This is a genomic window from Marivirga lumbricoides, assembly GCF_014636295.1.
GTDB lineage: Bacteria > Bacteroidota > Bacteroidia > Cytophagales > Cyclobacteriaceae > Marivirga > Marivirga lumbricoides.
This window is the reverse complement of the sequence record NZ_BMEC01000003.1, coordinates 173,015-288,357: the sequence shown is the minus strand read 5'-3', so window position 1 is coordinate 288,357 and position 115,343 is coordinate 173,015. Positions and strand designations below refer to the sequence as shown.

Annotated in this window: 119 protein-coding genes and 4 tRNA genes (2 of these 123 running past the window's edge); 32 read left to right on the top strand and 91 right to left on the bottom strand. The window is 36.4% G+C overall.

Annotation, left to right across the window (positions count from 1 at the left end):
• From IEV85_RS06115 to IEV85_RS06105, 3 genes are all read right to left on the bottom strand, one after another.
• Positions 1-2,231, bottom strand: the 5' portion of a protein-coding gene (locus IEV85_RS06115; RefSeq protein WP_188461268.1) for an exopolysaccharide transport family protein. Its footprint begins 172 nt before the window's first position; 2,231 of the gene's 2,403 nt are visible here — the first part of the coding sequence; it begins with the start codon at positions 2,229-2,231; its stop codon lies beyond the left edge, outside the window.
• A gap of 12 nt (positions 2,232-2,243) precedes the next feature.
• Positions 2,244-3,164 (bottom strand): polysaccharide biosynthesis/export family protein, encoded by a 921-nt coding sequence (locus tag IEV85_RS06110; protein WP_188461265.1) that lies wholly within the window; start codon positions 3,162-3,164, stop codon positions 2,244-2,246.
• A gap of 274 nt (positions 3,165-3,438) precedes the next feature.
• Entirely contained in the window at positions 3,439-4,338 is a 900-nt protein-coding gene (locus tag IEV85_RS06105) for a Ppx/GppA phosphatase family protein (RefSeq protein ID WP_188461263.1), read from the bottom strand.
• 258 nt (positions 4,339-4,596) lie between these two features.
• On the opposite strand from IEV85_RS06105, the gene IEV85_RS06100 reads away from it, so the two are divergent.
• Positions 4,597-5,544 carry an outer membrane beta-barrel protein gene (locus IEV85_RS06100; protein ID WP_188461261.1) on the top strand — a complete coding sequence of 316 codons (948 nt, stop codon included), beginning with the start codon at positions 4,597-4,599 and terminating at the stop codon, positions 5,542-5,544.
• Positions 5,545-5,654: 110 nt separating this feature from the next.
• Here IEV85_RS06100 and IEV85_RS06095 read toward each other — a convergent pair whose 3' ends face one another.
• The gene (locus tag IEV85_RS06095; protein WP_188461259.1) at positions 5,655-6,131 is read right to left on the bottom strand and encodes a DUF4494 domain-containing protein; all 477 of its coding nucleotides are present in this window, start codon (positions 6,129-6,131) and stop codon (positions 5,655-5,657) included.
• Between the two features lie 86 nt (positions 6,132-6,217).
• Here IEV85_RS06095 and IEV85_RS06090 point away from each other — a divergent pair, with 86 nt between their 5' ends.
• Positions 6,218-7,381, top strand: a complete 1,164-nt coding sequence (locus IEV85_RS06090; RefSeq protein WP_188461257.1) for a THUMP domain-containing class I SAM-dependent RNA methyltransferase — start codon at positions 6,218-6,220, stop codon at positions 7,379-7,381.
• Positions 7,365-8,390 (top strand): hypothetical protein, encoded by a 1,026-nt coding sequence (locus IEV85_RS06085; RefSeq protein ID WP_188461255.1) that lies wholly within the window; start codon positions 7,365-7,367, stop codon positions 8,388-8,390. The genes IEV85_RS06090 and IEV85_RS06085 overlap by 17 nt, the downstream gene beginning before the upstream one ends.
• Before the next feature lie 277 nt (positions 8,391-8,667).
• Here the strand turns inward: IEV85_RS06085 and IEV85_RS06080 are convergent, their stop codons facing one another.
• The 20 genes from IEV85_RS06080 to IEV85_RS05985 all read right to left on the bottom strand — a co-directional run bounded on the left by IEV85_RS06080 (position 8,668) and on the right by IEV85_RS05985 (position 23,979).
• Complete coding sequence (locus IEV85_RS06080; RefSeq protein ID WP_188461253.1) at positions 8,668-9,549, bottom strand: nucleoside phosphorylase; 882 nt, start codon at positions 9,547-9,549, stop codon at positions 8,668-8,670.
• Position 9,550: 1 nt separating this feature from the next.
• Positions 9,551-10,522, bottom strand: a complete 972-nt coding sequence (trhO, locus tag IEV85_RS06075; protein ID WP_188461251.1) for an oxygen-dependent tRNA uridine(34) hydroxylase TrhO — start codon at positions 10,520-10,522, stop codon at positions 9,551-9,553.
• A gap of 182 nt (positions 10,523-10,704) precedes the next feature.
• Entirely contained in the window at positions 10,705-11,346 is a 642-nt protein-coding gene (locus IEV85_RS06070; RefSeq protein WP_188461249.1) for a NeuD/PglB/VioB family sugar acetyltransferase, read from the bottom strand.
• Between the two features lie 115 nt (positions 11,347-11,461).
• Positions 11,462-12,757 (bottom strand): hypothetical protein, encoded by a 1,296-nt coding sequence (locus tag IEV85_RS06065; protein ID WP_229712519.1) that lies wholly within the window; start codon positions 12,755-12,757, stop codon positions 11,462-11,464.
• The gene (locus IEV85_RS06060) at positions 12,718-13,995 is read right to left on the bottom strand and encodes a DUF2851 family protein (RefSeq protein ID WP_188461246.1); all 1,278 of its coding nucleotides are present in this window, start codon (positions 13,993-13,995) and stop codon (positions 12,718-12,720) included. The genes IEV85_RS06065 and IEV85_RS06060 overlap by 40 nt, the downstream gene beginning before the upstream one ends.
• A gap of 61 nt (positions 13,996-14,056) precedes the next feature.
• Positions 14,057-15,139, bottom strand: a complete 1,083-nt coding sequence (locus tag IEV85_RS06055; protein ID WP_188461244.1) for an aminotransferase class V-fold PLP-dependent enzyme — start codon at positions 15,137-15,139, stop codon at positions 14,057-14,059.
• Positions 15,132-16,319: an MFS transporter gene (locus tag IEV85_RS06050; protein WP_188461241.1), complete on the bottom strand. Its 1,188-nt coding sequence runs from the start codon at positions 16,317-16,319 to the stop codon at positions 15,132-15,134. Before IEV85_RS06050 ends, IEV85_RS06055 begins: the two co-directional genes overlap by 8 nt.
• Before the next feature lie 97 nt (positions 16,320-16,416).
• A complete protein-coding gene (locus IEV85_RS06045) occupies positions 16,417-16,674 on the bottom strand; it encodes an NAD(P)H-dependent oxidoreductase subunit E (RefSeq protein WP_188461239.1) in 258 nt (85 codons plus the stop codon).
• A 114-nt stretch (positions 16,675-16,788) separates the two neighbouring features.
• Positions 16,789-17,256 (bottom strand): MarR family winged helix-turn-helix transcriptional regulator, encoded by a 468-nt coding sequence (locus IEV85_RS06040; protein WP_188461237.1) that lies wholly within the window; start codon positions 17,254-17,256, stop codon positions 16,789-16,791.
• Positions 17,253-17,735, bottom strand: a complete 483-nt coding sequence (locus IEV85_RS06035) for a glutathione peroxidase (RefSeq protein WP_188461235.1) — start codon at positions 17,733-17,735, stop codon at positions 17,253-17,255. The genes IEV85_RS06040 and IEV85_RS06035 overlap by 4 nt, the downstream gene beginning before the upstream one ends.
• 105 nt (positions 17,736-17,840) lie before the next feature.
• Positions 17,841-18,272 carry a DoxX family protein gene (locus tag IEV85_RS06030; protein WP_188461234.1) on the bottom strand — a complete coding sequence of 144 codons (432 nt, stop codon included), beginning with the start codon at positions 18,270-18,272 and terminating at the stop codon, positions 17,841-17,843.
• A gap of 154 nt (positions 18,273-18,426) precedes the next feature.
• Entirely contained in the window at positions 18,427-18,585 is a 159-nt protein-coding gene (locus tag IEV85_RS06025; RefSeq protein ID WP_188461232.1) for a hypothetical protein, read from the bottom strand.
• Positions 18,566-18,799, bottom strand: a complete 234-nt coding sequence (locus tag IEV85_RS06020) for a hypothetical protein (protein WP_488212629.1) — start codon at positions 18,797-18,799, stop codon at positions 18,566-18,568. Before IEV85_RS06020 ends, IEV85_RS06025 begins: the two co-directional genes overlap by 20 nt.
• 42 nt (positions 18,800-18,841) lie before the next feature.
• Positions 18,842-19,234: a RidA family protein gene (locus IEV85_RS06015; RefSeq protein ID WP_188461228.1), complete on the bottom strand. Its 393-nt coding sequence runs from the start codon at positions 19,232-19,234 to the stop codon at positions 18,842-18,844.
• A 77-nt stretch (positions 19,235-19,311) separates the two neighbouring features.
• Positions 19,312-19,899, bottom strand: a complete 588-nt coding sequence (locus IEV85_RS06010) for a helix-turn-helix transcriptional regulator (RefSeq protein ID WP_345259398.1) — start codon at positions 19,897-19,899, stop codon at positions 19,312-19,314.
• A gap of 250 nt (positions 19,900-20,149) precedes the next feature.
• Positions 20,150-21,061: a helix-turn-helix domain-containing protein gene (locus IEV85_RS06005; protein ID WP_188461226.1), complete on the bottom strand. Its 912-nt coding sequence runs from the start codon at positions 21,059-21,061 to the stop codon at positions 20,150-20,152.
• Positions 21,061-22,038 carry an NmrA family NAD(P)-binding protein gene (locus tag IEV85_RS06000; protein ID WP_188461224.1) on the bottom strand — a complete coding sequence of 326 codons (978 nt, stop codon included), beginning with the start codon at positions 22,036-22,038 and terminating at the stop codon, positions 21,061-21,063. Before IEV85_RS06000 ends, IEV85_RS06005 begins: the two co-directional genes overlap by 1 nt.
• Before the next feature lie 387 nt (positions 22,039-22,425).
• Positions 22,426-22,974 carry an acyl-CoA thioesterase gene (locus tag IEV85_RS05995; RefSeq protein ID WP_188461222.1) on the bottom strand — a complete coding sequence of 183 codons (549 nt, stop codon included), beginning with the start codon at positions 22,972-22,974 and terminating at the stop codon, positions 22,426-22,428.
• Positions 22,975-23,205: 231 nt separating this feature from the next.
• On the bottom strand, positions 23,206-23,355 hold the full coding sequence (locus IEV85_RS05990) for an SsrA-binding protein (RefSeq protein ID WP_188461220.1): 150 nt from the start codon (positions 23,353-23,355) through the stop codon (positions 23,206-23,208).
• Positions 23,356-23,583: 228 nt separating this feature from the next.
• Positions 23,584-23,979 carry a TerB family tellurite resistance protein gene (locus IEV85_RS05985; RefSeq protein WP_188461218.1) on the bottom strand — a complete coding sequence of 132 codons (396 nt, stop codon included), beginning with the start codon at positions 23,977-23,979 and terminating at the stop codon, positions 23,584-23,586.
• Between the two features lie 515 nt (positions 23,980-24,494).
• On the opposite strand from IEV85_RS05985, the gene IEV85_RS05980 reads away from it, so the two are divergent.
• Complete coding sequence (locus tag IEV85_RS05980) at positions 24,495-25,700, top strand: bifunctional alpha/beta hydrolase/OsmC family protein (RefSeq protein ID WP_188461215.1); 1,206 nt, start codon at positions 24,495-24,497, stop codon at positions 25,698-25,700.
• Between the two features lie 493 nt (positions 25,701-26,193).
• On the opposite strand, the gene IEV85_RS05975 is transcribed toward IEV85_RS05980, so the two are convergent.
• Entirely contained in the window at positions 26,194-28,062 is a 1,869-nt protein-coding gene (locus IEV85_RS05975; RefSeq protein WP_188461213.1) for a BamA/TamA family outer membrane protein, read from the bottom strand.
• 285 nt (positions 28,063-28,347) lie between these two features.
• Between IEV85_RS05975 and IEV85_RS05970 the strand changes: the two genes are divergently transcribed.
• The 6 genes from IEV85_RS05970 to IEV85_RS05945 all read left to right on the top strand — a co-directional run bounded on the left by IEV85_RS05970 (position 28,348) and on the right by IEV85_RS05945 (position 39,952).
• Positions 28,348-30,327, top strand: a complete 1,980-nt coding sequence (locus IEV85_RS05970) for an eCIS core domain-containing protein (RefSeq protein ID WP_188461211.1) — start codon at positions 28,348-28,350, stop codon at positions 30,325-30,327.
• Between the two features lie 58 nt (positions 30,328-30,385).
• Positions 30,386-31,120, top strand: coding sequence for a hypothetical protein (locus tag IEV85_RS05965; protein ID WP_188461209.1), 735 nt, complete (start codon positions 30,386-30,388; stop codon positions 31,118-31,120).
• A gap of 205 nt (positions 31,121-31,325) precedes the next feature.
• Entirely contained in the window at positions 31,326-34,586 is a 3,261-nt protein-coding gene (locus tag IEV85_RS05960; RefSeq protein WP_188461207.1) for a hypothetical protein, read from the top strand.
• 21 nt (positions 34,587-34,607) lie between these two features.
• Entirely contained in the window at positions 34,608-37,634 is a 3,027-nt protein-coding gene (locus IEV85_RS05955; RefSeq protein WP_188461205.1) for an nSTAND1 domain-containing NTPase, read from the top strand.
• Between the two features lies 1 nt (position 37,635).
• On the top strand, positions 37,636-38,742 hold the full coding sequence (locus IEV85_RS05950; RefSeq protein ID WP_188461203.1) for a porin family protein: 1,107 nt from the start codon (positions 37,636-37,638) through the stop codon (positions 38,740-38,742).
• Positions 38,743-38,752: 10 nt separating this feature from the next.
• A complete protein-coding gene (locus IEV85_RS05945; protein WP_188461201.1) occupies positions 38,753-39,952 on the top strand; it encodes a hypothetical protein in 1,200 nt (399 codons plus the stop codon).
• 57 nt (positions 39,953-40,009) lie between these two features.
• Here the strand turns inward: IEV85_RS05945 and IEV85_RS05940 are convergent, their stop codons facing one another.
• Together IEV85_RS05940 and IEV85_RS05935 are read right to left on the bottom strand one after the other, a co-directional pair.
• Positions 40,010-40,657, bottom strand: coding sequence for a response regulator transcription factor (locus IEV85_RS05940; protein ID WP_188461199.1), 648 nt, complete (start codon positions 40,655-40,657; stop codon positions 40,010-40,012).
• On the bottom strand, positions 40,650-42,065 hold the full coding sequence (locus IEV85_RS05935) for a response regulator (RefSeq protein WP_188461197.1): 1,416 nt from the start codon (positions 42,063-42,065) through the stop codon (positions 40,650-40,652). The genes IEV85_RS05940 and IEV85_RS05935 overlap by 8 nt, the downstream gene beginning before the upstream one ends.
• Positions 42,066-42,325: 260 nt before the next feature.
• On the opposite strand from IEV85_RS05935, the gene IEV85_RS05930 reads away from it, so the two are divergent.
• The 9 genes from IEV85_RS05930 to IEV85_RS05890 are packed head-to-tail and all read left to right on the top strand — an operon-like array spanning position 42,326 to position 51,699.
• Positions 42,326-43,858, top strand: coding sequence for a methyl-accepting chemotaxis protein (locus IEV85_RS05930; protein ID WP_188461195.1), 1,533 nt, complete (start codon positions 42,326-42,328; stop codon positions 43,856-43,858).
• Between the two features lie 11 nt (positions 43,859-43,869).
• Positions 43,870-44,394 (top strand): chemotaxis protein CheW, encoded by a 525-nt coding sequence (locus IEV85_RS05925; protein ID WP_188461194.1) that lies wholly within the window; start codon positions 43,870-43,872, stop codon positions 44,392-44,394.
• Entirely contained in the window at positions 44,381-44,839 is a 459-nt protein-coding gene (locus IEV85_RS05920) for a chemotaxis protein CheD (protein ID WP_188461193.1), read from the top strand. The genes IEV85_RS05925 and IEV85_RS05920 overlap by 14 nt, the downstream gene beginning before the upstream one ends.
• An 11-nt stretch (positions 44,840-44,850) precedes the next feature.
• Entirely contained in the window at positions 44,851-45,207 is a 357-nt protein-coding gene (locus IEV85_RS05915; protein WP_188461191.1) for a response regulator, read from the top strand.
• 6 nt (positions 45,208-45,213) lie between these two features.
• The gene (gene cheB / locus IEV85_RS05910) at positions 45,214-46,248 is read left to right on the top strand and encodes a chemotaxis-specific protein-glutamate methyltransferase CheB (protein WP_188461188.1); all 1,035 of its coding nucleotides are present in this window, start codon (positions 45,214-45,216) and stop codon (positions 46,246-46,248) included.
• Between the two features lie 12 nt (positions 46,249-46,260).
• A complete protein-coding gene (locus IEV85_RS05905; RefSeq protein WP_188461185.1) occupies positions 46,261-48,072 on the top strand; it encodes a chemotaxis protein CheA in 1,812 nt (603 codons plus the stop codon).
• 13 nt (positions 48,073-48,085) lie between these two features.
• Positions 48,086-48,685 (top strand): hypothetical protein, encoded by a 600-nt coding sequence (locus IEV85_RS05900; protein WP_188461183.1) that lies wholly within the window; start codon positions 48,086-48,088, stop codon positions 48,683-48,685.
• A complete protein-coding gene (locus IEV85_RS05895; RefSeq protein ID WP_188461180.1) occupies positions 48,675-50,852 on the top strand; it encodes a PAS domain-containing protein in 2,178 nt (725 codons plus the stop codon). The genes IEV85_RS05900 and IEV85_RS05895 overlap by 11 nt, the downstream gene beginning before the upstream one ends.
• A complete protein-coding gene (locus tag IEV85_RS05890; protein ID WP_188461177.1) occupies positions 50,842-51,699 on the top strand; it encodes a CheR family methyltransferase in 858 nt (285 codons plus the stop codon). Before IEV85_RS05895 ends, IEV85_RS05890 begins: the two co-directional genes overlap by 11 nt.
• A 48-nt stretch (positions 51,700-51,747) precedes the next feature.
• On the opposite strand, the gene IEV85_RS05885 is transcribed toward IEV85_RS05890, so the two are convergent.
• A complete protein-coding gene (locus IEV85_RS05885; protein ID WP_188461175.1) occupies positions 51,748-53,337 on the bottom strand; it encodes an acyl-CoA carboxylase subunit beta in 1,590 nt (529 codons plus the stop codon).
• Between the two features lie 209 nt (positions 53,338-53,546).
• Between IEV85_RS05885 and IEV85_RS05880 the strand changes: the two genes are divergently transcribed.
• On the top strand, positions 53,547-54,479 hold the full coding sequence (locus IEV85_RS05880) for a Ppx/GppA phosphatase family protein (RefSeq protein ID WP_188461173.1): 933 nt from the start codon (positions 53,547-53,549) through the stop codon (positions 54,477-54,479).
• The gene (locus IEV85_RS05875; protein ID WP_188461171.1) at positions 54,479-55,570 is read left to right on the top strand and encodes an Ldh family oxidoreductase; all 1,092 of its coding nucleotides are present in this window, start codon (positions 54,479-54,481) and stop codon (positions 55,568-55,570) included. Before IEV85_RS05880 ends, IEV85_RS05875 begins: the two co-directional genes overlap by 1 nt.
• Here IEV85_RS05875 and IEV85_RS05870 read toward each other — a convergent pair.
• The 50 genes from IEV85_RS05870 to IEV85_RS05625 form a co-directional block, all read right to left on the bottom strand.
• Positions 55,560-56,108, bottom strand: coding sequence for a hypothetical protein (locus tag IEV85_RS05870; RefSeq protein ID WP_188461170.1), 549 nt, complete (start codon positions 56,106-56,108; stop codon positions 55,560-55,562). The genes IEV85_RS05875 and IEV85_RS05870 overlap by 11 nt on opposite strands.
• 14 nt (positions 56,109-56,122) lie before the next feature.
• Positions 56,123-56,416, bottom strand: coding sequence for an FtsB family cell division protein (locus IEV85_RS05865; protein WP_188461169.1), 294 nt, complete (start codon positions 56,414-56,416; stop codon positions 56,123-56,125).
• A gap of 121 nt (positions 56,417-56,537) precedes the next feature.
• Positions 56,538-57,812 (bottom strand): phosphopyruvate hydratase, encoded by a 1,275-nt coding sequence (gene eno / locus IEV85_RS05860; RefSeq protein ID WP_188461168.1) that lies wholly within the window; start codon positions 57,810-57,812, stop codon positions 56,538-56,540.
• A 7-nt stretch (positions 57,813-57,819) separates the two neighbouring features.
• Positions 57,820-58,914 carry a glutamine-hydrolyzing carbamoyl-phosphate synthase small subunit gene (carA, locus tag IEV85_RS05855; RefSeq protein WP_188461166.1) on the bottom strand — a complete coding sequence of 365 codons (1,095 nt, stop codon included), beginning with the start codon at positions 58,912-58,914 and terminating at the stop codon, positions 57,820-57,822.
• Between the two features lie 145 nt (positions 58,915-59,059).
• A complete protein-coding gene (rplQ, locus tag IEV85_RS05850; protein ID WP_188461163.1) occupies positions 59,060-59,677 on the bottom strand; it encodes a 50S ribosomal protein L17 in 618 nt (205 codons plus the stop codon).
• 5 nt (positions 59,678-59,682) lie between these two features.
• Positions 59,683-60,672, bottom strand: a complete 990-nt coding sequence (locus IEV85_RS05845) for a DNA-directed RNA polymerase subunit alpha (protein ID WP_188461162.1) — start codon at positions 60,670-60,672, stop codon at positions 59,683-59,685.
• A 27-nt stretch (positions 60,673-60,699) separates the two neighbouring features.
• Positions 60,700-61,305, bottom strand: coding sequence for a 30S ribosomal protein S4 (gene rpsD / locus IEV85_RS05840; protein WP_188461161.1), 606 nt, complete (start codon positions 61,303-61,305; stop codon positions 60,700-60,702).
• A 24-nt stretch (positions 61,306-61,329) separates the two neighbouring features.
• The gene (gene rpsK, locus IEV85_RS05835) at positions 61,330-61,722 is read right to left on the bottom strand and encodes a 30S ribosomal protein S11 (RefSeq protein ID WP_188461160.1); all 393 of its coding nucleotides are present in this window, start codon (positions 61,720-61,722) and stop codon (positions 61,330-61,332) included.
• Positions 61,723-61,732: 10 nt separating this feature from the next.
• A complete protein-coding gene (gene rpsM / locus IEV85_RS05830) occupies positions 61,733-62,110 on the bottom strand; it encodes a 30S ribosomal protein S13 (protein ID WP_188461158.1) in 378 nt (125 codons plus the stop codon).
• A gap of 2 nt (positions 62,111-62,112) precedes the next feature.
• Positions 62,113-62,229 carry a 50S ribosomal protein L36 gene (gene rpmJ, locus IEV85_RS05825; protein WP_188461156.1) on the bottom strand — a complete coding sequence of 39 codons (117 nt, stop codon included), beginning with the start codon at positions 62,227-62,229 and terminating at the stop codon, positions 62,113-62,115.
• Between the two features lie 8 nt (positions 62,230-62,237).
• Positions 62,238-62,456: a translation initiation factor IF-1 gene (gene infA / locus IEV85_RS05820; RefSeq protein ID WP_013455172.1), complete on the bottom strand. Its 219-nt coding sequence runs from the start codon at positions 62,454-62,456 to the stop codon at positions 62,238-62,240.
• Between the two features lie 9 nt (positions 62,457-62,465).
• The gene (gene secY / locus IEV85_RS05815) at positions 62,466-63,785 is read right to left on the bottom strand and encodes a preprotein translocase subunit SecY (protein ID WP_188461155.1); all 1,320 of its coding nucleotides are present in this window, start codon (positions 63,783-63,785) and stop codon (positions 62,466-62,468) included.
• Position 63,786: 1 nt separating this feature from the next.
• Complete coding sequence (gene rplO / locus IEV85_RS05810; RefSeq protein ID WP_188461153.1) at positions 63,787-64,233, bottom strand: 50S ribosomal protein L15; 447 nt, start codon at positions 64,231-64,233, stop codon at positions 63,787-63,789.
• Position 64,234: 1 nt separating this feature from the next.
• Positions 64,235-64,417: a 50S ribosomal protein L30 gene (rpmD, locus tag IEV85_RS05805; RefSeq protein WP_188461152.1), complete on the bottom strand. Its 183-nt coding sequence runs from the start codon at positions 64,415-64,417 to the stop codon at positions 64,235-64,237.
• A 5-nt stretch (positions 64,418-64,422) separates the two neighbouring features.
• The gene (rpsE, locus tag IEV85_RS05800; RefSeq protein WP_188461150.1) at positions 64,423-64,941 is read right to left on the bottom strand and encodes a 30S ribosomal protein S5; all 519 of its coding nucleotides are present in this window, start codon (positions 64,939-64,941) and stop codon (positions 64,423-64,425) included.
• Between the two features lie 4 nt (positions 64,942-64,945).
• Positions 64,946-65,296 carry a 50S ribosomal protein L18 gene (gene rplR, locus IEV85_RS05795; protein WP_188461148.1) on the bottom strand — a complete coding sequence of 117 codons (351 nt, stop codon included), beginning with the start codon at positions 65,294-65,296 and terminating at the stop codon, positions 64,946-64,948.
• A gap of 8 nt (positions 65,297-65,304) precedes the next feature.
• Positions 65,305-65,859, bottom strand: coding sequence for a 50S ribosomal protein L6 (gene rplF, locus IEV85_RS05790; protein ID WP_188461136.1), 555 nt, complete (start codon positions 65,857-65,859; stop codon positions 65,305-65,307).
• A 9-nt stretch (positions 65,860-65,868) separates the two neighbouring features.
• Positions 65,869-66,267: a 30S ribosomal protein S8 gene (gene rpsH, locus IEV85_RS05785; protein ID WP_188461134.1), complete on the bottom strand. Its 399-nt coding sequence runs from the start codon at positions 66,265-66,267 to the stop codon at positions 65,869-65,871.
• A gap of 91 nt (positions 66,268-66,358) precedes the next feature.
• A complete protein-coding gene (gene rpsN / locus IEV85_RS05780) occupies positions 66,359-66,628 on the bottom strand; it encodes a 30S ribosomal protein S14 (RefSeq protein ID WP_188461132.1) in 270 nt (89 codons plus the stop codon).
• A 2-nt stretch (positions 66,629-66,630) separates the two neighbouring features.
• The gene (gene rplE / locus IEV85_RS05775; RefSeq protein WP_188461130.1) at positions 66,631-67,188 is read right to left on the bottom strand and encodes a 50S ribosomal protein L5; all 558 of its coding nucleotides are present in this window, start codon (positions 67,186-67,188) and stop codon (positions 66,631-66,633) included.
• A complete protein-coding gene (gene rplX, locus IEV85_RS05770; protein WP_188461127.1) occupies positions 67,181-67,528 on the bottom strand; it encodes a 50S ribosomal protein L24 in 348 nt (115 codons plus the stop codon). Before rplX ends, rplE begins: the two co-directional genes overlap by 8 nt.
• Before the next feature lie 2 nt (positions 67,529-67,530).
• Positions 67,531-67,899, bottom strand: a complete 369-nt coding sequence (rplN, locus tag IEV85_RS05765) for a 50S ribosomal protein L14 (protein ID WP_188461125.1) — start codon at positions 67,897-67,899, stop codon at positions 67,531-67,533.
• A gap of 2 nt (positions 67,900-67,901) precedes the next feature.
• A complete protein-coding gene (gene rpsQ / locus IEV85_RS05760) occupies positions 67,902-68,165 on the bottom strand; it encodes a 30S ribosomal protein S17 (protein ID WP_425562882.1) in 264 nt (87 codons plus the stop codon).
• A complete protein-coding gene (gene rpmC, locus IEV85_RS05755; protein ID WP_188461121.1) occupies positions 68,165-68,359 on the bottom strand; it encodes a 50S ribosomal protein L29 in 195 nt (64 codons plus the stop codon). The genes rpsQ and rpmC overlap by 1 nt, the downstream gene beginning before the upstream one ends.
• 5 nt (positions 68,360-68,364) lie before the next feature.
• Entirely contained in the window at positions 68,365-68,787 is a 423-nt protein-coding gene (gene rplP, locus IEV85_RS05750) for a 50S ribosomal protein L16 (RefSeq protein ID WP_188461119.1), read from the bottom strand.
• Between the two features lie 31 nt (positions 68,788-68,818).
• Entirely contained in the window at positions 68,819-69,556 is a 738-nt protein-coding gene (gene rpsC, locus IEV85_RS05745) for a 30S ribosomal protein S3 (protein ID WP_188461117.1), read from the bottom strand.
• Entirely contained in the window at positions 69,557-69,949 is a 393-nt protein-coding gene (gene rplV / locus IEV85_RS05740) for a 50S ribosomal protein L22 (protein WP_188461115.1), read from the bottom strand.
• Complete coding sequence (gene rpsS, locus IEV85_RS05735) at positions 69,949-70,227, bottom strand: 30S ribosomal protein S19 (RefSeq protein WP_188461108.1); 279 nt, start codon at positions 70,225-70,227, stop codon at positions 69,949-69,951. Before rpsS ends, rplV begins: the two co-directional genes overlap by 1 nt.
• A gap of 3 nt (positions 70,228-70,230) precedes the next feature.
• On the bottom strand, positions 70,231-71,052 hold the full coding sequence (gene rplB / locus IEV85_RS05730; protein ID WP_188461106.1) for a 50S ribosomal protein L2: 822 nt from the start codon (positions 71,050-71,052) through the stop codon (positions 70,231-70,233).
• Positions 71,053-71,063: 11 nt separating this feature from the next.
• Complete coding sequence (gene rplW / locus IEV85_RS05725) at positions 71,064-71,351, bottom strand: 50S ribosomal protein L23 (RefSeq protein ID WP_188461104.1); 288 nt, start codon at positions 71,349-71,351, stop codon at positions 71,064-71,066.
• The gene (rplD, locus tag IEV85_RS05720; protein ID WP_188461102.1) at positions 71,348-71,983 is read right to left on the bottom strand and encodes a 50S ribosomal protein L4; all 636 of its coding nucleotides are present in this window, start codon (positions 71,981-71,983) and stop codon (positions 71,348-71,350) included. The genes rplW and rplD overlap by 4 nt, the downstream gene beginning before the upstream one ends.
• A gap of 2 nt (positions 71,984-71,985) precedes the next feature.
• On the bottom strand, positions 71,986-72,624 hold the full coding sequence (rplC, locus tag IEV85_RS05715) for a 50S ribosomal protein L3 (protein WP_188461100.1): 639 nt from the start codon (positions 72,622-72,624) through the stop codon (positions 71,986-71,988).
• 185 nt (positions 72,625-72,809) lie between these two features.
• Positions 72,810-73,115, bottom strand: coding sequence for a 30S ribosomal protein S10 (gene rpsJ / locus IEV85_RS05710; RefSeq protein ID WP_188461099.1), 306 nt, complete (start codon positions 73,113-73,115; stop codon positions 72,810-72,812).
• 8 nt (positions 73,116-73,123) lie between these two features.
• Positions 73,124-75,244, bottom strand: coding sequence for an elongation factor G (gene fusA / locus IEV85_RS05705; protein WP_188461085.1), 2,121 nt, complete (start codon positions 75,242-75,244; stop codon positions 73,124-73,126).
• Between the two features lie 11 nt (positions 75,245-75,255).
• On the bottom strand, positions 75,256-75,723 hold the full coding sequence (gene rpsG, locus IEV85_RS05700) for a 30S ribosomal protein S7 (protein WP_188461083.1): 468 nt from the start codon (positions 75,721-75,723) through the stop codon (positions 75,256-75,258).
• Positions 75,724-75,729: 6 nt separating this feature from the next.
• Entirely contained in the window at positions 75,730-76,104 is a 375-nt protein-coding gene (gene rpsL, locus IEV85_RS05695) for a 30S ribosomal protein S12 (RefSeq protein WP_188461081.1), read from the bottom strand.
• 126 nt (positions 76,105-76,230) lie between these two features.
• Positions 76,231-76,557 (bottom strand): DUF3467 domain-containing protein, encoded by a 327-nt coding sequence (locus tag IEV85_RS05690; protein WP_188461079.1) that lies wholly within the window; start codon positions 76,555-76,557, stop codon positions 76,231-76,233.
• Positions 76,558-76,601: 44 nt separating this feature from the next.
• Entirely contained in the window at positions 76,602-80,909 is a 4,308-nt protein-coding gene (gene rpoC / locus IEV85_RS05685) for a DNA-directed RNA polymerase subunit beta' (RefSeq protein ID WP_188461077.1), read from the bottom strand.
• 52 nt (positions 80,910-80,961) lie between these two features.
• Positions 80,962-84,834, bottom strand: a complete 3,873-nt coding sequence (gene rpoB / locus IEV85_RS05680; RefSeq protein ID WP_188461075.1) for a DNA-directed RNA polymerase subunit beta — start codon at positions 84,832-84,834, stop codon at positions 80,962-80,964.
• A gap of 183 nt (positions 84,835-85,017) precedes the next feature.
• On the bottom strand, positions 85,018-85,398 hold the full coding sequence (gene rplL, locus IEV85_RS05675) for a 50S ribosomal protein L7/L12 (protein WP_188461073.1): 381 nt from the start codon (positions 85,396-85,398) through the stop codon (positions 85,018-85,020).
• Positions 85,399-85,440: 42 nt separating this feature from the next.
• On the bottom strand, positions 85,441-85,971 hold the full coding sequence (gene rplJ / locus IEV85_RS05670; RefSeq protein WP_188461070.1) for a 50S ribosomal protein L10: 531 nt from the start codon (positions 85,969-85,971) through the stop codon (positions 85,441-85,443).
• 1 nt (position 85,972) lies between these two features.
• Complete coding sequence (gene rplA, locus IEV85_RS05665) at positions 85,973-86,671, bottom strand: 50S ribosomal protein L1 (RefSeq protein WP_188461068.1); 699 nt, start codon at positions 86,669-86,671, stop codon at positions 85,973-85,975.
• A gap of 11 nt (positions 86,672-86,682) precedes the next feature.
• Positions 86,683-87,126, bottom strand: a complete 444-nt coding sequence (gene rplK, locus IEV85_RS05660; RefSeq protein WP_188461066.1) for a 50S ribosomal protein L11 — start codon at positions 87,124-87,126, stop codon at positions 86,683-86,685.
• Positions 87,127-87,130: 4 nt separating this feature from the next.
• Positions 87,131-87,688: a transcription termination/antitermination protein NusG gene (nusG, locus tag IEV85_RS05655; protein WP_188461063.1), complete on the bottom strand. Its 558-nt coding sequence runs from the start codon at positions 87,686-87,688 to the stop codon at positions 87,131-87,133.
• A gap of 24 nt (positions 87,689-87,712) precedes the next feature.
• Positions 87,713-87,904 carry a preprotein translocase subunit SecE gene (gene secE, locus IEV85_RS05650; protein WP_188461061.1) on the bottom strand — a complete coding sequence of 64 codons (192 nt, stop codon included), beginning with the start codon at positions 87,902-87,904 and terminating at the stop codon, positions 87,713-87,715.
• 22 nt (positions 87,905-87,926) lie between these two features.
• Positions 87,927-87,999, bottom strand: a tRNA-Trp gene (locus IEV85_RS05645).
• A gap of 114 nt (positions 88,000-88,113) precedes the next feature.
• Positions 88,114-89,301 (bottom strand): elongation factor Tu, encoded by a 1,188-nt coding sequence (gene tuf / locus IEV85_RS05640; protein ID WP_188461059.1) that lies wholly within the window; start codon positions 89,299-89,301, stop codon positions 88,114-88,116.
• A 60-nt stretch (positions 89,302-89,361) separates the two neighbouring features.
• Positions 89,362-89,433: transfer RNA gene (locus tag IEV85_RS05635), tRNA-Thr, on the bottom strand.
• Between the two features lie 142 nt (positions 89,434-89,575).
• A tRNA-Gly gene (locus tag IEV85_RS05630) sits at positions 89,576-89,648 on the bottom strand.
• Between the two features lie 29 nt (positions 89,649-89,677).
• A tRNA-Tyr gene (locus IEV85_RS05625) sits at positions 89,678-89,759 on the bottom strand.
• Between the two features lie 272 nt (positions 89,760-90,031).
• Here IEV85_RS05625 and IEV85_RS05620 point away from each other — a divergent pair.
• Genes IEV85_RS05620 through frr form a run of 3 tightly spaced genes read left to right on the top strand, consistent with a single transcriptional unit; the run spans position 90,032 to position 91,847 of the window.
• The gene (locus IEV85_RS05620; protein ID WP_188461057.1) at positions 90,032-90,532 is read left to right on the top strand and encodes an acyl-CoA carboxylase biotin carboxyl carrier protein subunit; all 501 of its coding nucleotides are present in this window, start codon (positions 90,032-90,034) and stop codon (positions 90,530-90,532) included.
• Positions 90,533-90,564: 32 nt separating this feature from the next.
• Positions 90,565-91,272: a UMP kinase gene (pyrH, locus tag IEV85_RS05615; protein WP_188461055.1), complete on the top strand. Its 708-nt coding sequence runs from the start codon at positions 90,565-90,567 to the stop codon at positions 91,270-91,272.
• Between the two features lie 14 nt (positions 91,273-91,286).
• A complete protein-coding gene (gene frr / locus IEV85_RS05610; protein ID WP_188461053.1) occupies positions 91,287-91,847 on the top strand; it encodes a ribosome recycling factor in 561 nt (186 codons plus the stop codon).
• A gap of 135 nt (positions 91,848-91,982) precedes the next feature.
• Here frr and IEV85_RS05605 read toward each other — a convergent pair whose 3' ends face one another.
• The 5 genes from IEV85_RS05605 to IEV85_RS05585 form a co-directional block, all read right to left on the bottom strand.
• Positions 91,983-94,649: a DUF5686 and carboxypeptidase regulatory-like domain-containing protein gene (locus tag IEV85_RS05605; RefSeq protein ID WP_188461051.1), complete on the bottom strand. Its 2,667-nt coding sequence runs from the start codon at positions 94,647-94,649 to the stop codon at positions 91,983-91,985.
• Between the two features lie 99 nt (positions 94,650-94,748).
• Positions 94,749-95,330, bottom strand: coding sequence for a nicotinate (nicotinamide) nucleotide adenylyltransferase (gene nadD / locus IEV85_RS05600; protein ID WP_188461049.1), 582 nt, complete (start codon positions 95,328-95,330; stop codon positions 94,749-94,751).
• A gap of 76 nt (positions 95,331-95,406) precedes the next feature.
• Positions 95,407-95,982, bottom strand: coding sequence for a guanylate kinase (gene gmk, locus IEV85_RS05595; protein ID WP_188461047.1), 576 nt, complete (start codon positions 95,980-95,982; stop codon positions 95,407-95,409).
• A gap of 5 nt (positions 95,983-95,987) precedes the next feature.
• A complete protein-coding gene (locus tag IEV85_RS05590; protein WP_188461045.1) occupies positions 95,988-96,224 on the bottom strand; it encodes an anti-sigma factor family protein in 237 nt (78 codons plus the stop codon).
• 114 nt (positions 96,225-96,338) lie between these two features.
• On the bottom strand, positions 96,339-96,911 hold the full coding sequence (locus tag IEV85_RS05585) for a sigma-70 family RNA polymerase sigma factor (RefSeq protein ID WP_188461629.1): 573 nt from the start codon (positions 96,909-96,911) through the stop codon (positions 96,339-96,341).
• Positions 96,912-97,139: 228 nt separating this feature from the next.
• Between IEV85_RS05585 and IEV85_RS05580 the strand changes: the two genes are divergently transcribed.
• The gene (locus IEV85_RS05580) at positions 97,140-98,276 is read left to right on the top strand and encodes a glycosyltransferase family 4 protein (protein WP_188461043.1); all 1,137 of its coding nucleotides are present in this window, start codon (positions 97,140-97,142) and stop codon (positions 98,274-98,276) included.
• A gap of 184 nt (positions 98,277-98,460) precedes the next feature.
• Here IEV85_RS05580 and IEV85_RS05575 read toward each other — a convergent pair whose 3' ends face one another.
• The 3 genes from IEV85_RS05575 to IEV85_RS05565 form a co-directional block, all read right to left on the bottom strand.
• Positions 98,461-98,715, bottom strand: a complete 255-nt coding sequence (locus tag IEV85_RS05575; RefSeq protein WP_188461041.1) for an FkbM family methyltransferase — start codon at positions 98,713-98,715, stop codon at positions 98,461-98,463.
• Positions 98,716-99,202: 487 nt separating this feature from the next.
• The gene (locus IEV85_RS05570) at positions 99,203-100,291 is read right to left on the bottom strand and encodes a glycosyltransferase family 4 protein (protein WP_188461039.1); all 1,089 of its coding nucleotides are present in this window, start codon (positions 100,289-100,291) and stop codon (positions 99,203-99,205) included.
• Positions 100,288-101,082 carry a glycosyltransferase gene (locus IEV85_RS05565; RefSeq protein ID WP_188461037.1) on the bottom strand — a complete coding sequence of 265 codons (795 nt, stop codon included), beginning with the start codon at positions 101,080-101,082 and terminating at the stop codon, positions 100,288-100,290. The genes IEV85_RS05570 and IEV85_RS05565 overlap by 4 nt, the downstream gene beginning before the upstream one ends.
• Before the next feature lie 226 nt (positions 101,083-101,308).
• On the opposite strand from IEV85_RS05565, the gene IEV85_RS05560 reads away from it, so the two are divergent.
• Positions 101,309-102,349: a glycosyltransferase gene (locus IEV85_RS05560; RefSeq protein WP_188461035.1), complete on the top strand. Its 1,041-nt coding sequence runs from the start codon at positions 101,309-101,311 to the stop codon at positions 102,347-102,349.
• Positions 102,350-102,388: 39 nt separating this feature from the next.
• On the opposite strand, the gene ahcY is transcribed toward IEV85_RS05560, so the two are convergent.
• Both ahcY and IEV85_RS05550 read right to left on the bottom strand, forming a co-directional pair.
• On the bottom strand, positions 102,389-103,690 hold the full coding sequence (ahcY, locus tag IEV85_RS05555) for an adenosylhomocysteinase (RefSeq protein WP_188461033.1): 1,302 nt from the start codon (positions 103,688-103,690) through the stop codon (positions 102,389-102,391).
• A gap of 102 nt (positions 103,691-103,792) precedes the next feature.
• Positions 103,793-104,554, bottom strand: coding sequence for a biotin--[acetyl-CoA-carboxylase] ligase (locus tag IEV85_RS05550; protein WP_188461031.1), 762 nt, complete (start codon positions 104,552-104,554; stop codon positions 103,793-103,795).
• A 59-nt stretch (positions 104,555-104,613) separates the two neighbouring features.
• Here IEV85_RS05550 and rsfS point away from each other — a divergent pair, with 59 nt between their 5' ends.
• Both rsfS and ftsH read left to right on the top strand, forming a co-directional pair.
• Complete coding sequence (gene rsfS, locus IEV85_RS05545; protein WP_188461029.1) at positions 104,614-104,967, top strand: ribosome silencing factor; 354 nt, start codon at positions 104,614-104,616, stop codon at positions 104,965-104,967.
• Between the two features lie 65 nt (positions 104,968-105,032).
• The gene (ftsH, locus tag IEV85_RS05540) at positions 105,033-107,135 is read left to right on the top strand and encodes an ATP-dependent zinc metalloprotease FtsH (RefSeq protein ID WP_188461027.1); all 2,103 of its coding nucleotides are present in this window, start codon (positions 105,033-105,035) and stop codon (positions 107,133-107,135) included.
• Between the two features lie 172 nt (positions 107,136-107,307).
• Here the strand turns inward: ftsH and IEV85_RS05535 are convergent, their stop codons facing one another.
• Together IEV85_RS05535 and IEV85_RS05530 are read right to left on the bottom strand one after the other, a co-directional pair.
• On the bottom strand, positions 107,308-107,745 hold the full coding sequence (locus IEV85_RS05535; RefSeq protein WP_188461025.1) for an SRPBCC family protein: 438 nt from the start codon (positions 107,743-107,745) through the stop codon (positions 107,308-107,310).
• Positions 107,746-107,791: 46 nt separating this feature from the next.
• Complete coding sequence (locus IEV85_RS05530) at positions 107,792-108,295, bottom strand: phosphoglycerate mutase family protein (RefSeq protein ID WP_188461023.1); 504 nt, start codon at positions 108,293-108,295, stop codon at positions 107,792-107,794.
• Between the two features lie 278 nt (positions 108,296-108,573).
• Between IEV85_RS05530 and IEV85_RS05525 the strand changes: the two genes are divergently transcribed.
• From IEV85_RS05525 to IEV85_RS05510, 4 genes are read left to right on the top strand one after another with little or no spacing between them, the layout of a single operon-like run.
• Entirely contained in the window at positions 108,574-110,310 is a 1,737-nt protein-coding gene (locus IEV85_RS05525; RefSeq protein ID WP_188461021.1) for a DUF1800 domain-containing protein, read from the top strand.
• Between the two features lie 2 nt (positions 110,311-110,312).
• A complete protein-coding gene (locus tag IEV85_RS05520) occupies positions 110,313-112,013 on the top strand; it encodes a DUF1501 domain-containing protein (protein WP_188461019.1) in 1,701 nt (566 codons plus the stop codon).
• On the top strand, positions 111,985-112,872 hold the full coding sequence (locus IEV85_RS05515) for a porin family protein (protein ID WP_188461018.1): 888 nt from the start codon (positions 111,985-111,987) through the stop codon (positions 112,870-112,872). Before IEV85_RS05520 ends, IEV85_RS05515 begins: the two co-directional genes overlap by 29 nt.
• On the top strand, positions 112,873-114,054 hold the full coding sequence (locus IEV85_RS05510) for a hypothetical protein (protein WP_188461016.1): 1,182 nt from the start codon (positions 112,873-112,875) through the stop codon (positions 114,052-114,054).
• A gap of 64 nt (positions 114,055-114,118) precedes the next feature.
• Here the strand turns inward: IEV85_RS05510 and IEV85_RS05505 are convergent, their stop codons facing one another.
• A protein-coding gene (locus IEV85_RS05505) for an ATP-binding protein (protein ID WP_188461014.1) crosses the window boundary here: on the bottom strand, positions 114,119-115,343 show its 3' portion. It continues 650 nt past the right edge of the window; only the last 1,225 of its 1,875 coding nucleotides appear in the window; its start codon lies beyond the right edge, outside the window; the stop codon is at positions 114,119-114,121.

Sequence of the window (115,343 nt, the reverse complement as noted above, 5' to 3'; positions counted from 1 at the left end):
TCTTTGTAAAGTCCATTCACCATACTTAGTGCTTGCTTCATACTCACTCCCTGCCTCACAATCAAAAGCGTGTGGTCAATAAAGGGAAGTATTTCCATGGCATCTGCAACCAATCCTATTGGAGAAGTATCTATTACAATAGCATCAAATTCATCTCTGAGAGCGGTAAGGAATTCACCCATTTTCCCCCCTGCGAGTAACTCTGAAGGGTTGGGGGGAACAGCTCCGGCACCCACGAAAGAGAGATTTTTTGTTTTTCCACTGGTAATCACCTCTTCTTTACTGGCATACCCCGCTAAATATTCACTTAGTCCTTGATTGGGATAAGTTTCAATAAAATCAGTAAGATTCGGTTTCCGCATATCAGCACCAATTAAAACTGTTTTTCTTCCTGAAGCTGCTAATGTATATGAAAGATTAAGAGAGCAAAAAGTTTTACCCTCTCCACTTACTGATGAAGTTACCATAAAAGATTTTGCCTGCTTTTTATCTTTTCCCTGAAGATACTTTAAGTTAGCCCTTAATGCCCTGAAAGACTCTGCAACCAATGATTTAGGCTGATCTTTCACTATAGTATTAGTATCTACAACTTTATGTGCAATATTCCCCAATAATGGCATATCAGAATTTCTATCCAGATCATCTCTATCCATTATACGTGGGTTGGTAAAGTCTTTTACAAAAAAGAAACCTATAGGTAAAAGTAAACCCACTGCCATAGCAATCAGTAAATTCCTCTCCGCATTAGGTCGTACTGGGTTACTGGAATAGGAAGGTGCTTCAATAAGTTGGTAATCGGACGTAGCAGAAGCCTTGGAAATAGCTGCCTCAGTCTTTCTTCTCAAGAACAAGTCAAATAAACTTTGATTTAACTCCAACAGCCTCTCGAACTGGTTCAGTTCTCGCATTTCTCCTTGCAATTCGTTTATTGAGCCCATGAAAAAATTACTTTTTTGATTGATTTCCTTCAACTGTTGTTGGTTCACTTTTTTATAGCTTCGTAAAGATTCATAAATATTTTTCTCTAATCTTTTACGTAAGCTATCTTCTCTATTCACCAAAGGATTTTTATAATTTTCTGAGTTGCGGTATACTTTATCTTCCTGCCTTTGTTGTACAAATTGATTCACTAATTCATTTAAAAGCGGAGCATCTAATCCTATTAAACTTGGAGCAAACACTTCTGAAGCTTTATTCTGATTAATATAACTTTTCAGGTAATCATAGTAACGCTCTTGCAATAGTATCTCTGCCTTTTGCTGATCCAATTCATTTAGTTTAGTAAATATGGTTTGGCTTCCAAGTGTTAATTCGCGGTTTTCCAGTTGTAATTGATCAATACTTTCCTGAAATCGGATAATGGAATCCGAGATCATGGCCATCTGCTCATCTATAAAATTGATGGTATTTTCCAGGTTCTGATTTTTTTCTTGTAACCCGAGCTCTTCTACTACCTGATAATAGGTGTTCATGAACTGAATATCTTTTTCCGGAATGACCGATTCCATAGACATATTCAGAATGGCTGAACCCTGCTGTGCCCACGAGATATTTAATCGCCTTTTATATTCATTAACAAGACTTTCTTCTTTATTAATGATGAAGAAAAATTTATTTTGCTCCATAGAAGCATTACCATTACCTCCTTTGAGTTGAAATATCCAGTCTTCTATTCGATAAGTTTGGTTGTAGTTATAGTTTTTGTCCTCAAGAAGATTCTCCCATTTCTCAGAATCTTCCACATTGAATTGGAATTGTTGATTTGATTTCTTGTTGACAAATATTTTCAGACCATATGGAACATCTGAGCCTATTAAAGTATCTATTACTACCTGATAGCCATTCCCGCTACTTTGTTCTACAGTTTTCACATAACCTTCTGCAAAGTAACTCACCCTGAAGTTTAACCTGCTTAATGTTTCCTCAATTTTTTGATTGGATTTCAATAAGGGTATTTCCTCGTAAACTTCCTGCGTACCTCCAAGGAAATATCCGGCATCTACTAAACCCGGAATTACAGATTTATTTTCAGTAAATTTCTTGGTAATAAACTGTCCTTTGATGGAATAAACAGGGTTGGCATAACGATTATAGAGAATTCCTAAAGTCGTACAGAAAATAAAAAATAATAGGATCAGAGGCCATCTTCTTAATATTTTAAATACATATTTAAGAATATCAATCGGCTTCTCTTCTTTGACCGCTTCATCCTGAAAATCAAATCCATTCATTTACAAATTATTTTAATTGGTCTGATTTAAAATAATCAGAATAAGTGACAATGTTGAGGCTGCTACTCCTACAATAGTACTAGTTGCCGGAAGTATATAGTTTCTTGTTTGTCTTGCTCGTAAAGGAGGAACAATAATCAGATCATTCGGTTGAAGATAATAACCTTCCTGTGCCAGCACGTCTTCCCTAAGAGTATTTATGTAATACACTTTTGCCTCACTGCCATCAAACCTTACCACTTTCAAACGGCTCCTGTCAGCAAAATCCGTCAAATTTTCCGCTAAACTTATGGCATCTATTACGCTTGTTTCAGAATCAAAAGAAGTATACCTTCCTTCATTATTAACCTCTCCTAAAATAGTAAAATGAAAGCTCAGTAACTGAATACGAATCATGGGGGTTTCGAAATAATCTTTCAATTTCTCTTTTATTAATTCTTCAGCTTCCCTAATACTTAGGCCTTCCAACTTTACCACACCTATTTCAGGGAGTTCCAGATTCCCCTGTCTGTCAATGGTAAACCCGGTTTGTTGCCTATCTAACATAATAGGTGCCAAACCCGAATTCTCTTGTCCGCCATTGCTACCAAGTCCCTGCATCCGCATATTTTGTCCCCCACCATTCTCAATACCTTGATTATACTGATTTAATTTACGGATTTGACCTAATTGCTCTTCATATTTTTTCACGAAGTCAAACTCAGCAGGAGTTAAGCTGGCAATCCTTAAGGAAATTATGTCTTCAGGCTGAAGTTCATAAGGTTTATTATGAAGCTGATAAGATCTGATAAAGCTATCAGACTCCATAACTTCACCTATATCAGGATCCTCGGGATGTTGTAAATAAACAATTTTCCGGTTAGGGACACATGAGAAGAGGACTGTACCTATTACAAATAAGATACAGCTATTAACAATTATATTTTTTAACATTCAACAATTTCCAGTAGTGATAGTTTCTGACTATTAAAAGACAAATTTATGCAAACTTACCTTGTTTACCTAAACTTATCCTATTGTGGAGGTTGATTCAAATATGAAAAATTAAGAAAGCGTGAAGACCTAACGAAGTTGTAGAAAAGAAATTACACGAATTACAAACTAATTATTGTTCCACTATTTGCGCAATTAGGACTAACACATTCTTAATTAGCATGGGAAGTAAAGTAAATGCCAACACACTATACTTCTAACTCCCTTGGGCAATCTAATCGCCAGCAAGCCTATTTACATATTGATTCCTCTCATACAAAATCTGCATAATACCATCCTTTAAACCACTATCCGGCACAATAATACTGGTGGCTTTAGCCCATTTCATTACGGACATATAAATATCTAAAGCAGGTATAATCACATCTGCACGATCAGGATTCAGCTGCAGTTTATTAATTCTGTCATCCATACTTAAATCACTGATATACTTTTGGATTTCTGATATTTTCTGCAATGAAACAGCCTTACCGGGCTTCTTTCCGGACAAATCCAATACCTTATTAATATTACCTCCTGTTCCTATCGCCATTACTTTTCCAAACTCCTTTTTTACTTCAGTTTGAATCCATCCTTTCATTTCATCCCATTTTTCCTGATTACCGGATGCATTTAACCTTCTTACTGACCCCAAAGGAAAGGAGCGCGCCTTAATTTTGGTATTGTTTACATATAGGTTGAGTTCAGTGCTCCCCCCTCCCACATCAATATGTAAGTGAGTCTTATCTGTCATATAAGGAAAGATGGCTCTATTAATAATATCTGCTTCCTTGTCTCCATCAATGATTTCTATAGTTAATCCCAGTTTCTCTTCCACCTCACGTATAATTTCCTCACCATTTTCAGACTCTCTCATGGCAGAGGTGGCACACCCCATATAATCATCCACTTCATATAAATCAATCAATAATTTAAATGCGTGCATGAGTTTCATAAATTTCTCTCTGGAACTCTCACTTATTCTGCCCAGTGTGAACACATCCTGCCCTAATCGCATAGGAAAACGAACATATTCAATTTTCTTGAAAGTGAGTTTCCCTTCATAGGTCGTTACCCGGGTAATCTGTATTCTGATGGCATTGGAACCAATATCTATTGCGGCTAATTTAAGCATGGATTAAAGAAGCAAAATTTTAAGCTAAAAACGATCAGCAAAAAGGAGAATTTATATTTTTTTTATAAAGAAGCCTTCTCCAATTCAATCTTCATCACTTTTTAGTTACGTTCTGAATCAATTAACAGATTTTGAATACCCAAACATATGTTAGCCGTTACAATTAAAATGGGGTCATTGGTAAATAGCGTTTATAAAATAGATTGGAGTGTCCCTTATTTTAATAAAAAATAATTATCTTTGTTTAGAATAATTTGTATGAAAAAGATCATTTTACTTTTATTTCTCTTTATCATCACTCAGGATGTAATCAGTCAAAATTTTTATTCCAGAAGAATAAACAGAAAATGGATAGCTACCGGAGGTATAGGTTATGCCCGTTCTTTAAGTGACTTAACTAATCCCGGAACTTATTTTGATACTAAACTCAATATTGAAGGAGGGATTCAATATAGAGCTACAAGCCATTTAAATATAAGAACCAACCTACTACTGTTTCAACTATCAGGTGATGATGGTGAAATAGACCCTGAATTAAATACCCGCTCCCGTAATCTTTCCTTTGTATCGAATAATGTGGAATTAAGCGCAACTGCAAGCTATAGCTTGTTTGAGCATGTCCCCAGGTTTAGACAGAGAAAAGCAGTGAACCCTTATGTATTTGCAGGTGTGGGGCTATTATATTTTGACCCAAGGGCAGAGATCCCTTCAACTGTTTTTATACCAGGCGAACCTGAACCCGTAATACTAGAAAATGGTGGAAAACAAGTATCGCTAGCTAAATATGATACTGAGCGACCTAATGATTATAGTAGATTCGCGGTGGTCATTCCCGTAGGTGCAGGCATTAAATTTAAAGTTTCAGATTTCTTAGATGTTTCCGCAGAAGTATCCAATAGAATTACTTTCACTGATTACCTGGACGATGTTAGTGGAAAAAGTTACGCAGATCCCTCTTTATTTGATTTTACTCAGCAATTTGATAGAGAAGCTTATGCACTGTCCAACCCCACCGGCACTAATAGTGACACAAGAGGAAATCCTGAAAACAATGATTATTATTTGATAGTTAATATTAAAGCAGAATTTTACTTAAAAGGAGATTTCTTTGATAAGTTGTTCGGTATTGAAGGGAGAAAATTTAATCTTAAATCAGGGAGACGTAGAGGCCTGTTTAATAAAGGCCCTGCTAGAAGAACCCCTTAAGGCATAAGTTTTGCACATTATAAATTATATAATAAAAAAGCCATCCTTACTACTTGAGTAAAGATGGCTTCTTCGCTTTTATTTTTTTTAGTTATTTCTACAATCCGGAATTATTCAGATTCATTTTGCGCCATTTCTTCCTGGCTCTCATTAGCATCTATATCACCACTATAGTTGAATACTTCCACAATACTGCTTTCTATCACTTCCGGCACCTGAAATGTAACTAACATGTTATTCAGGCTTAAATAAATCCTGTCATAAGCATCCTTCACATTATCTGCAGTAACAATCATTTGATTAGTGATTTTCTTTTCCTTACCACTCTCTTCAGCCACATAATAAGTCACCTTACATTTGTGCCAGATGCTGGAATCCTCATAATGAAAAACATCTACAATTTTACTTTTGCTGATTCCTGTGATCATGAACTCGCCACGTACTCGTTCACCCATTTCTTCATACATCCGCGTTTCCGCCTCAGTAAAAGATACAGCATCAACTAAATAAGGCTCAGTAACTGACTTTAAGCGTCCGTTTTCATCCTCTTTCTGGTACTTTACTTTGCACAAAAACCACTGCTTCATTTTCTTCTTAATTAATATGAATTGCAAATATAAGCCAAATCAAAATCGAATCGAAACCACATTAAAATTTGTTTAACTTTGCAGGCATGATTAAAAGTAAAATAGTATTGCCTTGCCCTCCTTTTATTGCTCCAGTATTAAGAAAAGAAGTGGAAGATTTAGGCTATTCCGTTTCACATGAAGGCCCTTTGGAAGTCTCTTTAATGGGAACAATGAGTGATTGCATGAAGCTTAACCTTCATTTAAGAACTGCAAATAAAGTTTTATTCCAATTAAAGGCTTTCCGAGCCACCTCACCCGATCAACTTTATCAACAGCTTTACCAAATCAGATGGGAGAATTACCTTTACGAGAATGGGTACTTGTGTATTACCTCCTATGTGAACAATGAAAAAATTCTTAACACCCAATTTGCCAATGTGCGGGTTAAGGATGCTGTAGTAGACAGGCTAGTGGACAAAACAGGCAGCAGACCTGATTCAGGACCATTGAGAGACCAAATGGTTTTATTTCTTCATTGGCAGGAAGACCAGGCAGCTATTTACCTGGATACCTCGGGAGAAACCATTGCCAAACACGGATACAGAAAAATACCTGGCAAGGCACCTATGATGGAGTCCTTAGCGGCAGCAAGTATTTTGGCCAGCAACTGGCAGGCAACACAAAGCTTTACTAACCCCATGTGTGGTTCAGGAACGCTTGCCATTGAAGCTGCATGTATAGCTACAAAAAAAGCCCCCGGACTAAACAGAGAAAAATTTGGTTTTCACTATTTTAAAGGTTTTGATGAAGCAGCATGGGAAACTTTAAAAGAAGAAGCCATTAAGCAAGAAGTAAAACCTACTGTTGAGATTATTGCGTCAGACCATAGCAGGCTTGCCATTCAGGCAGCCGAACAAAATGCGGAAGTGGCAGGCGTTTCGGATTTTATAACCTTTAAAAAATGTGATTTTAGAGATACACCCATTCCTGAAGATGAAGGCGTGGTTTTCTTAAACCCTGAATATGGGGAAAGATTAGGAGAAGAGGCAGAATTAGCTGTTCTTTATAAGCAGATTGGTGATTTTTTTAAGCAGGATTGCAAAGGTAAAACCGGATACATTTTTACCGGAAATTTGCAGTTAGCGAAACGAATTGGCTTAAGAACTAAAAGAAGAATACCTTTCATGAATGCTAAAATAGAATGCCGGCTGCTGGAGTATGAGCTATACCAGGGAACAAAAAAGGTAAAGGATGAAAGTAAATCGTAAGGAAAAAGAAATTATTGAAAAAGCACTAAATTCTTGGTCAGCCGAGCAATTATTAAGTGAAGAAAAGAGTAGTGAGCTTAAAAATTCTTTAGAGCAAAAACCATTTAATTGGCAGGCAGTAGCGTATTATTCTTTTATATTTGCTGTGGCCAGCTTACTAATTGCTGTAGCAAGTATTTTTGCTGACAAAGCCTTGCTAGCCCTGATCGATTCATTAATTTCTACCTCCTACGTAACCAAATTTATTGTTTTCGCCTTGCTAAGTGGCTTATTCTTTTGGCTGGATTGGAAATATGCGGGCAACACTCTTAAAAAGAAGTATAGCAAAGAAGTTTTCTCCTTCTTAGGCGCTATTTTTCTCGCTATCGCTACCGGATTTCTATGCTTCTTATTGGGTATTGAAGAAAGGCCTGGCATCCTTATTTTCATCCTGTCCATTATTTATTTCAGTATTGCCTTTTATCGCAAAAAAGAACTTTTATGGTTTTTTGGACTCATTGCACTAATGATTGGTTACGGTGCAATCACCTACAACTTAAGCAGAGACAATGAGCTGTTTTTAGGCATGAACTTTCCATTACGGTTCTCCTTTTTGGGCTTATTAATACTTGGTGCTACTTATTTCTTAAAACAGGTTAACTCTCTTCAATCCTTCATCAACCCTACTTATTTTAGTGGTTTGCTGATATTCTTTCTCTCCCTGTGGTTTCTTTCCATCTTTGGAAATTACAGTTCTTATTCCGCCTGGCTGGAAATAAGGCAGTATCAACTATGGTTTTATAGCTTTCTTTTACTGGGAGCTAGCATAGCAGCAATAGTTTTAGGTTTAAAGAAAGAGGATGTTCTGTTAAAAAACACAGGAGTCACTTTTATTTTCCTCAACCTTTACACCCGCTACTTTGAATACTTTTGGGACACGATGCACAAAGCTGTTTTCTTTGGCCTAATTGCTATTTCATTTTGGCTGATAGGTAAAAAAGCTGAGAAAATCTGGGACAGAGGAGATTAAACAGAGCCTATTAGGTAACTACAGGAAGATCAATGATATATGCCTGAAAAGTCAGCAAAAAAAATGATTACCATTGTGCAATCTAATTTTAGATTGTACACACAATTAATATGAGAAAAGAAAAGTCGTCTGCTTAAAATCAAACTATAGTAACTCTGTTTTTTTTTAATAAGTCACAGGTTTCATTAGCTCACGGGTTACAAAGCAAACCATTCTCCCATCAGTTAAGATTACTGCATTCATGACAAGAAAACTCAATTAAAGGATTATGAATTACTTAGGAATTCTCGTCCAGCGTGAGAGTTTTATTCAAAACTGTTTTGATGAGCTTATCGATTACTTTATCTGAATTTTTGGAGAACTCATTAGTAATTCTATTAGCAATAATTGCATTGCAACTTAATACTTCATGCCCCATCATTCGGCCAAGTGCATAATAGCCGGAGGTTTCCATCTCGAAATTTGTCAACCACAAATCTCCATAGTGGAAGGTAGAAAATTTCTCACCAATTAAAGGATATTTTATGGGTGTTCGTAATTGCCTTCCCTGAGGGGCGTAAAAACCAGGGCATGTAATGGTATTACCTACTGCCATGTCTTCGGAGAAATGGTTCAATAATTTAGTAGAGCCTTCCACACAATAAGGACGAAAAGGCAGCTCTGCTTCCAGTTGCAGTGCCGCTTCCACGTTCAATTCTGCTTCAGTTCTTTTTAGTGGATAAAAATACATAAGTGTATCCAAACCAATAGCGAACTGTGACAATATAAGTGAGTCAACCGGAATATCCTGCTGCAATGCTCCGGAAGTTCCAATTCTTATTATCTTCAGAGATTTCCTCCTGCTCTTATTTTCTCTCTTTTTAAGATTAATATTCACCAGAGCATCCAGTTCAGTCATCAGTATCTCCACATTATCCGTACCCATACCCGTAGACATTACTGTGAGCTTTTTGCCTTTGTAGGTACCTGTATGCGTAATGAATTCCCTTTTGTTCATTTCAAAAGTGATCTCATCAAAATATTGACTTACTTTATGTACCCTGGTAGGATCCCCTACTGTTAATATTACATCTGCAATATCCTGAGGCCTCAAACTTAAATGATAAACAGAGCCATCTTTATTTAAAATTAACTCGGACTCAGGATAAAATATCTTCATATTATTTTACTTTATTGAGTTTACCTTGAAACCCTTTTAAAGGGTTATAACCATTTGTTGCCTTTTGATAGTATCCTGTTCCATTATAGGGTCTTTTCTCAGGATGTTCTTTACATTCAACCGAACAGGCACCTTCCATTTCTTCACCGCATTTCTCACATATAGGCACATGCACATTGCAGGTTGGGTTAGCGCAATTCACCATTCTGTCTGAAGGTGTTTTACACACATAGCACTTTGAAAGAATACTAGGATTCACTTTATTAACATCTACCGCCAGCCTGTTGTCAAAAACATAGCACTTCCCTTCAAAGTCCTCTCCTTCAGCTTCCAACCCATATTTAATAATTCCTCCATGCAGCTGATACACATTATCAAAGCCCTGATCCAGTAAGAAAGCACTGGCCTTTTCACACTTAATACCTCCGGTACAGTAAGTTACTATCTTCTTTCCTTTAAACTGCTCTAATTCACTTACTTTTTCAGGAAAGTCACGGAAATTTTCGATATCAAGAGTAACGGCATTTTTAAAACGACCTAATTCATGCTCATAATTAGATCGAACATCAAGGATAACCAGGTCCTCCTCTTCTTTTATCATTTTTCGGAATTCTTCCGGCTCCACATAACCTCCGGTTCTCTTCCGGGGATCAAGTTGAGTCAGGCCCGAATGTACGATTTCAGGTTTAACACGAACGTTTAATTTTTTGAATGTGTGTGCCGGATGTAGTTCCTCTTTAAAATCCACATGGCTAAAACGAGGATCGGCTTTTACTGCTTTCATGTAAGCATCACAAGCCTCAACTGTTCCGGAAACAGTGCCATTAAGCCCTTCCTTAGCAACAATTATTCTTCCTCGTAAATCTAATTGGATGCAAAACAGATGGTGTTCGTCTCTGAACTCATCAGGATTTTCAATTTCCGAATAGCAGTAATAAAGTATTACTTTGTAGTTGTTTTCTGTATTTTCCATAATTTCTGCCTTAGTGTAAATAAGGTGATTTAGTGGTTTATTAATGAACTTTTAATTTTATTCTATTGCTAATCCTTTATAGAGGAACATGCAAAATAGATAGTATTGTTAAGAATTTAGCTGTGAATCTGTTAATAAATTATTATTTATAAAATAGTTAAGACAAGATTTTTAAAAACTCTTTATAACTTAATTGCCTCTGCAGGATTACCAAATACTGTTTCTCCATCTTTCACATCTCTGATTACTACTGAGCCGGCACCTATATTAGCTTTCTTTCCTATTTTGACCCCTGCCACTATAGTAACTCCAGACCCAATGAAGGTTTCTTCCCCTACAACTACTCCGCTGTTAATCTGGCTCCCCGCGCCAACCTGCACAAAATCGCCCAGTTCTACATTATATTCTATGATAGCTCCGGCATGCAAAATGCAATGGTTAGGTACTTTAGCATTAGCTCCCACCACTACCCTCGCATCTACAAAGTTACCATAACCCAAGTGGGCTGAATCAGAAACTATGGAATGGGCATGCAAGGCATTTGCGGGCATCACTTTTCTTCTATCATTCAGCAGGTTCACCATTTTTTTACGGGCTTTCATATTGTCTTCCGCTACAAAAGCATCGCATTTTTTCCCTATGTACTTTAGAAACCCATCATCATCCGTATTTCCCAGTACAGAAATATAGTCAATCTCAGTCCCATGCATGCTCTTGTCATCATCCAGAAAACAAAACACCTCTACCTGATTGCTTTTAAATATTTCCGCAACCGATGGGCCTATTCCTTTCGCTCCTAATATTATTACTGGTTTTTTATCCATCTCTCCATTTTTTAAAGCTGCAAAGTTAAGGCTAAATCCAGCGTTCCACAAACAAGAGATTACATCTTTATTTATGTCAGAAGCAATGAGATAACATGAAATACTGGTGGATTCCCTAGCCTTTGTTTCTTTGATTGAATCTTTTGCTGACAAACCATAGCACCAGAAACCATAAAAAAGGCATATAAGCTACTTTGTAGCGGAGTAATGAACCGAAATTAGGTGTAGAAAGGGCTATTACTGTAGCCAGAACTGTACTGTAGATTATAATGCCCAAAATCCACCAAATCTCTTGATGAGTGATTTTAATAACAAAGAGTAATCTGATAGCAAATAAAAAAAGTAGTACAAAAAGGAATTGTTCTGCGGCAGCAATATGTGAAAACAGGTTAAAAGCTTCCCACGGAAAAGGACGAAACATACCAGTGAACCAGGCCAGCGGAATATTTTTTATAAAAAAGAGAAAAGGGGTTGTTGCATCAATAAAGACTATTTTTGCTTCAGTGGAATGTTGTAAAATAGTGTCATGACTAACTTTTATCAGTTCAAAAAAGCGACCACTGCTGAAGACGGGATGGAGAAAGGACAAAGCCAAACCTCCACTAATTATTAATAAAAAGTAAATAGTTAATTTCCAATGAAAGCGAATATCTTTCAAAAATCCTGGTTGAACAGAAAACAATAAGGTAAGTAAAAGAATAGGCACAAGAACTATCGGGACATAATACTTCAGCAACCATAATGCCCAAAACAGAAGTAGAATCGGGATTATTAGTAGCCATCTTGAATTTTTATGATACCATTTGATAATGAAATAGCCCATAAAATACAGTAGTGTGACCATAAAAGTCTCCTTCAATACGCCCGAAGACCAAAAAGTGACGGAAGGAATAAATAAGAAAGCTACATAAATAGCTGATTTATGATCTGGCAGAATAAGGGTTAATCTTTTTACAAATTTCCAGGCTGCAAAAACAGCAAAAAGGCTCATATAAATTGCCATTGTAAAATATTCACCCTGAGTTAAGGCAAAAAGGTAGCTTAGCCAGCGCACAAAGAAATAGGTACGTGGTTCAGTTTGTGCTGAAAATTCCTCTACTGTTAAATGAATTTCCTGAAAACCGAACCATTCCGCAAAGGAAACCTGCCCAATTTGAAAATAATTATAAAGCTTCCCAGCCTGATCGAAAAAGTAAAGTGTATCTCCCGTACCTCCATAATAGCCCCAGTAAAGCCACCCTAATAAAACTCCGCACACTATTTTAATAAAAATGGCTGTAATGAAAACAGCCTTGTCCTCTACTTTCAGCCTTCTTTGAAAAAGCAGCGCAAGAATAAAAATCAGGGCAATATGAATGGCTATACTTATCATTACTTCATAATAGAAATTCCCACACTGCAGGAAAGACACTTTTTAGGGTTACAGTAAGCATTATGTAATTGAATGTAAGCCTGAGAGTCAAAGGCTGTTTTAACAGAACTACCCAAATCAGCAAATTTCCTGGTAATAAAATTCTCTTCTGCCTTAAGTTTACTCAGAAATTGAATGGCTTGTTCAATATATTTATCTTCACCAATACTTTTTGCATAAAATGAAAGAAGTGGAGGCACTGTATTTAATAGCAATACCTGTACAGAAGAATCACCTATTTTTTTGACCTTAGATTGAGAACGCTTATCAAACTGAAAGTGATTTTCCCAGTAGCTATGAGGTGCTACTTTAAATTCTTTGAGCAATTTTTCAGGCTCCAAATCAAGCACAAAAGCATCAAACAGCGATGGCAGATGATGAAGCAATGAGGCTAACTGAGCAATTCTTATGCTGGGAAAGTTAGCAGGCCTCAACCTTAGAAATCGCCACTCATGAAGTTGCATGGTAGTACCGATTGTTTGGTGATGCTTGTGTTGGAGAAACTGCCAATCTTTCTTCAATTGGTTGGGGTATTCATCTTCATAATCATCAGATAAAAAACCTGCTACGCCAAATAGGGCTGCTTCCAATAACGCAGGATGATGTTTAATTTTTTTGACGAGAGAGTAAGGGAATAGAGTAGCTAACCTCTCAAAAGGGTGCTGGTTCACTTTAAAACCCATTGCTGAAAGCAACATGATATAGCTCACCTCTTCCCAGTTTTGCCCGGAAAGCTCAAAAAAACCGGCCGCTTTGCTTGCTTTGTCATTCAACCTTTCCACCAATACACGCTCCAGCATTTCAGTTTTGTAGAACGAGTCTACCATAGGCCATTGGCCTGAACAGGCTATCTCATCGGAAGACTCCACAAGGTTACTGTATGAACGTAGAAGGTCTAAATTGACACGGCTTTTCAATTCAAGAGTAGGTATTTCAGTACCATCGGGATGTAAAATTACTTCATCCGCCTGCCAAACCACATGCAAAACTACATTCTGGTAAGCGGCATCAACCTGATGTTTGTGTTTGTTCCAGTCAGAAGCTTTAATATGAATTTCCACTGCCCCAGCCCATTCCACCTCACCTATTTTTACTTTGGCCTGTAAAAAATCAGGGCCTGCATTGGTATGCCCGAAACCAGTTTTTATTACCTGAACCGGAAGGCCTGAAACGGTTACTGCATTGTGAGCATTAAATTTCTGATAGCGCCATATGTAGTGTAGAAAGTCCTCTCGCATCAGAAATCATGTTATAAAGTCTTAATTAATTGTGTTATTTTATTATTGAACTAATTGTTTCTTAACCTCTGTAAGCAGTTATTAAATCTACAAGCATTTCCATCTGCTCCTTGGAATGTGTCGGGAAGTTGGCTATACGGATATGCTCGGGCTTATATTTCCCGTACCCTGTACCAATATGAATATGCTTCTCCTTTAAATACTTAATTAATTGAGTATTCTCAAAATCAGTTTTAATAACCGAAACTGTTTTAGAGCGCACATTTGCTTCCTTTACAAAATGTTCCATCTGAGGATGTTCCTCTACAGCAATATTGAGAATAGCTGCTTTATAATCAATCTCCCTTCTGATGGCCAGGATGCCTTTTGTAAGCATATCCTCCGCTACTTTTGCCAGCGTGAAGATTCCCAGAATATTTGGCGTTTCAAGTGTTTGGTATTCAGCAGCTTTTTCTACCATTTCCGGTAATTGATGGTAAGAGCCTATCATTACTCCTTCAGCAGCTAGTTTCTGTGCTTTTTCAACACATCTATCATTCACAATCCAGATGCCTAAACCAGCTGGTAGCCCGAAAGCTTTTTGTACAGAAAAGTAAATTGTATCAATAGAATTGAAATCAACAGGTACCACTGGCAATGCAGAAACACCATCTATAGCCATCAGTTTATCAGGATATTTATTCCTCAATTCTTCAATCAGCTGCAAAGGAAAAGCTGCTCCGGTACCTGACTCATTCAGGCAAATAGTAATTATTTCTGCAGCTTCAGGCACTTTAATCTCTTCAAGAGAAGGCACCTTTCCATCTTGTACCTTCAGGTTATGTGTATTCTTTTGCAACTGTGAAGCTATTTTTTCAATACGTGAAGCAAAAGGACCATTGCTGATATGATAGCTATCGGACCTTACACAATTCTGAATAATTCTTTCCCAGGCTTCATTGGCAGAAGAAGTGATCAGCACATGAAAACTGTCTGGAATTTCCATTAATAGTTTAAGGTTATCAGCACATGCTTTGTAAATATCCTTAAACTGCTGCCCCCGGTGCGAGGTGTTTACCACACCTGTTTTGAGGGCTGTTTTAATGTGCTCTTCAGCGGTAAAATACAATGCTGTGGGGCCGGGGGTAAAATACAAATCAGGCATGGGTTTTGGCGTTTAGTACTTTAATCTTTTTAGTATAATCTTTCAATGTAATGCCATAAAATAATGTCATCGGTACCAGTGTACTTAAAGCACAAAACAGGTACATCTGCGAAAGAGAAAAAATTTCTGCGATATTTCCTAATAAAAAGGCTCCGATTCCTATACCTAAATCAATTGCAGAGAAAAAAGTACTGGTTGCCACGCCTCTTTTTTGTGGTCTCACCATGTTGATAACCATGGTTTGAAGGGTTGGCATTACAATTCCATTTCCAAAGCCTAAAACAAAAGCTGCTATTAAAAAACCTGTAAGGGCCGTACTTTGCGATAAAAGTATTAGTCCGCACACTGTACCCGTAAAGCTTAAACCCATTACAAAACCTGGCCCGCTTTTATCCATCATTTTCCCTGTAAGCGGACGAATAATGCTTACACCCGCTGCATAAATCAAGAAAAACAGTCCTGTGTTTTCTATAGATAATTCCTTAGCATAAAGTGTTATGAATGACATGACTCCGGCAAATGGCAATGCTAGAAATAGCATGATCATGGATACCTTCACCACGTTAGGTTCAAATACATTGGCCCATTCCAGCTTATTTTTCCTGTTGCTAACTTTAGGATGGTTCACAAAAAAGGACATACAAACTGCGATAAAACAAAGAATTCCAGCAGTAATAAAAAGCACTTGATAGCTACCTGTATTCTTTAATATTTGCAAACCAATCAGTGGCCCTACAGCCATGCTTAATGTCATAGATAATCCAAAAATTCCAATCCCCTCTCCTCTTCTGGTTTCAGGCACTATATCAGAAGTAATTGTGCCTCCACCGGTAGTAACCACGCCCCAAATACCACCATTGAGCAATCTTAAGAAAAGCAGGAAACCGAAGGAAGCTGCCAGACCATAAGAAGCCATGATGATCGCATATAAGAACATAGCAAACAGAAAGAGATTTCTTCTTCCATATTTATCAAATAAGTAGCCACTAATTGGCCTGATCAACAAAGCTGAAAGCGCATAAATACCTATTATATAGCCTACTTTATCTGCATCTTCACCCAAAACATCTGTAACAAAAGTAGGTAAAGTGGGTAGTAAAAAGTAAAAAGAAACAGCCATTATGAGATAGCTGAAACAATGGAGAAGGAAATCCCTGGTGTAGAGTGGTGCTTTATTCATTTTCAATTATTCTGAACAAAATTAACAGAAATATGCTACTTAAGTTATTTTGGAAATGTTTTATAGGCGGAAAAGGTCTGTAATGAAGCTATTCAATTTAATCCCGCAGTAATTCACGCAGAATTTCTTTTGCTTCTTTTACACTCACTTTGTGATATAATTGTCCATTGGAGACCACATTAGGTCCGGATTTGCAAAAATCCATACATTTGGTTTTTACAATAAGCGCTTCTTTTTTAAGACCATTTGATTTGATATAAGCCTTAAGAGCAGATTTTACTTCCTCACTGCCATTTTTACTACAACTTTTGGCACTGCAAATAAAAATAAATTTTTGAAGGGTATCGGATTGCATACTATTAACTAATGTTAACCGCTTTAACCCCAATAAGAAAAATTAGTTGAGCTAAATTGGTAATAGCGCCATATTATCAGGAAATTTCATCGCTTACATACAGAATTCCTCTATCTACTCTATTTTGCCTCCGGTTTTCTTGTTAAGGAGATCTACTAATTTGGATAATGTATTTTGAAAAGTCTCTATTTCTTCCTGAGTAACCGTTTCACCCTGAAAAGATTCAATAATTGACTCAGGAATAGATAATGCTTCTTCTTTTAAATTTTTACCCTTTTTTGTCAGAGATATCAAAACCGTGCGCTCGTCCTTCTTAGATCTGTTTCTTTGAATCAGTTCCTTTTGTTCCAGCCGTTTCAATAAAGGTGTTAAGGTGTTGGATTCCAGATATAACCTTTTCCCAATAGTATTCACACTTTGCTCATCATATTGCCAAAGTACCATCAAAACCAGGTACTGGGGGTAGGTGATCCCCATTTTATCAAGATAAGGTGTATAAATTTTAGTTGTGAGGCGCGAAGCCGCATATAGGGGAAAGCATAATTGGTTTTCTAAATAGAGCAGCGCAAATTTGTCTTTCATATGTTGAGGGTTTCTAGAATGGTTTTCTCCATTTTTTCCGGTTTAGTGGTAGGAGAAAATCTTTTTACCGGATTGCCATTTTTATCAATCACAAATTTCGTAAAATTCCATTTTATTCTACTACCAAAAAATCCTCTTGAAAGTTTCGATTTTAAAAATTTAAACAAAGGATGAGCATCTTTTCCATTTACATCTACCTTCTCAAACATAGGGAAGCTCACTCCATAGTTTACCTGACAAAATTCCTGTATTTCATCCGATGTGCCTGCCTCCTGGTTAGCAAATTGATTGCAGGGAAAACCGAGAATTACTAAATCCTTTTCCTTGTATTTTTGGTACAGCTTTTCAAGTCCTTCATATTGAGGAGTAAGACCACATTTGCTGGCAGTATTGACTACTACCACAGTTTTCCCTTTATACTCACTCATATCTACCTTATTGCCATTAAGCTTTTGAGCTTCAAAATCGTAAAAATTCATATCTGTTTTTTATTTTAAAAGCAGAACTTACCTACTATTTATTATGGAAACACTCTGCTATAAATCATTCATTTCAATCATTAACTAAAAGAGCTCTTGCAGAAATCAGGAAGAGCCTTTCTTTCGGTTTAACAAGTATTTTAACGCACCGGTTGACCAAAGCGCCCATAAAATAAGCACTGGTTGAAAAAATAAACGGATTAATCGCTTTCTATCTGTATCCAAACCAAAACCATCTAATTCATTGGTATATTGAGAAATATTGCCGGGAAAAATCAGTATATAAAAAATAGCCAACACTATCCCCACTTTAACCTGATGTTTCCAGAGGAAGATCATGGCCAGACCAAAGCAAATCTCCACAATTCCTGAAGAAATGACTACAAAATCCATAAATCCCGGATCAGAAGGCAACCACCTTGGTACTTGTGCCTGAAACTCTTCCCTTTGAAAAGTAAGGTGACCAATACCTGCCAGAACCATAAAACTGCCCAGCACAACTTTCATTATTTTCTGAAATAGATTAGTCTTTGCCATATCGCTTAAAATTAAGTCGTAAACGATTCAAATTTATTTACTTTTTCATTAAAGACAAAGTTAAGCATGGTATTAATCCCTATTTACAGCTAAAAATACATTAAAGTAGTTATTATGTGGAAAGGAGATCAACAATCCTTCACACATACATTTTTTAATAATCAACAGTAAGCCTAATCACAAAGGTGGTAAGTTCTTCTATTTCCCCTTCTTTAAACCGCCAGATATCGCAATACCCAAAGCGCGTTTCGGTTCCGTCTTGCTCAGTAAATGTAATAAAGCCCGTAGCTGTTTCATAATCCTCTTCCGCCATCAATTGCTTTACACCAAATACATGAGATACTTTGTAGGCTTCTTTTATCCTCTTCTACAATTGCTTTCTTACTTTCAATCCAATCTAAGCAAAGTGCTTCCTCCACAGCCTGCTCCCAGTTGATGGTATATTTTGCTGGTTTCTTCTTATAAAAAACAAGCCATACAGCCTTGTTGGGAATGGTGGTTTTCTCCAACCATTTCCTCCATGCTATACGGCTTGCCGGATAAAATACTTCTATCTCTTGTTACTGCATTTACTTTACCACTGTTGCTTCAAGCTCTACTGTTAAAGTAGCAAAAAGTGCTTTTACTTCAAGCAGAGTAGTAGCTTGCTCTATGTTGTATTTTTTCAGGAAAGGCACATAAACATCCATACAATTGCTGAAAAAATCCTGGGTAGAGGTGGTATAAATATTTAGCCTTACAATATTTTTACATTCATAGCCAGACTCACTGATCAATTGTTCTAAATTAGAGATTGTTTGTATAAGTTGCGTTCTTATATCAGCATTACTAGGTACTCCAGTAGCACCAATAGCAACCTGGCCTGAACAATATAAGGTTCCAGCTACACTTTTAACTTCCACTGCTTGTACTGAATTGGTGTTTTTGCCCCATGCCCATGGGTCGAATGATTTCTTTTCCATCTTTATTACTGATTTAATTATGATACAACAAAGATGAAGTGGGACTGCGACAGCCTTATGTCAGGGGTTGAAAAAGCTTAATAATATTTATCAAAATATTCCTGCAAGGTCATTTTATGTGGTTTAAACTTCTCAGCCATTGTCTCCATTTTGGCTATTCTATCCAGCCGGAAGTACCTAAACTCTTTTCTTACGTGACACCATGCAATTAAAAGCCAGTTTTCTGTGGTGCTGATTAATGAAAATGGCTCTATAATTCTTTGGGAAGTTTTGTTCTGCTCGTTTGTGTAATCAATTCGAACTAAAAGAAAGTTGGTAAGGGCGTATTGTAGCTGTGAAATATTATTGCTATTTCTCTCCCTGTTAATGTTTTGTTCAAATCGGGTGCGGTCGGCCAAAAGGTTGGCTTTGTCTTTCTCCGATTGCCTAAGCACTGCTTTTATTTTTTCTATTGCTTCAGTATAGTCTTTAATAAAAGACGTATCCTTATTTTTCAGTACTAGTTGTTCTGCGAGAATTAAGGCATTTGCCTGACTCTCCGAAAACATAACAGGTGGAACTTTATATCCTTCCATAAGAGAATAGCCTTTACCTTCTTCAGTAACTATTGGCACACCTGCCTGTTCCAGCGCCCTAATGTCGCGGTAAATGGTTCTTATACTCACATTAAATTTATCTGCCAGTCCGCGGTAGCTGTAAGTAGCCGCTTGGTTTGCAGTTGCGTAAGAATAGCAGCTAATCTGGAAAGCCGCGAGGTATCATTGTTATTCATAGCGGGTAGTACTGGTTTGATTTGAGAACATCATAATTTAATTAGTACAATAAGCTGCAAAAGTAGTAAGATGGCAAAAGTAAAATCAAGGTGGAGCTAAGTATAGAATATTTCAATACTAATATTATCCATATATTTGCTTTTCAATTAAAACTACTCCTAAACTCTAAAGGAGAAAGATTTACTTTGTTCTTAAACAGTTTGCTAAACGATTGGGAGTATTCAAAGCCTAATGAATAGGCAATTTCACTTACTGTCAGTTCTGTGGTAGTTAGTTTCTCTTTCGCCTTTTCTATTAATTTATCATGGATATGTTGTTGCGTGCTTTGCCCTGTGAGCGTTTTAAGTACACCCGTGAGGTAATTAGGTGATGTATTTAATTGAGCGGCTAAATTTTGAACTGTAGGAAGTCCGTTGTTGATCAGGTTATCATCATTGAAACATTCATCAAGCAGTTTTTCCAGCTTGTCCAGTATTTGGTGGTTGCTAATTTTCCTTGTAAGAAACTGCCTCTGATAAAATCTATCTGAATAACTCAAAAGTGATTCAATCTGCGATATAATTATCCCTTCGGTGAACTTATCAATATGTGAATGGTACTCTCTTTCAATGTTTCCAATAAATGAAGTCAAAACACTTTCTTCCTCCTCTGAAATAAACAAAGCTTCATTTACAGCATAACTAAAAAACTCATATTTCTTAATATTTTTTGCCAATGCTGCCCCCCAAAGAAAGTCAGGATGAATAAGTAGCATATAACCACTGCTTTCAAACCCTTCCTCGGCCTGAAAACAAAATACCTGCCCTGGTGCTAAATAAAATAAAATACCGTCATCAAAATCATATTGTTGCTGGCCGTAATTATATTTCACGTTTCCTTTCGACACTTTTTTGAGTGAAATCACATAGAAATCGAAAACAACGTTTACCTTTTCTTCACTCACATAAGGCTGTATTTCTTGCAAGGAGACAACACTTATGAGTGGGTGTTTAGGGCTGGCAATACTAAGAATCTGGTAGTATTCTTTTATGGATTTAATTCTATGTGGTTTCATTATTCATTATACTTTAATGCAAATTCTTTTGCAAAATCTTTCATTTTTATTTTACCCAGAACTGCTGGTTTATTTTTATAGTAATCTTCAAACAGGCTTCCATTGTGCATGGTGCTATTCATTTCGGTAAAATCCAAGGCTATCTGCTTTTGTGCACCAAATTGTTCCATCGCACTGGTCATTTGTTTATCGCTTATGAGTGCCCATTTGAGGTAAGGCTTTCCTATAGCATCCCCAAGAATAGAAGCCACTTCCTGGCATGTAAGTTCTTCACTTGCTACATATCTTATTTTTCTGCCATTTTGATCTGATGAAAATTCTTCAGCAATTGCCGAGGCAATATCTATTGGAGAAACCCATGCTACCTTGTCATCTGCACCATAATTGGAAAGTATAATACCGGAATACCCTTTTAATAAGCCACTGATTCCATAATGGCGTAAGTAGAACATTTTTCCGATAAATCCTTTTAAAAAGCCATTGCCTTTTACCATATCCATAAAAGCGTATAAGTTATAATCAAAAGAAACAGGACGAATGTGAGTGATGGCTACATCAGCAGGCAGTTTTTTCAATGTATTTTCCACAATATTGTGAAAAAGCAAAAGTCCCGTTCCACTTTCTTTTTCAGCACCCACACTGCTTAAATGCACTACTTTCTTTATGCCAGCCTCTTGAATGGCTTCAACGTAATTATTGGCAATATTCAGTGCCTCTTTTTTATAGTCGAGGTTTTTATCTTCAAAAAAACTGAAAGGCGGAAGCATGCAGTATGCAGCATCCTGCTCACTAAATGCTTCTTTCAAAAAAATGATATCTTCAATTTTACCAATGGCAGACAGAGCGCCTAAAGCTTCTATTTCTTTTTTTCTTTTCGCACAACTACTGATTACCATTACCTGATGACCTTCTTTTACCAATTGAATAACTAAGGGTTTGCTAATATTTCCTAATGAACCTGTTACAACTATTTTCATCTTTCTTTTCTGTTAAAAATTTATGATACAAAGTTGTGCTCATACAAAAAGAGGAATGTATCCAAACCTACGTTTGTTGTGTTCAAAAAATAATTCTTGATAATTGGCTTAGCAGATATGAATACAATTCATATCACGGTTCTCAAAAAAAAGATACTTTGGTTTTGGAGAAAAGATGCTGTGGTTTTTACCTTTCCCAAACCACATCAGGTTGCCAGGGAAAGGTAATGAGTAACAGGTAAATCAGGCTTTTTATAGGTGAGGGTCTTCAACATTGTTCGTAATTTGCTTCCCGGCCTGAATAGGATCTTTCCGCTTAAATGTTGATGAATACATTCATGAATAATATTAGGTACGGTATCTTAAAATAGCTCCACCCCTGAAAAACTATTTCAATCTCACCTCACAGCTTTTTCCTTCCAATAGCTGTATTTGCTTTTGTAAGGTAAAATCAGTTTTTTCTTTGCTCATCTGCTCCTGGAAAGTTTTCTTCAACTCTCTCCTCTTGATGGCTTCAGCAAATCTTCTGATGTCGGTTTCATTTTCCAATAATAATGGCGGCACTTTTATTAATTCGCCATTGTCGTTTTTTGCCACCATAGTGAGGTAGCTGGTATTCGTGTGCTTTACTATGGAAGTTCGCACATTCTCAGCAATTACCTTAATGCCTATCACCATACTACTGGTGCCTACATAATTTACTGACGCCAGCATAGACACCAGGTCCCCCACTTCAACCGGCTGCAGAAAATCCACGTCATCCACTGAAACGGTAACACAGTAAGCTCCGGAATGCTTGGAGCCACATACATAGGCCACCTTATCCATCAATGAGAGTAAAATGCCTCCATGTATTTTGCCTCCAAAATTGGCATAAGAAGGAATCATTAATTCTGTAATAGTAGTTCTGGAAAATTCGGGTGATTTCGCTTTCATGAGTGTAGTTTTATTTAACTTACTTAAATTGGCTGATCAATCGGGATAATGCTAATTTATGCAAAATATTTATTTCTCAAGATAGATTGTACAAGGGATTCATTCACCATAAATATTAGTAGAGCATAACCTAAACCGTAAGAGCCAGGACACATGAAATGAAACTTCTGAAAAGAAGAAAACATTAGGGGGGGCAAGAAGCTTGGTCTAAGAAAAAAAATGCTTTTCTACTTACCTGTCCAGGGCATTAATGGTAACATAATAACGGTAGGCAATCAAAGCTTTCTGCCATTTACTCAGTTTGGTAAGGTCTTTATTACCAAAACTTGGCAGAACTGCTTTATTAAATTTGGCAAGTGCTTTAAAAATAGCTTTTTTCATATGCTTAATTACCTTTCCTGCTTCAGGCTTAAAAAATCAAACTATTCTTAGCCCTGAGCTCAATGATTCTCAGTTTATACTCTGTTTTCTTAGAAAAGTTTAAGTTTCTGATAAACCATTTTTCAGAAAGCAGCTGAATACTTCATAACCAAAATAAAAGATTGTCAATTAATTTTTGAGCATAAAAAAGCCCCTGCGTATACAGAGGCTATTAATTACGGTGTAAGATTACCTTAAAGAATGTTTCTTAACTCTTCTTTTCAATTCCTCTCTGTCTGAAGTGATGCTCGGATCACTGAAAATACCTTTTGATAACTCGGCTACTGCTTTCTTTTTAAAGCCCAGTCTTTCCGCAATATCCTGACAGAAAACAATTTCACTCTTATATACCTTACCATCAATTTTCATCAACTGGACAATGTTATATAAGTACTCAAAACGCTGGTCTTCTGAAAGAGTATCAAGATTTTTATATGGCTCAGGATTTTTCATCATCCCATATATCTCATCTTCAGTAATGCCATTTGCCTTTCCTATTTTCTCAATAAGGTTTGCTTCTTTTTCAGCTAATTCATTATCGATAGTAGCTAGTTTAATTAAGATTTTAAGCTGTTCTTTAAGCATGGTATGTGTTTTAAACTGTAGTTAATGTTTTTATGGTAACTTAAAATAGATAACTCTATATTTTAAGCAATACCTCTGGTTTGGCAGATATTACTTAAAACGGAATTATTAAAAGCATTTAAATATAGTAATACTTTTTAGAATTCTATTTGATTTTCCACATCAATGTAATGAATTTAATTAAAATTATGGATAATTACAGAGCACATAAGCTGTATCATTAGCATCTATAAATAGGGTGCATGCTGAGACCACATATCCTCCAAAATTTAAAAAAAACAGACTACTGCTAATTTACGTAAGTCCTGAAGTATCTATGCTCCTTATCGGCAAGGTATCATTAGAATAGTTTTAAATCAATTGTTAGCAATTTCCCCATATGAATCCAGGTTTTTATTTTTAATGGATAAAATACCAGATTAATTAAAAGGGTAAGAACTACATTTTTTTTTACAATTTCTGAATTTCTGATTCGAGGTTGAACAGTAATCAGAAATGCAAAAGACTCCATAAAAATGAAGAGAGAAAAAGTAAGTTTCAAAAGTGCTCAGGGAAATGAGCTGGCAGCCTACATCGCCTTCCCGGCTGATCAGAAGCCAAATAATTATGTGATTTTTGCGCATTGTTTTACCTGCACAAAAAACCTGAATGCTGTAAGAAACATCTCTTTTGGGCTTTCAAAGCATGGTTATGCGGTAATGAGCTTTGATTTTACCGGACTCGGGGAAAGTGAAGGTGAATTTGCTGACACCAACTTTACTTCCAATATGGAAGACCTGGTGGCTGCGGCTAACTTTCTAAAAGAAAAATACCAGGCTCCTTCACTTCTTGTAGGGCACTCCTTAGGAGGGGCCGCTGTTTTAATGGCTGCAGCGCAAATAGATTCAGTTAAAGCAATAACTACAATCGGGGCTCCGGCACAACCTGAGCATGTGCTGCATTTGATTAAGGATGGCGTGGATCAAATTAAGAAAAACGGAAAAGCTGAAATTTCTATTGGCGGCAGACCATTCACTATAAAAGAGCAATTTTTAGAAGACCTGAAGCAAAGCAAAGGCCTGAAGCTACTGGAAGATTTAAGAAAAGCAGTGTTAGTGATGCACTCTCCACAGGACAATGTAGTGGGTATAGAAAATGCCAAAGAAATTTATGACAGGGCTTTTCACCCTAAAAGCTTCGTTTCTCTTGATGGAGCTGACCATTTGTTGAGTAAAAAGGAAGATTCTATTTATGCAGGTGAAATGATTGCCATGTGGGCTGGCAGGTATGTAACACAGCCTAAAAAAGCTGAAAAACTTTCTACTGATGCGCAAACTGTGGCACTAATTGGCCCTAAAGAAGATAATTATACAACTCAAATTGTAGCAGAAGGCCATCACCTTTTAGCAGATGAACCAGAGGATGTGGGAGGGGATGACTTTGGCCCTTCTCCTTATGGATTTCTCACATCAGCACTGGCTGCCTGTACTGCCATTACCTTACGAATGTATGCCAATAGAAAAAAGTGGGAGGTAAATGAAATTCAGGTACATGTAAACCAGGATAATTGTCATGAAAAGGATAGTGAACATTGTGAATCTGACGAAAGTAAAATCACCTACTTCAATAGAAAAATAGAAATTAAAGGCAATTTAACCGAGGAACAAAGAGAAAGATTAATTGAAATAGCAAAGAAATGTCCTGTACACAAAACCCTGGAAAGCCAGATTGAAGTAAGGTGATAAAATTTTTCAAATAAATAGGGTACTCTTGATAAATATTCCAATGTTCGAAAATCAACTAAACTTGGCACGATAAAGCGGGCGTAGGGACAAAAAGGCAGGAAACGCGTGGAATTGCAGCTGGGTTCGCCAGTTGGCGAATTGTCTTGATTTTCCCCAAAGGGATGCCTTTGGCATTGCTTTCTTTTGCATCAAGTCATCGCAGTCCTTTGAACTGAACCTCAATTGAGATAACAAAACTTTTCTTACGATAGAAAATAGTGTTGATGCTTTTAGTTTTTTGCCGATCTTAAGCCGTGTGGTTGTCCCCGCCAGCTGGCGGGGACTACAGGGGTGTTTTGGAGCAACAAAGAAATGGCATCAGCTGATAAGATAGAATCTTGTTATATAGTAGCAAAAAGATTACGAAATTTATTTTTCATGAAAATCTTCAAATAATCACTTGATCTGAGGAATAAGAACTCATATTAGCATAAATGCTAAATAAGCCCTATTAGTTGTTAAACGGCAATACCTGCGGCCTGCCAATTTGCATTTCCAGGAAATCACCAGGATAGTTATTGAACAACCTTAAATCCGTAGTATTAGGATAACCACCAGGGCTATTATAATAAGTGAAATTTAATTCTATTGTTGGAAACACGAAACTCTCATTTAGTATTCTGACACCCGCACCAAAAGAGGAGAAAAGTCTGTCCTTATCAAAAAGGTTGTCATTGCTAAGCCAATTGATACTATTCCTGTTGTAAAAACTAAATTTGCATCCGTAAAAGTACCAAGGGGCAAAGTACACAGATTCAAAAGTCATGTTAAAACGTTTTTTTCCTAAAGGCCTTAACTCGTGATCTGTTTCAAAATTTTTATCAACCACCAGTACATCTTCAAATTTTCTATTGATCCCACGAACATAATTCACATTAACGAACTGTCTGAAAGAAGATTTACCTGTTATAATTAAAGGACTAAAATAATTGAAATAAGTGTTTAAGACACCATCCTCCCAATGATTCGAGTACCTATATGCTCCAATACCGACATTGGCACTTGCATACCCCACATTTTTGAAATACTCTGCAAAGCCTGCCTTTACCTGCCAATAGTTCCTGTTATAGAATTCATTGTTATCAAAAGCATAAGTTAAAGAAAGCATCTTTCCTTTGGGCACATCCTCTGTTCGGCCAAAACCACGGATTAACTTACTTTTTGAATAGGTTCGCTTTACCAAAGATAGACTGGCAAAGTACATATTTGTACTTAAGAAATAACGGTTACTATCTTCTGTTACTTTAGGCCTCTCCACATAATCGGTACTGCTAAAGCGCGTTTGAACGATAAAGTTGGTCCTCTTCATAATCTGGTAAGACCTGCCCAACCATAAGGATGCTTCATTTTTAGTATATGGGATTTCAAAAAATACTGTATCCAAAGGCTGATAGTATTCCGATACTCTTCTCAGCGTAGCTCCTCCCCCATATTTTATTTCAGGGGTAAAGAAGTCGCGCATCAAATTGGCACTAATTTGCTTTCGAAAATAAGCATTTTCGTATTGAAATGTTCCCTGAATAAAACTACCCCAAAAGTTAGGCACCCTGTATTGAAGTCCGTAACCGTGCTTGGGGGTTTCATGCTCATCAAAATAATAACTGACCTGAAAATCACGTGCATATCCTAAAATATTACGGTCATAAATGGACATATTAAAATCATTGATAGAAGAGTACTCCAGTGAACCTCCTAAGGAAATCACATCTTGTGTCACTACTTTTACATCCACAATATCAGGATTGTCTACTCTGGGTAGTAGGTAAATTTTAGCATCACGAATGGTTCTGAACTGCCTCAAAATCCTTTCATTATCAGCCATCTGGAAAGGATCTACCTCCTCTCCTGTTTTAAATAATAAATTCTGTTTAATAATGCTATTTCGTGTATTCATATGCACTCTGTTAAGCATTTTACCATACCAGGTTTTGGATACTTTACTGGTATCGCTTACAGACCCTTCAAGCACAGGAACTTTAACAAGTGAAATTGCACCTATTGTTTTACCTTCAAATGGCTCAAAAGCAGCTTCTCCTCTTGTGATCGGTTTTTTATTGGATATATTCTGACTGGAACTTTTAAATAACAAAGAAAAAAGCATCCTTGTTACCTGCGTATTGCCAGCTTTGCTTTTTAAGGAATCATAAAACTTATCAGATTTAAAGTAGGGGCTTGGCTTTATTTTATAAGTTTTACCAGCAGGGAGAAAAATAACAGTATCTGTTTCGGGCAAATAAAAAGTATCCTCTAATATTAAAACATTACCCGATTGAAGGAAAATAGAATCCGCAACTGCTGTCTTTTTTGATTCTTGCGCCACCAACAAACTTTGACAAAAAAAAGTAAATAATACAATAATCAGCAGCCGCAAAGAAAGATATGTATTTAAAGAAATATGCATTTAAAAAGCAAAATTACAAATATATTTAACTGGCCCTTTATAACTTTAAAATTATAAGTTTCAGTATAATCATGTATTTATTAAACTTGAGATAGAAGAGGTGATTCATTCGCCTCACTATAAATGATCATGTTGGAAGTATCGGTTTTCAAATAAGTTTGTATATTGGATCATTCAATTACAAGCAAGTAACAGTAAAAGCTAGTGGCTGATCAACCAAAACATTCTAATGAAAACACTGCTCACCAGCAAAGTGGACAGGAAAACACCCATTGGCAGAAAGGCTTACAACCCCGACAGATGAGCCGCACACTTTCTCGTGACATAACCAGATTTTCATATGTTGAAAATCATACTTCTGAAAAACCAGAGCAGTTTGCTCAACTTAAGCCTGGCATTATGACTTTTGGTGTTAAAGAACCTTCTGGTGTTGCCCGGAAGACACAAAACAAGGAGCAATATCCTCAGCATCAAATCCTTCAGAAGAAAAACCGAAAAGAAAGCGATATCCCCGAAAATAATAACTCTAACTCCACCGGCTTACCCGAAAATTTAAAATCAGGTATAGAACACCTTTCCGGCCATTCTATGGACGATGTGAGAGTGTACAGAAATTCTAACAAACCTTCTGAAATGAATGCTTTGGCTTACGCACAAGGTACCGACATACATTTGGGACCAGGTCAGGAAAAACACTTACCGCATGAAGCCTGGCATGTAATCCAGCAAAAAGAAGGAAGAGTAAAGCCAACTAAGCAATTAAAATCCAATATTTCCATAAATGATGATGCTGCTCTTGAAAAAGAGGCAGATGAAATGGGGAATAAGGCTATGCAGTTTAAAGTTGGTGGGAATATTCATCACAACAGTGATGTAAATTTATATAATAAAAACTCTCCTCATAAAATTTTACAAAAAGTTTCAGGACAAGACGCATTAGACCAAATAGCACCGCAACAGGCTGTATACGAATTTGCTGCGCACCATCTTGTTTACAAACCGGAAAACTCTGGATTAACTGAGCAAGAAAGAAATTTTTTAACTAATAACGGCTATGAGGCTAGCGAGTCAGGGATAAGCTGGATAGGAAGGTCGAGTGGCGCACAATTAGGATTTCAGGCAGTGCTAATTAAATCCAGATCAGAGAAAAATGATATTTTAGCTATTAGAGGAACGATTCCCGGAGGAGGATCAGAAAATTTAATGACAATTTATGTGGATTTAGATCCCCGAGCCGTAGGCTTACAGCAATTTGAAGCAAATAGAAATCTAATAGAAGCAATATTAAGTAGAGCAGATGGCCCTGTTGATGTTACGGGTCATAGTTTGGGTGGTGCAATGGCACAACATACTGCTGTTAATTTCTCTGGACAGGTAGCTAATGTATCCACCTTCCAATCTCCCGGTATTGATCAGGCTTCTGTTGATCGTTTCCAAAAAATACCAGAAAGCGAGCGGCCAAAAGCTATTCATCATATTGTTACGGGAGATATTGTTGATAAAGCAGGTGAAGCTAATTTGCCAGGCACAACCTATGAGCATGATTTTGGCAGACACCTGGATGTAAATATTTTGATAGATAGTCTTAGTGGTCATATTGAGACTATTAAGGAAAGTATATCTAATTTTGATCGCAATATGGCGGAAGTGTTATCGATAATCCGTCCACAATTTAAATGGCCCCGGGAAGCTGCTGAAGACGTCATCCGCCTAAGAGATATTATAAACAAATTGAATGAAAACCAGGCAGCTGTTGGTAGGGAAGTGAATGAAATAAAGTCTCTTTTGGCTGATACAGTTAGTGGTATTGCAGAAGCACATGCAACTCATGTATTTTCATCATCGCATTATAGTAAAATGAGAGAAGCATCAGGTGCAGAACAAATCAACAATATTGAAATGAATAAAAGCCATCATTCAACAGTAAGCTCCTCTAGAGCTTATCCTCATGATCAACAGAGGAAAGTAGCAGAACCGCTCAGGCAAAACCTGGGAGGAAAAGTACAGGGTATTCTACATGCTTATATAACAGTAGTAGAAACTTACGAAGAAACAGTAATTCGGTACAACCGCTTCAAACAAGGTGCAAGTGATGCATGGGAAGGATTTAAAGATGGAGTAACTAACGCTATCGATGATGCCTCCAACCGAATTTATTCAATTTGGAATTGGATAACACAATAACTTTATGTTCAGAATTATAACATTATCAACTTTATTATTCTTAATAACCTCCTGTGAAATGGCAAAAACTTATAGCGACAAAGAACTTGAAAATATTTTAAAAGAAAGATACAACGATAAATTTAATGTTTTAAGCAATGATTTTGTCCTCAACCTTGGCTATCATCAATTTACAGCTGAGTTAGCAAATAATAAAGCGATAGTTATTCATGGAACTTATAAACAAAAAGGGGAGGAAATAAGTGATAATTTTCCTCAAATGCTGCACACCTATCAATGCAGTAATTTAATAAAAGCTAAGCTTAATAATTATTACCCTACTTTTAAATTTAAAAACAGTACCTCCTTCAATTACAAAGAAATTAATCATAATCCCATCCCCCCACTGGAAGAGATAGTAATGAATGAATCTGTATCCGGTTCTGTTGATCTGATTTTATACTTGTTTGAAACAGCAAAAGAAGAAAATAAGAAAGAAGTATTAGAAGGGGTTTCTGCTATCGTGAAAGAATTCACCAGATGGAAAAATAAATCATTTCATATCAGTGTGAAATTTTGGGAAGATGGACATTTCAAAGGCAAGGACTTGGATAATATAAACTTTGGCTTCAATGTATATAAAGAGGAGTATTATGATAGCATTCCTGTAGAAAACGAATACATTCAGCAAGTGCTCTATTTTGAGTTCGACACCAAAGATTCAATTCCTAATATCTCTACTGATGATTTATACGAAAGTATATATCCTTTCGAAAATGGCAAAGGATTTAAGCAGAAACTAGTGAAGTTTTAACAATACTTAGAGTAGATCCTAAAAGAAAAGAATGAGAAAATATTACATATTAATTGCAATATTTTCACATTCACCTATTAACTTTAGTATTCTTTTTGTTAATTTACCGATACTAATAGTAAAGTTGCTATTGGTCTTTTAGAGTACGACAATTAAAAGATTACTCCCACCAGCTATTCATCATTACTGGCAGGACAAAAACACAATGAAAATTGTAAAAAATAACAACCAAAACCTTTCAAGAACCCACTCTGAATTGGTTAGTATTATTCTTTTTGGAATAGGCTTAGGAGTTATGCTGGCATCAAGCTTTCTTGGCAGCATAAACCTATACTTGACTCATCTTTCTTATAAAAGTCTACCTTATATTGTTTTATATTCGGGTATTGTAGGAGTTTTAGTTTCATTTTCCTACAGCTACCTACACAAAAGATTCTCAATCAGCACTTTATCTACTATTTTCCTCGCTCTCTTTGCTATTTTTTATTACTACCTCTTCTATAAGATAACATTTTCCGATAACCCGAAGCTTTATACTACCTATGCTATGATGGGGCTGTTTCCAACTATCTCTATCCTATTTTCACTATATAATGCATTCGGCCACTCACTTTTCAACATCAGAGAAAACAAGAAATTGTCACCTATAGCTATTATAGGTATGCTTTTGGCAATTATAGTTGTTTCAGCAGGATACACTTATTTGCTTGAAAACACATTTCTGGAAGAAAGACATCTTTTCTTTATGGTATCAGCAAGTGCCATTATAACAATTTTTACAGTTTGGATTTCAGCTTTGAAATTCGAAAACATAAGCGAAATTCAACTTAGCGCCCAATACATAAATTACTACAATAAGTTTAGTAAGCTCATTAAAAACAGGTATTTTCTCTACCTGAGTATTTTCACTATTTGCTTCACTATCACGCTGTGGCTAGTAGATATTCTTTTTCTATATGCGGTGGAACAGTCGGCCAAGCAAGGGACGGAACTTCACCAATTCTTTAGCTATACCACACTAGGTTTATGCTTCTTCGCTTATCTCTTCCTCTGGATTTCCCAGAAAAAGCTTGTGAGACAATACGGAATTAAAGTAAGCTTGCTTGTACTTCCAATTTTAACCATTTTACTAACCGCGGCAGCCTTTGCAGTAGGCTATTTTTACGGGTTTGAAAGAGATTCTCTTTCATTTATCAGGTTTTTCATAATTATTATAGCAGGAACGGTACTTATTCATGGGCTGAAATATGGTATTCAGAATACACTTTTCAGACTTTATTTCTCCCCTATCGAAAGCAATCTCAGGTTCGACATACAGACCACCATTGATAATATGTTGAGGCATATAACCACTTTTTTAACAGGCTTATTGCTTATAGGAATTGTACGACTTGGCACCTCAGAGTGGTTCAGTGCCCTGCTTGCAGATATCGATCAACCTTACTTTCCTGTTTTAATTATAAGTGCAATTATACTCTTTTCCATAGGGTGGATAGTAAGTATAGTTCTTATGTATAGAATGTACAAAGGACTCCTGGAAGATAATTTGGGTCAACAACGTAATTTAATTAAACACGACCAATCTTTAACCCAGAGCTTCCTTTCACAATTGGAAGAAAGCATTCCCAAAAGTGATTACGAAAAAGCTGTATTTGAACTAAATTTATTAAAAGTACTTGACCCTGTTATTTACAGAAAAATAATCGTGGAATTGGCCGCTCACCAAAATGAGCACATTCAGGAAATAGCCCTTTATGAGGTTCTCAATTATCATTTATTAGAAGCTTTGCCAGCCATTCAGCAGGTAATGAGTTGGAAATATTTCCCTGCTTTAAAAACTGCTTCCCTGGTGAGAGAGGTGAATGTAAAATTAAATGAAGCCCTTTTCAGGCTTGAACAAGTTAAGTATGTGGATCAGCTCACCTCCTCAAAATTAGTAAATGAGAGGATTTACGGTGCTTTGCTGGCACAGCACCTTGATTCCACAGAGAAAGGAAAGGTTTTAAACCGACTTTTTGGAGATTCCAATCAACCTGTTATTTATAATGCCATAATAGCGGCAGCCAAAGCAGATGATACTTCGCTACATAACAATATCATTCTTCAGCTTAAGCATCCGGAATATTCAAATGCCGCAGTGGCTGCTATCTCCGCTTCCGATGATTCCTTTTTAAAAATGCTGGAAACAGCCTTTCAACTAAATAAACATGATCAACGGACACAGCAAAGAATTTTACAGATTTATGGAAGAATCAGTTCAGAAAGTGCAGTAACATCACTTCTTAATAAGCTCAATTACCCTAACCAAAATGTAGTAGCAACCTGCCTTGATGCTTTAAGCCGATGTGGATTCACAGTAACCGATAGCATTAAAGCTTTACAAGTAAGAACTGAGCTGGAAGAAGTGTGCAATGCCATGATCTGGAACATGGCAGTTTACATTGATGCAGAAAACAACAACTGCTCAAACCTGCTCTTGCGGGCTTTGGAGTATGAAATATCTACTAACTATGAAACAGTTTTCAGACTACTTGCATTGATTTACGATCCTAAGTCAGTAGAACTTGTAAAAGTAAATATCAATAGTAATGATGTAGAAGAGTCAGAATTCGCTTCTGATTTACTGGATATCTTTATTAATGACGAGATGAAGTCATTCCTGATACCAATTTTCAAAATTTCCTCCTATCGCTCAAAAGTGGAAGAGCTAATGAACATCTTCCCTACTGAGCCAATGGAAAAAGCAGAAATGTTGGTGAATATTGTTCAGAGAGATTACAAATGGATTAATAGCTGGACTAAGACCTGCGCTTTAAAAGACCTTTCAAAAGAAACTAATTTCAATTCTTTTGAAATAATGGCCAGTCACCTGGTAAATCCTGATGCTATATTAAGAGAAACTGCTGCACAGGCACTATTTGAAATTTTTCCTGATGCATTTGAAAAGTTGGCCAGGCGATATGAAAAACAAAGAGAGTTTCATTTTGCTTACGAAACAACTGAGGTGATCAGAAAAATAAGTACAGAAAAAAGCGAAGTGCCTGCCCTCAAGTTTGATATGATCAACTTCTTAAATGAGATAAAGGAATTTTCAGGAATTTCGGGGCTTGTACTTTCAGAAATTATTAAAAGAGTAAGCATCCTGCAGTTTAAGCAAGATGAGATAGTGAGTAAAGGTGAAATTGATAGCTTAGATTTCTTCTTCATATATAAAGGGGAAGTTCAACTTAGCACCAGGCTGAAAAATTATCAATTCTCTACTAAAGAAATGATCCCTAACTTTCAACTGAATCATCATGACCATACACCTGTACAAATAAAAGCTTTAACAGGCGTGACTTTGATGAAGGTTGATAGAGATGTATTTCTTGAGTTACTCTCTTTCTATGAAGAAATACCTCAATCTATGCTTAAGCAATACGTACATGAAAAGCATGGGGAAAAATATGACATGGTGCTTAACTAAATCCAAAATGAATTATTACGCATGAGTGAAAACAGAGAAGATCTTGTAGCTACAATCCAAAATCCATTCCCCGGCTTGCGTCCATTTAGGTTTGGTGAAAGCCATATTTTCTTTGGAAGGGAAGGCCAAATTGAGAATGTGGTTGATAAAATCATGAACAAAAGATTTGTTGCAATCATTGGCGCTTCAGGTGTCGGTAAATCCTCCTTCATGTCATGCGGGGTATTATCTGACATTCTCAAAAACAATAAGCAGGAAAAAGAAAGCTGGGAAGTTTTTGTGGCAACACCGGGTAATAACCCTATGCATAACCTTGCAAAAGGTTTATTAAACGGCATAAGTGCTGAGACAGAATTGTCTGATGAAAATAAAAAGTCCGATACCTCTGATATTAAAGCATTAACAGAACAGTTGAGCGCTTCACCTTCCGGACTCATTGACATTTTACGGGAAAGAAATACAAAAACCAGGTATCTTTTATTTGTAGATCAATTTGAGGAAGTTTTCAGGTTTCCTCCCGATGATGCGGACGCAAATGAATCAGTGAAAGCATTGGTCAATTTAATAGTTACTTCTATAGGTCAAACTGAAGTACCTATTTACATTGTGCTTTCCATCAGATCAGATTTTATTGGAGATTGTGCAAGGTTTCCGGAGCTTACAGCGGCCATAAATAATAGCCAGTATTTAATCCCACAATTAACCAGAAAGGAAAAACAAATAGCTATTGAAGGCCCTATTCATTTTATGGGAGCAGAAGTAGAAGATGATTTAGTACAGGAGATTTTAGAAGATGTTGGAGAAAGCGGAGACCAACTTCCGGTAATGCAACATGCTATGATGCGTACCTGGGATTACTGGAAAACCTACAAATCCGCCAAAGAAAAAATCTCATTAGCGGATTACAACGCGATAGGGGGCATGAAAAATGCGTTATCAGAACATGCCAGGGAAGCTTTCAGAGAGCTAAATGAAAAAGAAAGACTCATTTGCGAACGTATTTTCAAAGCCCTTACTGAAAAAGGAGAAGAAGGAAGAGGTGTTCGAAGGCCTACTACTCTCAAGGATATTACAGAAATAGCCGATGCTGATAAAAATGAGGTTATTAAGGTAATTGAATATTTCAGAAGACCCGGAAGATCATTATTAATGCCTCCTGCTCAGGTGTTGCTGGATGACGAAAGCATGATTGACATTAGCCATGAAAGTTTAATGCGTAACTGGGTGGAACTGGTGGAATGGGTAGATGAAGAAGCTGAATCTGTAAAACTCTATTTAAGATTGGCAGAAGCTGCAGGAATGCACCAGGAAGGAAAAGCAGGACTTTGGAGGCCACCGGACTTACTATTAGCTCAAAACTGGAGAATAGAACAAAACCCAACAAAAGCCTGGGGGTTGAGGCATCATAAATCCTTTGAGCGTACTATGCTCTTTCTTGATCATAGCGAAAAAGAATATGAAAGAACCCAACGTATAAAAGAAAAGCTGCAAAAAAGAAGAATAGCAATTTTCAGAAGAATAGCTGCTGTAATGTTCTTGCTATGCCTTGTGGCAGGTTGGTTTTGGATAGATGCCAACGAACAAAAGGAACGGGCATTTGTAGCAACTGAATTAGCGCAGCAGGAAAGCGAGAAAGCTGAAAAACAGAAAATAATTGCCGAAGCAAATGCAGAAGAAGCCAAAAAACAGCAGGAAATAGCAGTAAAACAAACTGGTGTGGCACAGTACAACGCTAAGCTGGCTATAGAACAACAAAAACTGGCTGAGGCAGAAAGAATTAAAGCACTTCAGCAGGAAAGCATTGCTTTCTTTAATGCCAAAATTGCCATTATGAGTGAGAAAGAGGCGACAAGCTTAAGGTTGCTTTCTATAGCTAAATCAATGGCCATTAAATCCATACAAATTACTGAACCTGAGGTGAAAGGTCTTGTGGCTAAGCAGGCCTATAATTTTAACAGGGATCAGAATGGAAAAACAAATGATCCGGATATTTATGATGGATTATATTATGCACTTAAATCACTTAAAAGCACTGACTATTTTAACCTGGAAGAACATGATCAGAACGTGAGGAGTTTGGTAGCTTCTAAGGAAAATGATAAAGTTTACTCTACTGGAAGTGATGGTAAAATAATTGAGTGGAATTCATCAGCTAACCCCACTCCAAAGCTTATTAGCGGAGGAGGAAATGTAAGAATAAATAAGTCATTAGCATTAAGTAATGATGATGCAAGACTGGCTGTGGGAGGTGATTTCAGGTTTATTGAGATACATGACCTCAGGAACCCATCAAGCAAACCTGAAAAAGTACCAACTACCTGGAATGAAACTTGGTTTCTTGCTTTCTCAAAAGAAAATGACCTTCTTTCTGTAGGCTCCAACAACAAAATAATGTATTATAAAAACGGACTTTTCAGGCCGATTTCAGGAGGGGCCAATAAGATTAATGCATTGGCGGTGAGCCCTGAAGATAACAGTATTGTAGCAGCACAGGATAATGGAGCTTTAATTAAATATAGCTTAAATGGAAAGGATTCTGCTTTACTTTATAACAATCAGTATTCATTATTTTCTGTAGCATATAGCAACAATGGAAGGTTTTTAGCTTTTGGTGATGAGAAAGGAAGAATTATGTTGATGGATTTACGCTACTCCACTACTAAAATTTTACCTGGCCATACAGCCCGAATTAATAATATTGCTTTTAGTAATGATGGTACTCGCTTAGCTACAGGAAGCTTTGACAAAACAGTGAGGGTGTGGAATTTAAATGCGCTGGAAGATGCTCCCATCATTTTAAGGGATCATAAAGATTGGGTATGGTCAATCATTTTCAATAAAGATGATAGCCGATTGTGGGCAGGCAGTAGAGATTACCTTATAAGATTATGGCCTATCGATACCAAAGAAATGGCTAATCAAATCTGTAATGATTTGCGGAGAAATATGCTCAATGTAGAAGAGTGGAAAAAGTATGCTGGAGATGATTTCGCCAGAGCAGACACCATTGTAACCTGCCCTAATTACAGTAGTTTTTTAAATAATTAAAATGACAAGAAAGATATCAAATGTGAAGGTATTATCTGTAGCTTTTATTTTGTGTTTTGCTGCTCTTCAAAATGCATATGCACAAAAACCTAAAGAAGAGGATAATGCCTGTGTACTTAATTTGGAGCGAGCAAACGAAATGTACAGGGAAGGTAAAATCGACCTCATTATAGATCAGTTGCTTCCCTGTCTTAATGGAACACGACTAAACAAAGAAAATAAGGTAAGGGCCTATCGCCTTTTAGTAATCACTCAGCTATATTTTAATGAAAGAGATGCAGCTGCCGATTATATGGTGGAATTATTAAAACTTGAGCCCGAATATGAAATTAATGAAAACCTCGACCCCACTGAATTTATTCAGCTTTATAACAGGTTTCGAACTTATCCTATTCTGCTGGTTGGCTTGCATGCAGGAGGTAATTACTCTTTTCCTACGGTGCACAGGAATTTCAGCCTGGATAATACAAGTACCTCTTTAGGCTCCTACACTCCTGAAATGGGGTACTCTGTAGGCATCTCATTAGAAATACCCTTTTTTAATAAATGGTCGGTACTCACAAATATAAATTACCTGTATAATAAATTTGAATACGATAAAAAGCAATACAATTATTCAGAAGTAATCTATCTTGAAGAGCAATCATGGATGGAAATACCTGTTGAAATAAAATACTACATCAATGAAGGAGATTTCAGGCTTTATGCCCAGGCCGGTGCATCGGTTCAATATTTATTAGATGCCAGTGCCTCCATTACACGTTTGGATAGCCTCAATGAAGAATTGGGGAATCAAACTGTTGCCGGCCCATCCGTGAACATGAAAGATCACAGAATGCCTTTCAACCTCTCTGCCAAAGGAGCAATAGGCTTTACCTGGAAAGGAGTAATAGGAAACGGATATTTACTGGGAAGTATCAGCTATACCTATGGGCTCAACGATGTAAATAACCCTAAAGAAAGATATAGTAATTCGGAATTACTATATGATTACAATTATGTAGATAACGATTTCTCCATGAATAATTTGAGTATAAAAGTAGGTTATGCCTTGCCTATATATAAACCAAAATTGATGGATAGAAATAAAAGAAAAAAACAGAAATAACTAATTTCCCATGCGTAACTTTACTTATACACTATCCCTTTTATTAGGAACTTTCTTTTTTCTTTCCTCCTGCGAGTTTGATGAACCTGAAATAGGTGAGCCTGCGAAGCAATATCAAAAATTTATAGGAGGAGCTTTTAATGAAACTCTTGCGAAATCTATTGTTTTAGAAGATGGAAGCATCCTAATATTAGCTTCAAAAGCTAATGGGACAGCAAATGTTTCAGATTATTACCTGGCTAAGGCTGACAACTTTGGAAACCTGCTATGGGAAAAACAATATGGAGGAAATTTTGACGACAGACCTAAAGACATGATTCTTCTTGAAGATGGGAGTTTAATGATTCTCGGTTACATGACTGGCTCAGATGGCGACAAAGATTTTGTGCTATTAAAGACAAATAGCGAGGGAGATCTGCTTGATAGCCTTTCTTTCGGTGAGCCCAATAGAATAGAGGAAGGCAATAAAATTGTTCAGTTGGCAAGTGGGAATGGCTTTGTAATGGGTGGAACAATTAAGATTAATAACCAGGTGGATGATAACCTTTTTTATAAAATCACCAATGAAGGTGAAATTACCTGGAGTTTAAACTACGGTAACCTTATTGCTCCTGGTGATGTAATCGGAATTGCGGAACTAAATAATGAAAAAATACTTTGGGTAGGCAATTCCAATCTTCAATCCTCCTCTGATAGCGATATATTAATTAGTGTAATAAATAAACTCGGACTAAGTCAGGTAATTAATTACTATGGAGAAAACAACTCGACAAATGAGGTGGCTAATTCTCTAATCCAGTACGGAACACAGTGGCTAATCGCAGGAAGCACAGTAAGTAGTGATCAAAATGCTACCAATGCCCTTGTAGTAGATTTCTCTTATAATGATGACATAATCATCAACCAAACGCTGATAAATGAAAAGGAGGAGAACCTTCAATTAAATGACCTGGCCATCTCTCCTGACGGAAGATTAATGGTAACCGGCAGCCTGGAGAGTTCACCTGATAATTATGATATTTATTTATCAAAATGGGAGTTAAATGGTAGTGCTATTTGGGAGAAAACTTATGGCGGGGCTTCAAATGACGAGGCTATCAATATTGCTGTAGGAAATAATCAGATTACATTAACAGGATCGGCTACCGTTGCAACTAACCAATCTCTTACTATATTAAGAACAGATTTAGAGGGAGAACTCACGGAATAAATCAATGTGCTTCATACATCAGCAACTTAAGGGGGCTTTTTCTTATTAAGGCGGTGGTTAAACCAGATTTAGCTCAGTTACCTTATTAATGAGTTCAATTGAATTTTTAACATCTAATTTCTGCATCAAATTGGCGCGGTGTGTATCAACAGTACGGTTACTTATAAATAAATCTTCTGCTATTTGCACGCTGGAGTAGCCTTTCATAATTAGCTTTACAATTTCCATTTCCCGTTTGGTAATGGTTACTTTTTGCTGTGTCAGGTTTTTTTTCTTTTGCTTAAGGCTGTTTATGTAATTACTTACCATCACCTCTCTTACTTCTTTACTATAAAAATTCTGGCCAGTCATTACCTTCCTCACTCCTTCTATCAATTCCTTCTTATCCGCTCCCTTGTGAATGTAGCCGTGTACTCCTGTTTCCATGCAGGTATTAATATACTTTTCATCCAGGTACATACTCAGCATGATTATTTTAGGTATGGGTTTGTGTTGTAGGATTTCAGTGGCTGCTTCAATTCCATTTTTCTCTGGCATTGATATATCCAAAAGCACCAGATGAGGCTTTAATTCAGCGTTTAATTCAACTGCTTCCAGTCCATTTTTCGCCTCTCCTATCACTTTAAAATCAGCTTCTGATTCAAGAAACATTTTAATACCATCTCTTACCAGATGGTGATCGTCCGCTAGCAAAATTTTAAGCATAATTCTTAAGCTCGTTTAAATGAATGATAATGCTGGTTCCAAAGTTTTTATCCGAATGAAATTCTATCTCCCCCCGCATGGCACTTACTCTATCCGTTATATTGATGAGCCCATGAGATTCTTTTTCCAAATTTTTCTTTAATTTAACAAAATCAAAACCGATTCCATCGTCTTCAATGCTAATCCTCACTTTTTCTTCTTCTTTATAAATCTGTAACGAAATTTTTTTTGCCTGAGAATGTTTTAAACTATTATTGAATGCCTCTTGCACAATACGATAAATATGAATCTTATAATCATCCAATTCTCTCTGTTGCAGGTTTGAGTTGAAGTCAATCTGAATTCCCGTTCCTTCAAAATCTTCACACAAAGAATTTAGGCAGGATTGCAAATCGAAATGCCTGAGTTTTGAAGGCATTAAATCATTAGATATTTTCCTTGTTTCCTCAATGGTTTGATCAATTAAACTCAGCATACTTGTAAAATTTGCTTCATTATCATTAAGGTTGCGCGCCTTCATCTTAATAACATTCAACATTTGCCCCAGGCCATCATGTAATTCCCTGCTCACCCTCGCCCTTTCATTTTCAACCCCTTCTAACTGGGCATTTAATTTTTGTTGGCGCTTTATTTTAGACGCTTTCATTTTGCTTAATCGCTCCCTTGCGTCTGAAAACATAATTAAGTACTGTTCTTCCTCAGTTTTGAAAAAATTAGCTTTTGTTATATATATATTATTTACTGGATATTGTCTACCCCCATAATTAATGTAAATAATTTTTTGCGAAGCCAGCTCTTCTGTATCAGTCTTGATAAGACTTTGAAAACTAATGGTTTCATCAGTTAATGATGATAATTTTATATCCTCCCCAAATACAAAGCCTGTGAGCACATCTGTGGGTATGTTCAATAAATTTCCTAAAAACCTGTTGAGATATTTTATTTTATACTGCTGATCAAGCACTAAAACCGCACTTTTAATTTTACTTAAAATCGAAGATAAAAGCTCCTCACTCTGCTGGCGGGACACCTCATATTTATGCTTAAAAAGTGTAAGTTCAACATTGGCCAGTAGCTCAGTCTCTGAAAAGGGCTTGGTAATAAAACTATAAGGGAAAGTAATTTTAGCCCGATGGATAGTAGATTTGTCATTAGTAGCTGTTAAATAGATAACAGGAATGTTTTTGATTTTATTAACCTCTATAGAAGTCTCAATACCATCGTACATACCTTCCAGCATTACGTCCATCAATATAATACCCGGTGTATTTTCTTTTACATATTCGATTGCTTCAGCACCGGAACTTAAAATTGGAGCCACTTCATAGTTAGCTTTTTCCAGCACGCTTTTAAGATGTATCCCAATAATAGGGTCATCTTCTACAATCAAAATCTTGTTTGAGGGCATCTTTGGTTGATTTTATGGTAATTATAGTGTTTCTAATATTGTCAATTTCCTACAAAAACCCTAATAAATTTCTCAATCTCTATTTTATTAAACAAATCAAAATACTTAAAAAAAATCATTAAAACCTCAATATCATTAAAACTAGGTATTATTACCTACTCATAAATCTGTAAAATATACTATTAAAAATACGGAATTTCATGGATTGACTCTGCTACCTATCCGAACTTACCTTTACTAAAAATTAAAATCATAAAACTATGGTAAAAGCAGCCACTAAATTAGAAGAAAATTTAACTTCTAAACCCAACGGAAAAGCAAACGATGAAACTCAGGATTTGCAAAATTATTTAACTGCTATTAACAATGCTTTTATTTCTATAGAATTTGATGCTACAGGAAATATACTGAAAGCAAATAAGCAGTTTTTACAAGCAACGGGTTATACTCTTAAGGAAATACAGGGAAAGCACCACCGGATTTTTGTTTCGGATGAATACGCCAAAAGTTCGGATTATAAGAAATTCTGGCATGCTCTGCACTCAGGAGAAGCCCAAAGCGGTGAATTTTTACGGTACAATAAAGCCGGAGATCAAGTTTGGTTACAAGCTTCATACACAGCAGTAAGCAATGAAAAAGGAGAAGTAACTAAAGTTGTGAAATATGCACTTGACATTACTGAGAAGAAACTAATAGAAATTTCAGGAAATGAAGCTAAAAACAAGCTAGAGAAATCCATGAAAGAGCAAGTCGAGATTATTGAGGTTATTCGTGCGATGGCTTTGGGAGATCTTACTCAGCGAGTGCAAAGTAATTCAGAAGTTGCTGGTGAAGTAAATAGTGCGCTTGACAACCTTAATGAAGTATTAAACAAAATAAACTCTGGTGCTGAGTACGTATCTAAATCATCGGACAGCTTGCTAACACGAAGCGAAAGTATTAAAAACAGCTCTAATGAAGTGGCTTCTGCTATTTCTCAAATGGCAAAAGGAGCCCAGGATCAGGCACTAAGAACTGATGAGTCGTCCAAGCTGGTAGAAGAAGTGATGAAATCATCTCTTAACATGCAACAAAAAGCTGATATCATTAATAAAACTGCTGAAGCAGGTCAAAAACGATCAGAAGAAGGTCTTAAAATTATAAAGAACCTGGTAGTAAATATGGCTGGCATTAATACTTCTGCAGAAAAAACTTCTCAATCAATCACTATCCTTACTGGTAGAGCAGAAGAAATTGCCAGAACACTTAATGTAATTACTGACATTGCTTCTCAAACCAACCTACTGGCACTAAACGCTGCCATTGAAGCCGCTCGTGCCGGAGACGCAGGCAGGGGCTTTGCTGTAGTGGCAGAGGAAATCAGAAAGTTAGCTGAGGACTCAAGAAAATCAGCAGTGGATATTGAAAAAATTATCAGCGATGTTCAGAAAGACACTGTGTCTGCCGGAAAAGCTATAGAAAGTATGCAGTCCAGCGTAAATGACGGTGGCGTAGCTACCAGAGATGCAGAAGAAATTTTTGAGGAAATTGCCAGTTCAAGTGAAGTTACCTTCAGACATTCCAAAGAAATTCAGGATACTACCAACAACCAAAAAGAGGCTATAGAAGCTGTCGTTAAAAATATAGAACAAATTGTAGTAGTAGCAGAGGAAACAGCTGCAGGCACGCAACAAATTGCCAGTTCTTCTCAGGAGCTAAACGCAGGTATGGTAGAAATAAGCCAGTCAAGCAATATGCTTAGAGAAATTGCTGATGACTTGAAAGGAAGCATTAAGAAATTCACTTTAGTTTAAGCCTTAGTCAGATGGAAAAAGTGAAAGAAGCAAACACTAGAGCCGAAGACACCCGGAAATTTCAACTGGTGGTCATTCGGTTAGGCGATGAAGAATATGGCCTCCACATTGATCAGATTAAAGAAGTGGTATTAACCCCAAACATTACCAGATTACCACAAACTCCTAATTATGTTAAAGGAGTGGCCAATGTGAGAGGAAACATTATTGCTATTGTGGACCTGGAAGAAAAATTCGGCTTACAGCAACTAATAGAAAATCAGCAGAAAAAGGATAATTACACGCTGGTAATTGAAAGTGAAGAAATGAAAATGGGAGTGCTTGTTAAAGAAGTGCCTAATACCCTCAGTGTTACTATGTCACAAATTGAAGAAGCAGGTAATATTGTTCAGGATGGGCAATCAGATCAGTCCTATATAAAAGGGATTGTTAAGCTGGATGACAGGCTTGTGATTATGATTGACATCTTCAAAACACTGAGCGAAAATGAAATTTCAGGCATCTTTAAAATGAATAAACAAAATGCAGCAGTCTGAATTTGCCCTCAACCTGGGCGACTATGTAGTAACAAAACAAAGAGCACATATAGCTTGCTATGGATTGGGTTCATGCGTAGGTCTTTTCCTGTTTGACAGAGTAAATAAGATTTCTGCTGCTGCTCATATAGTACTGTCAGACGACCTGGAAAAACACACTACATTAAATGCTAAAACAGCTTTTGAAAAACTCCTGGAGGAAATTGAAAAAATAGGTGGCAGCAAAAATACATTAAGAGCAAAATTAGTAGGAGGTGCCAATCTTTTCAATTCAGGATTTAACACAGGTAAAAAAAACACAGATACCCTACTAAAACTTCTGAGAGATAATAAAATCTATTTAGCAGCTAAAGATGTGGGGGGCTGTAAAAGCAGAACTGCAAAATTCAATACAATAAACGGAGAACTATCGGTCTCTTCTCAAAATCAGATTTACGCAATTTAAAAATAACCAAGATGGGAAAAAAAGTATTAATAGTAGACGACTCTCTTTACATGCGCACCTTAATTAAAGACGCATTAGAAGAAGGAGGATATGAAATCGTAGGACAGGCTGCCAACGGAGAGGAAGCCATTGATCTGGCATTTGAATTACAACCGGACATCATCACTTTAGACAATATACTTCCTGACATGATAGGTACCGATATATTGAAAGTTTATAAAGATGAAGGTCTATTGTCAAAAGTATTTATGATCAGTGCTGTAGGGCAGGAATCCGTAATACAGGAAGGTATGAAACTAGGCGCGGAAGATTATATTGTTAAGCCATTTACCTCAGAACAATTAGTACAGGCGTTATCCAAAGTGTAAGGTAAAATGAATTTAAAAAAGCGCATTTCCGTATTGATTGTTGAAGATTCAGCCCTGATGCGAATCCTACTTTCAGATATTTTAAAAGCAGATTCTCAAATAGAACTTGTGGGAGCTGCTAAAAATGGACGGGAAGGTGTAGAAAAAGCTGTTTTGCTTCATCCTGATGTTATCATTTCTGATATGTTAATGCCTGAATATGATGGCCTTTACCTGGTTACCCAAATGATGAAGGAAATGCCAATTCCTATTATCCTGCTAAGTGCGCTTAGTAAAGAAAATGAATTAATTTTTGATGCCCTTGAAAAAGGAGCTTTTGATTTTCTCGATAAACCAAAAGAGGATCTTACTCAATCAATTAAGGCAAAGAATTATCCATTAATTGATTTGGTTAAAGTTGCGGCAAAATCATCAGTGAAGGCTATTCATGTGAAAGAAAACAAACATGAACACTCTTTCCAGGGCCCACTCAATTATTCTGCTATTGTAGTAGGCGCTTCCACAGGAGGGCCAGGTGCAATTGAAAACCTTATAAAGCAATTACCAAGTAACCTTGCTTTACCTGTTATTATTGCTCAACATATGCCGGAAAGCTTCATCGAATCTTTTGCCAAAAGACTTGATTCTTTAACACTACTGAAAGTCTCAGTAGCCAAATCAGGAGAAGAGATACTACCGGGAAGAATATACCTGGCTCCCGGGCATGCTAACCTTCAACTCAGGAAAAATCCGCATGGAGGAGTAATTACATATTTTACTAATAAAAAGTTTACAGAATTCAACAACCCCTCTATAGACTGCCTAATGCACTCAGCAGCAAAAGTGTATGGCAGCAAAATGATTGGTGTAGTACTTACCGGTATGGGAAAAGATGGTACACAAGGTTTACTTGAAATTAAAAAAGAAGGAGGGCTAACACTAGCGCAGGATGAAGCAACTTCAGTTGTTTTTGGAATGCCAAAGTATGCTTTTGATACTGGCGCAGCGCAAAATTTAGTACCTATAGATCAAATGGGGGGATATTTGGTCAGCTGTTTATAAAGATTGTAAGTTATGAGCAACAAAGAAAACGAATATAAGGAACTCTTCATTTCTGAAGCTTCTTCTTCTGTAGAAGAGCTAAATAATTTAATGACACGTCTTGAAAAATCTCCCGCTGAGGTAAAGACAATCGATAATATTTTCAGAATAACTCATACTTTAAAAGGCAATGCTGCCGGAATGGGGTTTGAAAAAATTTCCAAATTTGCGCATGCTCTTGAAGACGTATTTACTGAAATAAAGAAAGGAAGCTTGCTACTTGATAGTGAGATTTTTACAGTACTATTCAAATCTATAGACATTCTGACTGAATTAATAGATTCCATCAACTCAACTGATGCCAATGTAAAATATAGAGGCATTCAGAAAAAACTGGAGGTATTGGTTGAAAATCTACGTAAAAAAGAAAGCGCTGCTTCTCAAACTCTAAAGACCACGTATACACGCAAATCCTCAACAACAAAAAAAACTAAAGTTGCTGGTGAAAATCCTTCGGAATTACAGGAAACTATAGACAAAAAAAATAAAACAGACCTCAAGGATACTGGTAATGCCATAACAGAAGTTCAAGATGTTGCAGAAGTTGTAGTCACTGAGGAAACAGACACCAAAAAAATTACTTTTTCAGATGTTGTTCAGGTACCTGTAAAAAAACTGGACAACCTGCTGAATCTTGTAGGGGAGTTGATTATTGAAAGGGACAGATTGATTACACAGCATGAAAATAATGTGTCTAGAAATGAATTTAACAGGCTAAAAAGAGTCACATCGGACCTTCAGTATTCTGTTATGGATGTACGTCTCGTTCAGGTGGGCTTTCTATTTAATAAATTTCATAGAGTAGTGAGGGATGCAGCTACCTCCGAAGGAAAAAAAGTAGATTTAATTATTGAAGGTAGCGATACCGAAATCGATAGAAATATCTTACAAATCATTTCAGATTCTTTAATACACTTAATTAGAAATGCCATTGGCCATGGTATTGAGGACTCTAAAGTTCGACAATCAGCAAAAAAGTCAGAATCAGGTACATTAACCCTTTCCGCACGCAATGAAAGTGAAGGAGTGGTCATTGATATAAAGGACGATGGAAAAGGTATTGATATAGCCAGAATACGGGAAAAAGTTATTCAAAAGGGTTGGGTAGATGCCAATGCCGCTAAAAATATGTCTGAAGATGAGATCATTTCATTCATTTTCGAACCTGGTTTCTCCACTAACGAAGTAGTAAACAGCATCTCAGGACGGGGTGTAGGGATGGATGTAGTTAAAAAAGCTGCTGACTCAGTAGGTGGAAATATCAAAGTAACCACTGAGGCAGGAAAAGGTACTACTTTCACCCTTATTTTACCTTCATCCATGGCTGTAAAAGCTACTTTACTTTTTGAAGTGGGCCACACACAATATGCTATTCCATTGGCTTATACAGATGCAGTTATTTCTGTACATAAGAGTAAGATACTTAAAATGCAAAACAGGTTAATGGTTTCACATCTTGATAAAACCATAGAAACGCTATTCCTGAAAGAACTCTTCTTTAAAGGAGAAGAAAATGTAAGAGAAAAAGCAATTCAGTCTGATGAGAAATGGCAGATAATAATTATCCATTACAATGGTAAAAAGCTCGGCCTCATTGTAGATAAACTACTCCAACAGAAAGAAATAGTAGAAAAACCCCTGAAGAAGCCTGTAGACTTTGTGAAATTTATAAGCGGTGTAACCATTTTAGGCAATGGTAATGTTTGCCTGGTATTAAACGTGCCCCAAATCATTCAAAAACTATTTAACTACTCTCTAAATGTAAATGCTACGGCTGTAGCTTAATTTTTTAACGATCATGGACAAAAACATAAAAGCATTTACAGCCGACATATTTAAAAAAGGCTTCGAAAAATCATCTAAATCTTTCTCAAACCTTTCAGGAGAAAAAGTAGGGATTAAAAAATTTGAGCTTTCGTTGGGAAAAGCTAATGACCTGATGGAGAAAATATTCAAAAATAAAAATCTATACGTACTTATTACTGACGTTATAGGGGAAGCTAAGGGTAAAAGTTATCTGGTTCTAAACCATAATGATGCTGAAGAAATAACAGGCATGCTGATCAGGAAAATGAAGAACATTGAAAACAATGATTTCTACAAAGAAGCTATACTTAAAGAAGTGGACAATGTATTGGCCGCATCAGTAATCACAGAATTATCTAATGAGCTGGATTTAAAGATTTTTGGAGATGTACCTAAATTCATTAAACCTGAAGAAGCCAATCAGGAATGGCTCAGGAGCGAATTGGAGTTAATGAATGGCACCATCGCAATTTATTCTTCCGCTAACTTCTTTTTTGAAGCAAATCTCAAAATATCTCCTTCCTTCATCTGGATTTTAGATTCTGATTTTAATAAAGCAATCAACCAAAAAAGTAAAGAATATGCCACTTGAAAAATACCACCGCCTTTTATTTACTGCTTTTACAGGGCTGCTCATTTCTATTTCTGCAATTGTTATTATATGTTTTACTAAAGAGGCTGTCGGGATCTACAGAATTGTTTTCTACTCCATTGCATTTTTCTTTTTAGTACTCACCTGGATTTTTTACCTAAAAGAAAGAAAAGCAATACAGGAAGCAAGCGAGGCCGCATCTGATCTTTCCATAGAGCATATTAAAAGGTTGTCGGAATCCAGAAATAAATGGACAAGTGCTTTTTACAGTAATATTTATCGTAATAACAACAAGATTGAAAAAGCTACACAGTTAATCAACTCCTTAGCCAAAAATGAAACCATAGAGGTAGATGACAAAGACGAAGACCAACTTTCAACTGCTATAGTTAACCTCCAACAGCAATTAGTAGCTTTCAGAAGTGCTGAAGAAAGAAGAACATGGCAGGCGCAAGGTCTGGCCCGGTTTGCTGAATTATTGAGAACAAATAACCAAAATATGAAAGATTTTGGCTTTAAAATTATCAGCGAAGTCATTAAATATATCGAAGCAAGCCAGGGGGCTATGTTTTTGGTAGATAAAGAACAAGATGAAGAGCATTTACAAATGATTGGGTGTTACGCTTATGAAAGACGAAAAGCTACCAGTTTGCGCGTAGAAAAAGGAGAAGGTTTACTGGGCCAATGTTTACAGGAAAAAGATATCATTTATATTACAGATGTCCCTGAGAAATATGTAAAAATCCAATCAGGACTAGGGATGGCTCTGCCAAGACACATCATAATTATACCTTTAATAAATGATGAAAAAATGGTTGGAGCGCTGGAAATAGCGAGTTTTCATATTTTAGAACAGTATAAGATTGAATTCCTGAAAGATGTAGCTAAAAACATAGCTGCATCTATCTCAGTGCTTCAGGTAAATGAAAACACCCAAAAACTATTGGATGATTCGCAACATTTGGCCTCAGAATTACAATCAAGTGAGGAAGAAATGCGCCAAAGCATGGAAGAGCTAGAGGCTATTCAGGAAGAAATGGCACGTAACCAAATGGAATTAAACAGTGTGTTTTCTGCCATTGACAATACCTGGTTAAAAGCAGAATTTAATATTTCAGGTGACCTTATAAGTGCTAATAATAAAATGATTGAGTTTACAGGTTGGACAGCCTCTGAGCTTAAAGTAAAAACACATCAATCTATTTGTACAGACCCTTCCAAACATCAGGAGATCTGGGAACATTTGAAGCTTGGTAAAAGTATACAGATAAATTACCCTATCACAAACGCACAAAATGAAGAGCTTTGGCTAGGAGCCTCCTATTCACCGGTTGTAAATAATGCTGGCAATTTATCTAAGGTGCTTCTATTAGGCGAAAATATTACCCAGGAAAAACTTTTGGAGAAAGAAAACGAAAAAAACCAGGCAGAACTTATGAATCATATGGAGGCAATTAATAAAACAATTGCTTCTCTTGAATTTGACAAGACTGGTATAATCACCCATGCAAATGACATTTACTTAAGCATTACAGGCTTCACTTTAAAAGATATTGAAGGAAAATCATATTTTGACCTTTTACCTGAAAAAGACAGAGAAAAGCCACAATACCAATTAATGTGGGAAAGCCTGAAAGAAGGAAAATTTTTCTCAGGTGAATTTAAGCAAACTGACTGTAGTGGACATGAAATGTGGTTATCAGGAACGTTAAACCCTATATATGGCAGTGATAAAAACTTAAAGAAGGTAATGCTTTTGGCACAATTTACCACCAAATCAAAGCAGAAACTGAATGAACTAAGTGGTTCAGTAACCGCAATGAAAGGTGTAATTCCTATACTCGAATTAAATAAAGACTTCACCCTGAAGAATGCCAACCCTCTATTTTTTGAAGCCACAGGCTATAGTCGTATGAGTCTTAAAAATGTAGATTATAAAAGTAACTTTAAGCTCGGAAATGAATGGACCCTGGAAGGAGTTTTGGCTGAATTGGAAAGCGGAAAAAAAATTGAAACTGAAATACAGTTCAGAACTAATGAGGGTGAATGGACTAGCTCGGTAGTAAGTATTGCAGGAGTACAAAATCTTGACCTGGAATTGGATAAGATCATTTTTCTCTTCGTGGGTATGATTCAAAACTCCTTAAACCTAAAAAATGCAAACTGATTTAGAGAATGGCTTTTTGGTAGAGATTTCTGACGCTGAAATGCGATCAATACAAGATGCCATACTAAAAAGGTATGATGTTGACTTTCATAATTATGAGCCAAAGTCATTCAAGAGAAGGCTACTACGAATCTACAGAAAGTTTAATTTCACTTCCAGCTTTGACTTATGGTCTCGCACATTAAAGGATAAAGATTTTATCCATGAATTTATCAATGAAGTTTCTGTGGGGCTAACCGCGCTCTTTCGAGATCCTGAATTCTGGCAGACATTGCAAGAATTGATTAAAAAGGAAATTATTTATCAAAAAGAAATTCACATCTGGCACGCTGGCTGTTCTTCGGGAGAAGAAATATATACCGCAGGCATTATTTGGGAAGAATTAAAAATCACTCACAAGGTGAAGAGTCTGGCAACTGATATTTCTTCTAATGCTTTAAATGCAGCCAAAAGTGGTGCAATAGTAAAAGCAAAAGCACCAGAATATCAGCGTAATTTTCTTCAGTTTAATCCTAAAGGAAATTTCGATCAGTATTTTACTGAAGATGCTAAAAACCTGTATGTAAAAAAAGAATACTTCTCCTATGTAAACTTCGTGAATTCCAATTTGATAATGGATGAGTTAGCCTATATGGATACAGATAAATATGATATTGTATTTTGCAGAAACGTATTAATCTATTTTAACAGCCAAGCAAAAACAATTGTAATAGATAAAATTTTTAAAGCGTTAAAACCTGGAGGCTTCCTTATAGTTGGTTTTCTGGACTCCCTGGTTAGCTACCTGGATGAAGATAGATTTGAATATTACAATATGAACCAGCGGATTTTCAGAAAAAAGATATAAAAAAGGTTCAGCAATAAACTGAACCTTCAATTATTGAATAGTCACTTGTTAAAGAGGGATATTTCCATGCTTCTTTTTAGGAAGAACATCTACTTTATTTTCAAGCATAGCAAAAGCTTTGATTAATTTAGCTCTTGTGTTTTCAGGCATTATAACCTCATCAATATAACCTCTATGAGCAGCCCTGTACGGGTTAGCAAACTTTTCAGTATACTCATCAACCTTTTCATTTAATTTAGCTTCTGAGTCATCAGCAGCCGCTATTTCTTTCCTGAAAATAATCTCAGCAGCGCCCTTAGCCCCCATCACAGCTATTTCTGCTGTAGGCCATGCATAATTCATATCGGCTCCTATGTGTTTAGAGTTCATTACATCATATGCACCGCCATAGGCTTTTCTAGTAATTACAGTTACTCTAGGCACTGTGGCCTCGCTAAAAGCATATAATAACTTTGCTCCGTTAGATATAATTCCATTCCATTCCTGGTCAGTTCCCGGTAAAAACCCAGGAACATCCTCAAACACCAATAATGGAATATTAAAGCTATCGCAGAATCTGACAAAACGAGCGGCCTTTTTACTAGCCTCGTTGTCTAAAACCCCTGCTAAAGAAGCTGGCTGGTTACCCACTATACCTATACTTCTTCCTGCCAGGTGGGCAAACCCCACTACTATATTTTCAGCATAATTCTTATGCACTTCAAAAAAGCTCTTTTCATCCACCGTTCCTTCTATCACCTCTCTCATATCATAAGGTTGGTTAGGGTTATCCGGAATAATTTCATTCAATTGTTTTCTACTCTCATCTTCTTTTTTCTCATAAGGAACAGATGGAGCAGGATCTTCACAATTTTGAGGCACGTAGCTCAATAATCGTTTAATATTATTGATGCATTCCAACTCATTAGCACAAGAAAAATGCGTTACCCCACTTTTTGTACTATGGGTGCTTGCACCCCCAAGTTCTTCTGCTGTAACATTTTCCTGAGTAACAGTTTTTACCACATTAGGCCCTGTTACAAACATATAACTGGTATTTTCTACCATCATAATGAAGTCAGTCATAGCAGGCGAGTAAACAGCTCCTCCTGCGCATGGCCCCATGATAGCAGAAATCTGTGGCACCACGCCTGATGCACGAACATTCCTGTAGAATATATCAGCATAGCCCCCTAAAGAAACAACCCCCTCCTGAATTCTGGCACCACCTGAATCATTTAAGCCGATAACAGGAGCACCGTTCTTCATTGCCATATCCATAATTTTTACAATTTTTTCTGCATGGGTTTCAGAAAGTGAACCTCCAAATACAGTGAAATCCTGCGAAAACACGTATACCAATCTACCTGAAATAGTACCATAACCAGTTACTACACCATCTCCGGGGTAATGTTCATTTTCCAATCCGAAATCTTTGCAGCGATGCATCACGAACTTACCTATCTCTTCAAAGGATCCTTCATCCAGCAGCAAGTCCACTCTTTCTCTGGCTGTCAGTTTCCCTTTCTCGTGCTGTTGAGCAATTCTCTTTTCTCCCCCACCTTCTAAAGCAGCCTCATTCTTTTGTTTTAACAGCTCAAATTTTTCTTTTGAAGTAGGTTTAGTATAGACAGGTTTTTCTTTATCGCTTTTAGCCATTCTATTTCAAATTGATTAATATTCAAATATAGCTTAGGCATTATGAAAAATGAATTATAATACTCGTTTAATTCCAAAAATTATATTCCATCTCCGCTTTTAAGGATTAGATTAAAAAATAATTAACATTTCTATTGGTCTTACTACATCTGATTGTCGGTTTATGAATATATAGTATATTGCGCAAATTTTTCAGCCCAACTTATAATATGGATAAAGTAGCAGTTATAGATATTGGAACAAACACCTTCCATTTATTAATAGTAGATGTATCGGGAGCAGAGAGGGAAATTATTCATAAGGAGAAAATAGCAGTTAAGCTCGGTGAAGGAGGGATAAGTGTGGGCAAAATTACGGATGCTGCACAAGAACGGGCATTACAAACATTAAGTCATTTTAAGAATAAAATTGACTCGGAAAAAGTAGACAGAATATTTGCAAGTGCTACCAGCGCTATGCGAAATGCCAGTAACGGTAAAGACATCATCCGTAAAATAGATCAGGTTTGCGGAATAAAAGTAAAAATTATTTCTGGAATTGAAGAAGCTCAATTTATCCAAAAAGGCGTTAAAAAAGCTATAAAAATAGGCTCCAAACCTACATTAGTAATGGATATTGGAGGTGGAAGTGTAGAGTTTATCCTATGCAATGAAAAGGAAATATTCTGGTTGGAAAGCTTCGAAATTGGAGCACAACGCCTATTAGACAAGTTTCACAAACATGATCCAATTTCGAAAGAGGACATTGAAAATCTTTATCAATATTTAGAAAAAGAATTAAGTCCACTGACAGCCCAATTAGAGGAATGGCAACCTCATTCGCTAATAGGTTCCTCAGGCACTTTTGATACTTTAGTGGATATGGCTTATGCTAAAAAAACAGAAAACAAACCGGACGATGTAGCCTTTACCTTAAGCTTGGATGACTTTCAATTACTTTTTGATGAAATAATACATAAAGAAAGAGCTGAGCGCTTAGCTATTCCCGGGATGATTGAAATGCGTGTGGATATGATAGTAGTTGCCATATGCTTAATTCAATTCATACTCAGAAACAATGATTTTAACGCCATCCAGGTATCAACGTATGCTTTAAAGGAGGGGATTCTTGAAGCTATAGTACAAGAAGAAATTATAGTATAATGAAAAACATTAGTTACAACTCACTTAAATTATTTGCTGAAGAGGTTTTCCTGAGAATGGGCTGTCCGGCAAAGGAAGCTCATGAAGCTGCTGAAGTATTATTAAGTGCAGATTTAAGAGGAGTAGACTCACATGGAGTAGCACGTTTGAGCGGCTACATTCGGCTATGGGAGCAAGATAGAATAAATGCCAAGCCGGAAATTAAAATTGTTCATGAAACGCCAAGTACCGCTGTTATTGATGGTGACAAAGGCCTTGGACTTGTAGTGGCCCCGTTTGCTATGCGGATAGCAATAGAAAAGGCTAAAATTGCAGGAACAGGATGGGTTTCCGTTAAAAACTCTAACCATTACGGAATTGCAGGCTATCATAGCATGATGGCTCTTGAAAATGACATGATAGGCTGGTCTATGACAAATGCCAGCCCATTAGTTTCTCCCACATTCTCAACTGAGAGATTATTAGGTACTAACCCTATCTCTATTGCTATTCCTGCAGATAAACAACCACCTTTTGTGGCAGATTTTGCTACCACTACAGCTGCCAATGGAAAGTTGGAAGTTTTAAAAAGAAAAAATGAGAAAGCACCTCTTGGCTGGGTACAGGATTCAAATGGTAAACCCACAACAGATGTGGATGCACTCAAATCAGGTGGAAGTATGTTGCCATTAGGGGGAGATAGAGAACATGCAAGTCACAAAGGCTATATACTTGGATCAATAGTAGACATATTTTCAGCAGTACTATCAGGCGCTAATTACGGCCCATGGGCTCCTCCATTTGTTAGTTTTTTACCTTTAAGAGAAGATCCTGTAGGAGATGGACTGGGTCACTTCTTCGGAGCCATGCGTATTGATGCTTTCAGGCCTGCCAATGATTTCAAGAAGCATATGGACAACTGGATTGAAACATTTAGAAAATCTTCTGTGACTGAAGAAAATGATAGAGTGCTTATTCCTGGCGATCCTGAAAGAGAAATTTCAAATGAACGCTTAAAAAATGGTATTCCTTTATTAAATCCTGTTATTGAGGACCTAATAAAAATTGGTGATCAATTTAAATTGGATTTTAAAAGTTATTTTAAAGACTAAAGCCAAGCCTTAATACAAAAGCATTATTATAGGGAGATTTGAGGGGATCATATAGCAGGTTGTACAAAAGCATCAAATTAACACCCGCTCTTCTTCCTATCGGCTGAAAATAACCTGCTCCTACAAACATCCCAGGTACCCATTCTCTTGCTACTTCCTGAGTGCTAAAATTAGCTACGTCAAGGTTTATATTTTCAAATTCAGTATAAGCAAATAGAAAATCAGTAATATTATATCTGCCAAATAGCTTCCCTCCATAAATATTGGTACTGATTTCGTAAACCTGAGAGGGGCCTTGCACATTCGCTTTGAAATATTGGTATATCACTCCTACTCCAGCAGAGAATTTGTTATTGACCATATACCCAACTGCTGGGGAAACCTCAATTTGAGTAACATTAGTCCCTATCTGTAAACCGAAATTACCTCCTAAATAAAGCCTTTCCAGAAAAGTACTTTCTTCATCAACATATTTTTGGGCGAAAGACTGGGAACAGATAAATGAAACTAAGAGAAGAGATAAAATATACTTTTTCATAAGATTAAAGAGTTCTATTTTTCTTTCTTAACTATAACAAATAAATCTTCCTCTGCCTGCTTCATCAAATACCTCTCTCGGGCAAACTTCTCAAGAAGTTCTTCATCACTCATTAAACCTTCTCTATCCAACTCTACCTCCTTAATTTTCTCCTGGTAGTATTCTTTCTCTTCCAGCAAGTCATTGTATTTAGATGATAAACGCAATTGGGATATCAAATCATTGTTATCTAAAAAAAGCATCCACACCAGGAAAATAAACCCTGTTACGAAATAGAAGTTTTTAAATATTTTAGGAATTCTGTCCATATCCTTACTGTCCTAAATTAATAAATCTGACTGAATGATAAAACAAATAAAGTTTATATAATCAAAAAAAGTCATTAACCATTAGGTTAATGACTTTTAAGAAATCTTATTGTAAAAAAAATTAGAAATTAATACCTGGGAAATAAGCCATTTCTCCTAGCTCTTCCTCTATTCTCAAAAGTTGATTATACTTTGCCATTCTATCAGAACGCGAAGCAGAACCGGTTTTAATCTGACCTGAATTCATAGCCACAGCCAAATCTGCAATAGTGGTATCTTCTGTCTCTCCTGATCTATGAGAAATAATGTTCTTGTAAGAAGCTTTATCTGCCATTCTGATAGCATTAATAGTTTCAGTCAAACTTCCAATTTGGTTAACCTTCACTAGTATAGAGTTAGCTATCTTCTCATCAATTCCTTTTTGAAGTCTTTTCGTATTGGTTACAAAAAGATCATCTCCTACTAACTGAACAGTTGTTCCAATCTCTCTGGTTAATTTTTCCCATCCAGACCAGTCGTCTTCCTGCATACCATCTTCAATAGACAGAATAGGATATTTCTGGCTCCATGTTTTCCAGTAAGCTACCATTTCATCAGAAGTAAGCTCTTCTCCTGTACTTCCAAAAACGTATTTCTTCTTATTGCTATCATAAAATTCAGAAGCAGCAGCATCCATTGCAATATAGATGTCCTCACCTGGTCTGTACCCTGCCTTTTCAATAGCAGTAAGAACCACCTCAATTGCTTGCTCATTAGATTCGATGTTTGGCGCAAAACCTCCTTCATCTCCTACGTTGGTAGAAAGTCCTTTGCTCTTTAAAACCTCTTTAAGGTGATGAAAAACAGATGTACCCATATGCAAAGCCTGAGAAAAAGTTTCTGCATTCACTGGCATCACCATAAATTCCTGGAAATCAATTTTATTATCTGCATGGCTTCCTCCATTCAGAATATTCATCATAGGAACAGGTAAAGTATTAGCATTAACTCCTCCAATATATCTGTACAATGGTTGGTTGCTTAGTTGAGCCGCTGCTTTTGCTACTGCTATTGAAACTCCCAGAATAGCGTTAGCTCCTAGCTTAGATTTGTTATCAGTACCATCTAACTCGATCATTAACTTATCGATTAGATTTTGCTCGTAAACAGAGAAACCAATTAACTCTTCCGCTATAGTTGTATTTACATTATTAACGGCCTTTAAAACACCTTTCCCCATGTAAATACCCTTCTCCTTGTCACGAAGTTCAACTGCTTCGTGCACACCTGTGCTGGCACCGGAAGGTACTGCTGCTCTACCAAAGCCGCCTCCGCTTGTTGAAACTTCTACTTCTACGGTAGGGTTTCCTCTTGAATCTAAAATTTGTCTTGCGTGGATGTTCTCTATTATACTCATAGTTTTACTAGTTGATTAGTGAAATAAATTGATCAAATAAATAGCGCGAGTCGTGAGGACCCGGAGATGACTCAGGATGATACTGAACTGAGAATACTTTCTTATCTCTCATCTTCAAGCCTTCAACAGTATCATCATTTAAGTTAATATGTGTAGCTTCAACGAGCGTTGATTTTTTAACGTCATCAGCATTTACACTAAATCCATGATTTTGGGATGTGATCTCGCCCTTACCTGTAATAATATTCTTTACAGGCTGATTAAGTCCTCTATGTCCATTGTGCATTTTATAAGTACCCACACCATTTGCTCTTGCAATAAGCTGATGTCCTAAACAAATACCAAATAAAGGTTTATCACTTTTAATAATTTCTTTAGCAGTATCAACAGCATATTCCATGACAGCAGGGTCTCCAGGACCATTAGAAAGAAAATATGCCTTTGGCTCCCATTTTTCAGTTTCTTCAAAAGTTGTTCTGGCAGGATAAACTTTGCAATGAAAACCTCTGTTAACAAGCTGCTTTAATATACTTGACTTAATACCATAGTCCATTACCGCAAGCTTAATCCCCCCCTGCTCACCAACTTCATAAGATTCTTTAACAGAGACCTGCGAAGAAAGTTCTAAGCCTTCCATAGAAGGTACCTCATCCAGATGCTTTTGTAGTTCAGCTATATCCAAAACCTCGGAGGATATAATTGCATTCATAGTTCCCTTATCCCGAATATGCCGTACAATAGCCCGCGTATCCACATCACAAATACCTGGTATATGATGTTTAGAAAGATAATCCTGCAAACTACCATCAGCTGTAAATCTGCTAAAATTATCTGAAAAGGAATTGATAACTACACCGAAAATTTTAGGAGAATCAGACTCTGTTTCATTTATAAGAGTTCCATAATTACCTATATGAGCATTTGTATTAATCATTATTTGACCATAATAGGACGGGTCAGTATATAGCTCCTGATAGCCTGTCATACCCGTGTTAAAGCATATTTCTCCTCCTCTGGTACCATGATGCCCTATTGATTTTCCTCTGAAGACTGTACCGTCTTCAAGTAACAAAACAGCATCAGTCTTATTTGTGTACTTCATTGCTATAATTTTTGATAGTAATAAATAACATTCGTTATGGGATGGGCTTTGATTGTTTAAATAGTCTTGAGAGAGCAAAAATAAAAAAAGGGATTGAATAAAATCCAATCCCTTTTAATTTTTTAACTAATCTTGAAGAATATATTTATGCATCCTCTTTCTTATCTTCTGAATCGTCAGATTTTTTATCTTCTGATTTTTTTGCTTTTGGCTCTTCTGATTTAGCTTCAGAATCATCAGCCTTGGCTTCTTTAGAAGCTGCTTTCTTAGTCTTTGGCTCTTTAGTCTCTTCAGCTTTAGCTTCAGTAGCGGAATCATTAGATGCAGCAGCCTTAGATCCACCACCTCTTCTGCTTCTTCTAGTTGAAGTTTTCTTCTTATCAGACTTCTCTCCTAATAGATTTTCGTTGTAATCTACTAATTCGATCAACGCCATTTCAGCATCATCACCTAAACGAGAGCCTAATTTAATAATTCTGGTATAACCACCAGGTCTTGAAGCAATCTTTGCTCCTATCTCATCAAACAATTCTTTAATTGACTCCTTATTTTTTAAATAAGAAAATACAATTCTTCTATTGTGAGTGGTATCCTCTTTTGATTTAGTTAACAAAGGCTCAACATACTGACGTAATGCTTTTGCTTTTGCAACTGTAGTTGTTATCCTCTTAGATAAAATCAAAGAAGAAGCCATATTAGCTAACATCGCCTTACGATGTGGAGCAGTTCTGCTTAAATGATTAAATTTCTTACCGTGTCTCATTATCCTTATTCTTCATCAAGTTTGTATTTGGAAAGATCCATTCCAAAAGTAAGCCCCTTGTCTGCAACTAATTGCTCTAGTTCAGCAAGCGATTTCTTTCCGAAATTTCGAAATTTCATCATATCTGAAATTTCAAGACCAGCCAAATCACCTAAAGTTTTTACATCTGCTGCTTTCAAACAATTATAAGCTCTTACTGAAAGATCCAAATCATTTAAAGCAGTTTTTAACAGCTTACGCATGTGAAGCATCTCTTCATCTACAGCCTCAGGCTCATCAGAACCACCTGCATCTAATACCATATTCTGGTCAGAGAACAACATAAAGTGTTTGATAAGAATATTTGCAGCACCTTTTAATGCCACTTCAGGATGGATACTTCCATCTGTTTCAATATCCAATATCAATTGCTCATAATCCGTTTTCTGCTCAACACGTGTGTTTTCTACGCTGTATTTTACATTCTTAATAGGAGTAAATATGGAATCTATAGCGATATAACCAACAGATTGCTCTCCATTTTTATTATCCTCAGAAGATAAATAGCCTCTGCCCTTTTCAATTGTTAATTCAATCTCAAAGTTTACAGACTCGTCCATATGACAAATCAATAAATCAGGATTAAGTATTTCATAAGCTGAAGTGAATTTGTTTATATCACCAGCTCTGAACTCAGTCTGATTTTTTAATGAAATTGTTAATTTATTATCAGCGCTATCCGAAATTTTCTTAAAACGAACCATTTTAAGGTTAAGAATAATCTCAGAAACATCTTCTACAACCCCTTCAATTGAAGAAAACTCATGCAACACACCAGGTATTTTAATACCTGTTATTGCATAGCCCTCCAGTGAAGAAAGTAGGATTCTTCTTAGCGCATTACCTACGGTAACTGCATAACCTCTTTCTAATGGTTTGAATGTAAAAAGCCCGTGAAAATCATCTGCTTTCTCCATTGCCACCTTTTCAGGCATTTGGAATGCTAAAATGGACATATTATAAAATTTTCTATTTTTGACTAATTACTTAGAGTACAACTCGACAATAAGCTGCTCATTAATATTTTCTGGAATATCTTCTCTCTGTGGTACATTTACCAATTTTCCAGTCATAGAAGATTTATCAAACTCCAACCAAGGATATTTTGATACAGAATTAGTTGATAAACTATTAGTGATAGCTTCCAAAGATTTAGATTTTTCTCTCACGCCAATTGTATCACCTTCCTGCAATTGATAAGAAGGAACATTTACAATTTCTCCATTCACTAGAATGTGCTTATGAGAAACAAATTGTCTGGCTGCTCTTCTTGTAGGAGCAATTCCTAAACGAAAAACTACATTATCTAGTCTAGATTCTAGGAGTTGCAATAATACCTCACCTGTAATACCTGTTTTACGAGAAGCTTTATCAAAAAGATTAGCAAATTGCTTTTCTAATACACCATAAGTGTATTTCGCTTTTTGCTTTTCCATCAATTGAACAGCATATTCTGATTGCTTTCTTCTTCTACCACGACCATGCTGACCAGGAGGATAAGCCTTTTTAGTAAGTGCCTTACTTGCACCAAAAATAGGTTCATTGAACCTTCTAGCTATCTTGGATTTTGGACCTTTATATCTTGCCATTTCTTAAATATCTTTGACTGTGTATTAAACTCTTCGTCTTTTAGGAGGACGACATCCATTATGTGGTAACGGAGTCACATCCTTAATAACTGTTACCTCAATACCAGTATTTTGTATAGTTCTGATTGCAGAATCTCTTCCAGCTCCAGGGCCTTTAACAAACACTTCTACCTTTCTTAAGCCTAAATCATAAGCAGTTTGTGCAGCATTTTGTGCAGCAACCTGACCAGCATAAGGAGTATTTTTCTTTGAGCCTTTAAAACCCATCTTTCCTGCTGATGCCCAAGAAACAACTTGTCCTGTAGAATTAGTTAAGGATACAATGATATTGTTGAAAGAAGCTTTAATGTGCGCCTGACCAACAGCCTCAACGTTTACTACTCTCTTTTTAGCTTTATCTTTTCTCTTTTGAGCCATGATCTATAAATTACTTAGTAGCTTTCTTTTTATTAGCAATTGTTTTTCTCTTTCCTTTTCTGGTACGAGAATTATTCTTGGTACGCTGACCTCTAACCGGAAGTCCTTTTCTATGACGTAAGCCTCTGTAACAACCGATATCTAATAATCTTTTAATACTCATTTGTACTTCAGATTTTAGAACACCTTCAGTTTTAAAGTTTTCACTTATGATGTTACGAACAGCATTGGCTTCGTCCTCAGTCCACTCGCCAACTTTCTTATTCTCATCTATGCCAGCTTGCTCTAGAATCTTCTGAGCTGAACTTCTTCCAATACCAAAAATATAAGTTAATGATATTGCTCCTCTTTTGTTATCAGGAATATCTACACCGGAAACTCTTGCCATAATTACCCTTGTCTTTGTTTGAAACGTGGATTCTTTTTGTTGATCACGTAAAGTTTGCCATTTCTTCGGATCACTTTACAGTCAACACTTCTCTTTTTGATTGAAGCTTTAACTTTCATAATTCGCTTTATTTATACCTATAAACGATTCTTCCCTTTGTTAGATCATAAGGGGACATCTCTAATTTTACTTTATCTCCCGGAAGAATTTTTATATAATTCATCCTCATTTTACCTGAGATATGGGCTATCACCTCATGACCATTACTTAACTCAACGCGAAACATTGCATTCGACAAGGCTTCCGTTATCGTACCATCCTGCTCTATTGAACTTTGTTTTGCCATAATCTTGATTTAAGCAACCGCACTGGTTTGCGATGACCTTCCTTTTAATTTACCTGATTTCATCATACCTTCATAATGGCGCATTAAAAGATAACTTTCAATTTGCTGTAATGTATCTAAAATAACACCTACCATAATAATCAGTGATGTACCACCGAAAAACTGGGAGAATGAAGCTCCTACACCTGCCATAGCTACGAAAGCTGGCAATACAGCAATTAATGCTAGGAATATTGAGCCAGGTAAAGTGATTTTTGTTAATATATTATCTATAAAATCTGAGGTTTGCTTTCCTGGTTTAATACCCGGAACAAATCCTCCATTTCTCTTCATATCATCTGCAATTTGACTAGGATTAATAGTGATTGCAGTATAAAGAAATGTAAATATGATAATCAGTAATGCAAAGGTTAAATTGTACTGCCAACTTTGAAAATCTGAAAATACAGTTCCTATATAAGAGGCCGTATCACTTTCATCAGCCCACACATTAGCTAATAAAGCTGGTAAAAACATTAAAGATTGAGCAAATATGATTGGCATAACACCAGAAGCATTTACCTTTAAAGGGATATACTGTCTTTGTCCTCCATAAACTCTACCCCCAACTACTTGCTTTGCATACTGTACCGGAATTCTTCTTGTAGCCTGAACCAACATTACTGTGATCATAACTACAAAGAATAAAGCAACTATCTCAAGAATGAAAAACAGCAAACCACTCATTCCTAAAGAAATAGCTTCAGCAACGATTGATCCCGGAAACCTTGAAATGATACCTATCATAATCAACATAGAAATACCATTTCCAATTCCCTTATCTGTAATTTTCTCTCCCAACCACATGCAGAAAACTGTACCAGACGTTAAAACTATCACCGAAGTAATAGTGAAAAATGTCTGACTCATCATAATAGCTTCTGCAGGAATTGTTCCGGCCACATAACCAGACCCTTGAACAAAAGTGATTGCAATAGTTAATACCCTTGTTATTTGAGTAATCTTCTTTCTACCAGATTCTCCTTCCTTCTGTAGTTTTTGAAAGTAAGGCACAGCTACAGTTAACAGCTGAATAACAATACTAGCAGAAATATAAGGCATAATACCCAACGCAAAAATGGAGGCATTAGAAAATGCTCCACCTAGTATTGTATCTAGTAAACCAAATATACCTTGTGCATCACCAGACAATTTTGTTGGATCAACACCTGGAAGTACCACAAAAGAACCTAAACGAAATATAATTAAGAACCCAATAGTGTTCAGAATTCTATCTCTAAGTTCCTCAATGGAAAAGATATTCTTTATGGTAGAAAAAAAACGATTCATATTATAATGTTGATGCAGTTCCTCCAGCTTTCTCTATAGCTTCAACAGCAGATTTAGAGTATGCATTAACTGTTACAGTTAATTTAGCTTTCAGTTCACCGTTCCCTAAAATTTTAATTAAGTCATTCTTACCAGCTAAACCACTTTCTTTTAATAAAGCGGTGTCGATAGTATCTACTTTCAACTTTTCATGAAGTGATTGCAAATCACTTAAATTAATAGCTTTATAAGCAACTCTGTTAGGACTTCTGAAGCCAAACTTAGGAACCCTTCTTTGAAGTGGCATTTGACCACCCTCGAAACCGGCTTTACTTGAATATCCACTTCTGGATTTAGCACCTTTGTGACCTCTGGTTGCTGTTCCAGCAGCTCCCGAGCCTTGACCTCTACCTATTCGCTTACGTGTTTTTGTTGAACCTTCAGCAGGTTTTAATGTATGTAATTTCATCTTATCCTTCAGTTACAGTAACAAGGTGACTAACTTTTCTAATCATACCCTCAACTTGAGGTGTAGCAGTCTTCTCAACCGTCTTATTTATCCTTCCTAAACCCAAAGCCTGAATTGTCAGTTTTTGATCGTTAGGTCTTCCGATGACGCTTCTAATTTGAGTTACTTTTATTTTCTTTGCCATCTTACTTATCCGTTAAATACATTAGCTAATGAAATACCTCTGTTTTTAGCAACAGTAAAAGGATCTCTCATTCTGGTTAAAGCATCAAATGTAGCTTTTACCACGTTGTGAGGGTTAGATGATCCTTTTGATTTTGCAAGAACGTTATGAACTCCTGCACTTTCAAAAACAGCACGCATGGCACCTCCAGCTATTACACCAGTACCAGGAGCAGCCGGCTTAACAAGTACAAAACCACCGCTATATTTACCTAATGATTCGTGAGGTACTGTACCTTTCAAAATAGGAACTTTAACAAGGTTTTTCTTTGCGTCATCTATTCCTTTAGTGATAGCATCAGTAACTTCATTAGCTTTACCTAAGCCATAGCCAACTACACCATTTCCATCACCTACAACAACTATGGCTGAAAAACTAAATCTTCTACCACCTTTAACTACTTTAGCTACTCTCTTTATTGCAACAACCTTCTCTTTAAGGTCGATTTCACTTGCTTTTACAGATCTTATGTTACTTTGAGACATATAATTAAAATTTTAAGCCACCTTTACGGGCACCGTCAGCCAATGCTTTTACTTTACCATGAAATCTATAACCGCCTCTGTCAAAAACAATAGCACTGATTCCGGCTTCTTTAGCTTTAGCAGCTAATGTCTCACCTACTTTTGAAGCAGTTTCTATATCTGCATTACTCTTTGCTCCTAATTCCATGGAATTTGTTGCAGCTAATGTGTGACCTTTAAGATCATCCACTATTTGAGCATATATCGCACGATTGCTTTTAAAAACAGTTAACCTTGGAATATCAGATGTTCCTGATATTTTTCTACGGATTCCCTTTTTTATTCTAGCTCTTCTATCTGATTTATTAATAGCCATTATCTTAATTATTTAGCGGCAGTCTTACCTGCTTTACGTCTAATATACTCACCAACAAAACGGATACCTTTACCTTTGTAAGGCTCAACTGATCTCAATGACTTGATTTTTGCAGCTACCTGACCGATTAATTGCTTATCGATACTTTCAAGTGTAATGGTAGGATTCTGACCTTTAACTGTTTCAGCTGTTACTTTAATTTCATCAGGTAAACCCACGAAAATACTATGTGAATAACCAACGTTAAGTTCCAATACATTACCTTGAGCTACAGCCTTATAACCTACCCCAACTAACTCTAACTGTCTTTTATACCCCTCTGAAACACCTTCTACCATATTAGCCAGAAGCGCTCTATAAAGACCATGCATAGCTTTATGTCTTTTAGATTCAGTAGGCCTTACTAGTGTTAACACGTTATCTTCAACAGACAACTTTATAGCTGGATTAACCTGCTGCTGTAAAGAACCCTTTGAGCCTTTTACAGTCACCATATTATCTTTAGCAATATCAAGGGTAACACCCTGAGGCAATTTTATTGGACTTTTACCTATTCGTGACATTTCAATTTTTTAATATACGTAGCACAAAACTTCACCACCAACTTTCAAATTCCTAGCTTCTTTATCAGTGATAACACCATTAGAAGTAGAAAGAATAGCTATTCCTAAACCATTTAAAACTCTAGGAAGCTCTTCTGAATTACAATATTTTCTAAGACCCGGTTTTGAAACTCTCTCCAATTTTGTAATGGCAGAGGTTTTACTAACAGGATCATACTTTAAAGCGATTTTAATACTACCTTGAGCATTAGTATCTTCAAACTTATAGTTTAAGATATAACCTTTTTCATGAAGCACCTTTGTCAGACTCTTCTTAAGATTAGAGGCTGGCACTTCAACGATTCTATGCTTTGCTTTAATAGCATTACGAACCCTTGTTAAATAATCAGCTATTGGATCAGTTACCATTTCTTATATTATTAATCATTTCATACCTCTGCCGAAACAGGCCTGCAAAGATAAGAAAATATTTTGTTAATTAAAATTTACTAATAAAAAATCACCAACTAGCTTTAGTGACTCCAGGAATCTTACCTGCTGAGGCCATTTCTCTAAACGTTACCCTGGAAATTCCAAACTTCCTCATGTAACCTTTAGGTCTACCAGTCAATTTACATCTGTTATGCAAACGAACCGGTGAAGCATTCTTAGGTAATTTATCAAGTGCTTCATAGTCGCCATTAGCTTTTAATTCAGCACGTTTGGCAGCAAATTTAGCTACCATTTTTTCTCTTTTCCTTTCTCTGGCAATTACTGCTTTTCTAGCCATAATTAGTTATTATTTTTACTTGCAAATGGCATTCCGAAAGACTTTAATAACTCAAAGCTCTCTTCATCTGTATTTGCTGTAGTGACAAATGTAATATCCATACCTGAAATTGTAGCAACTTTTTCAATGCTTATCTCAGGAAAAATAATTTGTTCTTTAATGCCTAAAGTATAATTACCTCTACCATCAAAGCCCTTATCCTTAACACCTCTGAAGTCACGAACACGTGGTAAAGAAACTGACAATAATCTGTCAAGAAACTCATACATCTTACTTCCACGAAGAGTAACTTTAGCTCCAATTGGCATCCCCTCTCTCAACTTAAAGTTTGAGATTGAGTTCTTAGCATAAGTAGGCATAGCTTTTTGACCAGATATAGTAGATAACTCCTCTACTCCTACATCTACTAATTTTTTATCAGCCGTTGCAGCACCAATACCTTTGTTGATAACTATTTTCTCCAACTTAGGTACCTGCATAATAGACTTATACTGAAATTTTTCCTTTAATGCAGGAATAATCTCATTGGTATATATATCTTTTAATCTTGGATTAGCCATTGTTAATTACCTCCCCTGTTTTCTTAGAAAATCTTTGCAATTTACCTTTATCGTCTGCTTTTCTACCTGTTCTGGTAGCTTCACCTGTTGCAGGATCTACTAACATCAGGTTACTGATGTGAATAGCCGCCTCAACTTTCTCTATACCTCCTTCAGGGCTAGTAGCAGATGGTTTTTTATGTTTAGTTACAATATTAACACCTTCAACAAGTGCTCTTTGCTTCTCACCAAACATCTCCAAAACTTTTCCACTTTTACCTTTCGAATTACCAGAGATTACTTTTACAGTATCTCCTTTTCGAATGTGGAACTTTTGTTGTTTATTTTTCTTCCTTTCCATTATTATAATACTTCAGGTGCTAAGGAAACTATTTTCATGAATTGCTTCTCTCTTAACTCTCTTGCTACAGGGCCAAAAATACGAGTACCTCTAGGCTCATCATTAGGGTTAAGTAATACAGCAGCGTTATCTTCAAATCTGATGTAAGAACCATCTTTTCTTCTTACTTCCTTTTTAGTTCTAACGATTACCGCACGAGAAACAGTTCCTTTCTTAAGATTACTAGATGAAAGAGCTGATTTGACACTTACAATAATCTTATCTCCGATAGAAGCATACCTCTTTTTAGTACCCCCTAATACACGAATACAAAGTACTTCTTTAGCACCACTGTTATCCGCTACACTTAATCTTGATTCTTGTTGTATCATGGTTATTTAGCTCTTTCTAAAATTTCTACTAATCTCCATCTCTTATTTTTACTCAAAGGACGAGTCTCACTAATCCTTACAGTATCACCAATACCGCAATCATTTGATTCGTCATGAGCCATAAACTTGGTAGTTTTCTTCAAAAATTTACCATATATAGGGTGCTTCACTTTTCTTTCAACCGAAACAGTGATAGACTTCTCCATTTTGTTGCTTACAACAAGCCCTATTCTTTCTTTTCTAAGGTTTCTTTCCATCTTAGCGATTATTTAGCAAGTTCTTTAGCCCTTAGCTCGGTCTGTAACCTAGCTATATTTTTACGAGTTACCCTAATTTGCATAGGGTTTTCTATAGGTGATATAGCGTGGGCAAACTGAAACTTCTGAAGCTTCTGCGCTTCATTATTGATATTCTCCCTGAGCTCGTCAATAGATAGTTTTTTGATATCTGAATTTTTCATGACGATTAATTTTCTGCGTAATCTCTTCTTACTGTAAACTTAGTTTTTAAAGGAAGCTTTTGAGCAGCTAACCTTAAGGCTTCTTGAGCTAACTCAATTGGCACTCCACCTGCTTCAAACATGATAGTTCCAGGTTTAACAGTAGCCACCCAGTATTCAGGAGCTCCTTTACCTTTACCCATCCTTACTTCAGCAGGCTTTTTTGTAATTGGTTTATCAGGGAAAATCCTAATCCAAACCTGACCCTGACGCTTCATAGCACGAGTCATGGCAATCCTGGAGGCTTCAATTTGCCTACTAGTAATCCATCCCGGCTCAAGCGATTTTAAAGCAAAACTTCCGAAAGCAATGGTGTGTCCTCTCTGAGCGATACCTTTTACTCTACCTTTTTGCTTCTTCCTAAATTTCGTTCTTTTCGGCTGTAACATCTTATATTATCTTTAAGCTAAAATCCGGAGATTATTTTCTCTTTCTTTTAGGACGTTCACTTCTTCTATTATTACCAGGACCAGGTGCATTGCCTTTAGTTTGCGCACCAGCGCCAACATTAAGAGAAAGATCTCTCTTACCAAATACCTCACCTTTGAAAACCCAAACTTTGATACCTATGATACCATAGATCGTGTTTGCTTCCGATACTTCATAATCGATATCTGCTCTTAAAGTATGCAAAGGAATTCTCCCTTCTTTATACATCTCTGTACGAGCCATCTCCGCTCCGCCCAAACGACCGGAAACTTTGATTTTAATACCTTGAGCACCAACTCTCATTGCCGAAGCAATAGATTGCTTCATTGCTCTTCTATATGATATACGAGCTTTTAATTGTTGAGCTATTGATTCCCCGACCAACTTAGCGTCTAATTCAGGTCTCTTAATCTCAAAGATATTAATTTGAACATCTTTGCCAGTCAACTTCTTAAGCTCCTCTTTTAATTTATCTACTTCGCTACCACCTTTACCAATAACAACACCAGGACGTGCAGTATGTATAGTAAGCGTGATTCTCTTTAAAGTTCTTTCGATAACTATCTTAGAGATCCCTCCTTTTGGGATACGCGCAAGGATATATTCCCTTATCTTATGATCTTCAATTAGCTTTTCAGAAAAAGCATTACCTTTTCCACCGTACCAGTTGGACTCCCAACCTCTAACGATGCCTAAACGAAAACCGGTAGGATTAACTTTCTGTCCCATCTATTTTTTATTTTCGGAGTTTTCAGTTTCAACTATTGCATTCTCTGCTTCAGGAGCGCTATCCACAATTAAAGTAACATGGTTAGATCTCTTTCTTATTCTGTGTGCTCTACCTTGTGGTGCAGGTCTTAACCTTTTTAGCATTCTACCACCGTCTACTCTAACTTCCTTTACAAAAAGATTAGCTTCTTCAAGATCAGTGTCAGGATTCGCTTGCTGCCAGTTAGCTATAGCTGATAATAAAAGCTTTTCTACTTTTGCAGCACCATTCTTTGATTCAAACTTAAGGATACCTAAAGCTCTATTCACTTTTTCTCCCCTGATAAGATCTACTACCATCCTCATTTTTCGAGGTGAAGTGGGTACATTATTTAACTTAGCAATAGCTTCCATTATCTCTTACCTTTATCTTTCTTATTAATATGACCTCTGAAGTTTCTCGTTGGAGAAAATTCACCTAATTTGTGCCCTACCATGTTCTCAGTTACATAAACCGGAATAAACTTATTGCCATTATGAACTGCAAAAGTATGCCCAACAAAATCAGGAGAAATCATTGATCTTCTTGACCAGGTTTTTATCACAGATTTCTTACCGGAATCAGTCATATCATCAACCTTCTTCGCAAGTCGGAAATCAATATATGGTCCTTTTTTTAACGATCTAGCCATTTATTACTTCTTTTTACCGATAATTAATTTATTGGAATATTTCTTAGGGGTTCTTGTTTTAAGACCTTTAGATAATAAACCATTTCTTGATCTTGGGTGACCTCCTGAAGACTTACCTTCACCACCACCCATTGGGTGATCAACTGGGTTCATAACAACACCTCTAACCCGAGGTCTTCTTCCTAGCCATCTTTTTCTACCTGCTTTTCCTAATCTAACAATCATATGATCAGAGTTAGAAACTACACCCACAGTTGCAAGACAAGCACTTAGTACTAATCTCATTTCACCTGAAGGTAACTTAATAGTAGAATACTTACCATCACGTGCTAATAACTGAGCATAAGCACCTGCACTTCTAACCATAGCAGCACCTGAACCTGGACGGATTTCAATGTTATGAATAATGGTACCTAATGGTAAAGATGATAAGGGTAAAGCATTTCCTAACTCAGGCGCTATTTCAGTTCCTGATAATACTTTATCTCCTACTTTTATACCATTTGGCGCAAGTATATATCTTTTTTCACCATCAGCATAATGTAATAAAGCTATAAATGCTGTTCTTGATGGATCATACTCAACTGTTGCTACTGTAGCAGGTATTCCATGCTTGTTACGTTTGAAATCAATGATACGAACATTTTGCTTATGTCCACCACCAATGTATCTCATGGTCATTCTACCTGAATTATTTCTTCCTCCCTTTTTTCTCAAAGGTGTAAGAAGTGACTTTTCAGGCTCTACCTTACTTAACTCGGTATATACCGGAGCTAATCTATGTCGTTGTCCAGCTGTAACTGGTCTAAATTTTTTAACTGCCATTTTTCAGATCATTAAATTTCGCTGTAGAAATCAATTATTTCACCTTCAGCTACTGTAACGATAGCCTTTTTATAATCAGGTTTTCTACCAGTTAAAACTCTGGATTTAGTATAGCGTGATTTTTGCTTGCCTAAATACTTCATTGTATTTACATCCTCAACATTCACACCGTATCTCTTCTCAACTTCTGATTTGATTTCAACTTTGTTTGCTCCATTAGCAACAACGAAACCATATTTACCCTTTTCATTCAAGGCAGAAATCTTCTCTGTAACAAGTGGTTTTATTAAAACGCTCATATCTTTTCCTTAAATAAGTTTTCAACTTTTTCTACAGATCCTTCTACTAAGAATAACTTATCTGCATGTAATACATCATAAGTATTCAACATATCAGCTGTAATTACTCTGGTATTCTTTAAATTTCTACTAGCCATTACAACGTTTTTATCGTTTTCAGGCAATACAATTAAAGTTTTAACAGAATTTACAGAAAGATTATTTAACACTGCCAAAAATGATTTAGTCTTAGCATCATTTAAAGAAATAGATTCTAAAATACCGATCATTTGGTCTTTAGCCTTATAAGTTAAGGCTGACATTCTGGCAAGACGTTTTACCTTCTTGTTTAATTTAAAACTATAATCTCTTGGTCTCGGACCAAAAACTCTACCACCACCTTTAAAAACAGGTGATTTTATACTTCCGGCACGGGCTGTACCAGTACCTTTTTGTTTCTTAATCTTTCTAGTTGAACCAGCAATTTCAGCTCTTTCCTTGGATTTATGAGTTCCTTGTCTTGCATTAGCTAATTTCTGCTTCACGTCTAAATAGATAGCGTGATCATTAGGTTCAATGTCAAAGATGGCATCGGATAAAGAAATTTTTCTTCCCGTGTCTTCGCCTGTCGATTTAAATACTGAAAGCTCCATCTTTATTTTTCTATTATTACAATTGAATTCTTTGCACCGGGAACTGACCCGCTAATAAGAAGTAAATTCTTCTCAGGAATTAGTTTCAACACTCTTAAGTTAGTGTTTTTCACTCTTGCTCCTCCCATTCTTCCAGCCATTCTCATACCTGGGAAAACTCTTGCAGGATAAGAAGCTCCACCAATAGAACCTGGTGCTCTTCCTCTGTTATGCTGACCATGAGTAGCCTGACCAACACCACCAAAACCATGACGTTTTACAACACCTTGAAAACCTTTACCTTTTGAAGTACCAGCAACATCAACAAAGTCACCTTCAACAAAAATGTCTTCAATTTTAACTAACTGCCCTAAAGACAAGTTATGAACAAAAGGCTCCTCACCTTCATGCTCTTTAAACTCTATGAGTTTCCTCTTTGGTGTTGTTTGAGCATTTGCAAAATGTCCTTTCAACGCCTTAGGTGTATTCTTTTCTTTGCGCTCGCCAAAGCCCAACTGAACAGCAGAATAACCATCGGTTTCCAAACTTTTTACTTGCGTTACCACACAAGGACCAGCCTCTATCACCGTGCATGCGACATTACGTCCATCGGCACCGTAGATGCTAGTCATTCCGATTTTTTTTCCAATTATTCCAGACATTATTATTTAATTATAAACCTTTCAAAACGGGATATATTCTAGCTTTTCCCGAAAGGACTGCAAAGTTAGCAATTTATTGTAAGATACAAAACGTACTAACTTAAAAATTATAAATATTTTTAGATAAAAAAAGGAACCAATGAATTCAGGCTCATTGGTTCCTTTATTAACAGAAATAAGCTCTGTCAAACTTTTATCTCTACATCAACACCACTAGGTAATTCCAGTTTCATTAATGCATCAACAGTTTTAGGACTATTTGAATAAATATCAACTAACCTCTTAAATGTGCAAAGTTGAAATTGCTCTCTAGACTTTTTATTCACGTGCGGTGAACGCAAAACTGTAAATATTTCTTTCTCAGTAGGCAAAGGAATTGGTCCACTTACCACCGCTCCGGTAGTTTTAACCGCCCTTACAATTTTCTCAGAAGATTTATCAACCAAGTTGTGATCGTAAGACTTTAATTTTATTCTAATTTTCTGATTCATAATTCCAATTATTTAACAGCTTCACCCTTTACCTTAGCAATTACCTGTTCAGCAAGATGATTTGGTACAGGATCGTAATGTGAGAAAGTTAAAGAAGCAGTTGCTCTTCCAGATGTAATGGTTCTTAAGTCGGTAACATATCCAAACAATTCAGACAACGGCACATCAGCTTTAATAATCTGAGCTCCACCTCTTGTATCCATTCCTTTCATCAAACCTCTTCTCTTGTTCAAATCACCTGTTACAGGACCAGTATATTCATCAGGTGAAGTAACTTCAACCTTCATAATAGGCTCTAATAACTGAGGACCTGCCTTTTTAGCGGCTTGTTTAAATCCAATTCTTGCAGCCAATTCGAAAGAAAGTGCATCTGAATCCACATCGTGGAAACTACCATGATACAATTCTACTTTCATAGCTTCTATTGGATAACCTGCTAACGGACCATTGTTCATTGCTTCGGTAAACCCTTTTTGAATAGCTGGGATAAATTCTTTAGGAATTACACCACCAGTAATACTATTCTGGAATTGCAGACCAGGCTTAATTTCTCCTGTAGTTGCATCTGGTTCAGCTGGAGATAATTTAAATACTATATCTGCAAACTTACCTTTACCACCTGACTGCTTCTTATAAACCTCTTTATGATCTACCAAAGAAGTAATTGCCTCTTTGTAAGCCACCTGAGGAGCACCTTGGTTTACCTCAACTTTAAATTCACGCTTCATTCTATCCATGATGATATCAAGGTGCAATTCACCCATACCTCTTAGGATAGTCTGACCTGTTTCTTCATCTGTATTAACCTGAAGCGTTGGATCCTCTTCCACCAACTTAGCAATAGCCATACCCATTTTATCAACATCCGCCTGAGTTTTAGGCTCAATAGCATATCCGATAACAGGTTCAGGGAAAGTCATAGATTCCAAAACAATCTTATGATTCTCATTACAAAGCGTATCCCCGGTTTTAATATCTTTAAAACCAACTACAGCAGCAATATCACCAGCTTGGAGCTGATCAATTTGATTTTGCTTATTAGCGTGCATTTGGAAGATACGGGAAATCCTTTCTTTCTTATTAGTTCTTGTATTAAATACATAAGAACCAGAATCTAAGAAACCAGAATAAGCTCTAACGAAACAAAGTCTTCCTACAAATGGATCCGTTGCAATTTTAAATGCTAATGCAGCAAAAGGATCTTCTTTAGAAGGTTTTCTTGAAGTAGGCTCATCAGTATCAGGATTAGTACCAACAATATTATCTCTATCTAAAGGTGAAGGAAGTAACTCCATCACATAATTCAGAAGAGTTTGAACTCCTTTATTTTTAAAAGCTGAACCACACATCATTGGCACAAAAGCCAAATCGATAGTTGCTTTTCTTAATGCACTAATTACTTCTTCTTTGGTAATCGATTCAGGATCTTCAAAGAATCTTTCCATTAATGACTCATCATATTCAGCTACAGATTCTAATAATTTCTCTCTGTACTCTTCTACCTCATCAGCCATATCTTCAGGAATCGGAATCTCCTCGAAAGTCATTCCCTGATCTTCTTCATTCCAAACCGCAGCTTTCATTTCTACCAAATCAACCACACCTCTGAAATTTCCTTCAGCTCCAATTGGCAATTGAAGTGGAACAGCTTTGGTCTTTAACATGTCTTTAACCTGTCTGCAGACATTAAGGAAATCCGCACCATCTCTGTCCATCTTGTTAACAAACCCAATTCTGGCAACTTTATAGTTATCAGCTAATCTCCAGTTTGTTTCAGACTGAGGTTCAACACCATCTACGGCACTGAACAAAAATACCAGGCCATCTAATACTCTTAAAGATCTGTTTACCTCAACAGTAAAATCCACGTGACCCGGAGTATCAATAATATTGATGTGATATTTGTCATTTTTGTAAGGCCAGAAAACAGTAGTAGCAGCAGAAGTAATAGTTATACCTCTCTCCTGCTCCTGCTCCATCCAGTCCATTGTTGCAGCACCATCGTGTACCTCACCTATTTTATGGCTTACCCCAGTATAGTAAAGGATACGCTCAGTAGTAGTAGTTTTTCCAGCATCGATGTGTGCAGCGATACCAATATTTCTTGTTAATCTAAGATCTCTTGCCATTATACTAGCTATTAAAATCTAAAGTGTGAAAATGCTTTATTTGCTTCAGCCATTCTGTGCGTATCATCTTTCTTCTTGATAGCAGCACCTTCGCCTTTTGAAGCAGCAATGATTTCACCTGCAAGACGCTCCATCATTGTCTTTTCTCCTCTTTTACGAGCATAGGTAATCATCCATTTTATACCCAAAGAAGTCTTTCTTTCAGGTCGTACTTCCAATGGCACTTGAAAAGTAGCACCACCCACTCTACGGCTTTTAACCTCTACAGAAGGTGAAATATTTGCTAAAGCTTTTTTCCATGTCTCAATACCGTTCTCTTTAGTTTTTTCCTCTACTAATTGAACAGCATCATAAAAAATAGCATAAGCTGTACTTTTCTTTCCGTCTTCCATTAAATAGTTAACGAATTTTGTCACCATTGTATCCCCAAATTTAGGATCAGGTAGTACGTATCTCTTTTTAGGTTTTGCTTTCCTCATCTCGATTTATTTCTTAGGTCTTTTAGCTCCATATTTAGATCTCCTTTGCGTACGACCATTTACACCAGCTGTATCTAATGCTCCTCTGATGATGTGGTATCTTACACCTGGTAAATCTTTCACTCTTCCACCTCTAATTAAAACAATAGAGTGTTCTTGAAGATTGTGTCCTTCACCTGGAATATAGGCGTTAACTTCTTTTTGATTGGTCAATCTTACCCTGGCCACTTTCCTCATTGCTGAGTTAGGCTTCTTTGGAGTGGTTGTGTACACCCTTGTACAAACCCCTCTTCTTTGTGGGCAAGAATCCAGCGCAGGAGATTTTGACTTTGAAGTCAATTTCTTTCTACCTTTTCGTACTAATTGCTGTATAGTAGGCATCTATTATTACTTTATCTTCTTTACTACTTGAGATTTTTAGGACTGCAAAGGTAAAAAATCAGATGCATTATCCAAATACATCTGACTATTTTATTTCACAATATCCTAATTTATAAGGATTAAGCTTTAAGCTTCCCCCATATTAGACCCAAAATTCATTGGAAATTTGGGTACCTCTTCAGACTGTTTTATGGGTCCGAAGTTCTTTTCATACTTGTTTATATTATCCTTCAGGGCATTTAATAACCTTTTTGCATGCTCTGGTGTAACTACTACTCTGGATTTAACCTTAGCTTTAGGTACTCCCGGCATTAATCGGATAAAATCAATAACAAACTCTCCATTGGAATGAGCTATCATGGCAAGATTTGCATAAACTCCTTCCGCTACTTCCTCTGAAAGCTCAATGTTAATTTGATTCGGATTTTTTTTGTTCTCTTTATTATCCTCCATATTCCAATTATCTCAATTCGTTATTGACTTTATCTAAAGATTATTTATTTCTGAAGCTCTCTTTCCTGAGAAGTTAAACGATCTTCCTTAATAGCATCTAACTCTTCTCGTGAACCTACTATAATATCATTATAGTCTTTCAATCCTGTTCCTGCAGGAATTAAATGTCCAACAATAACATTCTCTTTCAGTCCATTAAGAAGATCTGCTTTACCACGTATGGATGCTTCACTAAGCACCTTGGTAGTTTCCTGGAAGGAAGCCGCTGAAATAAAGCTTTCAGTACCTAAGGACGCTTGAGTAATACCTTGCAGAGTAGGCTTAGAAACCGCTGCTTCAGCATCTCTCACTTTTACCAATTTCAAATCCTTTCTTTTCAAAGTAGAGTTTTCATCTCTTAACTTTCTTGACGAAACAATTTGACCAGGTTTAAGATTAGGTGAATCTCCAGCATCAGTAACTACTTTCATATCCAATATTCTATCATTTTCTTCTCTGAAAACGAATCTATCTACTACCTGATTAGGCAAGAAAGTTGTATCCCCTGATTCAAGTACCTGAACTTTTTGCATCATTTGTCCTACGATTACTTCAATGTGCTTATCGTTGATAGCCACACCTTGTAAGCGGTAAACTTCCTGAATTTCATTTACTATATATTCCTGAACCGCTGTAGGGCCTTTGATAGATAAAATATCGGAAGGAGTTGTAGCTCCATCGGATAATGCATATCCAGCTTTCACAAAGTCATTGTCCTGAACAAGAATATGTTTTGAAAGAGATACGAGGTATCTTTTCTTAACACCATCTTTAGATTCAATGAATATTTCTCTGTTACCTCTCTTAATACCTCCATAAGTTACTACACCGTCAATCTCAGACACTACTGCCGGATTGGAAGGATTTCTAGCCTCAAATAACTCAGTTACCCTTGGAAGACCCCCTGTAATATCTTTGGACTTACTGGTTGATCTTGGGATTTTAGCTAAGATTTGTCCAGGCTTAATTTTCTCATTTTCACCCACTGATAAGTGAGCTCCTACAGGAATATTATAAACCTTAGGCTCTTCTCTTCCTTTCGTATTTACAATTACAGCAGGGTTCTTAGTTTTATCTTTTGTATCGATAATTACTTTTTCTCTGTGACCTGTTTGATCATCAGATTCTTCTTTATAAGTAATTCCTTCTTCTATACTATCAAACTCAGTAACACCTTCAAATTCTGATAAAATAACAGCGTTATAAGGATCCCAGAAACATAACTCATCTCCTTTTGATACTTTGTCGCCTTCTTTTACTTTCAGAATAGCACTGTAAGGTACGTTATTGGTCATCAAGACTTTCTTAGATTTAGGATCTACAATCTTAATTTCACCTGAACGACCCATTACTACAGTCTGAGGATTTCCATCACTATCAGTTGATTGGATAGCTCTTAAATCTTCAAATTCGATTACACCATCAAATTTAGCTTTCACTGTAGCTTCAACAGCAATGTTAGAAGCCGTACCACCAACGTGGAATGTCCTCAACGTAAGCTGGGTTCCAGGTTCACCGATTGATTGAGCTGCAATAACACCAACTGCATCACCCTTTTGCGCCATTTTTGAAGTGGCAAGGTTTCTACCGTAGCATTTACTACATACCCCCTGACGAGTTTCACAAGTTAATACTGAACGTATTTCAACTTCCTCTATATTTACCTCATCAATTATAGCAGTGATTTCATCTGTGATTTCTTCACCAGAAGCAACAATTAATTCATTGGACTCCGGATGATAGATATCGTGAACTGATACTCTACCTAATATTCTTTCAGAAAGTGATTCAACAATTTCCTCGTTATCTTTCAATGCAGAAACTGTAAGACCTCTTAAAGTTCCACAATCTACTTCATTAACAACAACATCCTGGGCAACATCTACCAATCTTCTGGTTAGGTAACCCGCATCGGCAGTTTTCAAAGCCGTATCTGCAAGACCCTTTCTGGCACCGTGTGTTGAGATAAAGTATTCAATAACATCTAGTCCTTCACGGAAGTTAGAAAGAATCGGGTTTTCAATGATACCACCAACTGATCCTGCAAGGTTTTTCTGCGGCTTGGCCATCAACCCTCTCATTCCACCTAGCTGACGAATTTGCTCTCTTGAACCTCTGGCTCCTGAGTGCATCATCATATAGATTGAGTTGAATCCCTGATTATCTTCCTCCAGCTGCTGCATCAAGGAATTAGTTAACTGGGAATTAATTCTTGTCCAGATATCAATTACCTGATTATAACGCTCGTTATCAGTGATAAGACCCATTAAGTAGTTATTCCAAACTACATCAACTTCTTCTTTTGCCTGTGCAACTAATGTTTCTTTGATCTCAGGCACCATTATGTCACCTAATCCCATTGAAAGACCACCCTTATAAGCCATCTGGAATCCTAATTCCTTAATATCATCAAGGAATTGTGCTGTTCTGGCAGATCCACTGATCTTATAAATGTGTGATATAATTCCCTGAAGTTTTTTCTTTGTTAATAATTCATTCACAAAGCCTACTTCTTCAGGAACCGCCTGGTTAAATATTACTCTACCCGCAACTGTTTCTATTAATTTAGTCTCAAGCGATCCATCAGCATTTCTAACTTTAGCCCTAACTTTAATATTGGCATGCTTAGATACCTGACCTTCATTCACGGCAATGATTACCTCATCAGCATTGTAGAAGCTCTTACCTTCTCCTTTTACCACTTCTTCCGGAGTAGATTTCTTCCCTTTGGTTACATAATATAAACCTAATACCATGTCCTGAGACGGTACAGTAATAGGCGCACCATTGGCAGGGTTAAGGATATTATGCGAAGACAACATTAAAGTAGATGCTTCTAAAATAGCCTCATGTCCTAATGGAACGTGAACAGCCATTTGGTCACCATCAAAATCCGCGTTAAAGGCTGTACATGCAAGTGGGTGTAATTGAATAGCTTTTCCTTCTATAAGTTTAGGTTGGAAAGCCTGAATACCTAATCTGTGCAGCGTTGGCGCACGGTTAAGCAACACCGGGTGTCCTTTCAACACGTTTTCAAGAATATCCCAAACTACAGGATCCTTTCTATCTACAATTTTCTTGGCAGACTTAACAGTCTTTACAATACCTCTTTCAATCAATTTCCTGATAACAAAGGGCTTGAAAAGCTCAGCAGCCATTTCCTTAGGAATACCGCACTCATGCATTTTCAATTCAGGGCCAACAACAATTACAGAACGACCTGAGTAATCCACACGTTTACCCAACAAGTTTTGACGGAAACGACCTTGCTTTCCTTTCAGCATATCTGAAAGGGATTTTAATGCCCTGTTACCATCAGATCTTACTGCATTTACTTTTCTTGAGTTATCAAATAAAGAATCTACAGCTTCCTGTAACATCCTTTTTTCATTTCTAAGAATAACCTCAGGAGCTTTGATATCAATTAATCGCTTTAAACGGTTATTTCTGATAATAACTCTTCTGTAAAGATCATTCAAATCTGAAGTAGCAAATCTACCACCATCCAATGGAACTAACGGACGTAATTCAGGTGGAATTACAGGAACCATTTTAATAATCATCCATTCAGGACGGTTTTCTATTCTTGTTCTGGCATCACGAAATGCCTCTACTACTCTTAATCTTTTTAAAGCTTCTGCTTTTCTCTGCTGAGAAGTATCTGTTGCAGCCTGATGGCGTAATTCATAAGATAACTCATCTAACTGGATTCTGCTTAAAAGCATATCTAATGCCTCAGCTCCCATCTTAGCGATGAATTTATTAGGATCATCATCATCCATCTGCTGGTTTTCTCTTGGAAGTTTATCCAGTATATCTAAATACTCATCTTCTGTAAGGAAATCCATATAAGCAACACCATCCTCTTCCTTCACACCCGGCTGAATAACCACGTATCTTTCATAATAGATAATCTGGTCAAGCTTCTTAGTTGGCAAACCTAAAAGATAACCTATTTTATTTGGTAGAGATTTGAAATACCAGATATGTGCAACAGGAACCACTAATTCAATATGGCCCATACGTTCTCTTCGAACTTTTTTCTCTGTTACCTCAACCCCACAACGATCACAGATAATACCTTTATATCTGATTCTTTTATATTTTCCACAATGACATTCCCAATCTTTTACAGGACCGAAAATACGCTCACAAAACAAACCACCCATTTCAGGCTTGTAGGTTCTGTAATTGATAGTTTCAGGCTGCGTAACTTCACCATGAGAGCTTTCTAAAATTGACTCCGGAGAAGCTAAACTGACTGTGATTTTTGTGAAATCAGTATTGATTTTTTTATTTTTTTTGAACGCCATAATTTTTGGTATCTAAAATGGGGGTTCGCACCCCCGATTAAACAAAATGATATTAGTCTAAGGTAATTTCAAGTGCAAGACCTCTTAATTCATGAACCAATACATTGAATGATTCAGGAATATTCGGTCTTCCCATGTTCTCACCTTTCACGATGGCTTCATAAGCTTTAGCTCTACCAATCACATCATCCGACTTAATTGTAAGTATTTCCTGTAAAACGTGAGATGCTCCAAATGCTTCAAGTGCCCAAACTTCCATTTCTCCGAAACGCTGACCACCAAATTGTGCTTTACCACCTAACGGTTGTTGCGTAATTAATGAATAAGGACCAATTGAACGAGCATGCATCTTATCATCTACCAGGTGACCCAGTTTAAGCATATAGATAACACCTACTGTAATTTTTTGATCAAATCGAACACCTGTTAAACCGTCATATAAGTGGGTTCTACCGAATTCAGGTAAACCAGCCTCTGCAAGTTCATTAGAAACCTCTTCAGAAGAAGCTCCATCAAAAATTGGAGTAGCATACTTTCTACCTAATTTTAATCCGGCCCATCCTAATACAGTTTCATATATCTGGCCGATGTTCATCCTTGAAGGTACACCCAGTGGATTCAACACAATATCAACCGTTGTTCCATCTTCCAGGAATGGCATATCCTCATCACGTACAATTTTGGCCACAATACCTTTGTTACCGTGACGACCTGCCATTTTATCACCTACTTTTAGTTTACGTTTTTTAGCAACATAAACTTTAGCCAATTGAACAATACCTGCAGGAAGTTCATCCCCTACTTCAAGAGTAAATCTTTCTCTCTTAAATTTACCCGCAATCTCATTTCTCTTCTTGTTATAATTTTTAACAAGCTCTACAATAAGCGCATTTACCTCTTCATCTGCTGTCCAGTTGTCAAGGATTAAATCAGAAATAAGGTTTACTTCTTCAGGAACATTGTAATTGCTTTCATCTCTATAGATATTCTTTTCAGGGAATAAATTTTTCTCAATATTGTTTCTTGAGAATTTAACCCCCTTACTCATTATCTCATCTCCAAATTTATGTTTAATACCCTGAGATGTCTTTCCAGATAGCAATTCAGTTAATTTCTGAATTTTCAATTCACGTAAATTCAATAATTGCTTACTGTACTCTTTAGATAAAACCTCTACTTCTTTCTTGGCAGCTGCTCTTCCATCTTTATCTTTTTTATGTCTGGCAAATAATTTAGTATCAATTACCACACCTCTTAAAGAAGGAGAAGCTTTCAAAGAAGCATCTTTTACGTCACCTGCTTTGTCTCCAAATATTGCACGTAAAAGTTTTTCTTCAGGAGTTGGATCTGTCTCACCCTTAGGAGTAATCTTTCCAATGATAATATCTCCCTCGGAAATTTCAGCACCAATTCTGATGATACCATTTTCATCTAAGTTTTTAACTGCTTCTTCACTTACGTTAGGTATTTCAGAAGTTAATTCCTCTTCACCTCGTTTTGTATCTCTTACTTCCAGTTCAAACTCTTCCACGTGTATAGAAGTAAAAATATCTTCTCTAACTACACGTTCAGAAATCACAATAGCATCCTCAAAGTTATATCCTTGCCAAGGCATGAAAGCTACTTTCATGTTTCTTCCTATAGCCAACTCACCTTTTTCGGTACCATAACCTTCACACAAAATCTGTCCTTTCTTAACTCTATCACCTTTATAAACAATAGATCTTAAGTTAATAGTAGTATTTTGGTTGGTTCTTCTGAACTTGATCAGGTTATAAACTCTTTCTTCATCTTCAAATGAAACTAATTTCTCAGTTTCATTCATATCGTATTTTATTACAATTTTAGTAGCATCAACAAAGGTTACAACACCATCTTTTTCTGCTACTATTAAAGCTCTGGAATCTCTTGCTACTCTACCTTCCAAGCCTGTACCTACAATAGGTGCTTCAGGTCTTAGCAATGGAACAGCCTGACGTTGCATGTTTGAACCCATCAAAGCACGGTTAGCATCATCATGCTCTAAAAACGGAATCATTGAAGCTGCAACCGAAACAATCTGGTTAGGAGCAATATCCATGTAAGACAACTCTTTTGGCTCCAAGATAGGGAAGTCACCTTCAAATCTGGCTTTAACTCTATCATTCAGGTAAGTACCGTTATCATCTATCGGTGCATTAGCCTGCGCAATGTTATGGTCATCTTCTTCCTCTGCAGTTAGGTAAAGTACGTTTCCACTCATATCAACTTTACCATCTACTACCTTTCTATAAGGAGTTTCAATAAAGCCCATACCATTTACTTTAGCATGCACACATAAAGAAGAGATCAATCCAATATTCGGACCTTCCGGTGTTTCAATTGTACACAATCTACCATAGTGAGTGTAGTGAACATCTCGTACCTCAAAACCAGCCCTCTCTCTTGAAAGACCTCCAGGTCCTAAGGCAGACATTCTTCTTTTGTGTGTAATCTCAGACAATGGATTGGTTTGATCCATAAACTGAGATAATTGGTTAGTTCCAAAGAAAGAATTAATCACAGAAGATAAAGTCCTTGCGTTAATTAAATCAACAGGCTTAAAATCTTCATTATCTCTCACATTCATTCTTTCACGAATGGTTCTGGCCATCCGCGCAAGTCCAACACCAAACTGAGCATACAATTGCTCACCTACGGTACGAACTCTTCTATTACTTAAGTGATCAATATCATCTACAATTGCTTTTGAGTTGATCAAACCGATCAAATACTTAACAATATGAATAATATCAACTTTAGTTAAAACTTTAGTTTCAGCATCTATGTCAAGTCCTAACTTCTTATTTATTCTATATCTACCTACTTCTCCTAAGTCATATCTTTTCTCACTAAAGAAAAGGTTATGAATAATCTCACGGGCAGTTGCCTCATCTGGAGCTTCAGTATTTCTTAGTTGTCTGTAAATTTGTTCTACAGCTTCCTTTTCGGAGTTTGAGTTATCCTTTTGAAGCGTATTATAAACAATACTGTAGTCAGTAATATTAACATCCTTTCTGTGGAAAATGATTGATTTCACACCTGAATCGATGATCATATCAATATCTTCCTCTTCAAGAACGGAATCTCTTTCAAGAAGCACTTCATTACGGTCGATGGAAACTACTTCACCAGTATCTTCATCAACGAAATCTTCTGTCCAGGTTCTAAGTACCCTTGCAGCAAGTTTACGTCCAACGGCTTTTTTCAAAGCAGCTTTGTTGGCAGTTATCTCTTCTGATAAATTAAAGAGATCTAAAATATCCTTATCAGAACCATAACCTATGGCTCTTAATAAAGTGGTTACAGGAAATTTTTTCTTTCTGTCTATATAAGCATACATAACGTTGTTAACGTCTGTAGCAAATTCTATCCAAGAACCTTTGAATGGAATAATTCTAGCAGAATAAAGTTTTGTACCATTGGTGTGTTTACTTTGAGCAAAGAACACACCTGGTGATCTGTGTAATTGAGATACAATTACACGCTCGGCTCCATTGATTATAAAAGAACCTTTCTCAGTCATATAAGGAATATTTCCTAAGAAAACCTCTTGTTCAATAGTTTCGAAATCCTCATTATCCTCATCATTGCACAATAAGCGCAATTTAGCCTTTAAGGGCACAGAATAAGTTAAGCCTCTGTCGATACAGCCATCAATATCATATTTAGGCGGATCTACCAGGTAATCAACGAATTCAAGTACAAAGTTCTCTCTTGAATCAGAGATAGGGAAGTTTTCTTGAAATACTTTAAAGATACCTTCTTCAGCTCTCTTCTCCGCTGGTGTTTCTAATTGGAAGAAATCCTGAAATGACTGGAGTTGAACATCAAGGAAATCAGGATAATCAATGATCCTCTTGATTGAAGAAAAATTGATTCTTTCAGATTGATTTGTATTAGCCAAGGCTCTGAATATTTAAAGTTGTGTATTTATATATGTAAATGCTTTTCAGCGCTTTCCGGTTCCAACAATATTTAAAAATATGTACAAACAGGAAAAGACCTGACTCCAAACACTCTAATGAGGTATGGAGACCAGGCCTAATTTCTCGGGCAGAAATCAGTTAACCCTTTCAGGATCAACTAATTACTTCAATTCTACTTCTGCACCAGCTTCTTCTAGTTGCTTCTTAAGTGCTTCAGCTTCGTCTTTAGCTACTCCTTCTTTAACAGCTTTAGGAGCACCATCCACTAATTCTTTTGCTTCTTTTAAGCCTAAACCAGTTAATTCCTTAACAGCTTTAACTACCTGTAATTTAGCAGCACCTGCAGAAGTTAAGATTACATCGAAAGTAGATTTAGCTTCAGCAGCATCTTCCCCGCCACCAGCGCCACCTGCTGCAGCAGCAGGAGCAGCCATTGCTGCAGGTTCGATACCGTGTGTTTCTTTTAGGTAATCAGCAAGTTCATTAACTTCTTTTACTGTTAATTCTACTAATTGATCTCCAATTGCTTTGATATCAGCCATGATTGTGTTATTTAATTTTTGATGATTTTGTTCTTAATTATTTTATTGTGCTCTTTCTTCAAGTGCTTTTACTATACCAGCTACTTTGTGACCTCCGCTTTGTAGAGCAGAAATAACATTTTTCGCAGGAGATTGAAGTAATCCGATAACATCTCCAAGCAATTCTTGCTTAGATTTAAGTTCACTTAGGAATGTTAAGTTTTCTTCACCTACAAATACGTCCGTATCTATAGCAGCAGCTTTGAAAAGTGGCTTTTCGCTATTATTTTTCTTGCGAAATTCTTTGATTACTTTAGCAGGAGCATTTCCAACTTCCGGAGAAAAAAGGATTCCTGAGAAACCTTTTAACGAATCGTACATTTTTGAAAAATCTGCCTCTTGTTTTTCTAAGGCTTTTTGAATCAAAGAGTTTTTAACTACTTTATATTCGAGACCTTTGTCAAAGCATAACCTACGGAAAGCATTAATCTGCGCAACAGTCAATCCTCCCGTATCAGCTACGTAGAAATGAGTTGTTTGAGATAATTTTTCAGAAAGCTCCTCTATAAGTTGTCCTTTTTCTTGCTTATTCATATTAAATTCCAGCTATAGAGTTTTTATCAATTGAGATGCCTTTGCTCATCGTTGATGACATAGTCATACTCATAAAATAAGTACCTTTAGCAGAAGCTGGTTTCAGCTTAGCCAAAGTTTGGATCAATTCATTCGCGTTTTCAGTAAGTTTCTCCGGAGAGAAGGAAGCTTTACCTACACTTGCATGAATGATTCCGAATTTATCCACTTTGAAATCAATTTTACCTGACTTCACTTCACGGATAGCCTTACCCACATCAAGCGTAACAGTTCCTGATTTAGGGTTAGGCATCAGACCTCTAGGTCCGAGAACTTTACCAAGTCTACCTACTTTCGCCATAACAGTAGGCATGGTAACAATAATATCTATATCAGTCCAACCACCTTCGATTTTCGTAATATATTCATCAAGACCAACATAGTCAGCTCCGGCATCTTTAGCATCCTGCTCTTTATCAGGAGTCACTAAAGCCAAGACTTTGATATCTTTACCTGTACCATGCGGTAATGCAACAACACCTCTAACCATTTGATCTGCTTTTCTAGGGTCTACACCCAATCGAATATCCAAATCTACGGAAGCATCAAATTTCGTTGTTGTAATTTCTTTAACAAGAGAAGATGCATCTGCCAAAGAGTACAACTTATTGGCATCTATTTTCTCTGCTGCTATTTTCTGATTTTTAGTAAGCTTAGCCATTTCTCTATTATTTATGATTCCCAGGGTGCAGTACCAGTTACTTTTAAACCCATACTTCTTGCAGTACCTGCTACCTGACGCATAGCTGACTCAATTTTCAGAGCATTTAAATCCGGCATTTTAGTTTCCGCTATTTCCCTTACCTGATCCCAGGTAACAGAACCAATTTTGTTACGATTAGGCTCTGGAGAACCTTTTTTCTTTTTAGAAGCATCTAAAAGAAGTACAGGTGCAGGCGGAGTTTTAACAACAAAGTCAAAAGATTTATCTTTATAAACGGTTATCAAAACTGGCATTACCTGTCCAGCTTTATCCTGAGTTCTCGCATTAAATTGCTTACAGAACTCCATGATATTAAGACCTTTACTACCTAAAGCAGGCCCTACAGGAGGTGAAGGATTTGCTGCCCCTCCCTTAATCTGTAATTTTACGTATCCACTTATTTCCTTAGCCATCTTGCTATTCTGTTTTTTCTACTTGCATGTAATTCAATTCTACAGGGGTATTTCTACCGAAAATTTTCACCATTACGTTGAGCTTTTTCCTCTCTTCGAAAACCTCCTCAACGGATCCTGTAAAACCGCTAAAAGGTCCGTCCATCACTTTCACTGATTCACCTACTATAAATGGAGTACTTAATTTTTCATCCATCTCTTCAGTTTCATCAACTCTACCTAATATCCTATTTACTTCAGAATTTCTTAGTGGAACCGGAACTTTAGCATCGCTAGATCCTTCACCGCCTAAGAAACCTATCACTCCAGGGATACTGGTAATTACGTGATTCGCTTCACCATATGATAAGTCAGCTGAAACAAAAACATAGCCCGGGAAAAAGTTTCTTTCCCTCACTCTTTTTTTGCCGTTCCTCATTTCATATACCTTTTCAGTAGGTATAAGAATCTGAGGGATATAATCGCTTAATTTTTGACGAGCAATTTCATTGTCAAGATAAGATTTTATTTTCTTCTCCTGACCACTCACTACTCGCAAAACGTACCATTTAAGTTCTGACATTATCTAATTTATTATTATAAATGCTTAAAAAGCATTATAAAACCAGTCCATTGCATTTTCAAATGCCAAGTCAATAACACCAATTAATATCGAGAAGATCAATGATGCAACCAATACTAAGATTGAGCTATTCTGCAACTTAGAATAAGTTGGCCAAGTAACCTTGTATCTCATCTCAGACCAAGACTCTTTAATGAATGTCGTTAATTTCTGCATCTTCTAATTTGATCTAATTTTGCACGGGTGGAGAGACTCGAACTCCCAGCCAATGGTTTTGGAGACCACTACTCTACCAATTGAGCTACACCCGTAAACACCCATGCAACTCAAAATGGTGTGCAAAGGTAGATAAAAGTTTTATATGAAACAAATGCGCTCCCAAAAAATTGAGAACGCATCTGATTTTTGATATAAATATTTAGAAATTAATCTAAGATATCAGTTACCTGACCAGCTCCTACAGTTCTACCACCTTCACGGATAGCGAAACGAAGACCTTTTTCACAAGCAACTTTATTGATTAATTTTACTTCGATTGTAACGTTGTCACCTGGCATTACCATTTCTACATTCTCAGGCAAGAAAATCTCTCCTGTTACGTCTGTAGTTCTTAAATAAAACTGTGGACGGTATTTGTTAAAGAATGGAGTGTGACGACCACCTTCTTCTTTTGACAATACGTAAACCTCAGCTTTGAAGTGTTGGTGAGGAGTTACAGAACCCGGCTTACAGATAATCATACCTCTTTTAATTTGAGATTTTTCAATACCTCTTAATAAAAGACCTACGTTATCACCAGCTTCACCTCTATCTAAGATTTTTCTGAACATCTCAACACCAGTAACTGTAGATTTCAAACCTTCAGCACCCATACCAATGATATCAACAGGCTCACCTGAGTTGATTACACCTCTCTCGATTCTACCAGTAGCAACAGTACCACGACCAGTAATAGAGAAAACATCTTCAACAGGCATTAAGAAATCTTTGTCAGTTAAACGCTCTGGTAATGGAATATACTCATCAACAGCTTTCATTAACTCATCTATCTTAGCTACCCACTCAGCTTCACCATTAAGTGCACCAAGAGCAGAACCTTGAATTACAGGTAAATCATCACCAGGGAATTCGTAGAAAGAAAGCAATTCTCTTACTTCCATTTCAACTAACTCTAATAATTCAGCATCGTCCACTAAATCTACTTTATTTAAGAAAGCAACCAGAGAAGGAACACCTACCTGACGAGCCAAAAGGATGTGCTCACGAGTTTGAGGCATTGGACCATCTGTAGCAGCTACTACAAGAATAGCTCCATCCATTTGCGCAGCACCAGTTACCATGTTTTTAACGTAATCCGCGTGACCAGGGCAATCCACGTGAGCGTAATGCCTGTTCTCAGTAGCGTATTCTACGTGTGAAGAGTTAATTGTAATACCTCTTTCTTTTTCTTCAGGTGCATTATCAATAGAAGAAAAGTCTCTCATTTCTGCAAATCCTTTATCAGATAATACTTTACAGATTGCAGCAGTTAATGTAGTTTTACCATGATCCACGTGACCGATAGTACCTATATTCACGTGGGGCTTTGAACGGTCAAAGTTTGCTTTAGCCATATTTGAAAAATCCTCAGTTTAGTTAAAATTTATATTATATTTATTCGATAACACTGATTGAGCCAACGAGGGGAATTGAACCCCCGACCTCTTCCTTACCAAGGAAGCACTCTACCCCTGAGCTACATCGGCTTAAAAACATTCCACAAAACTAATTGCTTAAAAGTTTTCATCAATACTCAAAGAGTATTTACACCAATTTTTGGTATATCCTATAAAAGGCAGCCACGAAATCGTTCTGCCTTAATGAATAAGAGAATGCTCAATATTATTGAGCGGGAGACGAGGCTCGAACCCGCGACCTGCAGCTTGGAAGGCTGCCGCTCTACCAACTGAGCTACTCCCGCCTATTTACCTATAACGGTAATAGTTTTTGTGGGGGAAACAGGATTCGAACCTGTGAAGTCGAAGACAACGGATTTACAGTCCGTCCCAGTTGGCCGCTTTGGTATTCCCCCTTTCATTAAGCAATTCCCTAAATCACTTTCGTTTTAGGAAGTGCAAAATTATATGGATTTTATATTTTATCAAACATATACCCAAAAAAAGATTGATTTTTTTCTGATGAAATAGATTTAATTTTGAAGACTCTTGACAATCAGACGATTACCTGATTATTAATTTTAATTTATTTACCCTTCAAAAAGACTACGAATATTTTTACCCCTAAAATCATCAGTAAAAGTGTGAAATCCGAAGCTAGTTTTTATCTTCGTGATAAATTTGAGCTATGTATAAAGTAAAGATAAACAATACAGAAGAGGAATTTGATATTTCATTAAAAGAAAATGAAATCTTTCTTAATGATAAAAGCTTCGATTGGGATATCTATCCTATTGATGAGAATTCCTTTCACATTCTCTACAAGAATCATTCTTATACAGCACATATTGTTTCTATTAATTTTGACAGCAAGGAATTTGTTTTCCAAATTAATGGTGAACTTATCTCTCTTAATTTAAAAGATAAAATGGATATTCTTCTGGAAGAAATGGGAATAAGTGATTTGGCTCAAACTAAAGTAAATGACGTTAAAGCACCAATGCCAGGCCTTATTTCTGACATTTTGGTGAAAGAAGGGGATGAAGTTACTCAGGGACAATCATTGATTATTCTGGAAGCCATGAAAATGGAAAATGTGATAAAATCTCCTGGTGAAGGCACCATTTCAGCTATTAAGGTAAGTAAAGGAGATAGTGTGGAGAAGAACCAAATCCTTATTCATTTTTAGTTTTTTACCCTATATTTACAAAAATTTTTTTCATGAAATTCAAACGAATATTATTAAAATTAAGTGGCGAGTCTTTAATGGGCAACAGCGGCTATGGTATCGATCCCAAAAGACTTGAACAATATGCCCAGGAAATAAAAAAAGTAAAAGACCTCGGTGTAGAAATAGCTATTGTAATTGGGGGTGGCAATATTTTTAGAGGGATTCAGGCTGAAGGTGCAGGAATTGACAGGGTTCAGGGTGATTACATGGGAATGCTTGCTACAGTAATTAATGGAATGGCTGTTCAGGGTATACTTGAAAATCATGGTATGTTTACACGTTTGATGTCCGGAATTAAAATGGAGCAGGTCTGTGAGCCCTTTATTAGAAGGCGGGCTATCAGGCATTTGGAAAAAGGACGTGTGGTTATTTTTGGTGCAGGAATAGGTAACCCATATTTCACTACTGACTCAACAGCAAGCTTACGTGCTATTGAAATTGAAGCGGATGTAGTTTTAAAAGGCACAAGAGTAGACGGGGTTTACAGTGCAGATCCTGAGAAGAATGCAGATGCTACCCGCTTTGTCAACATCTCTTTTCAGGAGGTATACGAAAAAGGTCTTAACGTAATGGACATGACAGCTTTTACCCTTTGCCAGGAAAACAACCTGCCAATAATTGTTTTCGATATGAACAAGCCCGGTAATCTGGTTGATTTAATAAATGGAAAAAATGTTGGAACTTTAATTCAGTCATAATTAATTAAACAGGAATGGAAGAAATTGAATTAGTATTAGAAGACACTAAAGACCTGATGGAAAAGGCAATTCAGCATACTAAAAGCGAATTGTTAAAAATTAGAGCCGGAAAAGCTTCTCCTTCAATGTTGGAAGGCCTTATGGTAAAATATTATAATAACGACACTCCCATCAGCCAGGTAGCCTCAGTAAGCACACCTGATGCACGTACCATTGTAATTAAGCCCTGGGAAAAAAACGTGATTGGAGAAATTGAGAGAGCAATTATTAATAGTGATTTAGGATTTAATCCGCAAAATGATGGGGATATAGTTAGAATCAATATTCCGCCACTTACTGAAGAAAGAAGGTTGAACCTAAGTAAGCAAGCCAAAAACGAAGCTGAAGAGGGTAAAATTTCTATCAGAAATGCCCGTAAAGATGCTAATGATCAATTGAAAAAACTACAGAAAGAAGGCACTGCAGAGGATGATGTGAAAAGAGCAGAAGAAAAAGTGCAGGCACTTACTGATGGCTACGTGAAAAAAATAGATGAAATACTTGAGCAAAAAGAGAAAGAGATCATGACTGTTTAAATCTCTTCTTATCCTTTATTGTTATTAAAGCTTTCTTTATAGAGAGCTTTTTTTATTTACAGATAATCCGGCCCGGTAAAACCATATGACCGATAGAATAACCCTCCTCCAAAAGAAAATAGTTGCTTTCTCTTTTTATTCATCTTTATTAGTTTCAATAGAAATACTGCCACCTAAAGTTGTGGCGATACCCACCCTAAAACCAATTCCTTTGTATTTGAAATCTTCATAATTAGTAGCTATTTCTATTCTGAAAAACTTAAGGATTCCATCTAATGAATACCCTAATTCAGTATAGTTATTACTTTGTTTAGTATTTAAATAGTTCACAAAAAAACTTTCTTTCAATCCCATAAACCTTGTAGCAGGAATTTGAGTGATAAGAAATTTTCTGAACCTGTGAAAAAGAAATGTTTGTAAGTAATAATCATCGGTACTGTAAAGGTAATAGTTGAGCAACCGGAAACTTTGTACAGGGTCCAGTTGAGTAATAAAAGCACGGTTTCCTGGAAAGTGTGCAAAGTCCATAAATCCTAAAGAATTATTGTTAAGAAATGCTCCAGCCCTCATGCTAAAATAAGTGGTTCCTTTAGCTCCTATTTCATAATCATCTTTAAATTCAAATTCTATTCGGTCAAAATCAACATCACTATTGGCTAAACCTTTAATGCCTTTAAAATAGGCTAATGATAAAATGGGGCTTTTATCGGTAATAGGAAACTTACGACCATTATTAATAACGTATTTTATGTTTGGTATATAAGTAACTTTAAAATCTGCAGTTAGCGCTTCCTGACCATCAAATTCTTCAATTGGCTCCACATTTATTGGAAGGTTAGGCGTTAAGCCTCTTTCCCAGTCGATAAATGTATAATCTGTATTATTCAACAATCTATATCTATTTTCAAACTCCACACTGCCTGATATCCTCCATTTATGAGAAAAATTATTTTCAAACTTTAACTCTACAAAATCTTTTTCATAAAGCTTCATAAAATTCTGCTCCCACATTAGAGTGAAACTAGTATTAATTAAAGGAGTTATAGCTGGCAGATCATTGAATTGATTAACATATCTGCCTCCTTGTAAGGATATATTTCCTTTCTTAAATTGATATTTCCCCAACAACTTACCGGTAAATTTTTTACGGGCAACAGCGTATCTCATAGTCGGTTTTATTAGAATAAAAGGTGGTTTAATTAACATATAATCACTTTGCATCATATCTGCGGAATCAACTTTAAATTTGAAATTCTTTCGCAATCCAATGCTGTAATCTACATTTAAACCTTCTACTGTATTAAACTGAGTGCTGAGCAAGGCATTGTAGATAATAAAGCTCCAATCCTTTTTCTCACCAAAAGGGTATCTACCACCAAACAGAATATCGGAAAATTCAAAGGTGGAACGGCTGGCTTCTTTTAAAGAATCTTTCTTATTTTCCTCATCGTTAATTATGTTGATACTATCAATCTTAGCATAACCTCTTATTTCACTTTTGGAAAGAGGAATAGGGCGAACCTGCTGCCAAAAAAGTGAGTCTTGATTGTATGCCCCAGAATCAATTTTATAATTGTAAACACCTACTACATCTAACTTGGAAAGTGAGTCGTTTTGATTTTTTTGGTAGTCCTTCATCAAATCTGCTAGCTCTTCAGCTTCTACCTTAACAGACTTAGAGTTTGAGCTTTCTTTCAATTCACTTACGGACTGAGCAACCTCTTTATTGCTAGTTTCTTTGGCTTCTTCTTTGCTTAACACCTCTATTTTATTAGGTAGAGCCGGGTTTAAAGTTATTGTATAATCTGCAACAGATGCCAGGTATTTAAATTCGAATGAAACACCCATTAATTTACCTTCGATATCAAATTGATAGCTAATGGGCATCCATGCTAGTTGATTAATATTTTGATAAATTTGTCTGATCCTTACTTCTATCCCAAGTTCAATTTGAGTGGAAACATCTACACTATAAAGCGCCCAATCTTCTTCAACCAGCTGAATAGTACCCTCAAAAACATTGGGAGCTTTAACTTTTGGTGTAACTTTAATTTTATTAACCAAAAAGCCTCCATCCATAAAAGCACCTAAGTGTTTAAACTCATAATACTGAAAGGCCTTTGAGGAGAGTGGGGAAATAGAGGCGGCTATTTCATCCTGGTAAAAGCTTCCTGAAATGAAACGCATAGGGCTGGCATTAAAATCATTTTCTTTAGAGGCATATACTGAAATTACTTCTTCAGAAAACTGGTTGGGTCTTTTGTATTTGACTTTACTAACTGATTCAGTAATGATCATTGTAGAGGTGTCAATTCCTTCATTCTTTAAAACACTTCTTAAATAGAAAGGAATACTTGTAACCCTCCCTTTACCTTTAACATACACTTTGCCAGAGTAAGCATCAATTAGCTGTCTGTGGTAGCTACTTTTGGCTATTGCTTTACGCATCATCCAGTTAGCCGGATCTGTAGCCTTAGCTGTGGTTGTTACCTCATTCAGCAATAAAGTTTGTTTCTCAAGGTAAACATCTTGTTGCAAGAAAGACTGACCGATTTCAACCTTCTTTATTACCGTCTCAAACCCTACAAATTTATATTGAAGGGTATATTTACCTGGCTTTAGATTCAGTTCATAATAGGCTTCCTGATTAGCAGCTGTCCCTGTACCAAGTTCTTCTACATAGATAGTTGCATAAGGCAACGGCTGACCTTCATTATCATAAATTACTCCTCGTATTCCATTTGAAAATAAAGATTGAGAGAATAAAAGAAAGATGATAATTAGTAAATAGATGTGCTTCATCAGATAGTTTTAGAAGTAGATGCATAAACTGCATAAAAGGTTACAAGTGCCTAAAACTAATTTAAGAAAACTTTTATCGAAAATTTTGCCTCCTTATTATTAATCTATAAATAACTTTTTTGCATTTATCCTCTCTAATACGGCATCTGGAACTAAATATTTTACAGATCGGTTATTTTTTATTGATTTTCTAATAAAAGTAGCTGAAATATCCATTTGAGGCGCTTCAATAAACTTTACGTTTTTATGCTGCTCTAGCGGAGAAGTTTTAGCATTTGGCCGTGGATAAACGAGTAACCCGTACTGGTTTAGAATGACTTCATGATTTTTCCATTTCGGAAAGTTCTTCAGATTATCCTGTCCAATTATTAGCTTGAATTCTACTTCAGGGTACTTATCAGTTAAATAAGCCAATGTATCGGCAGTATAACTTGGCTTAGGCATATGAAACTCAATATCACTCGCCTTCATACTAAAATGATCTGCAATTGCTGCCTCCACCAAATCCATCCTGTCAAATTCGTGCGCTAAAGTGTTTTGTTTCTTGAAAGGATTTTGAGGTGATACAATAAACCAGACCTCATTAACAGCTTTTTCCTCTAGCATTGTATTGGCTATGATTAAATGACCTACATGAATAGGATTAAAAGAACCGAAAAATAAACCAACTGTCTTTTTCATTTAATTTTAATTCAATAACTAATAATTTGAAGATTACTCTAATTTAGGAAGGGTTCAATAATCAGAATAAATTTTTCTATCCCTGCTTCAAAAAATCAGCAACAACTTTTTCTGCTTGTTGCAGAGAGTGCTCCAGGTCTTCATTTACAAGAGTATAGTCGAACTCCTTCTCAAAGGTCATCTCAAATTTAGCTTTGTAAAGTCTTTGAGAAAGGCTGGAGGAAGATTCTGAATTTCGGTCTTTTAGTCTTTGTTCAAGTATTTCGATAGAGGGTACTTTCACAAAAATAGCTAATGCCTTATCACCAAAATATTGTTTGAGTTTTATTCCTCCTTTTACATCCACATCAAATATAACATGCCTGCCGGAGTCCCATATGCGCTGAATTTCACTTTTTAATGTACCATAGAAATTCCCTTCGTACACCTCTTCCCACTCTACGAAATCTTCGCTATCAATTCTTTTTTTGAAATCATCTACTGACAAGAAATAATAATCCACTCCATCCACCTCAGTTCTTCCACGTTTATCCCGCGTGCAAGCTGATATAGAAAAGCCTAATTCCGGGTGTTTTTTAATAAGATGATTGACTATTGTTGTTTTACCTGCTCCTGAGGGGGCAGAAAAGATAATTGCTTTTCCGGAATTCATTTATTTCAGGCTAATTCTAAAACTTTGGATTGGATTGAGGTAGCTAATTCTGATGGCAGGTTTGGTTTTTTTAATCTACTCTTCAAGCCCTCTTTTATTGAAAGGCTTAACTCAAATTCATTTCTACAGCATTCGCATTTCGGTAGATGCTCATCTAATTCATGTCTCTGCTGCTGAGTAGCTTGTCCATCAATTACAAGTTGTAACAACTCTGAACATTGTTGTTTCTTCTCTACTTCCATCGGTTAATTACTTACTTTAAAAATTTCCCTGACATAGTTTTTTCCTTTCGGATAGGTTATAGTACCAATACAAATATGCCGAATGTTTAGTTCTCAAAAAATTTATTAATTAATTTATTTCCTTTTATCCTTGTAACCCATTGAAGTAGCATAGTTTACTAACTTCTCTTTTAGAAGATTTCTTGCTCTATGCAATCTACTTCTAACTGTACCAATAGGAATGTCGAGTATTTTCGCCATCTCTTCGTAAGTAAACCCCTCTAAATCACATAAAATGATAACCGTTCTAAAATCTATATCCAGCGAATTTAATGCATTGGTAATTTCATCACCAATCATATGCTGAACAGTCTCCACCCTTAAATCCGTGGTAATTTTCTCATCGACCGATTCAGAATTATAATAAGATTCAACCTCCTGGTAATCTACTTTGTTAGGCTGCTTGCTTACCTTACGATAGTTATTAATAAAACTATTTTTGAGTATGCGAAATAGCCATGCTTTAGCATTAGTACCTTCTTCAAATGAATTAATGAAACGGAAAGCTTTCAGATAGGTCTCCTGCACAAGGTCTTTTGCATCATCTTCATCTAATGTAAGACGATAAGCAAAATTATACATCGCATCAATATGCGGCATAAATTCCTTGTTAAAAACCCTTTGTTTATCTTTGCTCTTATATGGCATACTTTCCCCCACTGACATAGTAATTTTAACGGTTTGATCTTCTTATGTATATAACCAAAAATAACGTAGAAGGTTATATTCTATTTTTATCTGATTAGATTTTGTTTTCAGAATTATAAATACGTTTAGGGGTTAATTTTATATCAATTATTTACGAACCAACCTGAATGTTGGTTTCATAGTATTTAAGGAAGGACTTTATTCTATAATTAAAACCAAAAATTTTTAATGAATATACTTATTTTATGTGCTCAGGGTGGAGTAGCAGGCTCAACTTACAGCATTTCCTATTTAGCTAAAGGTTTAGCAGAAAAAGGACATCAAGTTTTTTTGGGGCTGAAAGAAAATACTTTCCTGGATTCCTTAGTAGAAAATTCTGCTGTACATCGGATTTATATGCCTTTTAAAGGTAAATTAGATAAGAAAACCAGGACCATTATTACAAAAATAATTGATAAAAAAAACATACAGGTTATCAACGCTCAGTCTTCAAACGATCGGTATGTAGGCCCAATCATAAATTTATTTAGAAAGAATAAAATATTAGTGGTACAGACAAGAAGACAGCATCCAAAACAAATGTTGGGCGCCAATAAATTTTTTCAAAATATCTTCAATAATTTCTTTTCTGACTACCTCGTAACAGTCAGCCATGAGTTGAAAAAAATTTTTATTTCGAGAGGCATAAAAGCTGAAAAGATTAAAGTAATTCATAATGGCACCCCAACTGAGCAGTATATTCAGAATAAAAGATTAAGTCAGCAACTTAAGCAAAATTTAGGCTATACTGATGATGATGTTGTAATTGGCTGTGTAGCCAGATATAAAAATCAACCTCAATTGGTAAAAGCACTTAAGTACCTGCCTAAGGAATGGAAAGTTCTTTACGTAGGGCTCGATGAAAAATCTTATCGTGAAAGGTTCCCTGATGAACCGGATATATTAGATGTACCACAGCAGGTAAAATGTACTGGTATAATAGAAAATAAAGCTGAAGTAATTCAGTATTATACTTTAATGAATGTTAATATTTTACCTTCCACGATGGATGGGTTTGGTTTGGCATTAGTGGAAAGTATGGCCATGGGTACTCCGGTGGTAGCTACTAATTATGCAGGAATTAAAGATGTGGTGCAACATGAAGAGAACGGGCTCCTTTATGAAAATGAAAATTATGAGGATTTAGCCCGACAGATTGAAAAAGCCGTATTAAATACTCAATTAAGAGAAAAAATGATCCAGATAGGCTATGAAGCAGCTTTCAAGAAGTTTTCCATTCAAAATACTATTAATAATTATGAAAGTTTTTTTGAAGAAATTATTGAAGCAAGAAAAAGCAAAAAAGATTTAAAGATTATGGAATAAGTCTACTCCGATTTTAAAATTTTTATTTACAGCTAAAGTATCACGAGCCACTCTTTACAGAGATAGTTATTTGCAGTAAAGTAATTTTCTATCTCTTTATAAGTAGTAAATTGATATGATCAGTTTCAAAAACAAGCAATTTAGGCTGGTGCTTAGCCATATTAAACATTTTAATTATTTCAATTCAATAATAGCCTTCTGCATCTATTTGTAATACATCTATATGTTTAATATTGTATTTCTCAAATAAAAACGAGAAAGACTTAGTCTCAACTTTTATCTTTTCAATAAACCCTTCTTTATTCTGAGGCGGTTCAACTCTATTACTTCTGGCAGTTGTTGCAATGCTTCCTGAATCTACCTTGTCTTTTAAAATTTTTAAATTCAAGGTAGCAAATCCTGTTGCCCAACGTTCTGAACAAAAGCTTAATCGGTGCATATCCATTAATCCCACCTCATGGCAGAGTGCTATATTTTCCAGGTGAATACCTTTGTTTATTCTTTAAAGTGGTAACAATTTATGGTGAAAAAGGTCAGGTCGAGACTCGATTAAAACACCCGACCAACCATCTGTTTTGATTAATTCATGAATTGGATCATGATTAATACTATCATTGGCTCACACCTGCATCACAATGATACTCTTCAGTTAGCGGGATAGCTTATATCATAAAAGTATGACAGACTTCCTTCTGAGGGCTTGTAAAGGTATCTATTAAAAAAATAAAAAAAGGATAGAATTTCTGGCAGATAAATTAAATACAATTTAATTATATGAGCAGACTAACTGTTTTTAATCAAAATGGATATTTTTTTTTAAAAACCTTTAACCTACAATAATATTATTATTTTAATAATCCTGTTTGAACCTCAATGAAAATCAACTGATAATAAACAGATTAAATATATATAATTCTAAACTTAAATTATTTCGCTAATAGCTCTTGATAAAATGCTTCATATTCTTTCACGGTTCTACTGGTATGAAATACTGTTTGAATCCTATTTTGTGCTGCCTCTCCGTACTTTGTAATCAGTTCAGGATGCTGCAGATATTGCTTCATTCCTTCTGAAAGTTCCAATGCGCTGCCGGGCTTTACAACCAATCCTGATTCACCGGAAATAACCAAATTCTTATTCCCTGGTATATCAGTTATTAATGGGGCTTTTCCTAAGGACATCGCTTCAATTACTGCCTTGGTAATGGCTTCACCATAAAGGGAACTTAAAACAAAAACATCACAGGCATTCACGATTTCCAATATATCTTTTCTAAAACCGAGGATATGGATTTTACCCTTTAATGGGCTCGCATTAATCAGCTTGAGAAACTCAGGTTTATCCATTCCATTTCCAGCTAAAAAAAGATGTAGAGGAGTATCCTCTTCCATATAATGAGTAGCCTTCAGTAAGTGAACCACACCTTTCATTTTTCTGTCATTAGCTGCACAAACAAAACTAACTTCCCCCTCCTTAACGCCATATGCTTTAAGATCAAAATCTCCTTTCACCTTGTACCAACTGATATCATGTCCCTTATTAATCGTTCTAAACTTTTCTTTTGCCCATGGTGCATTTTTAATAAATATCTGCCGGATCGCTTCAACAAGGCACACTACGCCATCCACTCTTGGACTAAAATATTTGAAATACATAAATGGATCATACCATGCAATATTTCCCGTGTAGCCTCGGTATAAAACCACTTTTACAGGCAATCCTTTTGCAGCCGGCAATCCGTTTAAATAAGCCAGGCTGTTAAACATTTGTAAAATATCATATTTACCTTTTACCAGTTCTTCCCTGATGAAAGCTATGCTCTTCTTATCTCTTTTCTTTTCAGGATGGAACGGTATCACACGAATTCCATTTTCAATAAACCTTTGATTATATTCCGCATCCTCGTAAGTCATGATAGTAACCTCATGACCTTTCTTTTGCAAACCTATAAATATTTCTGCCTCAGGTCTTAAAGTAACAGTTAGTCGGTAATCAGATATTACTAATATTTTCATTTGGCTAAATCCTGGTTAATCTTTTTTGGGCTATTTTCTTTCATTTTTTGAAGCTCCCAAAGTTTTATAATTTTCAAATACGTTTCTGCGGCAGAAAGGAAACAAATAGTTAAGCCCCTGTACCCGGCCATAAAGCCTCTCTTTAAAAAATAATCCCGAAAAAAACGCCACAGTGGTTTCGATATAAGTTTCAATATGCTAAACCTTTTTCCGGATTCGTATGCTGCTTTTGCTGCTATACTGGAGAAATAATTGATTTGCGATCCATGTTCTGAAATTGTATTATAGGTATAATGCAACAAATCACCTTTTAAGAAATGTACCTTTTCTGTTGACAGAACCACTTTATCGTGAGGGTTAACTCCTCCCCAACTTCCAAAATTTTTATTAAAAAGCCTTACTTTTTTATCAGGATACCAACTGCCATACCTGATAAATTGCCCACAGTAGGAAGACAACCTGTTGAAATAGTAAGCATCATACTCCCAATCATTCTTAATACTTTGAATCGACTCTTTTAATTCCGGAGAAAGCGCTTCATCCGCATCAAGAGATAATACATGAGGGTGTAAGGCTTGATCCAAAGCATAATTTTTCTGCTGGATATGGCCTTCAAACGGATGTTGAATAAATTTGCAATTAAATTCAGCACATATTTGAGAAGTGGCATCTGTGGAAAACGAATCTACCACAACAATTTCATCGGCAATGTCCATAACCGATGACAAACATCTTCTGATATTAACCTCTTCATTAAAGGTGATTATTACAACTGATAATTTTACTTTCAAGCTGAATTATTCAAGTGAGACAAAATTTGATTTGCTTTTTTACCTCGTAAATGTTAAGCACACATTCTAACTCTATTAAAACTTAATGTTATTTTAAAAATAGAACAGAATCAAAATTACCATATTACATTTGATATTTCAAAAGATTAATCTACTATGAAGCATAGGTTGGTCATTGGAGTCAGTAACTTATTTAATTTAATTGTTCTTCGCATAATCACCAATTATGAAGATTTTATTTACAGGAAAATCAGACTTTCAGTACAATAGAGTAAAAGTATTAACTGAAGGATTGAAAAAATTAGATAATGTAGAACTACTATTTTATCCTATCATCAATCGTAAAAAATTTAATAAAGAGAAGTTTCTCGAATTAGAGAAGAAAGTAGATTTCATTTATATCCCCCCATTCCGACATAGAGATGTTTCATTTATCAGGAAAATAGCGTCCAAACCACTGGTTTTTGATCCTCTTATTTCAAAATATTTAACCAAAGACGACTATGGCCATTTTTGGAAGCTTCCATTTAAATACCTGCTGGATAAAATACCATTCTGCAAAGCTGATATTTTACTTTCAGATACTGAGCAACATAAAATCTACTTCTCGAGAAAGTTTAACATTCCGGAAGAAAAAATTGCTGCTTTGCATATTGGTGTTGACACTTCTAAATTTAACATTAGCGAATATAAAAAAGACTCATCTCAACCATTTGTAGTAGGTTTTTACGGAAGCTTTGTCCCCCTACAAGGTACCGATAAAATTATTGAAACAGCCAATATTTTAAAAGATCGCAAAGATGTGGAGTTTCAAATTATTGGAGATGGCTATGATTTCAAAAAGGCTGAAAGTTTGGCTAAAAAGTGGGGTCTTACAAATATTCGCTTTTTAGGATCTGTTGAGTACAATGCACTAAGTGTTCTTATTAATCAATTTGATATTTGTCTGGGCATTTTCGGTGATTCAAAAAAGGCGGATTATGTTATTCCTAATAAAATTTACCACTACGCATCTATAGGTAAATGTATAATTACTAAGAGTTCAGAAGGCATAAGCGAGTTATTTACTGATAATGAGAATATTGTATTAAGTACTATTGAACCATCTAATATTGCTGAAAAGATACTAGCCTTAAAAAGCGATGATAACAAGAGAAAAAAGATAGGTGAGAATAGCTTTAGACTGATTACAGAAAAATATAATGAAGTAGAAATTGCTAAAAAGTTTGTAAGTATCCTTAAGGAATATCAAAAAAGCCACTCATAAAATATATAAGTGGCTTTTGAAATTACTGGTTAAGTATAATTAATATCTGTAATACTCCGGTTTGAAAGGACCTTCTACAGTTACTCCAATATAGTCAGCCTGTTCTTTGCTTAAAGTATCAAGCTCCACCCCTATTTTAGCTAAGTGTAAAGCTGCCACTTTTTCATCTAAATGCTTAGGCAAAGTGTAAACCGCATTTTCATATTTATCAGAATACTTCCATAACTCAATTTGCGCCAATGTTTGGTTGGTAAATGAGTTAGACATTACAAATGATGGGTGACCAGTAGCGCAGCCAAGATTTACCAATCTTCCTTCCGCTAGTAAAATGATTTGTTTTCCACCTTTCATTGTAATTAGATCAACCTGAGGTTTAATATTATCCCACTCAGCATTTTTGTGCAACCAGCTCACATCAATTTCATTATCAAAGTGTCCAATATTACAAACGATAGCTTTATCCTTCATTAATTCGAATAAATCACTCGTAATAATATCTTTATTTCCTGTAGCAGTCACAATTATATCTGCTTCCTGAACAGCTTTTCTCATTGGCTTCACTTCAAAACCATCCATAGCCGCCTGAAGCGCACATATAGGGTCAATCTCTGTTACTATAACTCGAACCCCTGCTCCTCTCAATGATGCAGCTGAACCTTTTCCAACATCTCCATATCCACCAACAACAGCTACTTTACCGGCCATCATTACATCTGTTGCCCTTCTTATCGCATCTACTAAAGATTCTTTGCATCCGTATTTATTATCAAATTTTGATTTAGTTACAGAATCGTTCACATTGATGGCAGGCATAGGAAGTGTTCCTTTTTTCATCCTCTCATACAACCTGTGAACTCCTGTAGTAGTCTCTTCAGATAGTCCTTTTATGCCTGCAGCTAATTCCGGATACTTATCTAATACCATATTAGTAAGATCTCCACCATCATCAAGGATCATATTTAAAGGCTTTTTATCGTCTCCGAAGAAAAGAGTTTGCTCAATACACCAGTTAAATTCTTCCTCAGTCATCCCCTTCCAGGCATATACCGGAATTCCGGCAGCTGCAATTGCTGCCGCAGCCTGATCTTGCGTAGAGAAAATATTACAAGAACTCCAGGTAACTTCTGCACCTAAAGCTGTCAAAGTTTCTATTAAAACAGCCGTTTGAATTGTCATGTGCAAACACCCGGCAATTCTGGCTCCTTTTAAAGGTTGCTCTTTACCATACTCTTCTCTAAGTGCCATTAATCCTGGCATTTCAGCTTCTGCCAGCGTAATTTCTTTACGTCCCCAGGCAGCTAAAGATATATCCTTTACTTTGTATTTTTGTGTCTCAACCATTGTATCGATTTTTTTTCTGATATTAAATAGAACTCAAAATTACCACATTAGTTTTATAATAGAAAATTTGTGAATCTTTAACTACCCCCGGCTAAAAAACACTTATAAAAATCGTACCTCTTTGAACTGATATTTTCTTATATATTCTGCTTCATCTTCTATATGCAAATTACCTTCAGTACTTGTCCCTCTAATAATCCCGTTGAATTTACCTTTACTATCCTCGAAAAAAGACACCTTATCTTTTTTATACAACTGCTGCTCATAAAGCTGGTGAATTACCCGCACATCGTTACTTCTTAGCATTAAATAATAATGTTCAATCCTTGAAATAATGGAAGAAAGCACCTCGTTTAAAGCAAAAGTTTTTTCAGTTATAACCTTTAAGGAAGTAGCTGTTGAGGGAAGTTTTTCTGTTTGATTGACATTAAGCCCAATACCAATAATGCTTTGGCTAATTTGTTGATAATTGATGTTATTTTCAATTAATATACCGGCAATTTTAAGGTTCTTCACATACAAATCATTAGGCCATTTAATAAAGGCTTTCATGTCGTTGTCTATAGATTTGATTACATCAAAAAGAGCAAGGGAAACAATACGATTAAGTTCGAATTGCTGAGTAGGCTTAAGAAATTTAGGCTTTAAATAAATGGAGAAAGTAAGGTTTTCACCAGGTGCAGACAGCCAGGTATTACCGCGCTGTCCTTTTCCTTTGGTTTGGTTTTCCGTGCTTACTACTGCACCTTCATATATAGACCCCTGTACTGCCATATCCGCTACAATATCATTAGTAGAATGACAGCTTGGCAGAGAAATAAGTTGTTTCCCTATAAATAAGGTATTGGCAAAGATTTTATGCAATATTATTTCGTAGATTTACAGCAAATAAACAAGTTAGTTTTGAAACCAAAAAATTTTTAATGAATTCAGAAGCTTTAAGCAAGTTAGTAGTGAAGGGAATGCAAGAGAAGAAAGCAAATGACGTCACTATATTAGACCTTTCTCAAGTTAAAAATGCAGTTGCCGATTACTTTATATTATGTTCGGCTAACTCTGACACTCAGGTAGATGCTATTTCGGATTCAGTTGAAGAGTTTGTATATAAGCAAGCTCAGGAAAACGTTTGGCAAAAAGAAGGCAAAAATAATAAAGAATGGATACTCTTAGATTTTGTGACGGTAGTAGCTCATATATTTAAAACAGAAAAAAGAGCTCACTACGATTTGGAAAATCTCTGGGGAGATGCCAAAATAATAGAAGTAGAGAACGTATAATTAATAAACAAATTATAAGATGCTCCCGTTTAGCATCAAGCTAATTGAAACAGTAATAAAATATAATGGCAGAAATACCTAATAATAAAGACAAGAGAAAAAAAATCATCCCAAAGCCACCACAAAAGCCTAATTATCAGGTGTGGGTTATAATTGCTATTATAACAGTGGTTTTCGGTATTTCAATATTTGGCGGCAGCAATAGCGCTATTCAAATATCTGAAAAGAGATTTGAAAGGATGTATACAAGTAATGACATCAGAAAGGTGGTATTACTTAAAAACCAGGGTGTAGTTGAGGTTTATCTCAAAGAAGAAGCGCTTAAAAACTCCAAATACGTTCAGGAATTGGAGAATAGCAGTAACCCGTGGAATTATCAAAAAGGTCCGCACTACACTTTTGAAGTACCCAGCCTGGAAATATTCAATAAAAATTTTCAGGAACTGGAGACTAAAGTACCGGAATCACAGCGAATTGGCTACGAAGTAGAAGAAAGAACTTCATGGACAGAAATGTTCTGGAGCTATGGTTTCTTAATATTCTTACTTTTTGGAGTTTGGTTCTTAATGAGACGAATGACAGGCCAGGGTGGCCCCGGTGGTCAAATATTCAATATTGGCAAATCTAAAGCCGCTTTATTTGATGCTGAAAACAAGGTTAAAATAACTTTTAAGGATGTAGCTGGCCTTGATGAGGCGAAAGAAGAGGTAGCTGAAATTGTAGAATTTTTAAAGACGCCTTCAAAATTCACCACATTAGGAGGTAAAATACCTAAAGGTGCCTTATTAGTAGGCCCTCCGGGAACGGGTAAGACTTTATTAGCTAAAGCGGTAGCAGGAGAAGCAGGTGTTCCTTTCTTTTCATTATCAGGTTCCGATTTCGTGGAAATGTTTGTAGGTGTTGGTGCTGCAAGAGTTCGTGACTTATTTAAGCAAGCTAAAGAAAAAGCACCTTGTATTGTTTTTATTGATGAAATAGATGCTATAGGCCGCTCAAGAGGAAATGGTAGAATGCCGGGCTCTAATGATGAAAGAGAAAACACATTGAATTCACTTCTTGTGGAAATGGATGGTTTTTCAACTGACTCGGGAGTAATTATACTGGCTGCAACTAACAGACCTGATGTATTAGATTCTGCCTTAATGCGACCAGGAAGATTTGACAGACAGATTAGCATTGACAAACCAGATATAGTTGGTAGAGAAGCTATTTTTAAAGTGCATTTAAAACCATTAAAGGTAGATGAAGCACATGTTGATTCGAGAAAATTAGCGGCTCAAACCCCAGGATTTGCCGGTGCGGAAATTGCGAATGTTTGTAATGAAGCTGCATTAGTAGCTGCCAGAAAGAACAAGAAAGCTATTGAAATGCAAGATTTTCATGATGCTATTGATAGAGTAATCGGTGGATTAGAAAAGAAAAATAAGCTTATATCTCCTAATGAGAAGAAAATAGTAGCTTACCACGAAGCAGGACACGCTGTGGCAGGTTGGTTCCTGGAGCATGCTGATCCATTGGTTAAAGTAAGTATAGTACCAAGAGGCGTTGCTGCATTAGGGTATGCTCAATATCTGCCAAAAGAGCAATTTCTATATCAGACAGAACAATTAATGGATGATATGTGTATGGCTTTAGGAGGTAGAGCAGCTGAGCAAATCACCTTTGGTAAAATATCTACTGGAGCATTGAGTGATCTTGAAAGAATTACCAAAATGGCATACAGCATAGTGACCGTTTACGGTATGAATGAAAAAATCGGTAATGTATCATACTACGACTCCAAAGATGGTGGTGATTACAAATTTACCAAACCTTATTCAGAATCTACTGCTAAGACGATAGATGAAGAAGTAAGAGCTTTGATAGATTCTGTTTATGAAAGAACTTTGAAGTTATTAACTGATAAGAAAAAAGAGTTAGGCATTTTGGCTGAGCAACTTCTTGAAAAAGAGATTCTGTTCCAGTCTGATTTAGAAAAACTTATTGGAAAAAGACCTTTTGCAGAAGACACCACTTATGAAGCATTTACTAAAAATGGTAAAATATCTGTAGCCGATGCAGAGAAAAAGGATGAAAATAAAGTAACTGACTCTAATGAGGAAGAAGCTTTAACAGGAAATTCAGAAAAAACGGATTCAGGAACGTCATCCGATGAAAAGAAAGATTAAATTATTTCTAAATAATTTTAAAAGTCCTGAGCAAGCTCAGGACTTTTTTTATGCCAAATCAAATTAGTCACTTATTCATCTATAATCTAAAATCAGATTACACAATGGGGAATCATCTGTTACTGAATTTCAGATTCATATCAAAGACTCTCAAGTAATTGGCTAATACACTCTATTTAAATATTCTTTTATAAACAGGCTTTCGATAGGCAAATTGCAACCATAGTATAGGATACAATAAGAAGTCCATCAAGAGAAATGGTGATCTAAAATGGACATCATCTACAATAATTGAAGTCCTATCTTTCGATTTTTTAACAATATGATGGTGTTTCCACTTTTTAAGAAAGAAAGGGAGTTTGGTTCCTTCATCGATAAACTCGAAACATTGTTCGTCTGTTTTGTTAAATGTTATGAGGCTTATCCAATCTTGCTTAAAGAATAAAAAGTTTAGCCTTAAGTGCACCTTATCCCCCTCCTCACTGCCTCCAAATTCAAGCAAATCCACTGGAGGGAAAGGAGGATTTAACTTCATGAACAATTCACTATTAAATCCTTCTTTTACTTGCAGGTAATCCTGTTTTACTTTAGTACTTAGTTTTAAATGCATATAAGTAAAAGTAAATAGCAAGTAAATTGTTTACCGAACAAAGCCTTTAATTAGACTTGCTCCCGTACTGATGAACCAACACTTTGTTAGAAGGCAGATGCAATTCAAATATTTTATCGTACTCATTTTCGCCAATAGATGCCTGGGGCCTTTCCGCGCCTAAAGCCTCTATTTGTTCTAAAATAGTGTTGCTATGACCAATTACCAGAATAGTATCTGCATTTAGTTCCTTAAGTGTATTTGAAAATGCTATAAAATCAGTTGGATTATATTTAGCCAATGTAAGGTTTTTAGCTTCTATCAATGGTTTTGCAGTCTCAATATTCCTTTTTGTGTCAGAACTGAAAACTGTATCAAGCTTTATTTTCTTAAACCAACTTGCAAGGTCCACAGATCTAATCACGCCATCAGTATTTAATGGAGGGTCATTTTTAATTTCAGTTTCCTTTTCTGCATGGCGAACAAAATAAATAGTTTTATTCATTTTTTCTTTTTCGTTGCAAGCGGTAATTCCCATCAATACAATCAGTAGCGCAATAAAATTTCTCATAAATGAAAATTAGTACAAATCAATTTTCTGAAATTTAGAAAGATATAGTAATATTTCATACTGCTTCAGGAGATTTGATTGGCACAGATAACACTTCTTCAAAAGAAAAATTATAGTTTAAAACTTTTCAAAACGGTAAGCACACATAATTTCTCGTTTTTATTGAAAAAAAAGATCAAAACATACATTTCATCGATAAAGATCAAAAATAACACGATAAGCAAATTTTCGAAATGAAAAAATAATTACTTTTGGAGCTAACATAAGTCTTTCAACATATGGCATTAACTCCACTCAATGAAACTTTAGGTCGCCACAGGGCAGCTCACCTACTCAGAAGAACTGTGTTTGGAGCTACTCAAACAACTATAAATACTTTTGCTTCACTTACTCCCAGTGATGCGATGGAAAGGTTATTCAAAGATAATCTGGAAAGCCCACTACCTCCTATAGACCCTGCTACGGGAACAGAATGGATGACTACAGGCACCACAGATGCAAATAGTGAGGGATTTGAACTCGAAAATTATTTCCTCAGATGGCATTTAGGGCAATTCCTGGGAGGCTTATCAACAGGCGAGGATCAACTAGCCTATATATTTAAAGAGCGACTTGTTCTATTTTTGCATACTCACTTTACCACAAAAAAATCTGTAGTTAATAATAGTCGTGCCTTGTACTTTCAAAACGAATTATTCAGAAAATTCGCATTTGATAGTTTTCTGCCTGACGAATTGAATTTTAAAGCGCTTACTGTAAAAGTGAGCCTTGATAATGCCATGCTAAGGTTTTTAGATGGAAGGTTCAATGTGAAAGGGAACCCTAACGAAAATTATGCAAGGGAACTTTTAGAACTTTATAGTGCAGGAAGAGGTCTTGAAGGTGCTGATAAAAACACGCAAGAAGAGGGCGATTACGGCACATTTACAGAAGAGGATGTACAGGCAGCTGCAAAAATATTATCAGGATTTGATTTTGATGACAGCTTTTCTGAAATAGATCCTGATACAGGTTTGCCAACAGGTAAAATTAAAAGCAATGGCAATCAGCATGACAATAACCCGAAAACCATGAGTTTCCGATTGGGTAATACAGTAATTGCACCGGATCCTGAACTATTGGTAAATGGAGAGCCTACCCGCGAAAGTGCCATTGATGAAATAAGACAATTGATAGACGTTATCTTTGCACAAGAAGAAACTGCAAAGCATATCTGCAGAAAAATATATAGATTCTTTGGGTATCATGAGATAGATGATTCGGTGCAAGCGGGTATTATCACCGATTTAGCCAATGTATTCATAGCTGCTGATTATAAAATTCAATCTGTATTAACTGCATTTTTCACCAGTAGAGAGTTTTATGAGGGTGCTACAGGTGTACAGGATGATGTTTTCGGTAGTATTATTAAGTCTCCGATAGACCTGGTGGTTGGGCATGCACGAGCTTTTGAGCTAACACTTCCTAATTATATTACCAACGCATCAGAGTTTTATGAAATAACAGGTTTTATGATGGGTAAAATTGACGACATGGGTTTAAGTTATTACGAACCTTATGAAGTAGCAGGATATTCCGCTTACCATCAATTCCCTATTTACCACAGAGGTTGGATCACTACTACTTATCTAACTCAGCGATATGCTTATATGCAAAACGTAAGCTTGGGCATGATGGACAGTAATCCACTATCCACCCTTACACCTATTGAATATGTAGAAAAACACATTGATTTTGGTTTAGCCTCCAACGCAAAATCTCTTGTGGAGGAAGTATGCAAGCAGCTTTTAGCAGTATCAGAGAATGTTTCATTTACCAATGCTGCCAGTGAGCTTTCAGAAGAAAGACTTAATTACTTTTTGAATGCTTTCTTATCCACCTTTCAGATCGACCAGGACCCGGAAGGTGCCTGGACAACCCGCTGGACTAACGGAGTAGATAGAGAAACTGTTGTAAGACAATTACAAGACTTGTTTAACTCCGTATTTCAATCACCAGAATATCAATTGATGTAGCCATGAAAAGAAGACAGTTTCTAAAAAAATTAGGTTTCGCTGCCGGAATGCCTTTCGCACTCTCCGGTATACCTATTCAAATGTTGGCATCCCACGAGCCATTAAAAAATCTTTTGCATAAAAGCACAAACGATAATGTATTGGTGATTTTGCAGATGCATGGTGGTAACGACAGTATCAATACCTTCATACCAATTGATGCTTATGATCAGTATTATAGCAGAAGAGCCAACATCGCTATTCCTTATAAAAGTGGCAACAGAACATTGATCCCATTGGATAGTACAGTAGACCTGAAAGATCAAGTGGGGCTACACCCTGACATGACAGACTTTAAAGCTATGTATGATCAGGGACAGGCAGCTGTTTATCAAGGCGTTTCTTATCCTAAAAATAATGGATCGCACTTCCGTGGCCGAGATATCTGGTTCATGGGAGGTGATTATGATGATTATTACTCATCAGGATGGATAGGCAGATACTTAAATCAGGCCTATGCTCCTGCTGCTTATCCTGATGACTTTCCAAATTCTGAAATGCCGGACCCATTGGCTTTGGAAATGGGAAATGATTCTTCATTACTTTTTCACCAGGAAGGAAATATTCCTACCTCTATTTCTCTGGGTAATAGTCCGGGACAGTTATTAAACCAAATTGAAAACCTGGAAGGATTTGCTGATCAGGGAATTGATCCCAGAGGTTTACCTCCAGAATTTCTGAATGGTTCCGCTTATAAAAAAGAAATGGATTGGATTTTGGGTCTTGAGGACAAATCTGAAACTTATATTAAAAGATTACAGGAAATCTATTTAAGTTCATCTGATTCAGCTAATGAATACCCTGAAATATATCCCTTTAACGCACCTTCCGGCAGTAAGAGAAACCCTCTGAGTGGTCAACTCAAATTAGTAGGCAGATTATTAGGTGGTGGCATTAAGACCAAAGTGTTTTTAGTGAAAATTGGTGGCTTTGACACACATGCAGAGCAAGTGGTTTCCACTGATACAACTATGGGTGTGCATGCTACAAAGATGTACCACATTTCTGCAGCACTTAAAGCCTTCCAGCAAGACCTTAAAAACAGAGGTATCTCGGACAAAGTATTAACTATAACCATGTCCGAATTTGGAAGAAGAATCCCTTCAAACGGAAGTTATGGAACGGACCATGGAAAAGGTGGTGCTGTAATGCTCTTCGGAGACAAAGTGAATGCCGGTATTTTTGGAACCAATCCTGACATGAATAAAAACAATATCGACATGCAGTTCGACTACCGTCAGCTGTATTCCGGTATTCTGCACGATTGGTTTGGCGTAGAGCAATCTGTAATTAATCAGGATATCTTCTTCAGAGACTTTTTTAATGCCACTGACGAACAAGGCAATCCTCTTCCGGAAGTAAAGATTATTTCTGATAAAATCACCGGAAATAAAGATTGGTTAGTGGAGAGGTATAACGTGTCTGCCCCATATCCTAACCCTGCAAAGGATCATACTTACCTTAGTGTAACCAGTAATACCAGAGGAGTCGCGAGCTTCCAAATACTGGATCATAAAGGAGCAGTTTTAAAAAGTGTAAAAGAAAACCTGCAACAAGGTAAAACTGAAATAAAACTCAATACAGATTCTTTGAAACAGGGAATCTACTATGTAAAAATTGACTCACAAAACATTCATGAAACCAAAAAGCTTGTTATTCAATAAACTATTTACCTATACTCTTCTGCTTGCGACAGTATTGCTTTTGCAAAACACGGCACAGGCGCAATCTTTCAAAAAAAAGAAAAATAAAGGAAACTTTGCAGAAGACTTCCTGAAGACTCAGTGGTGGCTAGGTATAAGAGGTGGAATAAATTTCACCAACGTAACTCCTATTAATCGTTTCTCTGGCTTTAACCCTGTCAATTACAGTGAAGAATCTTTAGAGAAAGAATATAAGAGTTTCGAAAATCCAAGCTTTAATATAGGAATGGATATCACTTTCTATCATGCAGGGTTTTCAATTTCTACCTTTCCTTCATTCTTTATTCATAATCTGGGTTATGAAAGTAACAGATTATGGGAAGGCGATGCGGCCGCAGATCGATACGAAACTAAATATTCAGTAGATCAGTCCATCACATTTATTGATCTTCCTGTGGCTGTAAAATATGATATCCTGAAAAATAAGGTTCGCCCTTTCGTGATGGCAGGTGCTTTTTACAGCTTTAAATTTGCTGCAAATAAAGAAGTAAATATTCAGGAAACTGATTATGCCTCAGAAACACCTCAGGCATATGACAGAGCTACAATTAACCTTAATAATCCGCAGGAATTTAACAATAACTGGGGAGTGTTGGGAGGTATTGGAGCAAGTTTTGACTTCTGGAATATTCGTACAATCATTGATTTTCAATACCGTCATAGTTTTGAGTCTGTAGTAAATCCGGCCGAACGATTCAGAGAAAGTGAATTTTCAGCTTTCGGAGAAGTTCAGGATGATTATAGCCTGCAAAATTACAGCGGATCTATCAGCTTCGTTTTCCCATTAAGATATATCGACAGCCAATTTAAAGCTTTATAAATGAGAATTTTAGTATCTTTATTCTTAACAATCCTACTATTTTCTTCCTGCAGCGAGGAAGAATTCAATCCGGAATCTGCCTTTCTTCAGATTTATGATGACAATAACTACAATGTAGCCTACAAGCCTGTAGGGCTGGGAGCCTCAGATAGCAACTACTTTATGTTAGCGGAAAGAAACCTTGATGTCAGCAACTTTTCAGGTATCAACCTGGTAGTGGCAGATTTGGAAGGTACGTTTAAAAATGAGATTCAGTTGGAAGACCGCTTTGTTGCGCCTACCAAAGGTTTACTAAAAGTGGGCAATGTGCATTACTTCTTCTGCATGGATAGAAACACTTTAAGACCTCATTTAGGAATCATACCAGCATCTGGTGAAACTGTGGAGTTTATCTCTTTAAATGTTTCAGCATCGTACCCTTTAGCTGCATCTTTAAGTAATGATAATAAGCTAATTCTACTAAGCTATAATCCTGAAGGGCAAACTTCAGTGCTTTCTGATATAGATGTGCAGGGAACCGTAGTGAAACAAGTGCAATATTCTATAGGGCCTGGAAATGATGTTTTAAGTGCAGTAGTAAACCATTTTACTAAAAGAAGTGAGCGTTTACCCTTTTTCTGTGGGCAGGCTCCGAGTGGAACCTATTACTTTAATGGCTTTTTTAACTATACCCTTTCATTAGTATTCACTACTTTTGGTGATGAGCCGACTGGTGTGGTACAAGGACAGGCATTAAATGCCGGAATGCAGAGCTTATTACCGGTGGGCGGTAATGATTTTGCCTTTATGGGCTTTCAATTTTCAGATCATTTTATTTCCGGAAAAACTACACTTTCCAGTACAGAGATAAGTTCATCCGTGAACTACTTTAGCAGAAATATTCCTGAAATAGCTGAAAAAGCCAATAGCAAAATTGTTTCTTACAGCACCACAGAAAGTGACATGGTCATTTTTGCATCGGAAACAGAAGGCAGGCAGGTAGTATTATACTTTTATGATACCTTTACCGGCAGCCTGATCAACACCTACTACATTGGTACACTTAACCCATTTACTTTTTCAGATATTATGGTTTTCGAAGATGGCAGCATTGCTGTAATGGGCACTACTTATTTAGCGGGCCGCTTTGAAAGAATTTACTTAACCAAAATCAGCAGAGAACAGGTTTTGGAGATACTTTAAATTCAAATATGATTCCATATAGTCCAGTTTAGTTTTTATAAGCTGGACTAAAATAAAACAACTATCAAACCTTCTGAAAAGCTACAACAAAAGTAGCCCCTTTACCCAATTTACTTTCGCACCAAACACTACCATTCATTTCCTCCACGTATTTCTTTACTATAGATAAGCCTAACCCTGTAGAAGATTCATCTCCGGTGGGCCTGGCACTTAATGTTTGGTATTTATTAAAAAGCTTATCCTGATCTCTTTTAGATATACCAGGCCCTTCATCCCGAATACTAATATGACAATATTCATCAAAAAAATCTGAAGCCAAATAAATAGTGGTTCCAGGTTGGGAAAACTTAATAGCGTTGCTGAGCAAGTTTTCAAACACTTGTCGTAAGAAAAAAGGATCTGCCAAAACAGGTAATTCTCCGGATAGTTGAGAAGTACTTATCAAAATTCCTTTATAGTCTGCCTTCTCTTTGAAATCATTGTAAGTCTCAAACATTACTGCCACCATATCGGCAACTGTAATATTATAGTTCATTGCTTTTTTTCCTATTGCTTCCAAATCCAAAATCCGCTCCACAAGCTCCTTTAAATGTCGATTGGCAGCTTCTAATTTTTCATAAATTTTGACTTCCTCTTCCTCCCAACTATCATTCTTAAAGCCAATCAAATTAATTAATCCACTCATTTGATTAATGGGACTTTTTAGGTCATGCGCAACTATTCCTATTAGCTCATCTTTCTGTTTATTAATAGCAAGTAGCTCATTATTCTTCTTCTGTAGTAACTGTCTTTGTGAAGTGATTTCATCCTTTTGCGCCTTTACCTGGTCAAATAACTTCTGCATTTCTTGACTTTTCTCCGTTAGCAAAACATTTTCCCGGGCTTTAATTCTATTGTTTTTAATTAATAACAAAGCGATAAAGAAAATAAAGGTAAGACCAATACTGATCGAAACAATAATGACCCTTTGAAGCTCCTGCTCGTTCTGAGAGGCCAGAAGGCTTCTACTTTGTAATTCTTTTTCTCTTGTAAGAAAGTTAATTTCATCACTCTGGTTTCCCAGCTTGTTTCCACCAGCGATACCCCAAATCAATTCAGAGTACTCATTACCTAAATATTTTCGAATAATTTTGTCTGCCTCTGCTTTATAAAGATAACTGGCAAAATAATCTTTTACTGGTCTATCCCACCCTTTGTTGTGCTGATAGATAAAGCGATAACCATCTCGTTTTATTTGAAAATTAGGTTGCCTTTTTACCTGTTTACCGCTATTTAACTCAATTACATAA

Bases quoted from the DNA above. Each gene is read 5' to 3' on its own strand.
- IEV85_RS06110 (WP_188461265.1), bottom strand. From the start codon at position 3,164: ATGTTAAAAAATATAATTGTTAATAGCTGTATCTTATTTGTAATAGGT.
- IEV85_RS06105 (WP_188461263.1), bottom strand. From the start codon at position 4,338: ATGCTTAAATTAGCCGCAATAGATATTGGTTCCAATGCCATCAGAATA.
- IEV85_RS06100 (WP_188461261.1), top strand. From the start codon at position 4,597: ATGAAAAAGATCATTTTACTTTTATTTCTCTTTATCATCACTCAGGAT.
- IEV85_RS06095 (WP_188461259.1), bottom strand. From the start codon at position 6,131: ATGAAGCAGTGGTTTTTGTGCAAAGTAAAGTACCAGAAAGAGGATGAA.
- IEV85_RS06090 (WP_188461257.1), top strand. From the start codon at position 6,218: ATGATTAAAAGTAAAATAGTATTGCCTTGCCCTCCTTTTATTGCTCCA.
- IEV85_RS06085 (WP_188461255.1), top strand. From the start codon at position 7,365: ATGAAAGTAAATCGTAAGGAAAAAGAAATTATTGAAAAAGCACTAAAT.
- IEV85_RS06080 (WP_188461253.1), bottom strand. From the start codon at position 9,549: ATGAAGATATTTTATCCTGAGTCCGAGTTAATTTTAAATAAAGATGGC.
- trhO (WP_188461251.1), bottom strand. From the start codon at position 10,522: ATGGAAAATACAGAAAACAACTACAAAGTAATACTTTATTACTGCTAT.
- IEV85_RS06070 (WP_188461249.1), bottom strand. From the start codon at position 11,346: ATGGATAAAAAACCAGTAATAATATTAGGAGCGAAAGGAATAGGCCCA.
- IEV85_RS06060 (WP_188461246.1), bottom strand. From the start codon at position 13,995: ATGCGAGAGGACTTTCTACACTACATATGGCGCTATCAGAAATTTAAT.
- IEV85_RS06055 (WP_188461244.1), bottom strand. From the start codon at position 15,139: ATGCCTGATTTGTATTTTACCCCCGGCCCCACAGCATTGTATTTTACC.
- IEV85_RS06050 (WP_188461241.1), bottom strand. From the start codon at position 16,319: ATGAATAAAGCACCACTCTACACCAGGGATTTCCTTCTCCATTGTTTC.
- IEV85_RS06045 (WP_188461239.1), bottom strand. From the start codon at position 16,674: ATGCAATCCGATACCCTTCAAAAATTTATTTTTATTTGCAGTGCCAAA.
- IEV85_RS06040 (WP_188461237.1), bottom strand. From the start codon at position 17,256: ATGAAAGACAAATTTGCGCTGCTCTATTTAGAAAACCAATTATGCTTT.
- IEV85_RS06035 (WP_188461235.1), bottom strand. From the start codon at position 17,735: ATGAATTTTTACGATTTTGAAGCTCAAAAGCTTAATGGCAATAAGGTA.
- IEV85_RS06030 (WP_188461234.1), bottom strand. From the start codon at position 18,272: ATGGCAAAGACTAATCTATTTCAGAAAATAATGAAAGTTGTGCTGGGC.
- IEV85_RS06025 (WP_188461232.1), bottom strand. From the start codon at position 18,585: ATGGCGGAAGAGGATTATGAAACAGCTACGGGCTTTATTACATTTACT.
- IEV85_RS06015 (WP_188461228.1), bottom strand. From the start codon at position 19,234: ATGGAAAAGAAATCATTCGACCCATGGGCATGGGGCAAAAACACCAAT.
- IEV85_RS06005 (WP_188461226.1), bottom strand. From the start codon at position 21,061: ATGAAACCACATAGAATTAAATCCATAAAAGAATACTACCAGATTCTT.
- IEV85_RS06000 (WP_188461224.1), bottom strand. From the start codon at position 22,038: ATGAAAATAGTTGTAACAGGTTCATTAGGAAATATTAGCAAACCCTTA.
- IEV85_RS05995 (WP_188461222.1), bottom strand. From the start codon at position 22,974: ATGAAAGCGAAATCACCCGAATTTTCCAGAACTACTATTACAGAATTA.
- IEV85_RS05990 (WP_188461220.1), bottom strand. From the start codon at position 23,355: ATGAAAAAAGCTATTTTTAAAGCACTTGCCAAATTTAATAAAGCAGTT.
- IEV85_RS05985 (WP_188461218.1), bottom strand. From the start codon at position 23,979: ATGCTTAAAGAACAGCTTAAAATCTTAATTAAACTAGCTACTATCGAT.
- IEV85_RS05980 (WP_188461215.1), top strand. From the start codon at position 24,495: ATGAAGAGAGAAAAAGTAAGTTTCAAAAGTGCTCAGGGAAATGAGCTG.
- IEV85_RS05965 (WP_188461209.1), top strand. From the start codon at position 30,386: ATGGCAAAAACTTATAGCGACAAAGAACTTGAAAATATTTTAAAAGAA.
- IEV85_RS05960 (WP_188461207.1), top strand. From the start codon at position 31,326: ATGAAAATTGTAAAAAATAACAACCAAAACCTTTCAAGAACCCACTCT.
- IEV85_RS05955 (WP_188461205.1), top strand. From the start codon at position 34,608: ATGAGTGAAAACAGAGAAGATCTTGTAGCTACAATCCAAAATCCATTC.
- IEV85_RS05950 (WP_188461203.1), top strand. From the start codon at position 37,636: ATGACAAGAAAGATATCAAATGTGAAGGTATTATCTGTAGCTTTTATT.
- IEV85_RS05945 (WP_188461201.1), top strand. From the start codon at position 38,753: ATGCGTAACTTTACTTATACACTATCCCTTTTATTAGGAACTTTCTTT.
- IEV85_RS05940 (WP_188461199.1), bottom strand. From the start codon at position 40,657: ATGCTTAAAATTTTGCTAGCGGACGATCACCATCTGGTAAGAGATGGT.
- IEV85_RS05935 (WP_188461197.1), bottom strand. From the start codon at position 42,065: ATGCCCTCAAACAAGATTTTGATTGTAGAAGATGACCCTATTATTGGG.
- IEV85_RS05930 (WP_188461195.1), top strand. From the start codon at position 42,326: ATGGTAAAAGCAGCCACTAAATTAGAAGAAAATTTAACTTCTAAACCC.
- IEV85_RS05925 (WP_188461194.1), top strand. From the start codon at position 43,870: ATGGAAAAAGTGAAAGAAGCAAACACTAGAGCCGAAGACACCCGGAAA.
- IEV85_RS05920 (WP_188461193.1), top strand. From the start codon at position 44,381: ATGCAGCAGTCTGAATTTGCCCTCAACCTGGGCGACTATGTAGTAACA.
- IEV85_RS05915 (WP_188461191.1), top strand. From the start codon at position 44,851: ATGGGAAAAAAAGTATTAATAGTAGACGACTCTCTTTACATGCGCACC.
- cheB (WP_188461188.1), top strand. From the start codon at position 45,214: ATGAATTTAAAAAAGCGCATTTCCGTATTGATTGTTGAAGATTCAGCC.
- IEV85_RS05905 (WP_188461185.1), top strand. From the start codon at position 46,261: ATGAGCAACAAAGAAAACGAATATAAGGAACTCTTCATTTCTGAAGCT.
- IEV85_RS05900 (WP_188461183.1), top strand. From the start codon at position 48,086: ATGGACAAAAACATAAAAGCATTTACAGCCGACATATTTAAAAAAGGC.
- IEV85_RS05895 (WP_188461180.1), top strand. From the start codon at position 48,675: ATGCCACTTGAAAAATACCACCGCCTTTTATTTACTGCTTTTACAGGG.
- IEV85_RS05890 (WP_188461177.1), top strand. From the start codon at position 50,842: ATGCAAACTGATTTAGAGAATGGCTTTTTGGTAGAGATTTCTGACGCT.
- IEV85_RS05885 (WP_188461175.1), bottom strand. From the start codon at position 53,337: ATGGCTAAAAGCGATAAAGAAAAACCTGTCTATACTAAACCTACTTCA.
- IEV85_RS05880 (WP_188461173.1), top strand. From the start codon at position 53,547: ATGGATAAAGTAGCAGTTATAGATATTGGAACAAACACCTTCCATTTA.
- IEV85_RS05875 (WP_188461171.1), top strand. From the start codon at position 54,479: ATGAAAAACATTAGTTACAACTCACTTAAATTATTTGCTGAAGAGGTT.
- IEV85_RS05870 (WP_188461170.1), bottom strand. From the start codon at position 56,108: ATGAAAAAGTATATTTTATCTCTTCTCTTAGTTTCATTTATCTGTTCC.
- IEV85_RS05865 (WP_188461169.1), bottom strand. From the start codon at position 56,416: ATGGACAGAATTCCTAAAATATTTAAAAACTTCTATTTCGTAACAGGG.
- eno (WP_188461168.1), bottom strand. From the start codon at position 57,812: ATGAGTATAATAGAGAACATCCACGCAAGACAAATTTTAGATTCAAGA.
- carA (WP_188461166.1), bottom strand. From the start codon at position 58,914: ATGAAGTACACAAATAAGACTGATGCTGTTTTGTTACTTGAAGACGGT.
- rplQ (WP_188461163.1), bottom strand. From the start codon at position 59,677: ATGAGACACGGTAAGAAATTTAATCATTTAAGCAGAACTGCTCCACAT.
- IEV85_RS05845 (WP_188461162.1), bottom strand. From the start codon at position 60,672: ATGTCCATTTTAGCATTCCAAATGCCTGAAAAGGTGGCAATGGAGAAA.
- rpsD (WP_188461161.1), bottom strand. From the start codon at position 61,305: ATGGCAAGATATAAAGGTCCAAAATCCAAGATAGCTAGAAGGTTCAAT.
- rpsK (WP_188461160.1), bottom strand. From the start codon at position 61,722: ATGGCTCAAAAGAGAAAAGATAAAGCTAAAAAGAGAGTAGTAAACGTT.
- rpsM (WP_188461158.1), bottom strand. From the start codon at position 62,110: ATGGCAAGAGTTTCCGGTGTAGATATTCCTGATAACAAAAGAGGAGCA.
- rpmJ (WP_188461156.1), bottom strand. From the start codon at position 62,229: ATGAAAGTTAAAGCTTCAATCAAAAAGAGAAGTGTTGACTGTAAAGTG.
- infA (WP_013455172.1), bottom strand. From the start codon at position 62,456: ATGGCAAAACAAAGTTCAATAGAGCAGGATGGTACGATAACGGAAGCC.
- secY (WP_188461155.1), bottom strand. From the start codon at position 63,785: ATGAATCGTTTTTTTTCTACCATAAAGAATATCTTTTCCATTGAGGAA.
- rplO (WP_188461153.1), bottom strand. From the start codon at position 64,233: ATGAAATTACATACATTAAAACCTGCTGAAGGTTCAACAAAAACACGT.
- rpmD (WP_188461152.1), bottom strand. From the start codon at position 64,417: ATGGCAAAGAAAATAAAAGTAACTCAAATTAGAAGCGTCATCGGAAGA.
- rpsE (WP_188461150.1), bottom strand. From the start codon at position 64,941: ATGTCTCAAAGTAACATAAGATCTGTAAAAGCAAGTGAAATCGACCTT.
- rplR (WP_188461148.1), bottom strand. From the start codon at position 65,296: ATGGCTATTAATAAATCAGATAGAAGAGCTAGAATAAAAAAGGGAATC.
- rplF (WP_188461136.1), bottom strand. From the start codon at position 65,859: ATGTCACGAATAGGTAAAAGTCCAATAAAATTGCCTCAGGGTGTTACC.
- rpsH (WP_188461134.1), bottom strand. From the start codon at position 66,267: ATGGTAACTGATCCAATAGCTGATTATTTAACAAGGGTTCGTAATGCT.
- rpsN (WP_188461132.1), bottom strand. From the start codon at position 66,628: ATGGCTAGAAAAGCAGTAATTGCCAGAGAAAGGAAAAGAGAAAAAATG.
- rplE (WP_188461130.1), bottom strand. From the start codon at position 67,188: ATGGCTAATCCAAGATTAAAAGATATATATACCAATGAGATTATTCCT.
- rplX (WP_188461127.1), bottom strand. From the start codon at position 67,528: ATGGAAAGGAAGAAAAATAAACAACAAAAGTTCCACATTCGAAAAGGA.
- rplN (WP_188461125.1), bottom strand. From the start codon at position 67,899: ATGATACAACAAGAATCAAGATTAAGTGTAGCGGATAACAGTGGTGCT.
- rpmC (WP_188461121.1), bottom strand. From the start codon at position 68,359: ATGAAAAATTCAGATATCAAAAAACTATCTATTGACGAGCTCAGGGAG.
- rplP (WP_188461119.1), bottom strand. From the start codon at position 68,787: ATGTTACAGCCGAAAAGAACGAAATTTAGGAAGAAGCAAAAAGGTAGA.
- rpsC (WP_188461117.1), bottom strand. From the start codon at position 69,556: ATGGGACAGAAAGTTAATCCTACCGGTTTTCGTTTAGGCATCGTTAGA.
- rplV (WP_188461115.1), bottom strand. From the start codon at position 69,949: ATGGAAGCTATTGCTAAGTTAAATAATGTACCCACTTCACCTCGAAAA.
- rpsS (WP_188461108.1), bottom strand. From the start codon at position 70,227: ATGGCTAGATCGTTAAAAAAAGGACCATATATTGATTTCCGACTTGCG.
- rplB (WP_188461106.1), bottom strand. From the start codon at position 71,052: ATGGCAGTTAAAAAATTTAGACCAGTTACAGCTGGACAACGACATAGA.
- rplW (WP_188461104.1), bottom strand. From the start codon at position 71,351: ATGAGCGTTTTAATAAAACCACTTGTTACAGAGAAGATTTCTGCCTTG.
- rplD (WP_188461102.1), bottom strand. From the start codon at position 71,983: ATGGAGCTTTCAGTATTTAAATCGACAGGCGAAGACACGGGAAGAAAA.
- rplC (WP_188461100.1), bottom strand. From the start codon at position 72,624: ATGTCTGGAATAATTGGAAAAAAAATCGGAATGACTAGCATCTACGGT.
- rpsJ (WP_188461099.1), bottom strand. From the start codon at position 73,115: ATGAATCAGAAAATTAGAATAAAATTAAAGTCTTACGATCACAACTTG.
- fusA (WP_188461085.1), bottom strand. From the start codon at position 75,244: ATGGCAAGAGATCTTAGATTAACAAGAAATATTGGTATCGCTGCACAC.
- rpsG (WP_188461083.1), bottom strand. From the start codon at position 75,723: ATGAGGAAAGCAAAACCTAAAAAGAGATACGTACTACCTGATCCTAAA.
- rpsL (WP_188461081.1), bottom strand. From the start codon at position 76,104: ATGCCTACTATACAGCAATTAGTACGAAAAGGTAGAAAGAAATTGACT.
- IEV85_RS05690 (WP_188461079.1), bottom strand. From the start codon at position 76,557: ATGGAGGATAATAAAGAGAACAAAAAAAATCCGAATCAAATTAACATT.
- rpoC (WP_188461077.1), bottom strand. From the start codon at position 80,909: ATGGCGTTCAAAAAAAATAAAAAAATCAATACTGATTTCACAAAAATC.
- rplL (WP_188461073.1), bottom strand. From the start codon at position 85,398: ATGGCTGATATCAAAGCAATTGGAGATCAATTAGTAGAATTAACAGTA.
- rplJ (WP_188461070.1), bottom strand. From the start codon at position 85,971: ATGAATAAGCAAGAAAAAGGACAACTTATAGAGGAGCTTTCTGAAAAA.
- rplA (WP_188461068.1), bottom strand. From the start codon at position 86,671: ATGGCTAAGCTTACTAAAAATCAGAAAATAGCAGCAGAGAAAATAGAT.
- rplK (WP_188461066.1), bottom strand. From the start codon at position 87,126: ATGGCTAAGGAAATAAGTGGATACGTAAAATTACAGATTAAGGGAGGG.
- nusG (WP_188461063.1), bottom strand. From the start codon at position 87,688: ATGTCAGAACTTAAATGGTACGTTTTGCGAGTAGTGAGTGGTCAGGAG.
- secE (WP_188461061.1), bottom strand. From the start codon at position 87,904: ATGCAGAAATTAACGACATTCATTAAAGAGTCTTGGTCTGAGATGAGA.
- tuf (WP_188461059.1), bottom strand. From the start codon at position 89,301: ATGGCTAAAGCAAACTTTGACCGTTCAAAGCCCCACGTGAATATAGGT.
- IEV85_RS05620 (WP_188461057.1), top strand. From the start codon at position 90,032: ATGTATAAAGTAAAGATAAACAATACAGAAGAGGAATTTGATATTTCA.
- pyrH (WP_188461055.1), top strand. From the start codon at position 90,565: ATGAAATTCAAACGAATATTATTAAAATTAAGTGGCGAGTCTTTAATG.
- frr (WP_188461053.1), top strand. From the start codon at position 91,287: ATGGAAGAAATTGAATTAGTATTAGAAGACACTAAAGACCTGATGGAA.
- IEV85_RS05605 (WP_188461051.1), bottom strand. From the start codon at position 94,649: ATGAAGCACATCTATTTACTAATTATCATCTTTCTTTTATTCTCTCAA.
- nadD (WP_188461049.1), bottom strand. From the start codon at position 95,330: ATGAAAAAGACAGTTGGTTTATTTTTCGGTTCTTTTAATCCTATTCAT.
- gmk (WP_188461047.1), bottom strand. From the start codon at position 95,982: ATGAATTCCGGAAAAGCAATTATCTTTTCTGCCCCCTCAGGAGCAGGT.
- IEV85_RS05590 (WP_188461045.1), bottom strand. From the start codon at position 96,224: ATGGAAGTAGAGAAGAAACAACAATGTTCAGAGTTGTTACAACTTGTA.
- IEV85_RS05585 (WP_188461629.1), bottom strand. From the start codon at position 96,911: ATGCCATATAAGAGCAAAGATAAACAAAGGGTTTTTAACAAGGAATTT.
- IEV85_RS05580 (WP_188461043.1), top strand. From the start codon at position 97,140: ATGAATATACTTATTTTATGTGCTCAGGGTGGAGTAGCAGGCTCAACT.
- IEV85_RS05575 (WP_188461041.1), bottom strand. From the start codon at position 98,715: ATGCACCGATTAAGCTTTTGTTCAGAACGTTGGGCAACAGGATTTGCT.
- IEV85_RS05570 (WP_188461039.1), bottom strand. From the start codon at position 100,291: ATGAAAATATTAGTAATATCTGATTACCGACTAACTGTTACTTTAAGA.
- IEV85_RS05560 (WP_188461035.1), top strand. From the start codon at position 101,309: ATGAAGATTTTATTTACAGGAAAATCAGACTTTCAGTACAATAGAGTA.
- ahcY (WP_188461033.1), bottom strand. From the start codon at position 103,690: ATGGTTGAGACACAAAAATACAAAGTAAAGGATATATCTTTAGCTGCC.
- rsfS (WP_188461029.1), top strand. From the start codon at position 104,614: ATGAATTCAGAAGCTTTAAGCAAGTTAGTAGTGAAGGGAATGCAAGAG.
- ftsH (WP_188461027.1), top strand. From the start codon at position 105,033: ATGGCAGAAATACCTAATAATAAAGACAAGAGAAAAAAAATCATCCCA.
- IEV85_RS05535 (WP_188461025.1), bottom strand. From the start codon at position 107,745: ATGCATTTAAAACTAAGTACTAAAGTAAAACAGGATTACCTGCAAGTA.
- IEV85_RS05530 (WP_188461023.1), bottom strand. From the start codon at position 108,295: ATGAGAAATTTTATTGCGCTACTGATTGTATTGATGGGAATTACCGCT.
- IEV85_RS05525 (WP_188461021.1), top strand. From the start codon at position 108,574: ATGGCATTAACTCCACTCAATGAAACTTTAGGTCGCCACAGGGCAGCT.
- IEV85_RS05520 (WP_188461019.1), top strand. From the start codon at position 110,313: ATGAAAAGAAGACAGTTTCTAAAAAAATTAGGTTTCGCTGCCGGAATG.
- IEV85_RS05515 (WP_188461018.1), top strand. From the start codon at position 111,985: ATGAAACCAAAAAGCTTGTTATTCAATAAACTATTTACCTATACTCTT.
- IEV85_RS05510 (WP_188461016.1), top strand. From the start codon at position 112,873: ATGAGAATTTTAGTATCTTTATTCTTAACAATCCTACTATTTTCTTCC.